At 28.8% G+C, this 115,343-nt stretch carries 119 protein-coding genes and 2 pseudogenes (2 of these 121 cut by a window edge); 17 read left to right on the top strand and 104 right to left on the bottom strand.

Annotation, left to right across the window (positions count from 1 at the left end):
• Window positions 1–750, bottom strand: the 5' portion of a protein-coding gene (locus BQ5344_RS12030) for an IS91 family transposase (RefSeq protein WP_456319370.1). It extends 315 nt beyond the left edge of the window; 750 of the gene's 1,065 nt are visible here — the first part of the coding sequence; it begins with the start codon at window positions 748–750; its stop codon lies beyond the left edge, outside the window.
• A gap of 257 nt (window positions 751–1,007) precedes the next feature.
• On the opposite strand from BQ5344_RS12030, the gene BQ5344_RS12395 reads away from it, so the two are divergent.
• The 4 genes from BQ5344_RS12395 to BQ5344_RS05090 all read left to right on the top strand — a co-directional run bounded on the left by BQ5344_RS12395 (window position 1,008) and on the right by BQ5344_RS05090 (window position 3,347).
• Window positions 1,008–1,313 (top strand): hypothetical protein, encoded by a 306-nt coding sequence (locus tag BQ5344_RS12395; protein WP_235846114.1) that lies wholly within the window; start codon window positions 1,008–1,010, stop codon window positions 1,311–1,313.
• 113 nt (window positions 1,314–1,426) lie between these two features.
• Window positions 1,427–1,930 (top strand): IS30 family transposase, encoded by a 504-nt coding sequence (locus tag BQ5344_RS12390; RefSeq protein ID WP_328586187.1) that lies wholly within the window; start codon window positions 1,427–1,429, stop codon window positions 1,928–1,930.
• Between the two features lie 138 nt (window positions 1,931–2,068).
• Window positions 2,069–2,539, top strand: a complete 471-nt coding sequence (locus BQ5344_RS05095) for a Panacea domain-containing protein (RefSeq protein WP_071124426.1) — start codon at window positions 2,069–2,071, stop codon at window positions 2,537–2,539.
• A 13-nt stretch (window positions 2,540–2,552) separates the two neighbouring features.
• Window positions 2,553–3,347 carry a hypothetical protein gene (locus BQ5344_RS05090; protein WP_071124425.1) on the top strand — a complete coding sequence of 265 codons (795 nt, stop codon included), beginning with the start codon at window positions 2,553–2,555 and terminating at the stop codon, window positions 3,345–3,347.
• A gap of 254 nt (window positions 3,348–3,601) precedes the next feature.
• Here the strand turns inward: BQ5344_RS05090 and BQ5344_RS05085 are convergent.
• The 43 genes and pseudogenes from BQ5344_RS05085 to BQ5344_RS04885 form a co-directional block, all read right to left on the bottom strand.
• Window positions 3,602–8,389 (bottom strand): annotated as a pseudogene (locus tag BQ5344_RS05085) (Eco57I restriction-modification methylase domain-containing protein); the annotation flags it as partial.
• Between the two features lie 401 nt (window positions 8,390–8,790).
• Window positions 8,791–9,129, bottom strand: a complete 339-nt coding sequence (locus tag BQ5344_RS12610; RefSeq protein ID WP_407936215.1) for a TnpV protein — start codon at window positions 9,127–9,129, stop codon at window positions 8,791–8,793.
• Between the two features lie 912 nt (window positions 9,130–10,041).
• Window positions 10,042–12,114: a type IA DNA topoisomerase gene (locus tag BQ5344_RS05080; protein ID WP_071124423.1), complete on the bottom strand. Its 2,073-nt coding sequence runs from the start codon at window positions 12,112–12,114 to the stop codon at window positions 10,042–10,044.
• 18 nt (window positions 12,115–12,132) lie between these two features.
• Window positions 12,133–12,543, bottom strand: coding sequence for a hypothetical protein (locus BQ5344_RS05075; RefSeq protein WP_071124422.1), 411 nt, complete (start codon window positions 12,541–12,543; stop codon window positions 12,133–12,135).
• Window positions 12,544–12,560: 17 nt separating this feature from the next.
• Entirely contained in the window at window positions 12,561–13,094 is a 534-nt protein-coding gene (locus BQ5344_RS05070) for a C40 family peptidase (protein WP_158662998.1), read from the bottom strand.
• A gap of 129 nt (window positions 13,095–13,223) precedes the next feature.
• Window positions 13,224–13,931 (bottom strand): transglycosylase SLT domain-containing protein, encoded by a 708-nt coding sequence (locus tag BQ5344_RS05065; RefSeq protein ID WP_071124421.1) that lies wholly within the window; start codon window positions 13,929–13,931, stop codon window positions 13,224–13,226.
• Window positions 13,928–14,923, bottom strand: coding sequence for a DUF4116 domain-containing protein (locus BQ5344_RS05060; RefSeq protein WP_158662997.1), 996 nt, complete (start codon window positions 14,921–14,923; stop codon window positions 13,928–13,930). The genes BQ5344_RS05065 and BQ5344_RS05060 overlap by 4 nt, the downstream gene beginning before the upstream one ends.
• Window positions 14,924–15,049: 126 nt before the next feature.
• The gene (locus tag BQ5344_RS05055; protein ID WP_071124419.1) at window positions 15,050–15,721 is read right to left on the bottom strand and encodes a hypothetical protein; all 672 of its coding nucleotides are present in this window, start codon (window positions 15,719–15,721) and stop codon (window positions 15,050–15,052) included.
• Window positions 15,708–16,100, bottom strand: coding sequence for a conjugal transfer protein TraD (gene traD / locus BQ5344_RS05050; protein ID WP_071124418.1), 393 nt, complete (start codon window positions 16,098–16,100; stop codon window positions 15,708–15,710). Before traD ends, BQ5344_RS05055 begins: the two co-directional genes overlap by 14 nt.
• Window positions 16,084–16,575, bottom strand: coding sequence for a S26 family signal peptidase (locus tag BQ5344_RS05045; RefSeq protein WP_071124417.1), 492 nt, complete (start codon window positions 16,573–16,575; stop codon window positions 16,084–16,086). Before BQ5344_RS05045 ends, traD begins: the two co-directional genes overlap by 17 nt.
• A gap of 16 nt (window positions 16,576–16,591) precedes the next feature.
• Complete coding sequence (locus BQ5344_RS05040) at window positions 16,592–18,043, bottom strand: peptidoglycan amidohydrolase family protein (protein ID WP_071124416.1); 1,452 nt, start codon at window positions 18,041–18,043, stop codon at window positions 16,592–16,594.
• A gap of 77 nt (window positions 18,044–18,120) precedes the next feature.
• Window positions 18,121–18,492: a hypothetical protein gene (locus tag BQ5344_RS05035; RefSeq protein ID WP_021769914.1), complete on the bottom strand. Its 372-nt coding sequence runs from the start codon at window positions 18,490–18,492 to the stop codon at window positions 18,121–18,123.
• Window positions 18,493–18,619: 127 nt separating this feature from the next.
• Entirely contained in the window at window positions 18,620–18,928 is a 309-nt protein-coding gene (locus BQ5344_RS05030) for a hypothetical protein (protein WP_071124415.1), read from the bottom strand.
• Window positions 18,921–19,355 carry a Panacea domain-containing protein gene (locus BQ5344_RS05025; RefSeq protein ID WP_036071611.1) on the bottom strand — a complete coding sequence of 145 codons (435 nt, stop codon included), beginning with the start codon at window positions 19,353–19,355 and terminating at the stop codon, window positions 18,921–18,923. The genes BQ5344_RS05030 and BQ5344_RS05025 overlap by 8 nt, the downstream gene beginning before the upstream one ends.
• A 42-nt stretch (window positions 19,356–19,397) precedes the next feature.
• Window positions 19,398–19,844, bottom strand: a complete 447-nt coding sequence (locus BQ5344_RS12335) for a hypothetical protein (RefSeq protein WP_071124414.1) — start codon at window positions 19,842–19,844, stop codon at window positions 19,398–19,400.
• A 44-nt stretch (window positions 19,845–19,888) separates the two neighbouring features.
• Window positions 19,889–20,458, bottom strand: coding sequence for a hypothetical protein (locus BQ5344_RS05015; protein WP_021769918.1), 570 nt, complete (start codon window positions 20,456–20,458; stop codon window positions 19,889–19,891).
• A complete protein-coding gene (locus BQ5344_RS05010; RefSeq protein WP_021769919.1) occupies window positions 20,458–20,643 on the bottom strand; it encodes a hypothetical protein in 186 nt (61 codons plus the stop codon). The genes BQ5344_RS05015 and BQ5344_RS05010 overlap by 1 nt, the downstream gene beginning before the upstream one ends.
• A gap of 119 nt (window positions 20,644–20,762) precedes the next feature.
• A complete protein-coding gene (locus BQ5344_RS05005) occupies window positions 20,763–22,232 on the bottom strand; it encodes a type IV secretion system protein (RefSeq protein WP_071124413.1) in 1,470 nt (489 codons plus the stop codon).
• 13 nt (window positions 22,233–22,245) lie between these two features.
• Complete coding sequence (locus BQ5344_RS05000) at window positions 22,246–22,977, bottom strand: hypothetical protein (protein ID WP_071124412.1); 732 nt, start codon at window positions 22,975–22,977, stop codon at window positions 22,246–22,248.
• 1 nt (window position 22,978) lies between these two features.
• Complete coding sequence (locus tag BQ5344_RS04995; protein ID WP_071124411.1) at window positions 22,979–25,462, bottom strand: VirB4 family type IV secretion/conjugal transfer ATPase; 2,484 nt, start codon at window positions 25,460–25,462, stop codon at window positions 22,979–22,981.
• Window position 25,463: 1 nt separating this feature from the next.
• Window positions 25,464–26,087 (bottom strand): hypothetical protein, encoded by a 624-nt coding sequence (locus BQ5344_RS04990; protein WP_071124410.1) that lies wholly within the window; start codon window positions 26,085–26,087, stop codon window positions 25,464–25,466.
• 55 nt (window positions 26,088–26,142) lie between these two features.
• Window positions 26,143–26,382: a VirB3 family type IV secretion system protein gene (locus BQ5344_RS04985; RefSeq protein ID WP_071124409.1), complete on the bottom strand. Its 240-nt coding sequence runs from the start codon at window positions 26,380–26,382 to the stop codon at window positions 26,143–26,145.
• Window positions 26,382–27,371, bottom strand: a complete 990-nt coding sequence (locus tag BQ5344_RS04980; protein ID WP_071124408.1) for an ATPase, T2SS/T4P/T4SS family — start codon at window positions 27,369–27,371, stop codon at window positions 26,382–26,384. The genes BQ5344_RS04985 and BQ5344_RS04980 overlap by 1 nt, the downstream gene beginning before the upstream one ends.
• Window positions 27,368–27,667 (bottom strand): hypothetical protein, encoded by a 300-nt coding sequence (locus tag BQ5344_RS04975; RefSeq protein ID WP_071124407.1) that lies wholly within the window; start codon window positions 27,665–27,667, stop codon window positions 27,368–27,370. The genes BQ5344_RS04980 and BQ5344_RS04975 overlap by 4 nt, the downstream gene beginning before the upstream one ends.
• 8 nt (window positions 27,668–27,675) lie before the next feature.
• Complete coding sequence (locus BQ5344_RS04970; protein ID WP_071124406.1) at window positions 27,676–29,712, bottom strand: type IV secretory system conjugative DNA transfer family protein; 2,037 nt, start codon at window positions 29,710–29,712, stop codon at window positions 27,676–27,678.
• A gap of 2 nt (window positions 29,713–29,714) precedes the next feature.
• Complete coding sequence (locus tag BQ5344_RS04965) at window positions 29,715–31,052, bottom strand: TraB/TrbI/VirB10 family type IV secretion system protein (RefSeq protein WP_071124405.1); 1,338 nt, start codon at window positions 31,050–31,052, stop codon at window positions 29,715–29,717.
• A 16-nt stretch (window positions 31,053–31,068) separates the two neighbouring features.
• Window positions 31,069–31,893 (bottom strand): TrbG/VirB9 family P-type conjugative transfer protein, encoded by an 825-nt coding sequence (locus tag BQ5344_RS04960; RefSeq protein WP_071124404.1) that lies wholly within the window; start codon window positions 31,891–31,893, stop codon window positions 31,069–31,071.
• Window positions 31,894–31,911: 18 nt separating this feature from the next.
• On the bottom strand, window positions 31,912–32,619 hold the full coding sequence (locus tag BQ5344_RS04955; RefSeq protein WP_071124403.1) for a VirB8 family type IV secretion system protein: 708 nt from the start codon (window positions 32,617–32,619) through the stop codon (window positions 31,912–31,914).
• A gap of 2 nt (window positions 32,620–32,621) precedes the next feature.
• The gene (locus BQ5344_RS04950) at window positions 32,622–32,987 is read right to left on the bottom strand and encodes a hypothetical protein (protein ID WP_021744877.1); all 366 of its coding nucleotides are present in this window, start codon (window positions 32,985–32,987) and stop codon (window positions 32,622–32,624) included.
• 660 nt (window positions 32,988–33,647) lie between these two features.
• Window positions 33,648–33,890, bottom strand: a complete 243-nt coding sequence (locus BQ5344_RS04945) for a hypothetical protein (RefSeq protein ID WP_071124402.1) — start codon at window positions 33,888–33,890, stop codon at window positions 33,648–33,650.
• Between the two features lie 63 nt (window positions 33,891–33,953).
• Entirely contained in the window at window positions 33,954–35,819 is a 1,866-nt protein-coding gene (locus BQ5344_RS04940) for a MobA/MobL family protein (protein WP_071124401.1), read from the bottom strand.
• Window positions 35,820–35,821: 2 nt separating this feature from the next.
• Window positions 35,822–36,226, bottom strand: coding sequence for a hypothetical protein (locus BQ5344_RS04935; protein ID WP_036071620.1), 405 nt, complete (start codon window positions 36,224–36,226; stop codon window positions 35,822–35,824).
• A gap of 125 nt (window positions 36,227–36,351) precedes the next feature.
• Complete coding sequence (locus BQ5344_RS04930; protein WP_021769935.1) at window positions 36,352–36,870, bottom strand: hypothetical protein; 519 nt, start codon at window positions 36,868–36,870, stop codon at window positions 36,352–36,354.
• A gap of 83 nt (window positions 36,871–36,953) precedes the next feature.
• Window positions 36,954–37,115, bottom strand: a complete 162-nt coding sequence (locus BQ5344_RS12145; protein WP_021769936.1) for a hypothetical protein — start codon at window positions 37,113–37,115, stop codon at window positions 36,954–36,956.
• 149 nt (window positions 37,116–37,264) lie between these two features.
• Window positions 37,265–37,522, bottom strand: coding sequence for a hypothetical protein (locus BQ5344_RS04925; protein WP_021769937.1), 258 nt, complete (start codon window positions 37,520–37,522; stop codon window positions 37,265–37,267).
• Window positions 37,523–37,601: 79 nt separating this feature from the next.
• Entirely contained in the window at window positions 37,602–37,886 is a 285-nt protein-coding gene (locus BQ5344_RS04920) for a hypothetical protein (protein WP_021768783.1), read from the bottom strand.
• A 59-nt stretch (window positions 37,887–37,945) separates the two neighbouring features.
• Complete coding sequence (locus tag BQ5344_RS04915; RefSeq protein WP_021768784.1) at window positions 37,946–38,170, bottom strand: hypothetical protein; 225 nt, start codon at window positions 38,168–38,170, stop codon at window positions 37,946–37,948.
• Window positions 38,148–38,759, bottom strand: a complete 612-nt coding sequence (locus tag BQ5344_RS04910) for a hypothetical protein (protein ID WP_021768785.1) — start codon at window positions 38,757–38,759, stop codon at window positions 38,148–38,150. The genes BQ5344_RS04915 and BQ5344_RS04910 overlap by 23 nt, the downstream gene beginning before the upstream one ends.
• 113 nt (window positions 38,760–38,872) lie before the next feature.
• On the bottom strand, window positions 38,873–39,661 hold the full coding sequence (locus tag BQ5344_RS04905) for a ParA family protein (RefSeq protein ID WP_071124400.1): 789 nt from the start codon (window positions 39,659–39,661) through the stop codon (window positions 38,873–38,875).
• A 32-nt stretch (window positions 39,662–39,693) separates the two neighbouring features.
• On the bottom strand, window positions 39,694–39,933 hold the full coding sequence (locus BQ5344_RS04900; protein WP_021768787.1) for a hypothetical protein: 240 nt from the start codon (window positions 39,931–39,933) through the stop codon (window positions 39,694–39,696).
• Window positions 39,930–40,724 carry an ATP-binding protein gene (locus tag BQ5344_RS04895; RefSeq protein WP_083378202.1) on the bottom strand — a complete coding sequence of 265 codons (795 nt, stop codon included), beginning with the start codon at window positions 40,722–40,724 and terminating at the stop codon, window positions 39,930–39,932. Before BQ5344_RS04895 ends, BQ5344_RS04900 begins: the two co-directional genes overlap by 4 nt.
• Window positions 40,630–41,436: a hypothetical protein gene (locus tag BQ5344_RS04890; RefSeq protein WP_021768789.1), complete on the bottom strand. Its 807-nt coding sequence runs from the start codon at window positions 41,434–41,436 to the stop codon at window positions 40,630–40,632. The genes BQ5344_RS04895 and BQ5344_RS04890 overlap by 95 nt, the downstream gene beginning before the upstream one ends.
• A 16-nt stretch (window positions 41,437–41,452) precedes the next feature.
• Window positions 41,453–41,677 carry a hypothetical protein gene (locus tag BQ5344_RS04885; RefSeq protein WP_071124399.1) on the bottom strand — a complete coding sequence of 75 codons (225 nt, stop codon included), beginning with the start codon at window positions 41,675–41,677 and terminating at the stop codon, window positions 41,453–41,455.
• A gap of 181 nt (window positions 41,678–41,858) precedes the next feature.
• Between BQ5344_RS04885 and BQ5344_RS04880 the strand changes: the two genes are divergently transcribed.
• From BQ5344_RS04880 to BQ5344_RS04870, 3 genes are all read left to right on the top strand, one after another.
• A complete protein-coding gene (locus BQ5344_RS04880) occupies window positions 41,859–42,257 on the top strand; it encodes a helix-turn-helix domain-containing protein (RefSeq protein ID WP_051285795.1) in 399 nt (132 codons plus the stop codon).
• A 110-nt stretch (window positions 42,258–42,367) separates the two neighbouring features.
• Window positions 42,368–42,634, top strand: coding sequence for an ImmA/IrrE family metallo-endopeptidase (locus tag BQ5344_RS12605; protein ID WP_036070348.1), 267 nt, complete (start codon window positions 42,368–42,370; stop codon window positions 42,632–42,634).
• Window positions 42,635–42,747: 113 nt separating this feature from the next.
• Window positions 42,748–43,830, top strand: a complete 1,083-nt coding sequence (locus BQ5344_RS04870; protein WP_021768796.1) for a tyrosine-type recombinase/integrase — start codon at window positions 42,748–42,750, stop codon at window positions 43,828–43,830.
• 87 nt (window positions 43,831–43,917) lie between these two features.
• Here BQ5344_RS04870 and rlmD read toward each other — a convergent pair whose 3' ends face one another.
• The 8 genes and pseudogenes from rlmD to BQ5344_RS04830 form a co-directional block, all read right to left on the bottom strand.
• Window positions 43,918–45,336 carry a 23S rRNA (uracil(1939)-C(5))-methyltransferase RlmD gene (gene rlmD, locus BQ5344_RS04865; RefSeq protein ID WP_071124397.1) on the bottom strand — a complete coding sequence of 473 codons (1,419 nt, stop codon included), beginning with the start codon at window positions 45,334–45,336 and terminating at the stop codon, window positions 43,918–43,920.
• 708 nt (window positions 45,337–46,044) lie between these two features.
• The gene (locus BQ5344_RS04860; RefSeq protein ID WP_071124396.1) at window positions 46,045–47,259 is read right to left on the bottom strand and encodes a M20 metallopeptidase family protein; all 1,215 of its coding nucleotides are present in this window, start codon (window positions 47,257–47,259) and stop codon (window positions 46,045–46,047) included.
• 215 nt (window positions 47,260–47,474) lie between these two features.
• Window positions 47,475–48,224: a hypothetical protein gene (locus BQ5344_RS04855; protein ID WP_071124395.1), complete on the bottom strand. Its 750-nt coding sequence runs from the start codon at window positions 48,222–48,224 to the stop codon at window positions 47,475–47,477.
• 88 nt (window positions 48,225–48,312) lie between these two features.
• A complete protein-coding gene (locus BQ5344_RS04850; RefSeq protein WP_021768831.1) occupies window positions 48,313–48,687 on the bottom strand; it encodes a hypothetical protein in 375 nt (124 codons plus the stop codon).
• A gap of 40 nt (window positions 48,688–48,727) precedes the next feature.
• Window positions 48,728–49,822, bottom strand: a complete 1,095-nt coding sequence (locus tag BQ5344_RS04845; RefSeq protein WP_071124394.1) for an ABC transporter permease — start codon at window positions 49,820–49,822, stop codon at window positions 48,728–48,730.
• A 467-nt stretch (window positions 49,823–50,289) separates the two neighbouring features.
• Window positions 50,290–50,623 (bottom strand): annotated as a pseudogene (locus BQ5344_RS12600) (hypothetical protein); the annotation flags it as partial.
• A 139-nt stretch (window positions 50,624–50,762) separates the two neighbouring features.
• A complete protein-coding gene (locus tag BQ5344_RS04835; RefSeq protein ID WP_235846113.1) occupies window positions 50,763–51,455 on the bottom strand; it encodes a hypothetical protein in 693 nt (230 codons plus the stop codon).
• Window positions 51,456–51,629: 174 nt separating this feature from the next.
• Window positions 51,630–52,403 (bottom strand): RNA polymerase subunit sigma, encoded by a 774-nt coding sequence (locus tag BQ5344_RS04830; RefSeq protein ID WP_071124393.1) that lies wholly within the window; start codon window positions 52,401–52,403, stop codon window positions 51,630–51,632.
• A 356-nt stretch (window positions 52,404–52,759) separates the two neighbouring features.
• Here BQ5344_RS04830 and BQ5344_RS04825 point away from each other — a divergent pair, with 356 nt between their 5' ends.
• The 10 genes from BQ5344_RS04825 to BQ5344_RS04780 all read left to right on the top strand — a co-directional run bounded on the left by BQ5344_RS04825 (window position 52,760) and on the right by BQ5344_RS04780 (window position 63,705).
• Window positions 52,760–53,458, top strand: a complete 699-nt coding sequence (locus tag BQ5344_RS04825; RefSeq protein WP_071124392.1) for an alpha/beta hydrolase — start codon at window positions 52,760–52,762, stop codon at window positions 53,456–53,458.
• Window positions 53,459–53,878: 420 nt separating this feature from the next.
• Complete coding sequence (locus BQ5344_RS04820; RefSeq protein WP_071124391.1) at window positions 53,879–54,070, top strand: tannase/feruloyl esterase family alpha/beta hydrolase; 192 nt, start codon at window positions 53,879–53,881, stop codon at window positions 54,068–54,070.
• Between the two features lie 411 nt (window positions 54,071–54,481).
• Complete coding sequence (locus tag BQ5344_RS04815; protein WP_006804688.1) at window positions 54,482–55,135, top strand: L-fuculose-phosphate aldolase; 654 nt, start codon at window positions 54,482–54,484, stop codon at window positions 55,133–55,135.
• Between the two features lie 9 nt (window positions 55,136–55,144).
• On the top strand, window positions 55,145–56,602 hold the full coding sequence (locus BQ5344_RS04810; protein WP_071124390.1) for a rhamnulokinase: 1,458 nt from the start codon (window positions 55,145–55,147) through the stop codon (window positions 56,600–56,602).
• Entirely contained in the window at window positions 56,603–58,111 is a 1,509-nt protein-coding gene (locus BQ5344_RS04805) for a sugar ABC transporter ATP-binding protein (RefSeq protein WP_021770265.1), read from the top strand.
• Window positions 58,098–59,027: an ABC transporter permease gene (locus BQ5344_RS04800; protein WP_021770264.1), complete on the top strand. Its 930-nt coding sequence runs from the start codon at window positions 58,098–58,100 to the stop codon at window positions 59,025–59,027. Before BQ5344_RS04805 ends, BQ5344_RS04800 begins: the two co-directional genes overlap by 14 nt.
• A gap of 33 nt (window positions 59,028–59,060) precedes the next feature.
• Window positions 59,061–60,047, top strand: coding sequence for an ABC transporter substrate-binding protein (locus tag BQ5344_RS04795; RefSeq protein WP_021770263.1), 987 nt, complete (start codon window positions 59,061–59,063; stop codon window positions 60,045–60,047).
• A gap of 24 nt (window positions 60,048–60,071) precedes the next feature.
• Window positions 60,072–61,856: an L-fucose isomerase gene (locus BQ5344_RS04790; protein WP_021770262.1), complete on the top strand. Its 1,785-nt coding sequence runs from the start codon at window positions 60,072–60,074 to the stop codon at window positions 61,854–61,856.
• A 27-nt stretch (window positions 61,857–61,883) separates the two neighbouring features.
• Window positions 61,884–62,309, top strand: coding sequence for an RbsD/FucU family protein (locus BQ5344_RS04785; RefSeq protein WP_071124389.1), 426 nt, complete (start codon window positions 61,884–61,886; stop codon window positions 62,307–62,309).
• A gap of 382 nt (window positions 62,310–62,691) precedes the next feature.
• The gene (locus tag BQ5344_RS04780; protein WP_021768760.1) at window positions 62,692–63,705 is read left to right on the top strand and encodes a LacI family DNA-binding transcriptional regulator; all 1,014 of its coding nucleotides are present in this window, start codon (window positions 62,692–62,694) and stop codon (window positions 63,703–63,705) included.
• A 337-nt stretch (window positions 63,706–64,042) separates the two neighbouring features.
• Here BQ5344_RS04780 and BQ5344_RS04775 read toward each other — a convergent pair whose 3' ends face one another.
• The 52 genes from BQ5344_RS04775 to BQ5344_RS04535 form a co-directional block, all read right to left on the bottom strand.
• Entirely contained in the window at window positions 64,043–65,875 is a 1,833-nt protein-coding gene (locus BQ5344_RS04775) for a DKNYY domain-containing protein (RefSeq protein WP_071124388.1), read from the bottom strand.
• Window positions 65,876–66,008: 133 nt separating this feature from the next.
• The gene (locus tag BQ5344_RS04770; protein WP_071124387.1) at window positions 66,009–67,817 is read right to left on the bottom strand and encodes a DKNYY domain-containing protein; all 1,809 of its coding nucleotides are present in this window, start codon (window positions 67,815–67,817) and stop codon (window positions 66,009–66,011) included.
• Between the two features lie 61 nt (window positions 67,818–67,878).
• Window positions 67,879–71,130 carry a DKNYY domain-containing protein gene (locus tag BQ5344_RS04765; RefSeq protein ID WP_071124386.1) on the bottom strand — a complete coding sequence of 1,084 codons (3,252 nt, stop codon included), beginning with the start codon at window positions 71,128–71,130 and terminating at the stop codon, window positions 67,879–67,881.
• Window positions 71,131–71,198: 68 nt separating this feature from the next.
• Window positions 71,199–72,272, bottom strand: a complete 1,074-nt coding sequence (locus tag BQ5344_RS04760) for a DKNYY domain-containing protein (RefSeq protein ID WP_071124385.1) — start codon at window positions 72,270–72,272, stop codon at window positions 71,199–71,201.
• Window positions 72,273–72,359: 87 nt separating this feature from the next.
• Window positions 72,360–74,174, bottom strand: coding sequence for an Hsp70 family protein (locus tag BQ5344_RS04755; RefSeq protein ID WP_071124384.1), 1,815 nt, complete (start codon window positions 74,172–74,174; stop codon window positions 72,360–72,362).
• A gap of 67 nt (window positions 74,175–74,241) precedes the next feature.
• Window positions 74,242–75,492 (bottom strand): J domain-containing protein, encoded by a 1,251-nt coding sequence (locus tag BQ5344_RS12380; RefSeq protein WP_071124383.1) that lies wholly within the window; start codon window positions 75,490–75,492, stop codon window positions 74,242–74,244.
• A 12-nt stretch (window positions 75,493–75,504) separates the two neighbouring features.
• Window positions 75,505–77,205: a DnaJ domain-containing protein gene (locus BQ5344_RS04745; RefSeq protein ID WP_158662995.1), complete on the bottom strand. Its 1,701-nt coding sequence runs from the start codon at window positions 77,203–77,205 to the stop codon at window positions 75,505–75,507.
• A gap of 6 nt (window positions 77,206–77,211) precedes the next feature.
• Window positions 77,212–77,880, bottom strand: a complete 669-nt coding sequence (locus BQ5344_RS04740) for a sakacin A production response regulator (protein WP_071124382.1) — start codon at window positions 77,878–77,880, stop codon at window positions 77,212–77,214.
• Between the two features lie 576 nt (window positions 77,881–78,456).
• Entirely contained in the window at window positions 78,457–81,825 is a 3,369-nt protein-coding gene (locus tag BQ5344_RS04735; protein WP_071124381.1) for a DEAD/DEAH box helicase family protein, read from the bottom strand.
• On the bottom strand, window positions 81,818–82,426 hold the full coding sequence (locus tag BQ5344_RS04730) for a restriction endonuclease subunit S (protein WP_071124380.1): 609 nt from the start codon (window positions 82,424–82,426) through the stop codon (window positions 81,818–81,820). The genes BQ5344_RS04735 and BQ5344_RS04730 overlap by 8 nt, the downstream gene beginning before the upstream one ends.
• A 30-nt stretch (window positions 82,427–82,456) precedes the next feature.
• Window positions 82,457–83,428, bottom strand: a complete 972-nt coding sequence (gene xerA, locus BQ5344_RS04725) for a site-specific tyrosine recombinase/integron integrase (RefSeq protein ID WP_235846112.1) — start codon at window positions 83,426–83,428, stop codon at window positions 82,457–82,459.
• Window positions 83,429–83,520: 92 nt separating this feature from the next.
• Complete coding sequence (locus tag BQ5344_RS04720) at window positions 83,521–84,648, bottom strand: restriction endonuclease subunit S (protein WP_071124378.1); 1,128 nt, start codon at window positions 84,646–84,648, stop codon at window positions 83,521–83,523.
• The gene (locus tag BQ5344_RS04715; protein WP_071124377.1) at window positions 84,636–85,259 is read right to left on the bottom strand and encodes a restriction endonuclease subunit S; all 624 of its coding nucleotides are present in this window, start codon (window positions 85,257–85,259) and stop codon (window positions 84,636–84,638) included. Before BQ5344_RS04715 ends, BQ5344_RS04720 begins: the two co-directional genes overlap by 13 nt.
• Complete coding sequence (locus BQ5344_RS04710) at window positions 85,260–86,714, bottom strand: type I restriction-modification system subunit M (protein ID WP_235846111.1); 1,455 nt, start codon at window positions 86,712–86,714, stop codon at window positions 85,260–85,262.
• A gap of 156 nt (window positions 86,715–86,870) precedes the next feature.
• Window positions 86,871–87,866, bottom strand: a complete 996-nt coding sequence (locus BQ5344_RS04705) for a YiiG family protein (RefSeq protein WP_071124376.1) — start codon at window positions 87,864–87,866, stop codon at window positions 86,871–86,873.
• A 216-nt stretch (window positions 87,867–88,082) separates the two neighbouring features.
• Entirely contained in the window at window positions 88,083–89,525 is a 1,443-nt protein-coding gene (gene purB / locus BQ5344_RS04700; protein WP_071124375.1) for an adenylosuccinate lyase, read from the bottom strand.
• 45 nt (window positions 89,526–89,570) lie between these two features.
• Entirely contained in the window at window positions 89,571–90,047 is a 477-nt protein-coding gene (locus BQ5344_RS04695) for a hypothetical protein (RefSeq protein WP_071124374.1), read from the bottom strand.
• 64 nt (window positions 90,048–90,111) lie between these two features.
• Window positions 90,112–90,549 (bottom strand): rhodanese-like domain-containing protein, encoded by a 438-nt coding sequence (locus BQ5344_RS04690; RefSeq protein ID WP_083378199.1) that lies wholly within the window; start codon window positions 90,547–90,549, stop codon window positions 90,112–90,114.
• Window positions 90,550–90,584: 35 nt separating this feature from the next.
• Window positions 90,585–90,722 carry a hypothetical protein gene (locus BQ5344_RS12140; RefSeq protein ID WP_158662994.1) on the bottom strand — a complete coding sequence of 46 codons (138 nt, stop codon included), beginning with the start codon at window positions 90,720–90,722 and terminating at the stop codon, window positions 90,585–90,587.
• Between the two features lie 3 nt (window positions 90,723–90,725).
• Complete coding sequence (locus BQ5344_RS04685; RefSeq protein WP_071124373.1) at window positions 90,726–92,024, bottom strand: adenylosuccinate synthase; 1,299 nt, start codon at window positions 92,022–92,024, stop codon at window positions 90,726–90,728.
• A 235-nt stretch (window positions 92,025–92,259) separates the two neighbouring features.
• Entirely contained in the window at window positions 92,260–92,931 is a 672-nt protein-coding gene (locus BQ5344_RS04680) for an HAD family hydrolase (protein ID WP_071124372.1), read from the bottom strand.
• Window positions 92,932–93,053: 122 nt separating this feature from the next.
• On the bottom strand, window positions 93,054–94,064 hold the full coding sequence (gene ilvC / locus BQ5344_RS04675) for a ketol-acid reductoisomerase (RefSeq protein ID WP_071124371.1): 1,011 nt from the start codon (window positions 94,062–94,064) through the stop codon (window positions 93,054–93,056).
• Between the two features lie 339 nt (window positions 94,065–94,403).
• The gene (locus BQ5344_RS04670; RefSeq protein ID WP_071124370.1) at window positions 94,404–94,859 is read right to left on the bottom strand and encodes an FxLYD domain-containing protein; all 456 of its coding nucleotides are present in this window, start codon (window positions 94,857–94,859) and stop codon (window positions 94,404–94,406) included.
• Window positions 94,860–95,265: 406 nt separating this feature from the next.
• Window positions 95,266–95,922: a DNA alkylation repair protein gene (locus BQ5344_RS04665; RefSeq protein WP_071124369.1), complete on the bottom strand. Its 657-nt coding sequence runs from the start codon at window positions 95,920–95,922 to the stop codon at window positions 95,266–95,268.
• A gap of 124 nt (window positions 95,923–96,046) precedes the next feature.
• Window positions 96,047–96,811, bottom strand: coding sequence for a class I SAM-dependent methyltransferase (locus tag BQ5344_RS04660; protein WP_071124368.1), 765 nt, complete (start codon window positions 96,809–96,811; stop codon window positions 96,047–96,049).
• A gap of 181 nt (window positions 96,812–96,992) precedes the next feature.
• Window positions 96,993–98,048: a DMT family transporter gene (locus BQ5344_RS04655; protein ID WP_071124367.1), complete on the bottom strand. Its 1,056-nt coding sequence runs from the start codon at window positions 98,046–98,048 to the stop codon at window positions 96,993–96,995.
• A gap of 37 nt (window positions 98,049–98,085) precedes the next feature.
• Window positions 98,086–98,871 (bottom strand): ABC transporter ATP-binding protein, encoded by a 786-nt coding sequence (locus BQ5344_RS04650; protein WP_071124366.1) that lies wholly within the window; start codon window positions 98,869–98,871, stop codon window positions 98,086–98,088.
• Window positions 98,872–98,905: 34 nt separating this feature from the next.
• Window positions 98,906–99,964, bottom strand: a complete 1,059-nt coding sequence (gene leuB / locus BQ5344_RS04645; protein ID WP_071124365.1) for a 3-isopropylmalate dehydrogenase — start codon at window positions 99,962–99,964, stop codon at window positions 98,906–98,908.
• A gap of 45 nt (window positions 99,965–100,009) precedes the next feature.
• A complete protein-coding gene (locus tag BQ5344_RS04640; RefSeq protein WP_021768694.1) occupies window positions 100,010–100,798 on the bottom strand; it encodes a toxin-antitoxin system YwqK family antitoxin in 789 nt (262 codons plus the stop codon).
• A 95-nt stretch (window positions 100,799–100,893) separates the two neighbouring features.
• On the bottom strand, window positions 100,894–101,106 hold the full coding sequence (locus tag BQ5344_RS04635; protein ID WP_071124364.1) for a type II toxin-antitoxin system RelB/DinJ family antitoxin: 213 nt from the start codon (window positions 101,104–101,106) through the stop codon (window positions 100,894–100,896).
• A gap of 104 nt (window positions 101,107–101,210) precedes the next feature.
• Entirely contained in the window at window positions 101,211–101,669 is a 459-nt protein-coding gene (locus BQ5344_RS04630; RefSeq protein WP_071124363.1) for a hypothetical protein, read from the bottom strand.
• A gap of 13 nt (window positions 101,670–101,682) precedes the next feature.
• On the bottom strand, window positions 101,683–101,841 hold the full coding sequence (locus BQ5344_RS12135; RefSeq protein WP_158662993.1) for a hypothetical protein: 159 nt from the start codon (window positions 101,839–101,841) through the stop codon (window positions 101,683–101,685).
• A gap of 240 nt (window positions 101,842–102,081) precedes the next feature.
• A complete protein-coding gene (locus tag BQ5344_RS04625; protein WP_071124362.1) occupies window positions 102,082–103,137 on the bottom strand; it encodes an alpha/beta hydrolase family protein in 1,056 nt (351 codons plus the stop codon).
• 22 nt (window positions 103,138–103,159) lie between these two features.
• Window positions 103,160–103,630: a hypothetical protein gene (locus BQ5344_RS04620; protein ID WP_071124361.1), complete on the bottom strand. Its 471-nt coding sequence runs from the start codon at window positions 103,628–103,630 to the stop codon at window positions 103,160–103,162.
• Window positions 103,631–104,096: 466 nt separating this feature from the next.
• Window positions 104,097–104,471, bottom strand: coding sequence for a hypothetical protein (locus BQ5344_RS04615; RefSeq protein WP_071124360.1), 375 nt, complete (start codon window positions 104,469–104,471; stop codon window positions 104,097–104,099).
• Between the two features lie 182 nt (window positions 104,472–104,653).
• On the bottom strand, window positions 104,654–104,896 hold the full coding sequence (locus BQ5344_RS04610; RefSeq protein WP_071124359.1) for a DUF2262 domain-containing protein: 243 nt from the start codon (window positions 104,894–104,896) through the stop codon (window positions 104,654–104,656).
• Window positions 104,897–104,930: 34 nt separating this feature from the next.
• A complete protein-coding gene (locus tag BQ5344_RS04605; protein ID WP_071124358.1) occupies window positions 104,931–105,467 on the bottom strand; it encodes a hypothetical protein in 537 nt (178 codons plus the stop codon).
• A gap of 17 nt (window positions 105,468–105,484) precedes the next feature.
• The gene (leuD, locus tag BQ5344_RS04600) at window positions 105,485–106,060 is read right to left on the bottom strand and encodes a 3-isopropylmalate dehydratase small subunit (protein WP_071124357.1); all 576 of its coding nucleotides are present in this window, start codon (window positions 106,058–106,060) and stop codon (window positions 105,485–105,487) included.
• Between the two features lie 27 nt (window positions 106,061–106,087).
• Window positions 106,088–106,717, bottom strand: a complete 630-nt coding sequence (locus tag BQ5344_RS04595; RefSeq protein WP_071125482.1) for a glutathione S-transferase family protein — start codon at window positions 106,715–106,717, stop codon at window positions 106,088–106,090.
• 63 nt (window positions 106,718–106,780) lie between these two features.
• Window positions 106,781–108,199 carry a 3-isopropylmalate dehydratase large subunit gene (gene leuC, locus BQ5344_RS04590; RefSeq protein ID WP_071124356.1) on the bottom strand — a complete coding sequence of 473 codons (1,419 nt, stop codon included), beginning with the start codon at window positions 108,197–108,199 and terminating at the stop codon, window positions 106,781–106,783.
• A 145-nt stretch (window positions 108,200–108,344) separates the two neighbouring features.
• Window positions 108,345–109,184 carry a YwqG family protein gene (locus BQ5344_RS04585; protein ID WP_071124355.1) on the bottom strand — a complete coding sequence of 280 codons (840 nt, stop codon included), beginning with the start codon at window positions 109,182–109,184 and terminating at the stop codon, window positions 108,345–108,347.
• Window positions 109,185–109,204: 20 nt separating this feature from the next.
• Window positions 109,205–110,050, bottom strand: coding sequence for a metallophosphoesterase (locus BQ5344_RS04580; protein ID WP_071124354.1), 846 nt, complete (start codon window positions 110,048–110,050; stop codon window positions 109,205–109,207).
• 67 nt (window positions 110,051–110,117) lie between these two features.
• Window positions 110,118–110,498 (bottom strand): RidA family protein, encoded by a 381-nt coding sequence (locus tag BQ5344_RS04575; RefSeq protein WP_021768093.1) that lies wholly within the window; start codon window positions 110,496–110,498, stop codon window positions 110,118–110,120.
• Window positions 110,499–110,579: 81 nt separating this feature from the next.
• Complete coding sequence (locus BQ5344_RS04570) at window positions 110,580–111,422, bottom strand: metallophosphoesterase (RefSeq protein WP_071124353.1); 843 nt, start codon at window positions 111,420–111,422, stop codon at window positions 110,580–110,582.
• Window positions 111,423–111,460: 38 nt separating this feature from the next.
• Entirely contained in the window at window positions 111,461–112,102 is a 642-nt protein-coding gene (locus BQ5344_RS04565; protein ID WP_071124352.1) for a lysozyme inhibitor LprI family protein, read from the bottom strand.
• Between the two features lie 115 nt (window positions 112,103–112,217).
• Window positions 112,218–112,355: a hypothetical protein gene (locus BQ5344_RS12130; protein ID WP_158662992.1), complete on the bottom strand. Its 138-nt coding sequence runs from the start codon at window positions 112,353–112,355 to the stop codon at window positions 112,218–112,220.
• A 19-nt stretch (window positions 112,356–112,374) separates the two neighbouring features.
• Window positions 112,375–113,217 carry a metallophosphoesterase gene (locus BQ5344_RS04560; protein ID WP_071124351.1) on the bottom strand — a complete coding sequence of 281 codons (843 nt, stop codon included), beginning with the start codon at window positions 113,215–113,217 and terminating at the stop codon, window positions 112,375–112,377.
• Window positions 113,192–113,632 carry a flagellar biosynthesis protein FliQ gene (locus BQ5344_RS04555; protein WP_071124350.1) on the bottom strand — a complete coding sequence of 147 codons (441 nt, stop codon included), beginning with the start codon at window positions 113,630–113,632 and terminating at the stop codon, window positions 113,192–113,194. Before BQ5344_RS04555 ends, BQ5344_RS04560 begins: the two co-directional genes overlap by 26 nt.
• Complete coding sequence (locus BQ5344_RS04550) at window positions 113,613–114,062, bottom strand: hypothetical protein (protein ID WP_071124349.1); 450 nt, start codon at window positions 114,060–114,062, stop codon at window positions 113,613–113,615. The genes BQ5344_RS04555 and BQ5344_RS04550 overlap by 20 nt, the downstream gene beginning before the upstream one ends.
• A 53-nt stretch (window positions 114,063–114,115) precedes the next feature.
• On the bottom strand, window positions 114,116–114,307 hold the full coding sequence (locus BQ5344_RS04545) for a PspC domain-containing protein (RefSeq protein ID WP_071124348.1): 192 nt from the start codon (window positions 114,305–114,307) through the stop codon (window positions 114,116–114,118).
• Window positions 114,308–114,364: 57 nt separating this feature from the next.
• Window positions 114,365–114,931 (bottom strand): NAD(P)H-dependent oxidoreductase, encoded by a 567-nt coding sequence (locus tag BQ5344_RS04540; protein ID WP_071124347.1) that lies wholly within the window; start codon window positions 114,929–114,931, stop codon window positions 114,365–114,367.
• Window positions 114,932–115,196: 265 nt separating this feature from the next.
• On the bottom strand, window positions 115,197–115,343 hold the final stretch of the coding sequence (locus BQ5344_RS04535) for a hypothetical protein (RefSeq protein WP_071124346.1). The gene runs 264 nt beyond the window's last position; 147 of the gene's 411 nt are visible here — the last part of the coding sequence; its start codon lies beyond the right edge, outside the window; its stop codon occupies window positions 115,197–115,199.

Raw genomic sequence — 115,343 nt, 5'->3', positions numbered from 1 at the left:
GTCATTGAAAAAGAAAGTAACTTTATCATCATCAATTTCAGTAATCTTGTATTCAGCAATAGGAGAACGGGCGAGATATCTTCCAAGATATCTGATAATACCCTTTGTGCTGTTGATGTCACCGTCACCGACATTAAAGAAGAATCTTTTGTCTTCTTTGTAAAGTTTTGCAGCAGTGTCCAAGGCCTTTTTTTTAATTTTACTGTCATTATATTCTCCATTCTGAATAATTTTGAGGACATGGTATTTCCATTGACCGGCAATAGTATCCACATTAAAATGTCTCATTTTCTTGAAGTCAAAATTTTTAGTAAATCCACCCAAAGAAACAATGGCATGGATATGCGGATTCCATTTAAGATCCCTTCCAAAAGTATGTATAATTGAAATGAGGCCATAGTGTACGATGTCAGAGTCAGTGAAATATTTTTCAGAATATTTTGATATTTTATTTTTTCTCAGTTTCTTTCTGGAGATATTATGGAAGCAGAACTTAAAGATTTCGTTAACGGCGGCAGAAAGCTTTGAGAGGAGGTTTCTGTCATAGAAGAAAAATTGTCTGCATTCTTTAGGTATAGTAAAGAGCACATGCCGATGTTCAATATTCAGAATATGTTTCATAATGTTCTGAGACCAGATACTGGAATATTTGAAACCACATGAAGGACAAAGTTTAGACTTACAGGTAAGAGGGAACTTGTGGATAACAGGACAGAGAGGACATTTAAATTTAATGAAACCCTTAGACATATCCCTGCAGGCGAGGAACTTATCGACAGAGTGTATAATGTATTTAAGATGTTTTTTCACGATTAAAAGTTGTAAAATAAAGTGTCACTATATGGAAAAAAATAAGAACCATAAAAGTTTTCTATGGTATGATTAATTCACCACAAACAATCAAAGGAGAAAACAGATATGGTTCAGGAACAGTATACAACAAAAAGAAGAAAAGGGCAACACTTAAAATTAATAGAGAGAGGAAAAATAGAAGCACTTCTTAAAAAGTGAAAATAGCACAGGAACTGGGAATAAGTGTGAGAACCCTCCACAGAGAAATCAAAAGGGGCATGGTGGAGCTTCTGAATACAGATTTATCGACAAGGGAAGTATATTCTGCGGAATTTGCCCAGTCAAAGTATGACAAGGCACAGAAGGGGAAAGAAGGAGAACTTAAGATAGGGAAGAACCTCAAACTGGTAAAATATCTTGAAGATTCGATGAAACGGGGGGAAGAATTCCCCGTATGCCGCACTGGAGCAAGCAAAAAGGGAAGGACAGGAAGTAAACATAGGACTGAAGACACTGTATAACTATATACATAGCGGACTGTTCTGGAATATAGTGAGGATGACATGCCCTACAGGAAGAGGAGAAAGAAGAAGGTTGAGTTAAGGAAACGTATAAGGAAGCAGGGGGGAGGAGCATAGAGGAAAGAGATGAAAGGATAGGGGAACGTTTAGAGCATGGGCACTGGGAAGTGGATACAGTATTAGGTAAGAAGGGGACATTGGCATGTCTTCTTGTACTGACAGAACGAAAGACAAGGCTTCAGCTGATAAGGAAGCTGGAAAACAGGACAGCATTACATACAGAAGGAAGAATAAAGGAATTAATAGAGGAATATCCAGGTTCAATAAAGACACTTACGAGTGACAATGGGAGTGAATTTATGAAGGTTGATGAGATAGAAGGACTGGGAGTAGGATATTTTTATGCACACAGCTTCAGTTCGTGGGAACGAGGGAGCAACGAAAATAATAATAAGCTGATAAGAAGGTTTATACCAAAAGGGACAGATATAACAGATATAACGGAAGAAGAACTAAAGAGTATAGAGGAATGGATGAATAATTATCCGAGAAAACTTTTTAATGGAAAAAGCTCAAAAGAAATGTATGATATTGAACTGAAACAGTACATTTCATAATATTTCATAAAAAAGTGACATTTACTATTGCAATTTACCGTCCTAATTTGTTATGATATTTAATATAGTAAACATTAGTAAAATATGATATAATAATATAATAAGTAAAAATTTTATATCTTAGTAGGAGGAATAATTATGGAAAATTTACTAGACGTAGCATCATATATTTATAATAGATATAAAAAAGAAAATAATAAATGTATTGATGAAATGAAACTTCACAAATTACTTTATTTTTCTCAAAGAGAATCATTTATTCAAAAAAATGAGGCTCTTTTTGAGGATATATTTTATGGTTGGAAATTTGGACCTGTTCTTAAAAAAATTAGAGAAATTTACAAAAATGGAAAGTTTTTAAAAAAAATACCAAAAGATGTCGAAGATAGGATTTTACCAATAATGAATGAAATTTTTCAAAACTATTCTTGTAAAAATTCATGGAGTCTTAGTAGACTATCTCATGGTGAAATTTCTTGGAAAAATTCTAGAAAAGGTATTGATGATGAAGAAAATGGAAATTGTCCAATTGATATTAATGATATAAAAAAAGATGCTAACAGAATAATTTCTAGAAAAAAATTATTACAAGATTTTAAATTTTTATAAGAGGTATTAAATAATGAAAATTACAGAAGATCAAAAAAAATTATTTGGTAATCTTATTTGTGAACGGCTTACTGATAATCCTAAAAATATTAATTTGATAGAAAATTTTAGTAGTGAAAAAGGAACCCTCATTGTTAAATATTTCAAAGAAAATGGATTAAATGAAGATAAAAATAATACAACTGCTTTTTATGTTATTAAAACAAAAGAAGATGAAATATTAATGTTTTTTTCTTTAAAATGTGGTGAATTATTTGATTTTGATGTTGAAGAACTTCTTATTATACAGCAAAATATTATAAATGAGAAGAAGACGTTTCCCTTTGAAAAAACTGAACAAATAATAAAATCTTACAACCATGTTTTAATTTCAACAAAAACCGATATAAAAAAAGAAAAAAATAATCGTATCTCTAGAGTCCATAAAACTTTTTCAGGAGTGCAGTTAGTACATTTTTGCTCTAATGATAATATGAAATATATTTGGAAAAAATTTGGTATACATGATAGAAGAACCATGGGAGAAGTATTTTTTTGGTATTTTATTGCTCCTAAGTTTTTTGAAGTACAAAAAATTGTAGGATGTGAATATGCCTTTTTATTTGCAGCAGATTATTCTCAGGATGGAGTATTACAAAATTATTATAATACTTCTCTAAAATTCGAATTTGATGATAACCTAGGAGTTAACAAACCTCTATATGATTTTTCATGTATTTTTATGTCTCAAAAATTAAATGATATGAAGAAAAAGCGAGAAAATTATTTCAATAATTTCAACTTAGGCAACAACGATATTATTGTATAAAAGAATATAACTGTAATAAAAGTATCTCGTATTTATTAACTAAATATTGTATATTTTTCAAAATTAAATGTATTATGAGAGTGTCCAGAATTTTGTGTAAACTCAAAATATAATATATGGTACAGGATGGTATTTTTATCATCCTGTTTTTAAATTCATCCAATAAAGTATTACTTCACAAGGGGGTAAATTTACAAGCCCCCTTTGTTATAGATGAAAAACATAACTTGTTGAACATATCTATTGTAAAATTTTTATTTTTCAAACGCAATATATTCATTTACATTCTGAATATACTTTTTTCCTTTATTTTCCTTCTCTTTCATCCCATCCTCTATCAGTTTATTAACCTCGCTTAATCTTTCAATCTTTTCTAATAGTAAATCTGCTTTTTCAAAAGGCTTATTAACTTCTTCTTTTGCATTAGAAAATTCTTCCCTGTAATTTTCAAGCCTTACCTTTTCTTTCCCTAAATTTTCAGGAATTTTATCCAATAAATTATCCATTCTCGTTATATTTCCAATTAAATCTTTTCCAAAATCAGTATGATATTTCTCCTTATTTTCTAATATACATTTATATTTTTTCTCATAGAAGTCAAAATTTGAAGACAGTTTAAATCCTCTATAATTTCCAATAATTTGAGGCTCACCAGATATTCCAGTACCTTTAATAGCCTTTAAAAGTTCTTCTCCAGCTTCTTTTTTATCATAAATTTTTGTCCCATTAATTTCAATAAAAGTAAATTTATCCTCGTTATCTGATTTTGGTTCTATTTTAGAAATATCTTCCTTCACATTTTCAATATATTTTTCCATTTTACTAATTTTTACAGGATATTCCTTTGTTATTTTATCCTCAAGACGATATAAGTTTGACTTGTAATTGGCTTCGAGCATTCTTAACTTATTTACTTCCATATCTAAATCCATTTTTTCCTTAATTAAAGGATTTCCAGTTGCAAGTGCCTTTATTTCAGCATAGTTTAAAGAGCTTTCATCAACATCTTCTGCTACTCTGACTGGAGTTTTTGAAGTCATAATTTGGCTTATAAACTTTTGTTTATTCTCAATAGTTTGCCACAAATAAGCGTCAAATGTATTCTCAGTAACATATCTGTAAATTTCCACTTTCTTATTTTCATTTCCTTGCCTGACTATCCTTCCTGCCCGTTGCTCCAAATCAGCAGGACGCCACGGCACATCTAAGTCGTGAAGTGCAATTAATTTTGTCTGCACATTTGTTCCTGCTCCCATTTTTTGTGTTGAACCTAGCAATATTCTTACATCTCCTGTTCTTACTTTTGCAAAAAGTTCGTCCTTTTGCTTTTCAGAATTTGCATTATGAATAAATGCTATTTCTTCTTCAGGAATACCTTTATTAATCAACTTTTCCTTTAAATCTTCATAAATATTGAAACTTCCATCATTTTTGGGAGTAGACATATCAGAAAATACAAGCTGTGCAGATTTTTTTTCAACGCTTTCTTTCCATATATTGTAGATATTTTCTACGCAGGCATTTACTTTGCTATTTTCATCATCAGGAAGCATTTCATTCACAAGTCTTTGATCTAGTGCAAGTTTTTTACCATCATTTGTAATTTTTAACATATTGTCTTCTGTTGGCTCTACATTTCTATTTCTTACTTCTTCTGCTCTTTCTGAAAGACTTTCTAATATTAATTTCTGTTCCTCTGTCGGTTTAGTCAATACTTTTTTGTATTCTACTTCAGGTGTTGGTAAATTTAACATATCAGCAGTCTGTATATCTGCAAACTGTTTAACATTGTTCATAAGTTCAGGAAGATTGTAGAATTTTGCAAATCTTGTTTTAGTTCTATAGCCATTTCCTTCAGGAGATAATTCAATAGCTGTAACTGTTTCCCCAAATGTGCTTGCCCAAGAATCAAAATTTTGATGTCCTTGTTTTTTTAGTTCATCATACTGTAAATATCTTTGCATTGTATAAAGTTCTGACATAGTATTGGAAACTGGTGTACCTGTTGCAAATACGACTCCTTTTCCATTTGTTATCTCATCCATATATCTACATTTCATAAACATATCCGATGATTTTAATGCTTCAGTTTGTCCTATTCCTGCCACATTTCGCATTTTAGTGTATAAAAACAAGTTTTTAAATGAATGTGCCTCATCTACATACAGCTTATCAACTCCTAATTCTTCAAATGTAACGACATTATCCTTTTTAAAATCATCATTTAATTTTTTTATCCTTACTTCCAGTTTCTTTTTTGTACCTTCAAGCTGTTTTACAGTAAAATTCTGATTATTTTCCTGCTTTAATGTTTGGATATTTTGTATAATCTCATCTATTTCATTTTGTATATGTTTTTGCTGATAATCCTTACTCATCGGTATTTTTTCAAACTGAGAATGTCCTATTATTACAGCGTCATATTCTCCAGTCGCAATTCTTCCAATGAATCTCTTTCTATTTTTAGGTTCAAAATCCTTTTTAGTTGCAACAAGAATGTTTGCTCCTTGATAAAGTTCCAGAAATTCCCTTCCCAGCTGTTCCGTCAAATGATTAGGGACAACAAACATTGATTTTGTTGCAAGCCCAAGTCTTTTAGATTCCATAGCGGAGGCAACCATTTCAAAAGTTTTTCCTGCTCCCACAACGTGTGCAAGCAGTGTATTTCCACCATACAGTGTTCTTGCAACTGCGTTTAATTGATGTGGTCTTAATTTTATTTCAGGATTTATGCCATTAAAAGTAAGATGGCTTCCATCATATTCTCTTAGTCGAATTGAATTAAATTTTTCGTTATATATCTTAGTTAATTCATTTCTTCTTTCCAAATCCTTAAAAATCCAGTCTTTAAAAGCCTGTTTAATAATATCCTGTTTTTGTCCTGCCAGCATTGTTTCCTTTTTATTTAAAATTGCTATTCTTTTACCTTCTGAGTCTGTTTCATAATCAAAAATTTTTGTATCTCTCAAGTTCAGTGCATCTTCTATAAGTTTATATGCGTTTGCTCTTTCAGTTCCAAAAGTCATAACAGCGAGCGGATTATCATTGTCCATATTCTTGTTTTCTATTCTCCATTCAGAAGTGTATTCAGAATAATGTACTTTAATGTATGAACTCTTATATGCTGGTGTCTTTAAAGTTTCCAGAATAAAATCCTTTACATATTTTTTAGGAACCCAAGTCGCTCCAATTCTGACATTTATTTCACTTGCTTCAAGTGGCTTAGGCATTACTTCCTGAAGTTTTTCTTTTTGAAAATTCAATATTTCAGTACTTATTCCGTTCTTTTCTTCATTAGGAAGAGAATTAAATTCATCAATATATTTTATTTTTTCCCTTATATTCCCACTTAAATATTCATCCTGCGTTACATACTGAAATTCTTGTTGAAAATCTTGATTTATATTAAGAAATATTTCCCCCTTTAAGCTGTTAATCAGCTCATCTTGTTTCATTCCAGTAAGATTTTCCATATATTCAAAATCTATTTTTGCCTTTTGGGATACCGAAAGAATTAACGCTTCCTGTGGAGTATCTACTCTATCTATAATTTTTGACTGCTTTATGGTTCTCTTTGAAAAAATATCACCTTTTTTCTTAAAGTTTCCACGTTCATCAAATATTTCTATTGAGGATAATAAAGAATAATTGGAATCTTCAGTAAATAATCTCGAATTTGCTCTTGAATTTAAATATCCATACTTATTAATAAATCCATCATATATTCTATTTAGTTTTTCCTGCTCAATTTTTAATCTATCATCTGTTTCACTGTCTTTTTGAATCTGAATAACTTTTCTTAGTGAAGATGTAAGTTCTATATATTTTGATATTTTATCCTTATCTCTATCTGATAAATCTTGTAATATCATTTCACTATTTTCTTTAAAATAAATCTTGTTATCTTTTTTGAAGAATGAAAAATTTCTTATTTCATAGTCTTCATTTTCAACTGCAATTACAGTTTCTTTTTCTTCAGATAGAGTTTTTTCATAACTTCCTTCTATATTCCCAACTGCTCGTTCTAATTCATCCTTTAAATTACTATTTTCTTTTGGTATACAAGTTAATGTTTTCCCAAAACGTCCACTAACTTCCTCCATTTTTCCTAAAATCATATTAGAATTATCCACAAAATACTTATTGTAGATAAATCCTTCAGAATCAGATTTAACCGCATACCAATCCTGCTCCTCTTTATTTATATTTTCTCTTTTCTTTAAAAATATAATATCCGATGTTACTTCTGTTCCAGCAACTCCTTTAAATGTATCATTTGGAAGCCTTATTGCTCCCAATAGTTCCGCTCTTTCTCCAATGTATCTTCTCACACTGTCATCCTTTTTATCAAAGGTTCCAGAAGAAGTTATAAAAGCCATAATTCCGCCTTTTTTCACTTTATCCAATGATTTTGCAATAAAGTAGTCGTGTATCATAAAGTTCTGCTTTTCATATTCTCTGTCCATTACCTTAAAATCTCCAAAAGGAACATTTCCTATCACAACATCAAATGAATTGTTGGAAAATTCTGTTTTTTCAAATCCTTTTACTTGAATATTACTTTCAGGATAAAGTTTTTTAGCAATATTTCCGCTGATACTGTCTAGTTCCACACCATATATCTTCGAGTTTTCTAATTCATCAGGCAAATTACCTATAAAATTTCCCACACCACAACTTGGCTCTAAAATATTTCCGCCTTCAAATCCAAGTTGCTGTATTCCTTTATAAATGGAATCAATTACTATTTTAGGTGTATAAAAGGCTGTCAATGTACTTGCCTTAGCATTATCATATTCTTCCTGCGTCAAATTTTCTTTTAAAAAATTTCTTGCTTCTTCCCATTGTCCACCTTTGTTTTCATCAAATACATCAGCCAGTCCTCCCCATCCAACATATTTAGAAAGTGTTATCTTTTCATCATCTGCAGCTTCTCTTTCCTTCAAATTTTTTAAAACTTTTATAGCTTCAATATTATTGTTTAGACGCTCTGATGGCAACAGTTTTTCAGATTGGATTTCTTCAGTAATTTTAAAATTTTTAGAAATATTATCTTTACTATTTTCTTCATCTATATAAGGATATATTATTTCATTATTTTCAATAATATTTTCTGTTTCCTTTTCGGGAATAAAATATTGATTTTCATCTATAAGTTCCTGTATTCTTTTTTCTATTTTGTTCCAAGATAGAACTACCTTAACTTCATTAGCACTAAAATGATTTTTATATAACTTCATGTTTTTAGAAGTATAAAAGGCATCATCTATAAAATCTCCACGGTCAGGTATTGAAAATCCGCCTATTCCGTATTCCCGTTTCAAATATTTTATTCTATCTTCTTTTGAACTGTTATCTTGAAAAAAATTATAAATATTTTCCGCTCCACTGTATGATTTTAATACATCGTCAATATTCTTTTGAGTAATTATATTATCATTTTCTATTTGTAAATTATCTGATTGTAAGTTATTTCCCTGAGAGAAGAGAGTAGGCTGTTCATAAGCCTTACCCATTCCATTTGATCCTTTTCTTTTAATTCTTCGGTTAATCCCATAGTTTTCATCATTTTGGGTTTTTCTATCTCCCAAAATTTCTCCACTTCTGTCTGAATTGAAAATAGATGTTCCATAACTTCTCTCTTCATTAGAAGATTTTTCAAAAATTCCGCTTTCTCTTGTTCCAGATATTTCATTCTCGCTCGTCCCCAAGAGTTGAGTTTGCTCAAGTCTATTTCTTCTTCCTCTAAATTCGGAACTAGCACTTGAAACTTCTTGTCCATTAGTATCATTTTGTAAGTTCCTCCCGCCTGCTCGTAGGATGTTTGCTTCACTACTGGAGTATATATCCCGTTCTCTATCAGATATTCTTTCCCGTCTATCATCTTTTTCAGCATATTCCAATTCCTCCTCATTTTTTTCATTTTCTATCTCATATCCAATTTTACTATTTTGTTCTAAAGTTGTTTCATCATTTATTTTTTGAATTTCTTTGCTTACTTTAACTAAAACTTTTTTAGCCACATTAGATATCTCCGATGATATTAATTCCATAGTTCTAAAATCTGAAAATAAGGAATAAATCTCTTTTTCTTTTTCATTAAATATATCTTTTTTATTAATTCCCATTCTCTGATCAAGTGCTATTAAAACAGATTTTTTGATAAAACTTTCAAGAACTTCTGTATCTTTGTAGTTAAAAGTATCTAATTTGCTGTTTTCAAGCATTGTCTGGTTTATAAGCACCATCTGTGCTTCTTCAAAATCTGATTTTCCTGTCATTCTTTCAAAAACATCTTTATGAGTTCTATTATTAAATTCCCATAATTTAGGTTTTTCATCGTTTCTCTTATCCAAAGATACTGTCTGGGTAACGTCAAAAATATATCTGACATTCTTTTTTCCATTCCTTACATTATATACGGGTATTCCCTTCTGATTTCTTTCCACAACTCTGTTAAAATTTTCTTTCCAAAAGTCATATTCTGCACAAGCCACAGCTTCAGGACGAATAAAAAATATATTTAGCTGTTCCATTGCAGAATATTTATAATTGTTTCCCATAACGTGAAGATAGTTAATATACTCACTAAAATCTTCATTTACTTTTTTATATGCATTTTCCAATACATTTTGAATTTTATATCCCATTTCTTCCCCCTAATATAAAATTTTGCGATTTCAAATTTTAATTATCATTTTTCTATTTTTATAAAATCCTTTCTTTGCAAGTTCAAATAATCTCCATTTATCTCTATTCCAAAATGTGCATTATACTCCTTTCCGCTTTTACTTTTTATCTTAAATACAACCTGTTCCGCTCTTAATAATTTTTTTGCATTATTCTTATTTATCTTTATTTTCTGTCCAAAATAATTCACTTCTTTCCAAAGAGATGTTTTACATCCATTCTTATAATTACTGCAATAGTAACTTTTACTGTTCTCATAAATATTGCTGTTACATTTAGGACATTTTCCAATAACTTCCATTTCTTTTTCAAATTTTTCAACTTCTGTATCTCGATTTATTATATTTTGTAACTCACTTTTAGTTTTTTCAATAATATCATCTACTGTTTTTCTGTTATTATAAATATCTTTCTGAAGCATAGAAAACTCAACAGTCTTTTCTGCATAAAGATTAATATGGAGCAAATCCAGCAGTTCAATTAACTTTATTCCTTTTTCAGTTATACTAAAATTCTGTTTTTCAGAAGTAATATATCCATATTTCTTAGCATTCTCAATTATCCCTGTTCTAGTCGCCTCCGTCCCAATCTCTACACCTTTCATTATTTCTCTATATTCTTGTGTATCGTCCTCATTTTCTTGATTTTTTTCTTTTCTAAAAGGGTTTTTTAAATAATTACTCAAATTTTCCTCAGTAACTTTTTTAGGAGGAACAGTTAATTTATCAACAACTTTAAAATCAATATCAATTTCCTGATTAATTTCAAAATACGGCAACTTGTTATCTATCTTCTGATTTTCATATTTTAAAAATCCTTCCTGCTTTACTGATTTTCCTTTCAAATTAAATATTTCATTTCCCACAGCAATCTTTATTTCAGTTTGATTAATTATCACTTGCTCCTTCAAAAAGTTAGAAATAAACCTGTTTCTTACTGTTTCAAAAATTATCTTTTCTTCCAAATTCAAACTATTCATATCAGGAATTTTCAAAGTTGGCATTACTGCACTATGGCTTTCAATCTTACTACTGTCAAATATTTTTTTACTATCTTTAAACTCCAGTTCATAATTACTATATAATTTTATAAGTTCTCTTACCTTGTCTTTTTCCTCTTCAGCAAGATATTCTGTATTTGTTCTAGGATATGTAATAAATCCCTTTTCATAGAGATTTTGTATAATTTCAAGAGATTTTGCAAAACTTATTTTATTTTCCTTCGATAATTTACTTTGTAATTTTGAAAGTGAAAAAAGTTTTGGAGGATTAAGAACAATTTCCTTTTCAGTTATATCCTTTACAATCCCTTTATTTCTATTTAACTCATACGAATAACTTTTAGCTTTTTCAAGTTCTAAAAGATTGTATTTTTTATCACAAATAAGTTTTAACAAAGTTCCATTACACATAGTTTCACTCTCAATAGTAAAATATTTTTCAGGAATGAAATTTTTAATTGCCAAATCTTTATCATAAATATGTTTTATAACTGGAATAAGAACACGTCCGACTGGAAAAAGCGTGTTTGCCTTTAACGAAATATATCTTGTAAGATTGATTCCCATAAGCCAGTCCATATATGTCCTTGCAAGCCCCTCATTATGTAAATTTTTATATTTAAAATTATCTTCAAGATTATTTATAGCTTTTCTTATGGTTTCTTCAGTTTGTTCAGGAAGCCACAATCTTTTTATCTTTTTATTAGTCTTTATAGTATTAATAATAATATCGACTATAATTTGCCCTTCCCTGTCTGCATCTCCTGTATTTAATATCTCATCAACTTCCTTGCTATTAATAAGATTTTTTAATATCTTATACTGTTTCTTTATTCCCAAATCATTTTTTAATTCAAATTCAAACTCTTCAGGGAAAAATGGCAGTTTAACCTCACTCCATTTTCTTTTTTCTCCAAGATATCCATCAACATCCCTTAATTTAAACAAATGTCCAAAAGCCCAAGAAACAATATACTTTTCATTTTCCATATACCCCTCTTTATTAACCTTGACATTCAATGCACTTGCAATATTACGTGCAAGACTTGGCTTTTCTGCTATTATTAATTTTTTCATATATCTTCCCCCTTACTTCTATCTCTCTAAATCTTTGTCATCAGCATTCCAAAAACTTTGCTTTTGGTTTTCACTTACATTTTTCTCTTTTTCAGTTTTTAAATATTCATTATTCTTTATCCCTTCATTTAATATTTCAATTTTCCAATCATCTCCATAATATGTAAATTCTACATCTTTAAATTTATCAGCTTCCTCTATACAATTACTAAAATCATGTTCCAAAGTGTCAAAACTAAATTCGTCATATTTTAAATTTAAAGTATTAATTGTATCCCTTAATTCTTTTACAAATTCTTTGTTATATACATTCCCAAATTTTTCTTCTATTTTTGATAAAATATGTTCTGATGAATAATATACATTTTCCTTGTCAAATTTTACACCATCAATCTCTCCTAAAAATTGTTGAATTACCTTACTTTCCATACTATTTCCTCCTACATTTATATAACCGACACTGCCCATCTAAACTTATCCTGATAAAATCCAGTAAAGTCTGAAACAATTACTCTTTTACTTTTTGAACTAGCGTGTATAAACTGTCTATTCCCAATATACATTCCCACATGTGAAATTCTGCCTTTTTCTAAAGTTTCAAAAAATAGCAAGTCCCCCTTCTTAATATTATTATGCAATTTTGGCTTAAATACTGACTGTTCTGCCGAAACACGAGGAATTATAATTCCCAATGTTTTTTTGAACACATACTGTACAAAGCTGGAACAGTCAAAACTGCTACTTCCAGTTGCACCATACACATAAGGCTTTCCAATCTGAGTTTTTGAAAATTCTACAATTTTATATCTTATTTTTTCTTCTCTGTCTTTATTGCTCTTAGTTGTGTTATTTTCAATTATTTCCATCTTTTTACTATCTTCATTTATTAATTGTTTCTGAAAATTAATTTCCCCCTTAGAAAAAGATAACGAAGAAATAACTGATATTCCCATTAAAATTTTTACAATATTATTAAACATTTTCCACTCCTTCAAATCTTGTTCCATAATTCTTATTATTTTCACTGTTCAGCGTTTTTTCTCAAAACTTTTGTAATGAAAAAAATCCACTGACCTAATTTTGATTTTCTCACGTGTGAGAAAATATAGTTACAAGTTTATTATTTTATTATATTTCTGAATTACTTTTGGTATATATTCCCTTGTTTCCTTTATCCCTTTCCAAGCGTTATTTGCTAATCTTCCACAGCCAGCATTATAGCAGACCAGCATTTTTGAAACACTCCCAGTTTTTTCATAATCTCTTTTTAAATGCAGCACACCTCCCTTTATATTTCCTGATATGCTGTTATCCACTCCAAATTCCCTAAAGTTAAAAGGCATTAACTGCATAAGCCCTCTTGCTCCAGCACTTGATACTGTTGAATGATTAAAATGACTTTCAGTATTCATAACCGCTAAAACCAAATATGGATTAAAGTTATATTCCTTGCTATATTTGAAAACATAGCCAAGTATATTTCGTATTTCATTTTCATTCAGTCTGCTGTTCTGTGTTTTAATATATTCAATAAGTTTTTTACTCCCAATATTTTTTTGAATATGGGAAGTATTATTAACATTTTTTACAGCCTTATCATCATAAAATAATCTGTTGCTTTGCGATTGAATATTGCTTGTATCTTCTTTAGGCGAATCGTTTAATTCTTTATTTTTGTCAGCCTCATTATCCTTTTGTGTTTTTAATTTCTCAATTCTTTCCTGCTCAACTTTTTCCTTCTGTTTCTGAAAACTTATCTCTCCGCCAGAAAAGGAAATGTTTGAAACTATCATAAGAAACAATATGCACTTTTTCATTTACTAATCATCTCCTTTGCTATTCTTTCAATTTCAATGCCCTTGCTTTTTATTTTCGGATTTGTATAATTTATCTTTATTTCCTCATAGTCAGTCTTTCCATCCAAATCAGTATCTTTTAAATAAGGATTTGTTCCATACACAAATTTTTCTTCTCTATCTGTCAGCCCATCAAAATCACTGTCCTTGTATTTTTCCTTAATTTCCTCTATTTCCTGCTTAATATTTTCATCTCCATAACTTAGAGCGTCTTCATTTCTCTTTAAAACTTCCGTTACGACATCTTCATCCTTTTGCATTTCAGAACTTGCATATTGATAGGAATTAGGGTAGTTTTTTACAGATTCCATCACTATTTCCTTATCATTTTTTAATTCCTCGCTTGCAAATTGTAAAGCACGTCCATCCTGTTTTACTGCTTCCAAAACTAAATCCCTGTTATTTTTAAGCCTTTCACTTGCATATTCAAGATTTTTCCCATTTTCTTTGACTTTTTTCATAACATATTTTTCATCATCTCTTATTTTTTCTGAAGAATAATATTTAAATGTATTTTTACCTGCATATATTGAGGCTTCATACCATTTTTCCATTTTATCAGCCTTATTTCTAAGTTCATTCATTTTGTTTTCCTCAATGTATTTTTCCAATTTTTCATTAGTAATTGATTTTATTTCCTTTTTATCCTTTAACATCAGATATTCTCGAAGATACTCGTTATTTTTATCTTTTTCAAGCATATTCCTGATTTTTTCCATTGTTTTGCTGCCATATCCACTTTTTACATACAGCTCAACATCCTCTTCTGATAACCCTTTTTCAAATCCTTTCCTTATTTCCTTCATCTGATTTACATCCAGTTTTTTCATTACAAGTTTTTCCCATTTGCTATCATCCAAGTTATTTTCAGCTCTTTTTCGCAATATTTCCTCATCAAGTACAGGTGTTACACATAATTTAAACTGTTCAAGAGTCAAATTTGATTTTATCATTTTCTTTATCTCCTGTTTTTCGTCTTTAGAAAATTTTACTCCTATCCTTTTCAAATAGTCTTTTTTCTCATTTTTTTGAAACACGCTCAGCAACATTATTCCAGCCCTTTCTTATTAATTAAAATTTTATCTCTTTCTTGTTTCCTGCCCTTTTACAAATTTTTTGTAATCTATTATCAAATTATTCATTTTTATCAGTTCATTCACTCCTCCAATAACATTTTTAAAAACAGTATCATATTCTCTTCTGCTCATTATTTTTATTCTTTTATTTTTCAATTTTCTCAGTATCAATACAGCTTCCAACTTATTTCTGTATATAAAATTATTCTCATTTAGATATTCTTTAAATCCCAGCTTTCTATCTATTTCTTCATTCAACTTTTTTAATTCATTTTCCCTTTCAGTTACTTTTTCATCCAATTTCTGCATTTCCATATCAATTTCATTTTCTCTAATTTTTAAAGCGTCTTCTGTTTCATATAGTTTTTCTCTCCTATCTCGATAAATTTTTTTCTGCTGCTGTTCCAACTGATAAATTTTTTCATCGTATTCACTCTCAATTCTCCTCTTTTCCTGATTATATTTTCTTTCCTCATCGTGTATGAACTGTTCAAGTTCTTCAGCAAGTTCAGCTTTTATTTCTAATTTTTCTAATTTCACCCTTTCTTTTAATTCATCGCCTTGAAGTTCGGTTACTTTGTTAGTTTTTTTTCGCTCTATTTCTTCAAAATCTTCACTTTCTAAGGGAGAAAATCCTTCATTTTTCATCATTTCTTTCAAATTATCTAAACGCATCTTTTTTCTCCAATCTTCGTTTTAACATCCGCTTCTTTTCTTCTCTCATCTGAAACTCTTCACCACCCATAATTTTACAGTCTTTAATTTCATCATTGCTTAAAAACTGAAATTTCATAAAATATCCCAGCAACGTTGCCTTATCTTCATTTAAAATATCCGCAATTTCAAGCAAAACTCCCATTTCAATCAGTTTTCTTGTTCTTTGCTTCCATTTCTCATTTTTTTCTGATGTATTTAATCTTCTTGTATCATTTGCTATTTCTCTTCTGATTTCTCTTATTTTTTCATCTGTCTTGACTATTTTCTTATGTATTTCAATTTTCTTTTTTTCATTAGATTTTAGTTTTATCGTCTTGTCTTCATATTCTAAACTCATATATCAACCTTACTTTTTTCTCTATTTTTGACTTTTTTATTGCACCATAATATCTTCCATCAAATGTTCCCTTAACTTTAGATAATGTCAAAACTTCATCTTCCTTTATTTTCCCATTGAAATTAGACGATATTTTAGGAAATATTTCTCCATAATCTTCGTCATTTACATATATCCGATTATCTTTTATCTCAACTTTATCCTCATAAAATGCAGCAGCAGGCTTTACCGATTTAAACATTGTCCCTTTTATGCTTGTCAAATTTTTATACTTATTATCTATCTCATAAACAACTAAATCCCCCTTTTTCAATACTCCATCAAATTTTTCCAGTTTATATATTCCTAATGGAATTGACGGTGTTACATTTATTACATAAATTTTTGACAATAGATGTAGCCCTGTGAATGTTATGGCAAAAAATATTGATACAGAAAGCATTATCAAGTTAAACTTTTTAGTTCGTATATCCACAATTTCCTCCCTCTTTTTAATTTCCTTTGGCAAGTGTTGTTGTTATCTTATCTGCTTCATTCATTACAAAAGCCATTACCATTCCTACTGTGATAAACAAAAATATTGTTTCGTATTTCAATTCCTTAAAAGTAACTTCCCCAAATCCTGCCGCATCCAAGTTTTTAAATACTATTCCTCCCAGTGCCATTATGACAACTATTTTACTTCCTGTGAGAAATAGCGTTGTCAATGCTTTATTTCCTAAGTCCCTTTTTGTAATCGAATTTACATCAAAAGGTAAAAATATCCAAGATAATCCCAAAGCCATTCTAAACTGTAATACCGCCATCATCATTTCAAATATTATTCTTACCACAAAATAATAAACAAGAATAATAACCCCTATTAACAATAACATTTTCCCAAGTTCTTCAAAAAATAGCCTTGAATCAGTAATAATATTAAAAAAATTAAAGTTTGATTCATTAATAATCTTTAAGATTTTCCCTGTTTCCCTTCCAGCTATTGCCCATATACTGTTTAAAGTTACAGTCCCTCCACTGTTTCCCATAAAATATGAGCCAATTCCAGAAAATATTCCATACCCCATATCAATTAAAGAAATTGCATTAGGTATAACATATGCCAGTATTGAAAATCTTATCATTATTCTGAGTAAGGACATCCATAAATTTTCCAATACATTTTTTACTATATAGCCATATAGAATCCACATTATTTCAAGAACTGTGAGTACACTTAAAAGAACTAATAAGCCAGGTGTCATTTTTTCTATCCCGCTATTTATCATTTGTACAAATTCATTTTGAATATTATCCCAATCTACTGATAACGATGATTTTGTGGAAGCAGTTGAAGCATTATTTCCAGAATGCCCTCTGTTTGCAGACACTGTTGAACCTGCTGGAGGTACTGCAACTGTTCCATCTGAATTTACTGGAGTATATCCGTTATTTATCAATACCTGCTCTGCTGTAATAACTCCTGAATATCCTCCATGTGCCTTACATATATTGTAGCCTTTTGATATTTTTACTCCACCTTTAGGATATGGTTTTGAATTTGAAGCGTGAACAACATCAATACTACATCCATTTGCTGTGCCAATTGCATAAACTACATGTCCATTAAATAAAATGGCATCTCCTGGTTTTATTTGATTGGTTGCTATTTTAGTCGCCTTTGCTCCTGCTCTCATACTCGCTGTTGTATTTGCCCAATTTTTAGTATTCGCTCCTGTAACAGAACTCATACCTGCCGCTTGTGAAGTTCTATCTACAAAACTGGAACAGTCATAAGTATTTGCTCCCATTCTATTAGCCTGACTATATGCCTTTCCTACTTGTGCCATTGCATAATTAACAACATCCTGTCTATATTTTGCTACATCATAATTTCCTTTATTTCCAGCAGAAACTGCTATCAAATTAAGAATGAAAAACAAGCTAATTACAATTTTTTTCATATTTCCTTTAATCCTCCTTTCTAAAAAAGTACAAAAAAAAAGACTAGAATTTTAATCTAGCCTTTCATACTTTAAAATTAAGGTAACTTATTTAATTTTCTATCTAAATAATCAATAATATTTCCATTTCCATCTTTAATTACAAATCCATTTTTTATTATATGTATATATCTGTCCATCCCTTGAATTTTATAAGTTCCATTCTTTAATAACTGTATATCATCCCATTCAAATCCATTTTTATCCGCATTTTCTTCTCCAGTATTAAAACCAATTTGATATGTTCCATTAGATAATTTCCTTATCCCTACTGAATCTTGATATCCAACTTTGCTGTAATACCAGTATCCTATCAATTTATCTATATTTACACTATTATTATTAGACATTTTTGCAGAAAATCCTAACATTCCCAATGCAAACATCAAAATAACCACTATCTTTTTCATATTATCACTCCCTTTTTTACTTATTTCCCGTGATTATATGCAGTAAAATCAAAATCAAATCCTATTATATGAAGAACATCCGTGTTGATTTCTGACTTTATGCCTATCATTCTCCAGTTTTGTGAATTTAATCTAAAAACATAAACTTTCTGATCCTTTGAAGTTTCATATTTATATTCTCAATTGACAATGTTTCAATACCTGTCCTTTTGTTTTGCTGATGTAAATCCAGCCAACTTTTTAACTGAATATCCATTAACTTATCCAAAACTATTCCTTTGGCTTCGTTTGATTCTTTAGAATTTTTAAACCTGCTAAAATTATAATTTTTATTTTTAGTCAAATATCTGAAACAAAAAACAGGATAAGATAATAACTTTACCTCTGAAATATTTTTAAAATTATTATTCTTTAACTTTTTAATTTTTTTAGACATAATTTTCTTTAAAGCTCTCTTTCATCAAATCCTGCGGGATAACATTATTTATTTTAGTTTCTATATACGGTTTTTCTGTGTGAGTTAAATTTCTCAATCCCCAAGCAGAATATTCTCCAAATACATTATATACTTCTGTCAATATCTTTTCTGTTTCCTTATCAATATCTACTTTATCAAATTCCTTTATATCGTCTGAACCATACTTTTTATACTTTTGATATACTTCCTCAACTACTGGTCCGTGATTCCACGCTACAATATTATTTGAAAATAACGGAGTATTTTTTAATGCAAGATACGCTGATTGTGCATAGTAAAGTAATTTTTGCAATTTTAAATTACTAATTCCATCCGCACCTTGATTAGTTTCCATATACGAATTATAAATTAAAAACCAGTTGGCAATATCTTTTACATCATACATTTTTTTCACCTCTTTATAAATTTCTATTTTTATAATATTCAGTTATAATTTTTTATCATTAAAATATCTTACAGTAAATTCATATTTAAGAAACTCATCCTCTCTTGAATTATCCTTTATACTTCTCAGATATTGATAAAGCTGTTCCGTTTCATCTTCATTTAAAAAATCACTGCAGCAGTTATGAAGCGAAGGTAACTGGTAATCTTTCATTGTCAAAACTAAGTCTGCAATCGCTCTTGGAAAATTAGCAATGTATACTTCCCTTTTACTTGGATAATCTATTATTCGTTTCTTTATTCCAGAATTTCCTAAAACATTTGTCGTATTATACAGATTTATTGCCTTGTCTTTATCATAAGAAAATAAATAAGTTCTTGGATGCCAGTCAGCAGTATTTCTATTTTCATCAGGAATATTCAATGCTTCCCATCCAGATATATAACTTTTTGAAGAAGTTTTTGGTATTATTCTTTCGTATAATTTCATTATTCTCCTATTCTTTATGATAACTATTTTATTTTCTCAGAACCTTATTTTAATTCCATTATCATTACATTATAACCACTTTCAGAAATAAAATTATCTATTTTAGAAAATCCAAAATTTTGGTAAAAATTCAAAATTTTTTCATTATTTTGACATTCAAGCCAAATAAATTTTACTCTAATTTTCTGTCTAATTTCTAACAATAACTCATATGCAATTTTTAAAATTTCATTTCCTGTTAAATTATTTTTCTCTAAATTAAAGTTTTTACCAACTTGACCTAAAAGAAAACTATTAATTACATAATCACCTGATTTATTTTCAGAAGCACTTTTAGTTAATCTCTTTTTTAAAGTTTTTGAAATTATATCTAAATCTTCCTTTTGGAGTATTAAACTTCTATTTGCTATGGAAAAATATCCTGCTAATTCTTTTTCAGAATTAAAAATTAAATATGTTGAAGAAATCGAAATTTTTTCAAAGAAAATAGCCTTATTTATTAAAAAATTTTCAATGTCCTTATCTTTGCTTCTAAATCCTTTTAATTTATTACGAACTTTATCTTCTCCAATTTGTGATAATAACTCTGTTAAAGAAAATGTAGTAAATTTCATTATTCTCCTTTCTTTTCAGAAGATTCTTCAAAAAATTTTTTTACATCATTACCCTTAATAAATTCATATTCTACATCTACATCTAGTGGTTTATTATTTTTTGCATTTTCAATAGCTTCTAAAAATGATGAAATTTTTTCCTCTGTATCAAACTTTAATTCTGTTGTAAAACTTGAAGTTGCCATTTTTATCACCTCTTTTAAATTTCTATTTTTACAATAATATTATATCACATCTAATAGTTTTTTCAATCTGAATTTTTTAAGACTAGATTAATATTCTATTGTCATTGTCCTTACACATTTTATTCCTTGCTGTTCTTTTCTCTCCTCATTTCAGATTCTGCAAAAGTTTCACTGTTACTATTCTCAGTTTCTTTTGTTTTTGTATTTTCTGAATGTTTTTGCGTGACTTTCTTCCCTTCATTTGACTGTTTTTGAGAATCCTTATTCGAGGCTGTCTTGCTGCTATCACTTCTCATCTTTTCTTCAGCCTCTTTTGTATCGGCTGTTCTATCCACATTTCCTGATTTATTTTCTTCATTTACTTTATTTGCATTTTGAGAATTTTGATTTTTACTGTTTGTATTTTCTGTTTCTTGTGATTTATTTTCTCCGGTATCCTTCTTGTCATCTTTTTTATTGCCCATAAATTTTTTAATTCCATCGCTGGCCATATTTCTTACTTTTCTGCCTGAAGCAATCGGATCAAAGTCCATCGTCATTACTTTTATTGCTTTTCCTGCATTTTCAGCAGCCGAAGCAGTCAGATTTCCAGGATATTTTCCTATTTTAGAGCCTATTTTCGCACCTGTCTTCATACCTGCTATTGCTCCTGCTCCTCCAGTAGACACCCCACCAACAACTGCACCAACTGCGGCACCTAGTCCACCAACTGCCGCACTTCCTAATAAAGATGTAACTCCTCCTACAGCTGAGCCTCCTGCACTAACAACATTTCCAGTAAAATTACCAAGCTGTGAGCCATTTAATCCACCTTGTCCGTATAAAATTAGAGAAGCTATGCTCTGATAGTTCTTTATTAAAAATGAAATTGCTATGAATACCGCAAGCCACACAATTATCGTATGAGGCTCGTTATTTTCTGCCCCAATATTTTCAGGAATAGGATAAGATTTTAAAATTTTTACTCCCATAGATGAAAGTGCAACTGCAACCATTAATTGAGTACCTGAGCCTACAATTGCTCCCAAAGTTTTTCTTCCTATATCGCTCAAAGCGTCAAGTGGTAGACAAGCAAGATATATTATTGCCAATTTTCCAACTACATGGAACTGTATTATCGCTATTGTTATTGTGGATATTATAAACACTAAAAATATGAATCCAATAATAAATAGAATAAAGTACAGAATAGCCCAAAAATCTTGAAACTTTAAAACTATACTTAAAAACTTGCTTAATTCCTCCCATAACTTATCCCAAATGCTCTGCACTTTTAACGGACTTCCAAGACCTTCTCCAAATAAGTTTCCTATATCGGAAAATAGTTTATATGCCATATCCAGCAGTTCTTTATACATTTTTATAAGACCAAAAGTAAGTGCATATCTTACAAGTTTTTTTATAGTTTCAACAAGTGTATTGCCTATATTTTCCGACCAGTTAAAGAAGGCTGTAAATGATAAGTCTAGCACAGCAAATGATGAGGCAAGTGTCAATATTACAACCATTAAGGTTGTCATTCCTGTATCAAGCATACTGATTATCGGTTCAATCAGTGCCGTATCAAATTGAAAATTTGCCGCTGCCAATTATTTCTCCTCCTTATCTCTTATGTTTTTTCACTTCATTTTCCATTGCCTTTATATGATTGTTTAAACTGTTTTTTGTATATTCGCTTCTTTTTTGAGCTTTCCTTCTTGCCTGCACTTCTTCAGCCGCCTTTAATGCGTCAAGTCTGTTTGTAGTTGAAATCATATCTGCTATTGCATTCATCTGCACTGACAGATTGGCACTCCATTGTGATAGCACTTCCAATACTTGCTGTGGATTTTTTGCTTCGTGAGTTTTTCTTATAAGTATCCTTGCATTATCCGATGTTTTTTTCATTGCCACTTCATTCATAGAGCCTGACTTCATTGCGTCCCTTGAGAGATTATCAAGTGTATTTGTAAATCTGTCAAGAAGAGCCATATACTGTCTATTATTAGCATCAGCGTAGACATCTTTAAACCATAATTCCGCTTTCTTGGCATCCCTTAATGTTGATTTTGTAGTGTTTGTTATTCTAACTAACGTCTTTATTGTGTCATCATACTGGCTTATATATTTTTTTAGATAGGCTTCAGGTAATTTTTTGGAAAGCTCAATCTGTCTTTCTATTTCTTTTAACTGTGCATTCAGGCTTTTTAGCGTCTGTGCATTGATTGCCACACTTTCAAAATATGTTTTCATTTGCCAATAATCAGAAGCTCCACTGCCTCCTCCAAGTATTCCTGAAAACAAATTTACTGATATGATTGTCATTGTCATTAAAAAGAATATTATTTTTTTCATTTTAGTTGCCTCCCTGTATAATTTCCTTACATCTTCTAAATTCCTGACTATTTTTACCCAATTTATATTCTAGCCATTTTAAGTTAATTTCCTTTAAATCATTTGTTTCTGAACATATTTCCTGTATTTTCATCTGATCTGTCGAACTTGCAGAACCTACATAAGCCAGTTCAATTTTACCTAAATCCATTTCAAATTCTCTTGCCCCAAGTTCACTTTTGTAAAAATATTGCTTCTGCATTTGTCCACGTGCAACTCTTTCAATTTCTATTGCATTTAATCCAAACTTTGAATAAAGTTCCTTCCAGTAATTCTGTGCCTGTGGAGAGGGAAGAAGTATCTTTGTTTTACATCCGTCAACTATTGCAGATGTTATTTCAGATTTTGAAATTTCATCAAGCGACTGTGTTGCAAAGATTATAAAGGCATTCAGTTTTGCAAGTGTTCTAAGCCAGTCATTGAATTTAAGCCTGAAACTTTCATTTTCCATTGCAAACCAAGCCTCATCGACTACGATTGCAGTCAGATAGTCCTTTGTTAATTTTTCCACTTCTATTCTATGAAATAGATAACTTAATATGGGAGCCGTCGCTTTTGGATCTTCTATTATTCTTCCCATTTCAAATACTTGCCAGTTTGAGTCTGAAAAATTATCTTCATTGTTATCAAAATATTTTCCATACGAACCTGTATTTGTGTATGGCTCAAGTGCCTTCTGAATTTCCTTATTCATAACTGTAAATGCAAAATTTGCCATTGTTCTCCTGTTAGGCGGATCATTTGAAAGAGTAGTAAGTGTTTCCCAGATTGTGCTTTTCATATCAGGCGTTACAATTACATTTTCCTGCTGAAGAAGGGAAATTATCCAGTTGCTTGCAAATGCTCTTTCTGTTTCGATATGAATATTTGCAAGTGGCTGAAATGCCAAATCATTATCTCCACCTTTTCCCAAGTCATAAAATTTTCCACCCATACAGGCAGTTAAAACACGTATTGAGCCACCTTTATCAAAAAAGAATACCTGTGCATTAGGATATTTTTTAAGTTCAGCTACCAGCATTCCCAATAATACTGATTTTCCTGACCTTGTTGGACCTGCTATAAGTGTATGTGCCGCATCCTTTATATGAAGGTTAAAGTAAAATATATCGTTCAAATCTGTTTTAGTCATCATAAGCGGAACACCTGTAATATTTTTCTTATCCCTAAAAAATTCATTCACTTCCTCTCCACGATACAGCGATGAAGTAGGGAAAAGACAGCTTAAAAGCATTGAGTTTATTGGATATTTTCTTATATTCGCCTTCACATTTCCTGGAATAGCCCCTAAATATGAAGGGAAAATATTGTACTTGTCAATCGAGCAAGTAAAGTCCTGCTCATCAAATATTGTTACTATTTTAAGTGCATTATCTTCAAGCCTTTTTATATCTTCATCAGCAAGTATTATAGTAAATGTGTAATAGCCATAACTCATTCCGCCTTCCTTAAATTCATTTAAAGCCATTTTGGCTTCTTCTGTTTTTGCTAGTTCCAGCTCATCAATGTTAAATGAAGGCTTTTTAGTTATAGCTTCCGTTATATACTGTCCAAAATTCTTCTGCTTTCCCTGATGAAAAATAAAGAAGTTTTTTAACATCTTTTTTGATTCATTTTGTGAAAGTATGATGTATCTTGCCGACATTCTAAATTCAAAGTCCAGACTTTCAAGTTTTTTTAAAACTCTTGACTCTATCTCATCAGGAAACAGGTTAACCGAGATTGTCCTTAAATGCTTTGCCTTTGTCAGTCTTTGTATTTTCGTGTCTTTTCCATTTTCAAAACTTGAGTTTGACAAATATTGATCAATTGGATATAGAGGAGATGTAGGCATTTTCTTCTTTTCAGGAAATTCAGCATTTACTGTGGAATACATATATGCCATAAGTTCATCTCCCTGCAAGACTTCAATGCTTGTTGTAGCATATTTTAATAACGCAATAAATGAAGCTACTTTTTGTCTAAATATTTTTAATTCCCTTTCTGCTTCCTCAGCCATTTTTTCTTCTGAATCATCTTCCTTTTTACTAGCCAGCAATGAGTTTATCTTATTTTCAGCATCTTCTGCTATTAAATATGTCAATGTTATATAGTAGTCACATTTAAAATATTCCCCTTTTGAAAATAAATCCTTTCTTTCATTTTCTATAAGAACTGTAGGTATAAAGTTGTCATTAATTTCTGTTTCAATATATCCTCTTGACTTCTTTCTTTGAACTTCATAATGAACAATAAAATTGTCAGGCAATTTTTTTATCGCATTGTTATACTGCAATATTTTCAAGTTCACTTCTTCCTCAGTAAAAAAATCCAAGTCGTGATTTCTCACTTTGAGAGTTACCTGAAACCCCATATTTTTATTAACAAGAATAAAGTCATTGAGAAGGAAGTCCCAAGGAATATGATAGATAAATGAATTTTTGTAGTTATCAAGTGTTTTTCCCATTCTATCTTTCCTTTTCTTTATTTTTAATATTTTCCTTAATTTCTTCTCTTTTTAGAACTTTACTTAAAATGTCTCCTCTATCTATTAATACGAATTTTTCTTCGTTGCTTTTAGATATTTTTGTCATAAATAACACTTTATTTGATGATAATTCTTTTTGTGCGGCTACAAAGTCTTTAAATTCTAGTCCTGTTTTTTCTCTAACTGATTTTGAGTCAAGATATACTAAGTTTCCTACATTTTCTTTGTATGTATTGTAAATTAATTTTGCATTATCTGATAATGTTGAAAGCTTTTCTCCCTTCACTTTTTCTGTTTCTTTTATTTTATCCGCTATTTCTTCCAATTTTTTTTCATAGTTATTTTTAAATTCAAGTGATTTATCTTTATTGGTAAAATATTTTATTTTATTTACTTCAAATATAGAACCATCATAATTTATTTTTTCTTCTGATGAATTATGAAAGAATACTTTATTATCTTGTACTAACTCCTTAAATGCTTCATTAAACTTTTCTTCCTCTTTTATTCCCAGTTTTTCCATTATCTGATTTCTGCTTAATGTAGTATATCCGACTTCATTTTTTGTTCTTTCTTCTAAAAAATTCATAATTTTTTCTTTCATTTCAATTATTCCCCTTTCAATATTTTTTCTTTTCGCTTCTATTTTTAATATTCGCTTAAGGATTTAAATATCTTTCAGTCTTGTAATGCTCTATTATCAGTTCCAACGTCATCGGATCCTTTACTGACATAACTGCACATAGAATATATATTGCCCCTGCCGGTATAAAAATTACCCAATGCCTGAATATTAAAAATATGATTCCTGTTAATAATACTAGCGATATAAAAACCTTATATGGCAACCCCATTATCATCTTCACATCCAGCAAAGATTTATACACTTTTAATTTCATTATCCTACCTCCTCAATTTCATATTCCTTTGTCTTTTTGTTAAAGCCATTCACTTTGATTATCTTATTCACTTTTCTTACAGTTTTACCATTTTCAGTCGTTCTTATAATATTCACGATTACATCCACAGAACGCCCTATAAGTGGCTGTCTTGGATTCCTATCAACTTCCATTAACAGCTCTTCCAATCTTTCCAAAGTTTCTTCTGCACCATCCGAATGGACTGTTGTAAATCCTCCACTATGCCCAGTATTCCAGTTTTTAAGTATTTCCACTGCTTCCGCACCATATCTGAGTTCTCCTTGAAGAATTCTGTCTGGCCTGTGTCTAAGTGCATCCTTTGATAATTCCAGTGCAGAAACATCCTCAGTTACAAAAACTCTTAACACGTTTTCCTTATTGCAAATAATTTCCTCAACTTCCTCAATAATGTATATTCTTTCAACAGTATTTCTGATTCTGTCCACTTCCTTTAAATAATCCACAAGAGCATTAGTAAATGTTGTCTTTCCTGTACCAGTTCCGCCCGATACAACTATATTCTTTTTATTTAAAATGGCTTCTGTAAGAAAATTTTTCTGAAATTCTGTAATTGAACCCATTGCTAAATAATCATCGAGTGTAAATATTTTTTTAGGCCTTTTCCTTATTGTAAATACTGGAATCCCTTTAGTAATTCCTTTTGCGGCTCCTTGAAATCTGTCAGAATTTGGCAAGTTTCCAGAAAGTCTTGGATTTTTTTCAGAAATTATCTTTGAGTTATATGAAGCAAGCACCTGAATAATTTTGTATCCTTCCATCTCATTCAGGTATGTATTTGTCTTATACATTCCCCTTTCATATGATTCCACCCATACATATCCATCAGGATTTAGCATTATTTCAGTAATGTCGTCATCTTCCATATATTCCTTCAATGCTGACAGCCTTTCATTTACAAAGTCTATTTGTGCCTGCTTCTGAAGTTCATATTTTTCACTTTCCGTCATAATATTTCTGCCAGTTCCTTCATTTTTTTAGCAATTTCATCATTGCTTGGACTTTCAATTATGATTTTTAAAAGTTTGTTTCCGACACCAGATTTTTCTAAAATCTCTTTTAAAATGTCTGCATTTTCCTGTTCAACCTTTTCAATTTCCTTTTCGGAATCAGCCATTATTTTCTCCAGTTTGGCAATCTTTTCTTTATTTCTTTTTATTCTTTCAGTATAATTTTTTTCTCTAGCTTTTCTCTTTTTATTTACTATTTCATCTGAACCATTAATTGTCTCTTCAATATTTTCCATATATCTCCCTATCCTATTTTTTCTGATTTATACTTTTTTCTTACCTTTTCAATAATTTTTTCATATTTTATATCATCATAAAAATCTTCCTCTTTCATCTTAAATGTATGCTTGTATTCATACATCCCCTTCATTGCTTCAAATATTACATATCCGTCCTTAAAGAATACTGGCTGGTGCTGTGTCCTTTTTAGCAGTTCAGGATATTCGTAGTAATAGAGCTTATCTAATAATAAAGGTTTTTTATATCCTGTAATTACAACTGCCTTTCTGTCAGGCAGCAGTCTTGTTTCTGAAGGACTTAATAAATCCTTTCCCTGCTCTGAAACGTTTCCTCCCCCTTTTAGCCCAATATTTCTACTTTTTACCCTGATTGTTTCTTTGCCGAGTGTCTTTGAAATATAGTCAGGTGCAGCTTCATCGTTTGGTCTACCAAATATTTGAATCTGGCATCCATTTAACACCTCTTTCCCCTGTTTATCATATGTCGAATTTAACTGATCAAGCCCTTGAAATATTCCAACCATCTTTATTCCAAATCCTGCATAGTATCCAAGCCCTTTTACAAGAGCCTTCATCTTGCCATAAGCATTTAGTTCATCCATTAAAAATGTTATGTTAAAATTTTTCTTGCTTAAACTTTCCATTAATAAATTTGTCAGCTGAATATACATTATCCGTACTAACGGAGCTAACAAATCTATATCTTTTGGTTTTATTACAAAGTATAAATCTACAGGATTATCACCATTAACTAAGTCCATTGCCCTAAAATCAGACTTTTCTATATTTTTTACAACTGAAGGAATTTCAAATACCTGTAATTTAGTCTTTGCCGTTGAAGTAATAGACTTGAACGTATTTTCTCCTGTATTTTGCAATAAATATCCGAACTGTTTTGCAACAAAGGGGTGCAATCCTTTGTTTAATGCTTTAATTGATTCTTCATCAGTATATATTTTTCTAAGCCTTTCAATTGTTTTTTCCTTCAGAATAAAATCTTTTGACATTTCATCTTCGTATTCATCTTCTTCCATAGGCTTTCCAAGATATTTTGCAAACATTCTATACAAAGAATTTTCAGTATTAGTAATTATTGATATTACATCGTTTAGTGAAACTCTAACATCCGTTATATCAGGATCTTCTTCAGGACGGCTGCTTACTTCCCTGTAATGAACATAACCAGTTAAAGTGGAAATTGTATCTTTTGCACTGTCTCCCCAGAACGGATCCTTGCTTTCATCTTCCCCAACAATCATTGTTCCAATTATTCTGCAATCTTCAATCTCGTAATTTGTTCCATACCGTACTTCCGATAAAAAGTTATAACTGTTTGAAAGTTCACTCATTGGCTCAAATTTTAATATTTTATGTTTCAATATTTTTGCTCTGTACCAGCTTGTAAGTTCGTAATTTTCCTTCTTTATGTCAGAAATAAAGGTTGATATTTTTTTCAGTCCTGCTATAAGGCTTGGAATAATATATCCCACACCTTTTCCTCCTCTTGTTGGCAAGAACAGGGCAATATGTATCATTGACGTATCATAGAGTAATTTTAATTTCCCTGATAAAGTTTTTACATATCCAATAACAAAACCATTTTCATTGCCACTTAAAAAATCTACATCTGACGGCTTTTTCTTATCTTTCTTCAAATCATCATACGTTCCAAATTCAGCATCTCCGTGCGATTTCAGTTTCCTTTTTTTCCAGTACGGCATTGTTAAAATAATTAACGAGCTAACAGATATAAAGCACATACCTAATTGAAACTGCGAAGTTAATTTAGGCGTCTTTTCCATTACCATTTCCCAATTTTCAGATGGAAAGTACATATACTGATTCTTTTTCCCAATAATTACAGGTTTTATTAATCTACGTATTTTTGCAAAAGTCGCATAGTTATTAACTTTTTCCAGTTCTTCCATATAGTTTGTTGATACTATAATTAAACCCGTTATATTTAATGAAATGAACATCATAATTGCAAAAATCCATTTTACAGGCTTCGTATTTCTGAGCGGCTTATATTTTTTATCCATAATTATTTCCTATATGGAGATAAAATTATATCCTTACTTACAAAGATATTAAATTTTTTACCTCTTTTTATCTCAATTGTAGGCTGCCTATTTAAATCCTTTTCAACCATTCTTTCCCCAATGCTTCTAATATTCTGTGCCGCATCTGAAGCTCCTGTACCAATATTCACTCTTGACCTGCTTCCAGCTTCAATATTTACATCAAGACTTTCAAGCGAACCTGAAGCCATATTTATGGCGGAAGATAACAGCACACTTCTCATAAGTTTCCAGAAATGGTTGTTGGTTTTTCCTTTTAAGCCAGCATTCCCCAATAAATCCACTCCCTGCATATTGTCAAGCACAAGAGTTGATCCGTTTGGAAATACCAGTCTTTGCCATATCAACAAAACCCTGTTCTGTCCATACGTTATACTGCTGTCATATTTTCCAACTATTTTTGTACCCATAGGAATTAAAATATACTTTCCAGTACGGTAGTCATAAACATTTTCTCTAACCTGAGCAATCACATCTCCCGGCAAATCAGAGTTGATTGCCGTTACAAGAACAGCTGGAATAAAGCTCCCTGTCTTTAACTCATATTTTCCTATTGCAGGATTTTTTAAATTAGTCGAATAGAAGCTGTCCTGCTTTTGCTTCTGGAATAAGGCCTTTGACTTCTGTTTATTCTGATCTGTGTCATTTTCATTTTGCTGTTGCACATTCTGAGGAACTTGTTGCTGTTGTTGTTCCTGATACTGTTCTGTTGTTTGCGGAGTTTGTGTTGAAACTCCCTTATTAAATCCTATTGCAGATTTTCTCCACTCCTTGCTTTTTTCTTCCGTGACTGTTGAACTATTGGAATTTTTATCTTCTGAAATATCTGAAAACGACGATGAGCTTGAACCATAATTTGAATCAAGATTGTCGTTATTGTATTCTGAACCTAGCTGAGAATCATACTGTGATAAGTTAGGCGTTCCAGTTCCATCAGTCGTCGTATTTATATTTGCCACTCCATCCTGCGTTACACCTTCAGGAGTTTGAGTATTTTGATTTTGAGTATCTACTGCATCCTTTATATTCAGTCCCGTTCCAGTTGACATTGATTCCGTTTTTCCCTGTTCCTTCGGCTTCTCATTCTTTTTAGCCTGATTTGCAAAATATATGCTTACAAAAATTAAAGCCGAAATTATGCAGACTAGGATAGCAACTTTTTTCTTATCAAAAAATTCTTCTATTTTTATCTTTGAATTTTTTATCGTTCCTGTCCTCTCATCCTCAAGCGATATTTCCTCTTCCTTCTGTTCCGTAAAATCATCTTCAGAAGTTTCAAAATAGTCATTTTTATCTATCAATTAAGACACCTCCTTTCTATTTTTTCTGGTTATATATTTTTAAGGTATTTTTTCCAAGCGTCATATATATTTCTTTCACAACACTGTTAATCATTACATTACGTCCTTCAATTTTTGTATTAACTAAGGATAATTGGTTATCCAAACCTTTTACATAAAAAGCTGGCATTTCCTGCAAATTTGACTTTAATACTATGAATGTCTTTTCTCCGTTGTCAAACACTTGAACTGGAGAAAGTTTTGAGTTCTTGTTCCACGAATATCTGTAATTCAGTTTCATTAAGTCCGTTGTACCAATACTTTCCGTATTAGCCTCATATTCATCCATTAATATTTTTCTCTCATTTGGATATTGCCATTCAACTAAAGGATTGTATTCTCCATTTGTGGATTCAATGTTAATAAAGTAACTATGCTTGTCTGTAACTATATTTATGTTAGTCTTTATATCTTCTTCAAGTGGCTTTATGTATATGTATGTTCTGTTTTCTTTTCCACCTGTCGCCTCTTCAATCATCCAACGTTCTGTATCTCCACCAGCCTTAAATACCACTTTTTCGTTTGGAGCAAGCCTTAAAGTCGTTAAATAGTCTGGCTTGGAATAAACTTCATATATGCTGTTTTCCGCATAATTAAATATAACGGCTGTCTTTTTTATTGCATCCTTTTTTCCGCTTAATATTCCGTCATCATCAAATATTTTTTGACTATTTTTTACCACATCTACCGTAACATTATCTTTTGCATTTCCATCATTTGCAAAAATATTAACCGACATCAATATCAAAAACAGCACTGATAATATTTTTCTATTAAATTTTTTTAACTTATTCTTTGTCATACATCTCCCTCATTTTTTCTAATTATTTTCCCTCGAAATTGTAAAATCCTTTATTATTATTCCCAATGGATTTTTAGCAACCAGTTCCTCATTTTTTTCATTCACATATTCCACAGTAAATACTCCAAGATAACTTGTATCCTGCATTTCCATTCCTGTTTCAGAAAACTGTTTTTCCTTCCATCTGACTTGATAAGTGTTTGAAGTATTTGTAAGTTTGTTAGCTGAAACTATATTTACATTCGTTGTAATTTTATCTGCAAGCATTTGTATTGTTCCTGTTTCCTGAATCATCGCATCCAATTTTTTTTGCGAATTTTGTGTTAAGAAAAAAGCATTTTCCTTTAACTTGTTATCGTAATATGTCATGTCTTTTGGAAGAGTTCTTACATCCAAAATGAATTTTGATATGAAATATTTTGTTTCCTTCTCCCCAACTTTTACATTGGATTTTGTCAACACATTCACTTCCATTGGAGCTCCTGTCGTTTTATCAACCTGAACAAGAAATACTTTTATATTCGTTCTCAAAACAAAGAATATTAATGCTAAGATTAATATATGATTGATAACTATGCTTATTCCTAATCCCTTTTTTAACTTTGCATTCGTTTCTGCAAGTTCAAACAAAGTTTCAGCCCTTTTTTCAAAACTTGTCTTTTCTCTTTTGACATCAGTCCTTAATTTAAAAATATTCCTTTTTCTATTTATTCTTTTTAAATCCAAGCCTATACTCCTTCCAAAAGAGCTGTATCAATCATAGTTCCACCAAGTCCTTTTACTATATCCTCTGAACCAAAAATAAGTGCAAGTGCCAAAGCCACTCCTATTAACAGAGTTATTATTGCTGTCATATTCGGATCAGTCAACATCTTAAATACTCCAAATCCTATGCACCCAATAGCACCAAGTGAAAAAACTATTTTCAGTCCATTATTCATATTTGTAAGAAAAGTTACAAGCGTTGCAAATATTCCTGCATTTCCGCTTGTAGTTGCCTGACTTATCACAGTTGTTACCAAAAACAAAATCATTAGACACAGCAATTGAAATTTTTTATCTAACAATATATTTTTAAGTTTTATTTTTTTCATTATTTATCGTCCTCTCTTATACAAAAAAAGAGCCCGTACAAAATTTCAGAAATGTTTTTTCCAATAATTCTGCACTCAGGCTCCTATATTTAGTTTTATGTATTTGTTTTTTATCACAATATTCTAGTTAAGGACTTCTAATGTTTAAGTCTAATTTCATATTTTCACCTCGCTTTTGAATAAAAAAAAGAGCCTATACAAAATCTTAGAAATGTTTTTTCCAATAATCCCGCATTTAGGCTCTCTATATTTAATTTTATACTACTTTATTTTATTCTTCTTTTAAAATGAGTTTAAGGAAAAGTCCTGTATCCTGCCTATACACCTCCTAAAACTAGGCTCTCATTTTTTACGCTGTTTTATTCTTGTGCTAATATTACCTCAATTTTTTCAAAAAGTCAAGCCCTTTTTTGAAAATTTTTCCCCATAAACTTTCCCAAATTTTTCTAAATTTTGGAAAGCACGTTTACCAGTTTCTCAAATTTAAAAATTTTTAGAAACTTACCGTGATTTTTTTGCCACAAAAAATTGTGAAAAAATGGCTTTTGTTTACACTCAAAAACTCACTTCGTTCGTGTTCAATTTCTAAGAAATTAATAATATTTATATCTTCAAAAACTTATTTTCACAAAAAAGGACAGCTTTTTACTGCCCTTAAATTCATTTATATTTACTCTCATTAACAGTTTTTACAAAAGTTTTTATCAGGTATAATACAAGCCAACCTTTTACTAAAAATCCCATAGTAACCTTTCTAGAAGGATTAAATAACCTATATATTAAAAAAATTAATGTTAAATCTATTGCAATTTTAAAAATTGAATACATCAGTATAACAACTCCTATCATAGATTTTATTATATCTTGAGGTTCTGACATTGGATTTCTTGGATCCTTTATCATATCAATCACTTCCATTCATTCTTTACTTTAAGTATACCACAAAAATTTTTAAATATATAAATTTTATCTTTCCAACTCGTCTAAAACTTCTATATCTTCCATTCTAAAATTACCACTTATACCTCCTAAATTTTTATCATAATTTGCACCATTTAAACTGTTACTTTTCTTTTTCCTGTTCCATTTTTTTATACTTACTTGTCGTTTTTCAGACAATCTTTTTTTCTTATCCAACACTTTTATGGCTTCTATATTCTTGATAATTTTTTTAACTTTTTCCCTTTCCTGAACTTTAGAATTGCCATTTTTTAAAAGTTCATCTTGTAATTTTTTTTGAATTTTTATTTCAATATTTTCTTTTCTTGCCTCATAATCTTCCTTTATTTTTACTTCTCTTTTTAACCAGTCCAAGTAATATTTTTGTTCACTTATATCCAAATTTTTGTTAAGTTCTTTTTGCAGTCCTTCTATTTTAATCTTACTCTCCGCAATATTTTTCTCCAATTTTGAAAATTCATAATTTGAATATTTATCTTTTATCAAAGTTTCCTGACTGACTACTTCCTCATTTTTATCTAACTCTTTTACTAATTTTTTTAGTTCTTTTTCAATTCTATTTATCTCTTTCAGTCCATTTTTTTCATAAATAAATTGCAAATGATTTATATTATACAGTCCATTTTTTTCATCATTATATTTAATATTTTTCTCTTTTAAATTTTCATATATCGTGTCTTTTTCATCTTCAAAATTTGAAATTTTCCTTAAATATTTTTCCCTAATATTTTCAACTCTTTTATCAAAAATATACTTCTTTTTCCAGTTATTCTGAATTTCATTTCTTAAACTTTCTAAATTTTTTAAATTCTTTTCTTTTGTAATTTTTAAATATTTTATTCTATTTTTATCTTTTGTATTTTTTAGTTCCTTGTCAATTTTTTTGTTCTCATTCAGAAATTTATAGTACTTTTTATCCGTCATCAAGTTGTACACAGTATTCTCAATTTTATCTTTTGACATCTTCTTCTTTATATCTCTTACACTCTCTTCTAACCCCCTCAGTCTTTCCAAATTTTCTAAATCTCCTATTTTATCTCTTTTTAAATCTTCATACTCCCTTTCTAGTTTTTTCAATTTTTCAAGCAGTTTTTTCATTAAATCTGTTCCAGCTTTTAAAATTCTGCTTTTAATAAATATTCTCTTCTTAACTTTTTCCTTATCACTTAATTCACTTTCTTTTCTGTATAAAATCTTTCCATCAATATTTATTGCTTTACGATTTAACTCATAAACTTTCTTATAGTCATTATTATTTTCTGCATCCCTTTTCTGATCCTTTAATGATTTTGCACTTACTTTCTCAAGTCCTTTCTTTTCAAGTTCAAAATTTAAAAATGTTTCCCATTCTTTCCTTATACTTTTTAATGTACTTCTTTCTCTCCATTTTTTATCCTTTTCCCATCCGCCTTTTTCTATATTTTTAGAATTATATCTCTTAAAATATTTATCCTTATCTCTTTTAATATCATCTATTTTTCTTTCAAAAAACACTATATGCACGTGTGGTTGCATATCCCCATCAAAACTTTTTGGATTGTGCATTGCATAGTTATACACATATTCTTTTCCAAAAAGATTTTTACAAAAATTATCCACCATCTTTTTATTTTCTTCAGGAGTAAACTCTCTCGGTAATGAAATTTCAAGTTCCCTGTACAGATTAGAATTTTTTCTTTCATAAGTTTCTGCACATTTCCAAAAGTCTTTAATATCGCCAAACTCTTCTGGAAGATTCCTTACTTCCTTAAAAAGTAAATCCTCTTTTTTACCATATTTTTCATCTCTGTTTATATAATCCAAATGTGCAGTAGGCGGAATATATTTACTACCTCTTTTACTTTTTTTCATTCTAAGATAAAATATTGCCACAATTATGCCTCCGTATTATTTTTTATAATCACGTATTTTATATATTTATCATTTATGAAAAAATTTCTATCTAATAAAATATCACAATCTTTAAAGTTTATATCAGTATCCGAAATATTTTCAATTTTATACATCCATATTTCATCATTTCTATACAGCTTCATATTATATTTTCCTATTTTATTATCACTTACCTTTATCATTTTCATAATTTTTACAAACTTTTCTTCACTTATATATTCCTTTATTTTTACATCATTTATTTGATTGTTTACTATTAATCCCACATTTCTCTTAAAAATATCTATTGTTTCATTTATCCTTTTTTTAGGTAAAGTCTTGTAAAAAAAACATATATGCTCTTTTCCTGTCGTTGTCCTTAATAATCTTATATCATATATTTTCATATATCCCTCCCAAATTATTTTTAAATATCTAAACATTCCTTTTTCTCTTTCACTTTTTTAATCTTCTCATAATTACAAAAACTAACCATAACATACATTACGATTAGTTTAGATTTTATTTTATTTTATTCTGATATACATTTTTTTGATTCAAAAATTCTTTTTAATTGCTCAAAATCATATTCACCATACTTTTCATTTTCCACTTCTAAAGTAATAACATTCCCTCCCCTCAAAAATAATTCTATTTTAGTATCATACATTCCTCTTGCTCCTCGATACATCATCAATTTTAATCCTTTCCTTAACTCTCCAATTCGCCTTATCCCTATTAACTCACTAGAAGCGATTATAAAATCTTTTAAATATATATTTCCATTTGTATATTTCACTCTTTCTTTTCTTAATTTTCCAGAAAAGTCAAATCCAGCTTCTGTTACAAATTTCTCATAATTTTTATGCATTTCACTAAGCGATTTATATTTTTCCTGAATTACTTCTCCTGTAATTAATTTTATATTTAACTTAAATATTTTAAACGAAAACGGATTTCTTTCAATTTTTTCAATATCATTTACATCTATTATTCTATCATTAATTTTAATTTGTGTTTTATTATTTAATGTATTATTTATTATATTCATATATCATCATCCTTGTATATAATTTTGAATTTTCTCACGTGTGAGAAAACCGCTGTCTACTCTTTTTTTCTATTATTCCCTTCCTACTTTAATTTTTCCATTTTATCATCTCCCATTTTCATTTTTTCTTCAATATCATTAATATTCAATGTTCCTAATCCCAACGTTCTTAACCCTGTTCCGATTACTACGTATCGCTTTTTATTATTGATTGTAACTTCTGTTATATTTTTTGATTTTTTCATTTTATTTTACCTCAAATCTTTTATTTTCTTTTTTTCTTTTTGTTCACCCCAAGTTATCAGTGACATAATAAATATAAAAAGACCTAAAAGACTAATAATTACTATAAAAGACATATTTTTACCTATCCTTTCCTATATTTTTTTAACTTTCACAATTTATCCCAAAATCTTTTATTCATTTCTTCATCAGATACTCCATAAACTTTTTGAATAATTTTTATAAAAATGAAAATCATTATAGCAACTGTCAAATATATGGTAACTATGATAATTGTTGGTAAAAAAGTTTCAATCCAAGTAATTTTTAAATAATTATTTTTCGATATAATTAAAATTACCTGAATTAGTAAATAGACACTGTTTGAAGTATTAAATATTTTTTTATTTTTCTCTTCATTTGTTATCACTTCCTTTCATTTTTTATTATTGTCTTTCAACTTTTAATTTTCTCACACGTGGGAAAAACTATACTTTTGATAACTATATTTATTTACAATATTCTCCAATTGCATAATTCCCCAATTTATCTTCATCAACTTTATAAATATTTTTATTCTCAAGAACAACATAAAAATTTTCGCCGTCATTTTGACTATATATTTTCATAACTTTATTTGTTCTGCATATATCTAAGATTTCCTGCTGTCGTTTTTCCTGAACATCTTGGCTATTTTCCTTCCTTCTTCTTAATCCAGCCATTTGAAATGATATTACAACAAAAACAACTATAGATAGCCCTGATATTATTGAAATTCTAATATTTTTTTTCATTATTCCTCCCAAATTTTATTCTTCTTTTTTCACATTTCTTCTAAAATTTTTTTTAATTCTTAAATTCCAGCTAATTTTATATCAATACTTTCTATGTACATTGATACAGCTGTAAATCCAATCAATATCACTCCCATTACTCCACTTAATATAATTTTGATTACCAGATCTTCAGTTATAAAAAATGAAAACGCAAACATAATAGCCAACATATATCCTAAAACTCTGTCTATCAACTTATTTATAATTCTTTTTATCTTTTTACAATTCTTTTTCAAAATCATTATTTTCACCTTTCAGTTTCTTAATTTCAAATTCCCATTTTTCTATATTTTTGCGTGCTTTCTCAATTTTTTCACTTAATTTCTGTATTTTTTCATCAAAGTTAATTTCTGTTTCTTCCTTACCTTTTTTCTCTATTTCCTTAATTTTTTTAGCAGATTCAGCAGGATTTTCAAGAATTTCTACAATCTCCGCCTCTTCGAGCTTATCATTGTTTTTCTTTATATATTCCAATGTCCTAACACTCGCTTCTGCAATCGCAGGATTCCTATATTTTTCAAACTGTTCCCACCTATTAATTTCACGATAAACCATATTCTTATCAAGCCCTAATGAAGTAAACCAGGCTACAAATGTTCCTGTCCCGTGATTTGACAAAATCTCCTGAACTCTTTTCAACTTTCTCCCCATTTCAAGAGCCTTTTTTGCCATAAATTTCCCAATTTGCCGTATATCCTCCTCAGTCTGAGTTACTTCCCTTATAACCCTTTCATCAGTTATCTCATATTTATCAAAATCAAAATCGCTATGATAACTTTCAACTTCCATTTTCCGATTTTTATTAATATTTAACAGTTCCTGTCTATCCATAATACCTCCTATCAAAAAATTACTGACAATTCAAATAACTGTGATTTAATTTTTTACACAGTTATTAAATTGTCATTGTCCTATTGATTTTCCGACACGTGAGAAAATTCTTTCTATTCTTTATTTTTATAAACTTCATTATACAAAAATTCATTCACTAAATTTTTATAATCTATTGCCGCATTACTGCTCTTCTTAAAGCTAAATATATCTTTATGCTTTTCCATCGAATTTAATATATTTGCATCTTCTCTCACATAAATATCCGAATACATTTCTTTTAAAATCTCTTTCATTTCCAAATGTACTTTTTTAAACACTTTTGTATTTTCCTTCACTTGCACAAAAAATATTTTATAAAGTTTAATTTTCGGATTATCCATTTTTGAAATTTCCATCATTTCAAGTAAATCTCTAAGTCCATTCGTATCTATAAACGAAACTTTTGAAGGTGCAAAAACATAGTCTGTTACATTTAAAATCCCTTTGACTGTATTATTCACAGTACCTTCTGTATCAATTACTATAAAGTCATATTCACTAAAGTTTTCAAAAAAATCCTTAAATATTTTCAGTTGCTCCTGTCCATTTTCATCCCCTTCCCTTTTGAAAAATTCATCAATTTGATTAAAGTAAATATTGCTGATTATTATATCCACTCCATTTTTTTCATTTATATACTTCTCCTTGTCTACCATTCCCAAACTGTCATAGCACTCCTTTAATGCTTCAAAAATCGTATTATCATTTTTTATGTTAAGATACGAAGCTATCGCTCCTCTTGGATCTGTATCAATTAATAAAACTTTTTTCCCTTTATTTTTTAGTGCATATGCAATATTTATTGCACTTACCGTCTTTCCTGCTCCACCTTTTGGATTTACTATACTTATTATTTTCATATTATTTCCTCCTGAATTTTTTTATTATAAATTCATTTTATTTCCATTTCTTCTAACTCTACAAGTGATTTTCTTAATTCTTTTATATATTTAACAAATCTAATTGGATCAACTACATAAAAGAAATTTTTCTGAGTTTCCTTCTTTTTAACTGCATAACCTATTGGCTCACCATCAATTAAAAGTGTTCCTTCTTGTAAATTTACCCTTACAAAATCTATTGATTCCCCTATTAAAGCCGCAACTTTTTCTAAGTCAACATTTGCACTCATTTTATTTTCCTCTCTTTCCAAAATTCTTCAAATAATTTTTTTCCTATTACCTTTCTTCTACTTTCCCACACAAATTCCAATGTATCCAATTTCTCACGAAATCTGTCTAACAATGCATCATTTCCCTGTGTATCCATAAAATCAGCAATTTCTTCCTTGCCTAAATTTGTTGATATAATAATACATTTTTCCTTTTCATAGAAAAAATTAAATATCGTATATAACTTTGACTTTCCCCAAGTTTCTGATATATTTTCTTTTCCCAAGTCATCTAGTATTATCAAATCCGCTTCAAGTAAGTCCTTAAAAACCTTTTCTTCAGTTAAATTATTAAAATTGCTGAAAGTTGACTGGATTCTTTGATAAATCCCATTCAAAGTCGTTCGGTAAACTTTATAATTATTTTTTAGCAACTCATTGAAAACACATAGACTGTAAAAACTTTTTCCAGTCCCTATCTCTCCACACAAATACAAACCTAGTCCTTTATCCTTAGCTTCTTTAAAATGTTCACAATAATACTCAAGTTTCTGTTTGATTACATTTTCTTCTTTCGATAATATTTCAGAATTTTCAAAAACATATTCTTTCCATCGGACTGGCAAACTTGAAATATTAAGAAAATATTCAATTTTTTTCCATAATTCCTGTTGCCTAAGTTGTCTACTTGCTTGTATTGTTTCTTTTAACTTTCCATCAGAATCCGTACTCTTTTTTTTCTCCTGCTGATTTTGGTTTTGATTTTGAAATTTTTTTATCCTGTTTTCTGCCAGTTGGCTTAACTTCATCATAATAAGCTCCTTCCATTATCTTTATAAACTTTTCCTCATTCAGAAAATCATCAAATGATATTTTCCAATTTGATTTATCAGTTCTTCCAAGTAAAAAATTTATATTCTTTATTTTAAACATTGTTTCTAAAATTTCCTCTTGAGTATATTTCTCAAGTAATTCAGACAATTTTTTCTTTCTGTTCTCCGTAAAAGATTTAATTAAACTTAATTCACATTCTTTTGCTAATTCATTCCACTTATCCATAAAGAGAGAATAAGTATTTAATAACTTAGTATTTAATTCTTTAGTACTTAATGTATTAGTCTTTAATTGTCCTTGTTTATCAATCTGCTGTTTTTTAGTTGATTGATAATCAGTAGGTTGATTTTTAACCTGCTGTTTATTAACTTTCTGTCTTTTATCTTCTGGTAGCGGATATTCATAAATATTATAGACATATTCAATTCGTTTAGTTTCAGATTCATTTGGTTTTATCATATCAATTCTTAAATATCCAAATATTTTCAGTTCTTTTAATGTTGTTTTTACAGCAAATTCATTTTCTTTACAGATAGACACTAATCCTGATAAAGAATAATCCCAATCTGGTGGAAGACTTAACATTACTGTTAACAATCCTTTTGCTTTCAAAGACATTTTCTTTTCTTTTAAATGAATATTTGAAATAATTGTAAAATTTTTATTTTTATTTATTCTAAATGTAGACATTTTTTATCCTTTCTAATTAATTTCGTTTTACGTTTTGCGTAACAAAATTAGTAAAAAAAATTTCAATAGGATTTTTTATCTCTAAAAATTTTACTAATTCATCCACTTCTCTTATTTCAAGTGCATTATTTTTTATTTTTCTTCTTAGTGTATTCTCTGTTATTTTAAGTCTTTTAGCTATATCTGATTGTTTTAATCCTTTAGATATATATGCAGCTTTAAAAAGATTTTTATTTATCATTTTACTTCTTCCCTCCCTTTTTTATATTTTATTACTTTTTACGTAATAAATATATCATATTTAAAAATATAAGTCAATACTTAAAACGTAATTTTTTGATTTTTTTTGTTAAAATTTATTGCATTATAAGAAAATTATAGTATAATATAGTATAATAATAATAAATACTATGAGGTGTGATATGAAAAAAAATACTGAACTTTCAGATATTGAAATCGAACGAGCAAAAAAGTTAAAAGAAGCACGAGAAAAACAGGGTCTAAGTTTACAACAGGTTTCAGATAAATTAAAAAAGTATTCTACTTCTGTATCAGCTGCAACACTACAAAGATATGAAAGTGGTGAGATTTCAAGAATACCGATTAAAAGAATTACTGCCTTATCAAAAATATATAACACTACTCCTGAATATTTATTAGGATTTAAAGACGAGGATAACTCTATATCAAGAGATAACTTGACTAAACACAATATAGCATTTTTTAAAGATAAAGATATTAGCGATGAGGATAAAAAGAAAATGATTGACTTGATGCAAGAATTTTATTATAAGCAAAAATATGAAAATGAAGATAAATAATTTTGTAGGTGTATTGTATAATTAAGTGCAATGTCTAAATATATATAAAAAAATGTCCGATATAAGTAAAAACTATATATAATAAAAATATCTTATTATATTATTCACTTATGAAAAACTATATAAAAGAACAAATAAGAATTTTGATGCTTCTTCATAATACAAAAGATATACATTTCTTATGTAAGCACTATAAAATTCATATACTATACGGTAATTTTCTCTTTAAAGGAGCTTTTTTTATTGATAAAAATAATAAAGACTTTATTTTTTTGAAAAAAGGATTATCTTCTCAAGAAGAAATCGATATTTTAATACATGAATTTGGACATTTTATATTACATAAGCAATATCTATTAAGTCGGAGAAGCAGATAAATACAATGATTTAATGGAAAAAGAAGCCAAGTCATTCACAAAATATTTTAAAGAATATAAACTGAAATAACATTTAAATTTATTTTGGTTAATTATAATTAAGAGGAATTAATATGGGTAGAAAAAAAAGAAGAACTCGAAAATTAAATGGTGCAGGTTCAATTACTAAATTATCTGGAAAAAGAAATAAGCCTTGGATGGTTAGAACCCCAGGAGAAATCCAAATTGATGGTACAATAAAAAGAACAGTTCTTGGTTATTATACCACATCAGAAGAAGCTGAAATTGCTCTTGCCAAGTATAAAATAATGCCATTTAATATCGATGAGAAAAATACTACATTAAATGATTTATGGAAAATATGGTATGAAAAAAAACAAGCCGAAGTTACAAAAAGATCTCATGAGAGATACTATAAATCCTATAACTTATATTTGTCACATTTAAAAAATAAACCTATAAGAGAGTTGACATATCATGAATTACAACAAGCTATCTCAGTTCCTGTTAAAGGAACATCAAAATATTTAAAAACTTTATTGAACAAAATATACAAAATGGCTATGAAAAATAATATAGTTGATAAAGATATTTCTGAATTATTGGAAATTAGCCAGAAAAAATCTGTAACTAGACCTGTTAAAGTTATTGATATTAAAACCATTAAAAAAATTAGAAAATATTCTAATGAAAATAATTGTACAAATAAGTTAAAAAAAATAGCAGATATGACTTTAATAATGTTGTATACTGGTATGCGATCTGGAGAAATCAGAAGCATTAAAAAAGAAAATATTTTTTTTAATGAAAATTATATGATTGGAGGGATAAAAACAGAAGCAGGAAAAGATAGAATTATTCCAATACATCCTAAAATAAAAGATTTAATTATTTTCTATTATAATGAATTTCCTAATAAGGATTTTTTATTTTCACAAACCAAGTCTAAAAAAGCCTTTTCAGAAGTTACTTTTGTAAATAATTTTATTGAATTTCGAAATTTATTAAACTTTACTAATAATAGACATGCTTGTCGTCATACATTTATTACAGAATTAAAAAAATTAAATGTTACGGAAAGTAAAATTAAACGAATAGTAGGACATAAATCATTAGACGTTACTGATGGAGTTTACACTCATTATAGTCCTCAAGATTTATTAATTGAAGTAAAAAAACTGGACTATGGTGACTAATTTATTTGTTACCAATTTGTTACCAGTAGTCCTATTTTATCTCCATTTTTCTCAATTTATTTCAATTCAAAAGCCCCAATAAACCCTTTAAATATCGGATTTTTCTAACAACCCTACTACCTCAATGTGAGGAGTTTGCGGAAACATATCCACAGGAGTAACTTTCCTTAGTACATATCCATTTTCAGCCAAAATCTTCACATCTCGTGCAAAAGTGGCAGGATTGCAAGAAATATAAACAATTTTTTCAATTTTATTTTTTATAACACTTTTTAGGGCAGTTTCCTCGATTCCTCGTCTTGGCGGATCGAAAACTATTGCTCCGACATCTTCTCTCTTCAAAATTTTTGGGAGTTCTTTCTCAACTTTTCCATTTACAAATTCTACATTTTGAATGGAGTTTTCATAAGAAGTCAGTTTTGCGGCAAGTGTTGAACTTTCCACACTTTCAATTCCAATAACCTTTTTTATGTTTTTTGAAAGCATCATCGCAATTGTTCCAGTTCCTGAAAATGCATCAATTAATGTTTTTTCATAGATTTTATCAGTATTTTTATTTTCTTCATTCAAAAAGTTTATTGCAACATCGTAAAGTTTTAGTGCCTGTTTTTTATTAATCTGGAAAAATGAATTTGGATAAATCTTGAATTTTAATCCTTCCATTTCCTCTTCCAAATACTGGCTTCCAAATAAATGGACATTTTTACCTAAAATTACGTTATTCTGTTCAGTTTTTACAGAAATATAGATTGATTTTATGTAGTCATTTTCATCATACATTTCTTCCAGTACTTTTGAAAGTTGATTATACTGCGAATTTTTATTTACGACAACAACTATCATAACTTCATCTTTTTCATTATTTCTAACCATTATTTGCTTCAAAAATCCAGTATTATTTACTTCATTAAAAACTTTAAATTCCTTTTTTGTGCCTGCAAAACTATTTACTTTCTGTAAAAATTTATCAATAATTATCTTGGCAATTTCTGACTTTAGAAGACTTTCTTTAGCCGAAAATACATTGTGGGACTTTCTTGAATAAAATCCTGTCTGAATAATTTCATTCTTTTTGAAAAATGGCTCAGCCGTCTTGTTTCTATAATTAATTTTTTTATCACTTCCAATAATTTTGCTAATTTTTACCTTTTTCAAATTAATTTCAGCAATCTTTGTCAACACTTCTTCAAGCATTTTATCCTTATATTCAAGCTGTTTCTCATATTTAAGCATTCCAAAATCACAGCCATCAAAATCCTCAAAACTAATTTTGGACAAATCCTCAATCCTGTCCTTTGATGGTTCAATTATCCTAGTTATAAGCCCTCTTGCATACGACTTTTTTACCGAGATAATCTCCACTTCCAATTTATCTCCTGGCACACTCATCGGTACAAATACTGTAAATCCATCAACTCTTCCAAGTCCTTCCCCACCAAATACTATTTTTTCTATCTCAATTTCCAGTTTTTGTCCAATTTTATAATTATTTTTTATTTTATTCATCTCATTCCTTTTTTATTTCAAATATTCTTTTCAAATATCCAAATAAATTATTTTTTATTAATTTTTATATATTTTGATTAATAAATATTTTTTCACATTACTATGTTTTTTCATTTTTATTTTCGTAGGATTGCTCATTGCCGCAAATCCTACAACCTATGGCTAGTCTACGACATTTTTCTGCACTGACAAAAAACTCGCTATGCTCAAACAGTTTTGCCAGCACAGAAAAACGCTCCGACGGATTAATTTATACTAAACTCTGTCTAAAAAAATAAGAATTATATCTTAAATTACTTGAAAACATAAGGCTTGTATAATTTATTAGAAAAGTTTCTAATAAATTCGTTATTTAAATGGAGATTAGTATAATTATAATTTCTTTATCAAAGTAATTTCTATAATTAAACTAAAAATGTCGTGATTTTTTGGATTGAAAACGACTAAACATATTTATGTGTTTCATTTTTATAGCAATCTAGATTTATCTAAATAATAAATGTCTAGACAACTTTCTTGGGAATATTTCAAAAAATACATAGACAAGCTGGGATTAGTGCGTAGCACTTTCGCTAATATCTAAAGTATTATATAAAATAACTAGTATTGCGAAAAAGGGTATGGCGATTGATGCCCTTACGTTAAAAAATTTAAAAATATAAATAGGAAAAATAAACATTAATCAATAAATTTATAATAAAAAAACTTTTATTTCAAATATTCTAAAATATTTTTCAATTGCAACCCCATTCCGATTTTCAAGCTTTCCTCATCAATATTAAATTTTGGATGGTGCAAATCATAAATTAAGCCTTTTTCTTCCACTCTTGTTCCTAGTCTGAAAAAACACCCGGGGATTTCATTTAGGAAATAACTAACATCTTCAACATCCATTCTAGGCTGTTTTATTAATTCCAGAGCATTTTCTCCGTATAAGTCAACAATATTATTTTCTACTTTTTTTGTTATTTCTTCGTTGTTAATTACAGGAGCATAGCCACGCTTAATATCCACATTTACTGTTCCGCCTAGTGATTCTACAAATTTAGGCAGGTCTTTTTCAAGTGTTTCGATTATAAATGTTCTTGTTTCTTCGGACATTGTTCTTGCAGTTCCTCTCATTTCCACTTTATCACACACTACATTATCAGCAAAGCCTCCGTTAAATGTTCCTATTGTAATTACGGCTTCTTCTCTTGAATCAATTCTTCTGCTTACTATTGATTGTAAGTATTCCATAACTTTTGACCCAATTAAAATTGCATCAACTCCTTTGTGAGGCAATGCCGCGTGGGCAGAAAATCCGTTTATTGTAAGGTGGATTCTTGCTGATGAAGCATGTGCTTTTCCATATTTTATCCCAATTTTCCCAAGTTCTATTTCTGGAGCCATGTGTAATGCAAAAAAGGCATCTATTTTTCGATTTTTATCATTTTCAAATTTTAATGCTCCATTTTTTATCATTCTATCAGCACCGCCAGTTGTTTCTTCCGCAGGCTGAAAGAAAAATCTCACAGTTCCGTGCCATTTATCTTTGTTGTCTGCCAAAATTTTTGCTACTCCAAGTTGAATAGTTGTATGTGCATCGTGTCCACAAGCGTGCATTTTTCCAATATTTTTTGACTTATATTCAACTTCATTTTCTTCGAAAATTGGTAATGCATCAATATCCGCACGAGTCGCAACTGTCTTATTTTTAATATTTTCCTTATCATTATAAATTGTCGCAACAACTCCTGTATTTATAATCTCAGAAAATTCAATTCCATTTTCCATTAAAAAATTTTTTATAAATTTACTTGTTTCAAATTCTTCATCTCCAAGTTCAGGATTTTCATGAATAACTCTTCTGACTTTTACCATTTCATCATAAATTTTATCAACATTTTCTTTTATAAACTCATTTATTCCTCGTGAATCCATTTATTCTCACTTCTCTTTCTAAAAAATTACATAATTTTATTATATCAAAAAATACTATCTTTGTAAATTTTTGAAAAATAAATAGACTTGTTCGAAAACTATATGTATTTAAGATTTGATAAAATAAATGTTCTGAAACAAAGAGGCTTAACCTCTTGTAAAAATAAAAAAACTTAAATTGTCGAATACATCTATAAATAACTTTAATATAATTTTTATTTTTTTAAAATAAAATCTCTAGCCTTTTCAGCAATATTTTTTTTAGCAAAAAATATTTGTATAGAATCAAAAGATTTATTAAGAGTAAAATTTAAAGAATAATAATTTCCTCCTCGACTAAGAAATTTATCAACTTTCACATCATAAATCCAAGAATAAGGGATTATATATGCGGGATAAACACAAAACAAATATCTATTTCCAAGTTTTAAATCACTTTGCAACATTATTCCAGTTCTAACTATTCTATCAGAATTAATAAAATCTTCTTTTGCATAAGTTAAAAGGTTTTGCTTATCTAAATCATCTAACATTTTAAAAATTCTTTTATTTTCTTTCTTTCTCATAAACAATGCAAGTAATAATAGAAAAAGTATAACAAACCATAAAAAAATTGGAATACCAAATTTAGTAAGCACAGAAGTTATAGGGCTTATGGAAAAATCAGGATACTCCTTTACAAATTCCAGTTCTTCAAGATACTCTAAATATCCACCAAATAAAATATATACAGTGTCTACTATTAACAAAAAAATTTCTATACAATAAATCGGTTTTGCCGCCCTTTCTATTTTTAATATGTTATAAAAAAATTCATGTGGCTCCAAATCTTTTAAATTATCATCAATTTCTACGAATACAGTTTTTTTTATTATTCTTTTTCTTGCTGCTAAAGCAAGAAATATTGATAAAATAAAAATTAAGGGTATAAACATTATCTCGCCAATCATTCCAAACATTGTCATTTAAAACACTTCCTTTTCAATATAAAATATTGTCATTTTTACATAAGTGAAGCAACAGTAATTTTTTTCTAAATTCTACATTTTTAATTTAGTCATATTTAACGGTATACGGTATAGAATATTCTTTTAAAATAGGTGTTAATTTCTGTATTTCATCTAAAACCATTTTTTCAGTGACAATAAGTGAAATTTTACTTGTCTGAAAAAAACGTTTAACCACTTTTGCATTTTTCTTATGAATCCTTATTTGCCCTCTGTAAGAATTACGAATACGAGTACAGTAAAATTCTACATAATCGATGTCGAAAAGCGGGATTTTTTTTGTAGGTACAGAATTAAGATGTAAGTTTTCATTTTCTACATAAAAACATTCCATTGTATTTTTTCTGACTATTAAATATATAAGAGTTGCACTAGAGATAATAAGTATTACCAGTTGTAGTATTATCATACTAATAATCATTTTATATTCCTCCTTAAATATTTACATATAATCTTATTTTTTAAATCTTATTAAACTCATCGTCTATTAATACTTCATATTTTTTGAAATACTTTTTCAATAAAATATAATCGCTTGTTTTTATATCCATCTCAGCAAATATATTCTTTTTTCTATCTAAAATTTGAATAATAGGAATATTATACTTTCTTCCCTTCTTAAATTCTTTAGTATAGAAATTAATAAAATTTATGTTCTCAATTTTTATAGATTTTATTTCATTTTTATTATATAACAGAGTAATCTCTTTATTACTTATATTTAACGAATATTTTTTATACTTAAGCATTTTTAAAAGCTCATAAACTCCATAAATTGTGAAAATAATTAACGGAATAAGATAAAGAATATCTTTATATTCCCCTTTCTTATATGCCTTAATAAGAACAATAGGTATCACAATGATAAGTATAAGAAGTAATAGAAGATTTGCAAATAAATCAAAATTACTAATGAAAGCTTTAACTTCTAATTGATCTGAAAGTTCTAAATTTCTAAGAGTTTTTAATTTATTTTCTGTATTATAGATATCTAAGCTAACCAAAGGTAAAACTATCGTCAAAAGTAAAATACCCAAGATAGAAAATGCTAAAATTATCATTTGTAAATCTGAACTTCTATCTAAAAATATAAATTGAATTAAAGAAATAAGTACAAGTATCAAGAAAATATTTATTATTATTTTTTGTGCTTTCTTTTGTTTAGATAAATTTGGAACAAAAAGATTCAATTTTTCATCAAAAACATATCCCCTTTTATGAGTATTTTCTTTATTAGTTTTAATGTTTTTCTTAAAAATTAAATTATCTGTATAATTTTTTGCTTCCAATAAATATATATCCTTATTTTTATGAAGAAAAGCAACGGCTTCCAATTTTTTATTTTCATTAATCAGAGAAGATATATGTTTCTCATCTTCTTCAGAAATAGATAAATTTTTATCATAGTACTCATTATTGATTTTTTTATCAATATAATCTTTAGCCTCTTTTAAATTCATTCCTGTTTTATCTTTAACAAAGGCAATAGCCTCTACTTTTTTCCCTTGCATAAGTAAGGAAATAACATATTCCTCATCTTTTTCTAATAACTCCACAGTTCTTCACCTTTTCCTGTTAAAAATCTTCATACTGGTCGTTTATTGCCACGTTATTTTCTGCAAAATATTTTTTTAATAAATAGTAATCGTTTAAATTTATAGTCATTTCAGCAACTTTTTTTCTTCAATGTCAAAAATCTTCAAAGTAGGATATTTTTCCCTTCTTCCTTTCCTTCCGTGTCTGATTGAATAAAATCTGACATAGTCTATATTATCTGTTTTTATATATTCTATTTCATCATTTTCATAGTATATTTTGATAAATTTTTTGTCTATAAGTAGGGAATATTTTCTATTTTTAAGTTCTCTCAGAAAATTAATATAGCTGAATATTATCATTCCAATAAGAAAAACGAGATAGCTGATATATTCAAACGAAAAATCTTCTAATAATTTATTTATCTGGAAAGATAACGCAAAAATCAACATAACAAAGAAAATTATACAGAAAAAAAGATACCTATTTTTGCTTAAAGGCCGAATTTCAAATTTTTCAGATGAATTTATTTTTTCGATTCCTCCAATTAATTTTAATCTTTTTTTGATAAAGTGTATATTTATTTTTATAATAGTGTATAAAGCTAAAAGAATGAAAGCCATTACACTGGTGTAAGCTAAAAATGATATTTTTTCATAAGAAGTTTTATCTAAAAAATATCCTTGCACTAATGCAGCAATAAAAGAGGTTACTGATAAAACTAGCAGCACTTTTGCAATTTTTCTTTGTTTTGGTAAGTTAGGAATATACATATTTAATTTTTCATCAAAAACATATCCCCATTTACGATTTTTTTCCATTATAATATCCTCCGGATTTTATTTTTTTCTAATAAATTTAATGAGAAGAAAAATAGATATTATGACAAGAGCAGTACCTGAAATAATTCCACCAGCTCCAATAATTTTATATAATTCAATATATGTCAATAATCTCACATCACAATTTTGAGGTTCTATATGAATTTGTTTCTGTAGGAGCATATTCACCTGCATCTTCAATTAATTTTATACTTGTTATATAACTTGTTCCAAAAATTCCTTTTCCAAAAGTACAGGAAAATCTAGAGCCAACCTTATCTATAAAATTTCTGTATCTCCACATTCCTGTAGAATATAAATCTGGAGAATTTTTTAATTTAAAAATATAAATGTGTGTAAGAGATCTTCTACTTTTATAAATAGTAAAATAATCTCCTAAAACTACTTCTTGAGTTTCTCTATTATGTATAAAAATTCTATCTGCTATCTTAAAAAGTATAGCCCAAGATATAAAAAGACTTACAATAAAAATATATATAGGTGAAATTTCTAATGTTATTTTTGACTTAATAATGATATAGCAAATGGGTATGGAAAAAATAACAGATGCTATAGAAATTGAAAGAAAATTATAACTTGTATTATAATCAATATATGAATTACCACTGGTACACATTTTTTTACTATGATAACATAATCTTGAAATTAAGTATAATAATCCAAAAACACAAATTGCCATTCCTTGTAAAAAAAAGCTGCTATTAAAAAACAATATTCCACCTAATACAAAAGAAAGTATTGAAAAAAATATTGATAAATCCATTAAAACTGATAATAAAGAAAAAATAAACAAATATGCTAAAAATAACATTACTCACTCTCCATAGTTTTTATTTCACTAATCCTAAAAGTTCTTCCCTATTTAACGGTTCAACCATAATATACGAAGCATCTATAAATCTATATTTATTTTAATCTAATGATTCACATGCTTGTTCAACATCACATTTACACTATAACTCCTACAGTATAATTTTACTATATTTTACCATTCATTTACAGAATATAAAAGAGCAAGCCTGATTTGTGTCAAAAGTTCTTCCGTAAGACTGTCATATTCTATTTCAAGACCTTTTTCGTGTACATAATAATGAGGGCTGTCATTCCAGGAACCCATTCCGCCAAAAACATTAGAAATTTTGGCTGAATAAAAAAGTCTTGCATTTATTTCAGGTATTTTCAAAAGAGTTTGTCCATAAAAAGTATTTCTTATATTTTCAAAACTTTCCCCATTTAAAATGCTAAAAGCTTTTCTAAAGATATTTCCAAAATTTGAAAAATTAATTTTATCAGCCAAAATTGCTATTTTATTTAATACATTTTTAAAATCTTCTGTATTATCATAAAATTTAAGTTTTTCATTGATAGAATTTTCGTATTTGTGAGCAGTATAAGTAACATTCCATCCACCACTTGTTTTCTTCCATTTTGGTGTAAAATAAAGAATCAAATTATTTTTAAAATAGCAAATAAGTTTAATCTTATTTGAATTTAAATCGTTGGGAATATTTAAATTTTTAGATGAAACAGGTAATAAAATTTTTATATCTTCTAATCCTAAATTTAAACAATAATCAAACCATTCTTCAATATTTCCGGCTTTGTAGTTTTTTTCTAAAAAATCTATTTTATTTTTAGAGAATAGAAATTCTATATTTCTTTCATATTCAAAAGGAAAATATTCGATTTTAGTATTTGTTTTTAAGGCAAATTTTAATTCTATTGTAATATTACATATTTGTATAATTTCCTTATTCATAAAAATAACTCTCCATCTTAATATTTTGTATCTGATACTCATAATTTTTTATCGTTCTATTATCGTATCGCGTATTTATTTAAGTGATTGCCCTTTTTTAATTTCTTTGCGTTTTGTAATTTATCATTTTTTTCTTGGATAATAGATTTAAAGTAATAAAATAAAATTTTTACTGTACAATTTATTTTACTACAATTTCAAGAAAAATTAAATATATATAATTAAAGAAAAAAACTATAATAATATCATAGATAAAATTGAATAAAATTTCTTAAATGTATGCTATAATTAAGTATATTAATCAAAATTTATTTTAAATAGATTTAATATTCCAAAAATATTAAAAAGGAGCTGCTATGAAAAAATTAAATTTAAGAACAGAAGAAAAAGATTGTATTTTATATATAAAAGAAAATAAAAATCCGGACTACGTTTTGATACAGCCTGTAGACGAAAATGATATCAAAGTTCTAGATAATGAAGTTAAATATATTTCTGAAAATACAAATAAAAATTTTAGTCTTATTGCATTTAAAATAAACGACTGGAACAGCGAACTGACTCCGTGGGAAATGCCACTTCTTCGTGGAAAAGGCAACTTTGGAAATGGAGCCGATAAAACGTTGAAGTTTATAAAGAAAAAATTGATTCCAAGTTTAGCAGAATTTATGAATATTCAAGATAAGAATGTGAAATATATTTTAGGTGGATATTCTCTTGCTGGGTTATTTTCACTGTGGAGTGGTTATAAGGTAGATATTTTTGCTGGAATAGCTGGAGTTTCACCGTCAGTTTGGTATAAAAACTGGATTGATTTTGTAAAGGACAGTAAACCTTTAGTAAATAATATTTATTTAAGTCTTGGAGATTTAGAAGAGAAGACTAAACATCAGATTTTATCAAAAATCGGAGATAATATAAAAGAATATATTGAAATTTTAAAAAATTCTGAAGATGTTGAAAACTGTATTTTAGATTGGAATGAGGGAAATCATTTCGGAAATTCTGATATACGGATGGGAAAAGGATTTATTTGGACTTTAGAAAATTGTTAAATTTATTAATCGAAATCCCTAAGGGTAGAGGCAGAGGTGAAATTCGAGATTTTTCGAATATCTAGTTAATCTGTAAACAATATACAAAAGAACTAGAAGTCTAATAAGTTCATCACTATTCACTGCTCTAAACCTCCTTATAATAAGAATATGAGTTTACTGAACTCTTTGTTATTATAACAAAAAAGCTAGAAAATTCTAGCTTAATTTGTCAGTAATTTTATTCTATTATAAGTTCCCCTTAGGGTTTTTAACAATTTAATTATATCATATTTAAAAAAAAGTCAATTATTCAAAAAAATATTTTCTTAAAAAATTTAAAACTTCAAAATATATATTTTTTGTTGTATTAGTAACAGTAAATTCATCAAAAATATGTGAAATTTAGATATTTTAACACGTTTATTCATAGTTCCTGCAATGAAAAATTTTGATGCTATAACAGCTCTTGAAAAATGGACTAAAGAAAATATGGCACCAGATTGTCTAGTTGGAAAAGATGGAAAAAGATATCTAGATCAAAATAAGGAACAGCCATTTTGTCCATATCTGAAGGTAGCAACTTATATTGGTAAAGACAAGAATAAGGCAGAAAATTTCAAGTATAAATAATAGATATAAAAATGATGTTGAAAAAATTAAATCAAAACATCATTTTTTATTAAAAAAAATTAAGAAAGGGTATTGACTTTTTTAAAAAATAGGTTATATTAGTAGTAAGATATATGTAGGAACGTTCTCACATACTTAAATTGATTAGATTATACCGATAATATTCTATAAAAGGCGCTATTTAAAGAGAACGATCTCATAAACAGAAGGAGGGAAGTATGATTCTTAAAAAAGAAAGAGAACAGGTAATCGGGAGCGTTTCTATAAGTAGATGACAAGATTATGATTCTTGAAAAATAAGTAAAACAGGGAACTGGGAACGCTCCTATGAATAGAAGAAGGAGATTATAATTCGTGGAAAAGAGCAAAATAATTAACTGGGAACGCTCCCACAATTAAAAGGAGGAAATTATGATTCTTGAAAAAGAAAGAGAACAAGTAATTGAATATTCTCTTAAATTATTATCAGAAGGACTTACAAACGGAACAGCTGGTAATGTAAGTATTTTTAACAGAGAAGAAGGGTTGGTTGCAATAAGCCCAACTGGAGTAAACTATTCAGAATTAACTCCAGAAATGATTTCAATAGTTGATTTGGAGGGAAAACTTATCGAAGGATTGAAACCCTCAAGTGAATTGGAAATGCACATGATTTTATACAGAAATCGTGAAGATGTAAATGCTGTTATACATACCCACCCAGTCTACACTACAGTATTAGCATGCTTGAGACAAGATTTACCAGCAATTGATTATATGATTGCTGTTACAGGAGCAACAAAAGTAAGATGCGCTGAATATGCTTCGTATGGAACAAAGGAACTGGCTGAAAATGCCTATAAGGCAATGGGAAGCAGTCTTGCAGTAATACTCGCAAACCATGGATTGACAACAGCTGGAAAGGATATAGCAAATGCTTTCAATATAACAGTTCAGGTAGAGTATATCTCTAATTTATATATAAAAGCAAGAAATATAGGGGAACCTATTATATTACCTGACAATGAAATGAACAGCATGCTTGAGAGATTTAAAACATACGGACAAATAAAATCTATAAAGTAGGTGATTGCATTGGGAAAAAAAGCAGTTCTGGCATTTGATTACGGAGCTTCGTCAGGAAGATTGGTTTTGGGTATTTTAAATGAGGATACTAAGAAAATAGAATTGAAGGAAATGCACAGATTTAAAAATTGCTCTGTTAAATTAAATCAATATGAATATTGGGATTTCCCTTATTTATACAATGAATTAAAAGAAGGACTAAAAAAAATATTTTCGAAGGAAAGTATTGTTACTAGTGAAAATATTGAGGTTCTGGGATTAGGTATAGATACTTGGGGAGTAGATTACGGATGGATTGATGAAAGAGGAGAATTATTGTCGCTTCCTATATGCTATAGAGATACGAGAACGGAAGAAGTTTTTGAAGAAGTTCACGATAAAGTTTCTCTTGAAGAAATATTTAATGAAACAGGAGTTCAGTTTTATTCTTTTAATTCCGTTTATCAAATATTTTATGATATACATAAAAGAAAAGTTCTTGAAAAAGGAGCAAAACAGCTTCAATTTATGCCAAATTTATTTGCATATTTTCTTACAGGAAAAAAATCATGGGAATATACAATCAGTTCCACTAGCGGAATGGTAAATATTGATAATAAGAAATGGAGCAAAAAAATATTTGAAAAGTTAGATATTCCTGAAAGCATTGTTGGAGATATAGAACATGGAGGTCAAGTCCTTGCACCATTGAAGGAAACTATTCAGAAGGAACTGGGAATAAAACCTTTGAATGTAATCTTGACTGCATCTCATGACTCAGCAGCCGCAATAGCAGGGGCACCGTTAGTAGAAAATTCTTTATATGTAATAAACGGAACATGGTCAATAATTGGCTTTGAATCAGATGTTCCCGTTGTAAATGAAGAAGCTTTTAAAAATAATATTGTAAATGAAGGCGGAATAGAAAAAAAAGCAAGAGTGCTGAAAATGATACCAGGTTTGTGGATACTGCAGCAGCTGAAAAAAATATTTAATGAAAAAAATCTTGATATAGATTATTCAGATTTTGGAAATATGGCTAAGAAATCAAACTTGATTTCATTTGTCGATTTAGAAAATGAAAGATTTTTACACGCTGAAAAGATGGACATGGAAATAAAAGAATATTGCAAGGAAACTGGGCAAGAAGTTCCAGAAACAGATGAGGATTTACTAAGAGTAGCATACAACAGCTTAAAGAAACAGTACAATAAGAGTATAAAGGAACTAGAAAAACTGGTTGGAAATGAATTTACTTCAATTATAGCAATTGGAGGAGGAATACAGGATAAATTCCTATGTCAAGAAATTTCAGATGAAACAAATAGAGTAATTAAGGCAGGGCCAATAGAAGCGTCAGCGTTTGGAAATATAATAACACAGTTTATTGCTCTTGGACTTGTTAAAAATTTAGAAGAAGGAAGAGAAATTGTAAAAAATTCTGTAGAAATAATAGAATATAAATCTAAAAGAAAGGAGGAAAAATAAATGGCTGAAAAAATACTAGAAATGAAAAATATAGTTAAAACTTTTCCAGGAGTAAAAGCTCTGGATCATGCTTACATTGATTTGTATGCTGGAGAAGTAAATGCTTTTCTAGGAGAAAACGGTGCTGGAAAGTCAACATTAATGAAGGTTCTTACTGGAGTATATCAAAAGGATGAAGGTGAGATAATTTACAATGGAAAAAGTGTAAATTTTAAAAATCCTAAAGAAGCACAGGAAAATGGAATAAGTATAATTTATCAGGAATTTAACCTGCTACCTCATCTTTCAGTTGCAGACAATATATTTATTACAAGAGAATTCCAAGGGATGAAGGGGATTGTAAATGAAAGCAAACAAAATGAAGAAGCTCAAAAAATTCTGAATCAACTAGGATTAAAAATATCACCTGAGGAAAAGGTAATGAATTTAAGTGTAGCTGAACAACAAATGGTGGAAATAGCAAAAGCACTTTCAACAAATGCAAAAATATTGATTATGGATGAACCAACTGCAGCTCTTACAGACAGGGAAATTGAAAAACTTTTTGAAGTCATTGAAAACCTTAAAAAGAATGGTGTAGGTATAATTTATATTTCACATAGAATGGAAGAACTTAAAATAATTGCAGATAGAGCAACAGTAATGAGAGATGGTAAATATATAGACACTTTAAATTATAAAGATACAACAAATGATGATTTAATAAAGCTGATGGTAGGTAGAGATATAACTGAACAATATCCACCAAGAAATGTTGAAATTGGTGAAGCTTTACTAGAAGTTGAAGATTTGTCTTATAAAAAACATGTAAAAGCAATAAACTTTTCTGTAAAAAAAGGAGAGATCTTAGGTGTTGCAGGATTAATGGGATCTGGAAGAACAGAAATGGCAAAAGTTATTTTTGGAGCTTATGAAAAATCAGGTGGAAAAGTCTTCATGGAGGGGAAAGAAGTACATGTAAAAAATCCTAAAGAAGCGATAAAATTAGGTATCGCATACTTGACAGAAGACAGAAAAAAAGATGGACTTTTTCTTAATTTATCAATAGAAGACAATATTATGATTGCTAATTTAAATTTAATATCAGATAAATCAGTATTAAATAAAGGTAAATCTGAAAATATAACGAAGAAATACATAGAAAAAATGAAAATAAAAACTCCATCAAAAGAACAGCTTACAAAAAATCTGAGTGGAGGAAATCAACAGAAGGTTATATTGGCAAGATGGCTTTGTCAAAATAAGAAAATAGTAATATTTGATGAGCCTACTAGAGGAATAGATGTGGGAGCAAAAAGAGAAGTTTACAATCTTATGAATGAACTAGTCGAAACAGGAGCAGGGATTATAATGATTTCATCTGAATTACCTGAAATACTTGGAATGAGTGACAGAGTAATGATAATGCATGAAGGAAAAATAGGTAATATAATAGATATAAAAGATGCCACAGAAGAAAGAATACTATATTTCGCGACAGGAGGAATAAATAAATATGAAAAAGAATAAAATAATGCAACAATTAGTTACATTTGCCAGTTTAATAATAATGATAATATTTTTCTCAATAACATCCAGTCAGTTTTTTTCAATAACAAATTTTATGACAATCGCTTTACAGACTGCTATCATTGGGATCATAGCTATAGGAATGACATTTGTAATAATAACAGGAGGTATTGATTTATCAGTTGGTTCCATTGTAGCCTTTTCAGGAGTTATAATGGGAATGGCAATGAAAGCTGGAATTCCTACAATTCTAGCAATAATTTTAGGACTAGTAAGTGGTATAGCATGTGGAATAATAAATGGACTATTAGTATCTAAAGCTAATTTACCTCCATTTATAACTACTTTGGGATTAATGATGATTACTAGAGGACTTGTATTAGCAATAACAAATGGAATCCCAGTTTCAGGATTAAACGATGGTTTTGATAAATTATCAGGTGGAACAGTATTAGGTATTCCAAATCCAGTAATTTATCTAATTATAATAACAGCAATATTCTCATTTGTACTGAAAAAAACAGTCATTGGAAAATATACTTATGCAGTTGGAAGTAATGAAGCAGCTTCAAAACTTTCAGGAGTAAATGTTGATAAAGTAAAATTATTTGTATACGGATTAAGTGGTTTTCTATGTGCTATTTCGGGAATCCTTCTTGCATCAAGACTAATTTCAGCACAACCTACTGAAGGAACAGGATATGAAATGGATGCCGTTGCTGCAGTAGTAATCGGTGGTGCAAGCCTTATGGGAGGTTCAGGATCAATTTTAGGAACAATATTAGGAGCTTTTATAATGAGTACATTGAAAAATGGACTTAATATGCTTAATGTATCAGGATTCTGGCAACAATTTGCCATAGGAGTAGTAGTGCTTGTGGCAGTATATATAGATAGTTTAAAAAATAAAAAATAAAAAAATAAATTTAATTTAAAGGAGAGATTTCTTATGAAAAAGTTATTATTATTTTTGGTAGTGTTTGCAGCAATTCTTAGCTGTGGAAAAAGTGAAGAGAAAAAAGATGCTGGAACAGGACAAGCAGCAAGTTCTGGAGACAAAATTAAAATTGAATTGGTAAGTAAAGGTTACCAACATGAATTTTGGAGATCAGTAGAAGCAGGAGCGAAAAAAGCTGGAGAAGAATTAGGAGTAGAAGTAAACTTTATTGGGCCTGAAAAAGAAACTGAAATTGGTAAACAAGTAGGTATGGTTGAAAACGCAATTAACAAAAAAGTATCTGCATTAGGAATTGCAGCTCTTGACCCAGACGCATTGGCAGTAGTAGCGAAAAAAGCTATGGATGCAAAAATACCAGTTGTAACATTTGATTCAAATGTAAAAGATGATATTACATCAAGTTTCATTGCAACAGATAATAAAGCTGCAGGAGCAATGGCTGGAGAACAACTAGCAAAACTTATAAACGGAAAAGGTAAAGTGGCAGTAGTTTCTCATAATCCTGGAACAACAACAGCTATAGAAAGAGAAGCTGGATTTAGGGAAGCATTGGCAAAATATCCAGATATTAAGATATTAAATACACAATTTAGTGATGGAGATAAATCAAAAGCATTGGCAATAACTCTTGACATTATCAATGCAAATCCAGATATTGCAGGAATTTATGGAACAAACGAACCTTCTATTTTTGGTGTTGCTAAAGGAGTAGAAGAAAAAGGGTTAACTGGTAAAGTAGCTCTAGTAGGAATAGATTCATCTGAAGATTTAGCTAAATTCCTTGAAAAAGGTGTTATTTCAGGATTAGTTATACAAGATCCTTATAATATGGGATATCAAACAGTACAACAATTATATAAACTTTCAAAAGGTGAAAAAGTTGAAAAAAGAATAGATACAGGAGCAATTCTTGTAACTAAAGAAAATATAAACAATCCAGATATTACTAAAAAGATGTTTCCTTTCGGAAGAAAATAAATAAAGATTTAAGGAGTGAGACTAATGAACAGATTAAGAGGAGAGCTTCCTAAAGTAGGAATTCGACCTGTTATTGATGGAAGAAGAAATGGAGTTAGAGAGTCTTTAGAAGAAAAAACAATGGGAATGGCAAAAAAACTTGCAGAGTTAATTTCTTCCACATTAAAACATCCTAGTGGAGAACCAGTAGAGTGCGTGATTTCTGATACAACAATTGGAGGATTTTCTGAAGCAGCAAAATGTAATCAAAAATTTAAAGATCAAAATGTAGGTTTGTCAATAACTGTAACACCTTGCTGGTGCTATGGAAGTGAAACAATTGATATGACACCTGACATTCCAAAAGCAATCTGGGGATTTAATGGAACAGAAAGACCAGGAGCAGTTTATCTTGCAGCGGCATTGGCAGGACATGCACAACTAGGATTTCCTGCATTCGGAATTTATGGACATGATGTACAGGATTTATCTGATGATTCCATTCCTGACGATGTAAAAGAAAAATTACTGAAATTCACAAAAGCTGGATTGGCTGTTGCAACAATGAAGGATAAATCTTACTTATCTGTAGGTGGAGTTTCCATGGGTATAGCAGGATCTATGGTTAATAATGAATTTCTTTTAGACTACTTAGGAATTCGTCCTGAATTTAAAGATATGAGTGAAATTACTAGAAGAATACAAAATGAGATTTACGATAAGGAAGAATATGAAAAAGCTTTAACATGGGTTAAAGAACATTGTAAAGAAGGATTAGATATAAATAAAGTTTCTAGAACAGAGGAAGTTAAAAATAAAGAATGGGAAACAGTTGTGAAAATGACTCTTATAATAAGAGACATGATGATTGGAAATCCTAAATTGGCTGAAATGGGATTTGTTGAAGAATCTGAAGGAAATAATGCAATAGTATCAGGTTTCCAAGGACAAAGACAATGGACAGATTTTATGCCTAACGGCGACTTTTCTGAGGCTATATTAAATTCATCTTTTGACTGGAATGGAATAAGACAAGCTTTTACAGTTGCAACTGAAAATGATGCTTTAAATGGAATATCAATGCTATTTGGACATCTTTTGACTGGAACTGCACAAATATTTGCAGATGTTAGAACTTACTGGAGTCCAGAAGCTGTAGAAAGAGTTACAGGTAAAAAATTGACAGGAAAAGCTGAAAACGGAATAATCCACTTAATTAACTCAGGATCAGCTACGTTAGACGCAACTGGAGATCAAATAAGAGATGGTAAACGAGTTATGAAACCATACTGGGAAGTTACAGAAGAAGAAGTTAACAATGCTTTAAAATCTACAAGCTGGCCTGCAGCAGATTATGACTATTTCAGAGGTGGAGGATTCTCTTCATGCTTCCTTACAAAAGGAGAAATGCCTGTTACAATGTGCAGAATAAATCTTGTTAAAGGGCAAGGGCCTGTACTTCAAATTGCTGAAGGATATGCAATTGACATAGACAAAGATATTCATGAATCACTTGACAGCAGAACAAATCCGACTTGGCCAACAACTTGGTTTGCACCTATACTTACTGGTAAAGGAGCATTTAAAGATGTTTATTCTGTAATGAATAACTGGGGAGCAAATCATGGAGCAATATCTTATGGACATATAGGTGATGAACTTATAACATTAGCATCTATGCTTAGAATTCCAGTATGTATGCACAATGTAAATCCTGACAGAATATTCCGTCCTAAAGTTTGGGCAAGTTTTGGAGACATGAATGAAGAAGGTGCTGATTACAGAGCATGTGAAAATTTTGGACCAATTTATAAAAAAATAGGTAAATAAAAAATATCTAAATGAAGGAGTAAAAAAATGCTTAAAAATATACCTAAAAATTTAAGTCCAGAATTACTGAAAATATTATGTGAAATGGGACACGGAGATGAAATTGTGATAGGAGATGGAAACTTTCCCGCTGCAAGTCATGCACAAAGACTTATCAGATCAGATGCAAGCTGTGTAGCAGAACTTCTAGAATCAATACTAGAAATATTGCCCCTTGATACGTATGTAGAAAGTGCAGTTTCATTAATGAAAACAGGAAGCGAGTATGTAGGAGAACCTGAAGTATGGAGTGTTTATAGAAAAACTTTAGAAAAACATGAAGAATTTAAAGACTTTGAATTTGTAGAAAGATTTGAATTTTATGAAAGAGCAAAAAAGGCATACGCCATAATTGCTACATCTGAAGAAGCTATTTATGCAAATGTTATTTTAAAGAAAGGAATTATAAAATAACGTATAAATAACAAATATCAAAATAAGGGAACACGATTTTATAGATTTTTAAGCTTTAAATTTTAATCTTTAAATCGTGTTCTTTTTATAGATTACAATTATTAAATATTTTTTAATAAAAAATACTATGTAGTTCTATAAATAAAGAAAAAGATAGCGTAAATAATGAATTCATGGTATTATATTTTTGAATAGGAACACTGAGAAAAGATTTATATATCATAAATTAATCTATTACACCAAATTTAAAAAATAATTTTATCATATTCAAAAAGTAAAAAATTCTAAACTGATATTTAATATTTAAATGGTAAAATATGATATAACATTTATTAATGATTGAAATAAAAAAATAATATTTATGATTTAAGGAAGTAATATAATGAAAATAGAAGAAATAGCTAAATTATCAGGATTTTCAAAATCAACAGTATCTCGTGTGATTTCAAATAATGGTTATGTTAGTAAAGAAACAAAAGAAAAAATATTAAAAATTATTGAAGAGGTAAATTATATACCAAATGGAATCGCCCGTTCCTTATCTAGCAATAAGTCAAATACAGTAGCTGTAATTATACCAGATATTCAAAATTCATATTTTGGAGATATAATAAAGGGAATTTCTAACATAATGGATAAAAATAATTTACATATGCTTGTTTACAGTACTGATGAGAATATAAAAAAAGAAAAAAAAGTATTTCAAAATGTAATTGAACAAAGACCAAGTGGTATTATCCTTTCGATATCTCTTCAGCATCATAAAAAAAAGGATATAAAAGTATTGCTTGATTCAGGTATTCCTTTTGTTTTATTTGACAGACAAATTTTTGATGAAACTTTTACGGGAGTATTTTTTGATGATATAAAAGGTGGTTATTTAGCAACAGAAGCATTAATTAATTCAGGACATGAAAATATTGCGATAATTACAGGACCTTTTTCTACAACAAATGGATTAAATAGGTTAGAAGGATACAAAAAAGCAATGTTGGAAAAAAACAAAAAAATATCTGAAGAAAATATATATGAAGGGAATTTTCACTTTGATAGCGGATATGAAAACACAAAAAAAATTCTTGAAAAAAATAAGGAAATAACTGCAATCTTTATATGTAATAATGAAATGACTTTAGGAGCATTGCAGGCAATAAGAGAAAAAAATCTAAAAATACCCGATGACATAGCGATAGTATCCTATGATAATCATAAATATTTTGAAATATTAGGAATAAATATAAGTGCAGTAAATAGAGACATAGAAGAAACAGGAATGGAAATAGCGAAACTTTTACTTGAAGAGATGAAAAATAGTAGCAGAAGTAAGAAAATAGTTATCGTTTCTCCTACTTTAATTCTCAGAAATTCCGAAAAATTAGTAAAAATTAAAGATTAATAATAATAGCGATAATATGAATTTTTTACTACAAAACTAGTATAATGGCTATACTATATTTCAGAATAAAAATAGGAGAAGTTAAGAGGAAATTATTTTCAATAAAAATAATAATAAATATAAAGAACATAAGGAGAATAAATGAAAAAGTTAAAATTTACTTCATAATATCATCATTTATCCGAACATTAGTAACAAAAGTGTCAACTACAATGAAAAAGCTGGATGCATCAATAACACAATCTATAAACTGTAAATACATCCAGAATCTTTTTAGTAAATTTTTTTAATATTTTATATTTGAATTATTATCATTTTTATAAAATAACTATTTTATTTAGTCTAATTCTTTTATTTTATACACTTTCTTCTTATCTCTTATTTTATAGCCATTATCATTTTCATTATAATATTTATCAAGAGTTTTTGAATCTGCTTCCTTAAAAATTTTACCTTTGTAATAGGTATTATTCTTATCTTTTGCATAATCATCATCAAGAATTTGAAAAGTATCAATATCGACATTTTTACTTTCTAATGGAACAAATTTTGTGTTATTATTTTCATCTTCAGTAAAATAGTACAAATCTTCATTTTGTTTTACTAAAGAATAATCTATTACTTCAAAGTTTTTAGGTTTGAATATTTCCAACTTTTTATTTTTATAATAAACATTATTTTTATCCTTAAAGAAATCATTTTTTAAATATTCAAAGCTATTTACATCCACTCCATTTACTTTATGAGTTTCATAATATACTCCCACTTTATCTTTTCCAATAGAATACTCTTCAGGTTCAAAAGTTTTTATATCAGCACCTTCTATTTTTTGAAAATGATAATAAACGTTATTTTTATCTTTTGAATATTCAGAATAATTTTCGATAGGCTGTAAAGTTTTTAAATCAATTTCTGGAGAAATTTCAACTTTTTCAACAATAACTTCATTTTCTTTTTGATAAAAGGAATATATTCCATTTTTATCTTTTACATGTGTATAATTTACAAATGGCTCAAAAGATTTTGAATCAATTCCTTTCATTAACATTCCTTCGTAGAAAACTCCATTCTTATCTTTGTAAAAATCTCCGTTTAAATCTTCAAATGTCACAGGGTCTAAGCCTTTTATCATCTTCCCTTTGTCATAAACAGCATTTTTATCTTTTCCCAATGCATAGCCTTCTATTGCTTCAAAAGTTTTTGCATCTGCCCCTTTAACTCTTTTTACATTGCCATCATAATTATCGTAATAATAAACATTATTCTTATCTCGATAATATTCTTTCGATACTTCTTCAAAAGTATTTATATCAGCATTTTGAATTTTTTTCACTTCTTCTCTTCCAAGATAATAAACCCCTTTGTCATCTTTGATAATAAGTTTATTTGAGCCAACAACTTTAAAAGTTTTAGGATTTACACCTGTTATTTTTTTATTTAAAAAGTATAAGTTATTTTTATCTTTCCCGTATATAGAATCTATTTTAAAACTGTCGCTATCTGCACTCTCTAATTTTTTTATTTCAATATCGATATTATAGTTATCATTTCCCGCATCCTCTGCATTTTCGACATCAATATCTGAAATTTTCTGTTCACTTTCTTTATAATTAATAAAATAAACATTATTTTTATCTTTTAAGTACAAAAGCATCGTCATGTTTTCTCCGTCCACGACTTCTAGAGTATTCATATCTATTCTAGCAGGTTTTATTGACTTTATCGTAATTTCTCCATTTTCATATTTATCAAAAGTATAAATACCATTTTTATTAATTAGTATAGTTGGTACGTAAAACTGGACAATAACTTCACTTTTTTCTGGACTAAATCCTTTAATTTTTATAATCTCATTATTTGCAATATAAAAAACATTATCTTTATCTTTTACGATAAAAGGATTTTCAATCTGAAAAGAATTCGCATCTACATTTTTCAGCTTTTTATTCTTATAGTAAACATTATCCTTGTCTTTCGCAAAATTATCATTCTCTTCAAAAATTTTAAAAGTCCTAAAATCAATATTTTTCACAACTTCTTTTTTCTCAGAATCTTCCATTGTGTCAATGAAATAAATTTTATTTTTTTCTTTAATATAGCCCGCATTTATAATGTTTCCTGATAAAATAAGCAATGTTAAAATTTTTAACAAATTTTTCCTAATTTTCATATCGACTCCTTTTTAAATATCTAATTCTTATACTAAAACCTCGTTTAAAATACAGTAATTTTTTGTTATACATATTATCTTTTTTTCTTTTCAATTTTTGGTTTTATTATATCATTTTTTTTTGAAATTTATACTATTTAATTTCTCTATTTTCTCTAATCTTTTCTCCACGATAATATTCACCATTCTTATCTTTTGCATAGTCATCATTCATTATTTCAAAACTTTCACTGTCTACATTTTTAATTTTCTTTATCATTTTTTCTTTATCTGAAAAATAGTAAACATTTTTATTATCTTTAAAATAATTAAGTTCAATCATATCAAATATATTAGGATTTGCATCACTTAATTCATTTATTTTATAATCAATTCCTCTAAAATTGAAAACAGTAGCAATTTTATCATCATCTGTATTTAAAGTATAAACAGCATTTTTATCTTTAAAAACATAAGGATAATTTGTAATTTCTTCAAAACTATTAAAATCAATATTCTTAATATTTTTATCAATTTTAATTGTTTTTATGCTACTCTCTTTAGTTAATATATAAATTCCATTTTTATCTTTTATTATAGAATTATCGTAAGATTCATTTAATACTTTAAAACTATTTCTATCTATTTTTTCTAATTTATCACCTTTATAATAAATATTATTTTTATCTTTTCCAAAATAAGAATTTTCTTCTAGTATTCCAAAACTTTTGAAATTTACATCTTCTATTTTTTTTAATTTTCCATTTTTATTATAATAAATGTTAGTTTTGTCCTTATAATATCTGTTATCAATATGTTCAAAAGTGTTTATATCAACTGTTAAAGGTGCTATTTCAACTTCTTTTTCCTCAAAATTAAAAATTTCGTACAATGTATCTTTTATTTTGATGAAGTCATTTTCAATTATTTCAACATCATCGGGATTAATATTTTTTACTTTTTTCCATTTAAAGTACAAATTATTTTTATCCTTTTTATATCTTGTCATAGAAATATTTTGATAAGTCTCAATATCCAAATCCTCTAACTTATGAAGTTTATAATTCTCCAAATAATAAACATTATTTTTATCCTTGAAATAATCATTCAACATTTCGTTGGCTATTCCAAAACTTTCTATATCTATCTCATCATTTCTAAATTTTATTAAAGTTTTTTTATTCTCATCAATATAATAGATACCATTTTTATCTTTTATCAAATTTTCAGGTTCTGATATTCCATTTTCATAAATAACTTTAATGCTATTAATGTCTAAGCCTTTTATTTGTTTATTTTCAAAATAGACATTGTTTTTATCTCTTAAAATATTTTTACTTAGTTCATTAATACTGTTTCTATCTGCATTTTCCATTTTCAACATTTTATCTTCAGAAAAATAGTAAACATTGTTTTTATCTCGATAATATTTATTATCAAGATAGCTACGTCCATTTATTTTTTCAAAAGTTTTTGCATCTACATTTTTTATTTGTAAAATTTTCCCACCTTTTTGGAAATAAATATCATTCTTATTTCTATAAATAGTTGGATCTTCACTTGAAATTACTTTAAAATCATTAAAATCTATATCAATCCCGTTTTCTTTAAAATTTATAATTTTTAATTTATCATAATTTTTTCCAAAAGTATAAATACCATTTTTATCCTTAAAAATTGTAATATAATATCCTTCAACTAATTCAAAAGTTTTTGGATCTATTTTACTTAATTTTTCATCCCAATAATAAACATAATTTTTATCTTTTGCAATATGATAACCCAAAATCTCAAATGTTTTCGCATCTGCATTTTGCAACTTTTCTAATCCATTTTCTGTTCTATAGTACACACTATTTCCATTAATTTTATAAATAGGAATCACACGAATATCTGCATTCACAATACTGCCCACCAAAACAAACAAAAGTAGAATTTTTAACAAATGTCCTTTAATGTTCACAACAACTCTCCTTTTTTATTCTCAAGTTTTTGATTTATTAACAATTCAAATAAAATAATTTTTATTGCTTAATCTCCATTTCCTCCTCAAAGTCAACTGGATTTTTCCCTTCCATTTTTTTCCCTTCGAAATAAACGTTATTTTTATCTTTCCCATATTTCCCGCTCATCGTTACTCTAAAACTATCTTTATCAGCTCCATTTATTTTTACAAATTTATTTCCATCCATAAAATAAACGCCATTCTTATCTTTGAAATAATTGGAACTATCCATTGGAGAAGTAATTCTTTCAAGAGTTTCTAAATCAATATTCTTACTATCGAGTGGAATTATTTTATCTTTCTGATTTTCACTTTCTAGCAATTTATAAGCTCCATTTTTGTCAACTAAAATTGTGTCATACGAAATTCTGCCATCAAAATAGTTAAAGTTATTTGAACTGATTTTCTCCAATTTCTTCCCTCGATAAAACACACTATTTTTATCTTTTATCCAAAGCCCGTCTATTCCTTCTGCACTCTTAACATCTATTCCTTTCACTTTTTCTCCTTCAAAATAAACATTGTTTTTGTCTTTTGCAATAAAAGTATGATTTTCGTTGTCATATTTAAATGAATTTGGATCTGCTCCTTCTATTTTCTTAAACTCATTTTCTCCAAAATAATAGAGATTTTTATCGTCTTTATAATAATTTCCGCCTATTTCTTCAAAATTTTCAAGATTGACTTTTTCATTGATTGGAATTAATTTTATCTCATTTTTTTCTTCATCTTCGTCGATTTTATAAAGTCTGTTTTTATCTTTTATAAAATTACTTTGTATTTGTTCAAAACCGTCAACGACAATCCCATTTATTTTTTTATTTTGATAATAAACATTATTTTTATCCTTTGCAAAATAAATAGAACTGCTGTAAGGTGAATTTAAAACTTCAAATGTCGCCAAATCAGCATTTTTTATTTTATAAAGATTATTATCCAAATCATAATAAATATTATTTTTATCTTTATAATAATAATCATCAATATGTTCAAAAGTTTTTAAATCTAATCCTTTTATATTTATTTTTCGAGTCTTTATTTCTATATTTTCATTTTCTTTTTCAATATCTTCTAAGAAATACAGTCCATTTTTATCTTTTACAATATTGGAACTAATTTTTTCGAAAGTTTTTGCATCAATTCCATCCAATTTATATTCAAATAAATAAAGGTTTTTGTCATCTCTCGCAAAAGTATTATCCACTATTTCAAATGTTTTCGGATTTACATAGGATAATTTTTTGAATTTTATTTTACCATCTCTGTTATCCATAAAATAAACATTGTTTTTGTCTTTATAATATTTGCTATAATATCCTCCAGCAAATTCTAAAGTTGCAACATCCACTCCTTCTATATTTTGCACTCTTGGTATGAAAGTTATACCATCATCTGCTCTATCCAAATAAAAAATATTCTTATAATCTTTTATAAAATTTAGATTACTGTCTAATATTTCAAACCCTTTTGGATTAACACCTTCCAATCTCTGTTTTTCAACATATACACTATTTTTATCCTTTGAAAAAATTCCTGGCTCAAATGTATCAGCATCTGCTCCTTCTAATTTTTTTAATTCTTGTTTATCTTCAGCCGTATCAATATAATAAACCGAATTTTTATCTTTATAAAATGTTCCTTTTAAAATATTCTCAAAACTTACCACATCAATGTTTAAATTTTTTATTGCTCTTATTTTTATTTTTTCATCATCTGTCGTATAAATCTCATAGACATTTTTATTATCCTTTAAGTAATTATCATCAAAAATTTTAAGCCCTTCAACTCCAACAGAATCTAGCTTTTCTCCATTATAATAAACATTTTTCCTGTCTACCCCATAATTTCCGTTTACAATTTGAAATGTATTTTTATCAGCATTTTTTACTATTTTTACTTTCCCATTTTCATTATCTACAAAATATACGTTATTTCTGTCTTTTATATAACCGCTGTAAGAAGAACTGTTATTGTTCAAAAATACTAAACTGTTTACATCAATATTCAAATTTATTTTTTCAATCTTTCCATTAGAAAAATAATACAAATTATTTTTATCTTTTACAAAATCATTTAATTCAAGTACTTTTTCAGCACTTTTAACATCAATTTCACTTTTGATTTTTTTTAAATCATTATCTGAATAATAATAAAAACTATTTTTATCTTTATAGTAGTTCAAAATTCCAAAATACTTAAATGTACTAAAATCAATGTTCAAATTATTTATTTTTTTTGCTTCAATTTTATCGTTTTTCCTGTCATACAAATCTTTATTGCTATTAAATGTCAAATAGTAATTATTTCCACTTTGAAGAATATAATTGTCCAGTCTTATTTCCTCAATAACTCTAACATTATTCGGATTAATCCCATTTATTTTTTCACCAATATAATAAACTCCATTTTTATCTTTTCCAATTTCCTCACTCAAAGTAATAAAACTGTTTCTATCAATATTTGGTAATTTTATAAAACCTTCTCTATCAGGAAAATCATTACTGTATTTAATAACAAAAATATTATTTTTATCTCTAAAATAACGAGTATCTCCCATTATCTCAAAACTTGACGCATCAGCATCTTTAATATTCTCATTTCCTTGGATATAAAAAACTCTATTTTTATCTTTCCCTATAAAATTTCCGAATATTTTAACACTCGCAGAATCTACATTTTCCATTTTTGTTCCTTTGTAATAAACATTATTTTTATCTTTTGCGATATAATAACCCAAAATCTCAAAAGAATTTTTATCTGCTCCTTGTATTTTTTGCAAATCTTCATAATCAGAGTAATAAAGGTTGTTTTTATCTACAAAATAATCCATGCTCGTAACATCTTTGCTATTTTCTAAAGCTCTAAAAGTTTTAACATCAAGTCCGTCTACAGATATTTTTTTCGTATTTATTTTATTATCTGAAAATATTGGTATAATATCTGTAATCTCAGATTCAATTTTATATACATTTTTACTATCTTTTACATAATTTTCTTTTACTATTTCAAATTCTTCAGGCAAAACATCTTTAAGTTTCTTACCAAAACGATAAACACTTTTATTATCTTTTGCATAATAATCACCAATAAGACCTCTATCTTCCCTTAAAGGTTCAAAACTTTCAATATCCACATCTTTTACTTTCGACTTAATCTCATAATACGGTATTTGATAATAAATTTCACCATTCTCCTTTAAATATTCAGCATTTGCAATGCTTCCTGCTAGGATAAATAAAGTTAATATTTTTAATAAATTTTTTCTTTTCATGCACTTACTCCTTTTTTTATAATCTTTAATTTTTAGTAAATAAAATACCTTTTTAACTTTTCAACTTTTTATTCTCTTTCTATTTTTATAAGATTCATATTGTCATCAATTTTATAAAATTCATTATTATATTTTATCTCATTGTTTACAATTTTAAAATGGTTTGGATTAATATTATTTAACTTTTTCCCTTTATAATAAACATTGTTTTTATCCTTTGCATATAAGTATTCAATAACTTGAAAGGTTTTGTAATCAGCATTTTCTATCTTTTTTATCTCTACATTTTCTTCATCCACATAATATACATTCTTTTCATCTTTTATATATTCATTACTTTTTTCGCCATTTTTTTCCTTCAAAAATTTAAGTGTTTTTATATCAACTTCATTTTTAAATTTAATAAGCGTTTTTCCTTTTTTTATGTCATCAGTTTCATCGTAATAATAAAAATTATTTTTATCTTTATAAACTCTCATGGAAAAACTTTCAAAAGTATCCCTGTCAATTGGAAAATCCATCTTTTTCGCATATATTTTTTCATTCGAATTATTTTCATAAACAAGATAAAAATCATTCCCGCTTTTAATGATATTATCGGGAACACTGCTTAACGAAGTCAAAAACTTAAAATTATTCGGACTTACACCTTTCACTTTTTGCTCACGAAAATATAGATTATTCTTGTCTTTCGCATAAAAATCGTCCAAATAAACAAACGTCTCCAAATCAACTTTTTCATCAATTTTTTTCATATCAAAATAAGCATTGTTCTTATCTTTAAAATAATAATCTCCAACTGATTTAAGTGTCTTTGTATCCACATCCTTCAATTCCTTTTTTTCATAAGCATCAAAAACAATTTTCTCATCCTTCACAAAATGGCTTCCAAATATTTTAGCGCTTTTAGGATCTATTTTTTCAATCTTTTCCCCTTGATAATAAATATTATTCTTATCTTTTGCAAAATCATTTTCCAATATTTCAAATGATTTTTTATCTATATTTTTTAATAATTTCGGCTTTTGTTCCATCCATTCCCGATAATAAATTTCTCCATTTCTTTTTATATATTCTGCATACACAATATTTCCTGCCAAAATTAACAACCCAAATATTTTCAACAATTTTTTTATTTTCATAATCATTTTCTCCTTATAAAAAGTTACGCTAATTATTTATAAAAGTCCACAAATCCCAATAAACACAATATTTTAAAATTTATTTTTCTAATTCCAAAACTCCAGTTCATCTTCCTCTTCCACAGCCTCATGTTCTTCTTTTTCGTCAATATCTCTCAAAATATCATCAACACTTAAGTCGTTCAGTTCTGGATCTATTTTATCAAGAAAAGCTGAAAATTCTTTTTTTACTTTTTGAATACGGATTCTATCGCCTGTTCTTACAATCATCTGATAATTTTCCAAATATTCTGAAATGTAGTTTCTAATTTCTGTATTCACTATTTCGGCATAAATTCGGTTTGCCCTTTCAATCAGCAATTTATCTTTGTTTTGATTTTCTGACTGAATTTTTATTTCTTCCAATGTTTTTATTCTTTCATTTTTTTCTTCTTCGGATAAATCGCCATTTATAATTAATTTATTTCTCTTTTCTCCCGTACTTATTGCAGTTGCTTCTGCCTCTAAGATCCCATTTATATCGTAAGTGAATCTTACGTTCACTTTTTCATTTCCTGCATTATTTCTTGGAACATTTATTTCAAATTCTCCCAAAAATAGATTATCATTTATATTCAAGCTTTCCCCTTGATAAATTGCGATTCTTATTATTGTCTGATTGTCTTCTACTGTTGAAAAATATTCAGACTTGCTTGTAGGAACCGTTGTATTCCTTGGAATAATCGGTGCAAATCTCTGTCCAATTACTTCAATTCCGAGTGTAAATGGACACACATCTGTCAAAATTCTTTCCTTAAATGCCTTGTTTCTCTCCTTCATTCCCACAGTTACACCAACGCCGTAAGCTACGACAGTATCAGGATTTTGAGCTATTGACACGAGTTTGTTACCTTCAATAAAATCAGTATTGTCAAAATAAGTTTTTTCTCCACGCATTTTATTAAAATACTTTTCCACAAATTCTTCCACAATTCCCAATTTTACAGCCCCGCCGACTAGCACAACTTTCTCAATTTCTCTTGCATCCGTATTTCCATCCTGCAAAGCCTTGTCAATTGCAACTTTTATTTTTACAAGCAATGGTTTTACAGCCACCCTGAAATCTGCCTGTGTAATTTCTGCTTTATAGTCTTTTCCTTTAATTTCCATTTCAATTTCCACATCTTTTAAACTTATCAGTTTTTTTGCCCTGTCTGCCTTTGTGTACAATTTTGTTCTTTCATCACGGCTCAAGTCAGATATTGATAATCCTATATTTTTCAAGAAAATTTCACATATTTTGGTAGTAAAATCCTCTCCACCAAGCATCGTATCCCCACTTATCGAAATTACTTCCATAATATCCTCAAATGTTTCAAGCAAAGTAACATCAAATGTCCCTCCACCCAAGTCAAGCACGATAAACTTCAAATTCTGATCTAAAATATGGCTTCCAAGTGACAATGCCGCAGCTGTTGGCTCATTTATAAGCCTTTCTACTGTAAGCCCTGCCAGTTCTGCCGCTATTTTAGTATCTTTTCTCTGTTTATCATTAAAATATGCAGGTACGCTTATTATTGCCCTGTCTATCTTTTCATTCAGCTGCTTTTCAGCACTTTTCTTTAAATGTTTCAGTACAAATGAAGAAAGCATCTGTGCATCAAAAGTTCTATTCTTCACTTTAATTTTTGCTTCCGTTCCCATCCTTCTTTTAAAATTACTCGCAGTTTCCCCAGCGTTCATCATTCTTCTTTCCTTCGCGAGTTCTCCCACTATTATTCCATCATTTTCATCAATTCCCACAACAGACGGAATCAAAATATTCCCATATTCATTTTTTACAAACTGTATTTCCCCATTATCATCAATATACGTAGCCAAACTATTCGTTGTCCCCAAATCAATTCCAATCATTCTTCCCATTTTATCTTCCTCCTTTAACAGTATTCTTTTTTATAAATCTCAAAACTTAAAATTGTTAAATATTTAGTCAATATATCTTATCCAGTATCTTTTTTGCATAATTTGCCAATCTATAATATTTTATGCTATTTACTATCATCAACTTTATAACCAGCCACACCAATATCGCTAGAAGCAGTATATCTTTAATTTCATATTTAAAGTAAATAGAAATCAAATAACTTCCCAGCAATATAATCTGTACATACAGCATACTTGTCATATTCAGATTATTCCCTCGTTTTGCTATCATAATGTCATAATAAACCCTCGTAATTGTCAATACAATCCAAAAAGTTTTCACTGACTCAAAACTAACTATAATATCTTCATAACCAATTTCCTCTAAACCCATATTTGTAATTACTGGTAAGCTGAATATCCAAATAAAAACCAATGCAAGACTGCTAAGGACAAATACTAAGCTGTACAATATCTCATCTTCTTCCTTAATATCGTCCTCACATTTAATTCCCATACGGTAAAATATCTTCTGAATTTCCTTGTAACTGTAAACGATTCTTTTTAAAAATAAATTATTTGTCAAAACAAAAAAGAAATTATATATTTTTTTATTTATTTTTATATCAAAATATTCATAATCTCCATGGTAAATATTCCAAAATACGAAAAATACAAAAAAATTCAATTTTTTTACATGAAAATATTTTTCCACAAAATTTTCCACAGCCTTGTCCTTATCTTTCTCCTCATTACTACTATAAAGCCTCCTTATTTTCTCAAGCTCAGTTTTACCATCTGTTAAACGCGAAATAATATATTCTTTTTCAAATTCGAGAATATTGTCCGAATTTAAAATCAAATTACCCTCATAATCAACATTTTCTAAATTTAAAATATCTCTAATTCTGTTCTTTTCACTTTCTGAAAATCTATCAAACTTTTTCAAAAAAATTTTTAAATTAATGAATGAAATCTTTTCACCATTCAAAATTCTATAAAATTTCCTTAGCCAATCATCAAAGTTTTTTTCTTTCCATTCGTATTCGCCACTAAAAACATCAGAAAATTCACCATCTTCCTCATCCAGTATTTCAAAATCTGTTTCATAAAAAACTTCATCATAATCATACTCTTCATACTCCTCTTCTTCCGAATATTCCAAAGCAATTTCATAAGCCTCATTAATTTTCATAAACATCTCAGGAAAATCCTCGGGATGATATTTTTTCAGTATCTTGGAATACGCAACTTTTATTTTCTTCTTATCATCTGTCGGCTCTATTTCTAATATTTTAAATGCTTCCCTAAAATCCAAAATCACCACTCCTTACTTTTCTAAAATAAACATATCTAGAATTTGTTTTGAAAATTTTCTTAGGCGTTTATATCTTATATTTGTAGTTACTACCATTTTTACAAACAAAATGATATTAAAAAATACAAATTGAAATATTAACTGTGAATATAGTAAAAATGGTACAATTGAGGATTCATATTCCGCATTGCCAATAACAATAAGATTTACAACAAACATTATACTCATTAAAATTGACAAATAACTTGAATACCCATATCGCATACTCCACTCAAATTCTTTTTCCCTAGCTATATTAACCCAGTCTAAAATTATGAAAAAAATAGTTCCAAAAATCCCTATATACCAGTCAACAATAGGATTTAAAAAGAATAAAAATAAAACTATAGCACCAAAAATACCCCATAAATAAGACGTTATGCGTAAACTTATTCCTACTCTCTTATTTTTTTGTTCTCTATCAAAAATTTCTATATACTTATTAACATCAACATATTCATTTCGTATTTTATAAGTTATAAATTTAAAAGTTGTACCTACTTGCTCTATATCTCTGTAAGGGTATAACGCAATATTTTTTCCAAATAATTTAAAAATTTTTAGATTAAAATAATCCTGAATAAATTTTTCATATCCTTTTTCATTTTCCGAAAAATTTTCACTTACAATATTTTTTACAATTTCATCTAAACTTACATTTTCACTTTTACCAGTATCTACCCAAGTTTCCCCTAAAATATCTGCATTCGTATTAGAATTATTTAGATTATAAATTAAAAGTTCCATTTCAATTCTCGTTATATTTCTCCAAGCATAATCACGTAATCCATTTTTTTGTAAAATTTCTCTAATTTGATTTTTTTCCGAAACATCAAAATTAAAATGAAAATCACGTAAAATTTCTCGATATTCTGTTAATGGACGTTTTTCAGATAAAAGAAGATTTTTAAGCCTTCCTAACCACTCAGATATTGATTTGTTTGTTATTTCATTTTCATCAAAACCATTTGAAAAATCTTGTGTTTTTTCAAAAAAACTTTTATCGCTTGAATTATTGCTAGAATTAAAAAAATTATCAAATATATCCTCAATAGAATCCCCTTCATATTCGTTAAAATTCGATTGCTCAAATCCCAAAGCAATTCCGTAAGCTTCGTTAATTCTACTAAATATTTTATCATAATTTTCAGGATTGTTGCGATGATACCTCTTTAATAGCTCTTTATACTTCTTTTTTATTTTTTCTTTATCAGTTGTAGGTTCCATTTCTAGTGTTTTAAACGCTTCTGTAAATCTATCTTCTGTTCGCATAGAATTTTTTAAGTATTCAAAAATATTAAGTTTTTCATATTTATTTTTATTATCTTTTTTTTCAAAAAACTTTTCCTTTGACTGTCTTTCTTCAAATTTTTCAGTAAATTTATATTCTTTTTTCTCAAATTTTTTTGAATCAAAAATATCCGAAAAATCACTCTCTTTCATTTTTTCCGTTTTTCTAAAATTTTGAGTATTTTCATACAAATTTTCAGAAAAATTATTTTCTGCATATCCCAAAGCTTTTTCATAAGCCTCATTAATTTTCATAAACATCTCAGGAAAATCTTCAGGATGATATTCTTTCAACATCTTGGAATAAGCAACTTTTATTTTCTTTTTATCAATCGTCGGCTCTATTTCCAGTATTTTAAATGCTTCTGCAAAATCCAAAATCATTACCTCCTAAATTTCCTTAGTTTTCAAATAAAATGGCATCAGCAATTTAAAACCTTTTAAAAATTCCTTTGTCAAATCTTCAAGATTTTCAAATTTTTCAATTTCTTCAACATCAAATTTGACAAGCACTTTTCTGATGTTCCCTTCTTTCATATCTTCAATTAACTTTTTCCTATTTTTCTCACTTCCTTCAATTCTATCCAGCATACAGTTTTCCTTACTTTTTGAAAATTGCACAAAATAATAAAGTGGATTTTTAATAGGTAATTCTAAAACCTTATTCTGTCTTTCAAGAGTATTTTCCCCAATTTTACGTTCAACAAAACTCACTTCTAATGAGATTCCCACTTTTTTAGTTTTCTCATTTTTAAATACTCGAAGTGCAATCCCCGACTCATTTTCAGTATCTCCATCCTGTTTCAAAAACACCCAAAGATAAGGTCTGGCAATTTGTGCCTGATTCATCCAGCTGCTAACTTTCTGCAAATGAAATCCCTCCATATTTTCCTCAACAGATTTAACTATTTCAGTAAAAATCTTTCGTGCAGCCTGTCCATTTTTCCTAAAAAGCTCCATATCTTCCTTCAAATCCGCAGCTTTTTCAGGTTTAATATATTTTCTCCCAGCATAATCTGTATATTCAATTAATGGCTTGTAATTAAATTTTTTATTCATATTTATCATCCTTTTCGTTTAATTTTTATACTAAACCCCATTTAAATGAGGAAATTATTACAAACTTTTCTAATAAAGTGTATAAATCTAATATTTTTAAATAATTAAAATATAATTTTCATTTTTCAACCAGATTCTAGTATAAATAACCCGTCGAAGCATTTTTCTGTGCTGGCAAAACTGTCTGAGCATAGCGAGCTTTTTGTCAGTGCAGAAAAATGTCGTAGACTAGCCATAGGTTATTGCGTAGCAATCTTGCCACAATTTTAATTATCAGGATAAACCTTTACTGCAAGATAAGGTTTTGCGGCAATGAGCAATCCTACGAAAATAAAAAAGAAAAAAATATTTATTAATCAAAATATCTAAAAAATAATAAAAAACAATTTAGTTGAATGATTATGAATTAACTATCAAACAACCCTACTATAAAAATTTATTCCTATTTTTAAACTGGATTTAGTATTAGTTTTAAAATTATAACATATTTTATTAAAATAAAAAACTATACACTTTCTCTAATAAAAATAGAAAAAATATATAGCTTTTATTTTGTTTTTTTATTCTGTTTTCGTTTTAATTACTATTAAATCCACTTTCCTGTGATATATACTCAAATCTGCCATTTACTTTTTCAACTGCACCTATAATTTCTATCAAAACGTCAGTTTTGTTTTTAAACAGTTCCCCTACTCCACCAAATTTATTTACAATCGAAAATTCTTGTAATTTTTCTTTATCAATACTTCCATTTTGAGCAATATAATCCACAATATGTCTAACAAAATTTATTTGATTTGAATTTAGGTTTTCATCACTTAAAAATTCAGAAAATTCTTTTTCAACAGCATCTCTATCCATTCCTATAATTTTAGAAATCATTTTCAGTAACGGAATTTTACCATAAGTTTTTGTATACTCTTCTTTTGTTCCCAATTCATCCCATAAAACTTTTTCCAAATATTTTATATCATTTAATGATAATGGATGATTATTTTTTAGTCTTTTAATAACATCATTATTTTTAAAATCTTCTAAATATCGTTCGACACGTTTATTATAATTTACAAGTTGATTTATAATTTTAAATTCACCCGCTGACTCGTGCTCACTATAATCTACTATTTCGTCTTTAAAATCTGTATAATAAATTTTTGTTGCTGGTTTATCTAGTAATCTTATTAATTCTCTAAGTTCATTTCGTATTTCTTCAAGCTGAAATATATTTATATTATTCCAAAATTCATCTTTTTGAATATCCATTATAAGTTGCCTTTTTTCCAATACTTTTGGTAATGTCCCTAGTTCACTAAGACTTTCTGCTGTTTCTTTAACTTTATTTTTTGCCTTTAAAAAAGATTTATTTTGTAAATATGCATTTTCAATTGTGTATATTAAATAATCAAATCTTTTAGCTAACTCATCACTTTCCTCATAAATTACCAAAGGAGCAACTACATCTTTAATTTCCTTCACATCTTTTTCATCAAGTGCCTCATATTTATCCAATTTTTTATATTTATCTACAATCGCACCTTTCATTCGCACATCAAAACGATTTTCATTTATTCCTAAAATATCCAATATCACTTCACTTATTAATTTATCTCTATATTCAATAAAAGGTTTTTCTTGGTATTTTAAATGTTGCAATGATTTTATTATCTCTATTTTAGCTCCAAATATATTTTCTGAAACTGATTTAGAATTTTTTACCTCTTTTCCATCCCCATTTACTTCAAAAAACTCAAAATTCTTATAACAATCAAAAATTAAAAATCTTTCCTTATCTATTCCAGGCCCAAACAAATCTTTACAAAGTCTTGTTCCTCTACCTATCATTTGCCAAAATTTAGCCTTCGATCGTATTTTCTTGAAAAATACCAAATTAAGTATTTCAGGAACATCAATCCCTGTATCAAGCATATCAACAGATACTGCTATTTGAGGATGAGAATTTTTATCTTTAAATTGAGCAATTATATTATCTACAAATTTTATATTATGATAAATTGCTTCTGCAAACTTTCCTCTATATTCAGGATACAATTTATTAAATCTTTCCACAATAAAATTTGCATGTTTTTGATTTACTGCAAAGATTATCGTTTTCCCAAGTTTATCACCACCTTCGACTTTTAGTCCATTATTCATCAAGGTTTTGATAACAAGATCCACAGTATCTTGGTTAAATAATGTTGTATTTACTTCCTCACTTGAAATCTCTTCTTTTTCTTCTCCATCAAATGTTTCTTCAAATTCTTCCTTTTCCTCTTCACTCAGTTCACTATATTTCAATCCATCTCTTACAATTTTCAATCCAACATCCAGTGGTTTTCCATAATGAACCAAATACCCCTGTTTTATTGCCTCTTCTAATTCATACGCAAATGTCGGATTATCATCTTCCAATTCAAATATTTTATATGTATTTTTATCTATTTCACTTTTTGGCGTCGCTGTCAACCCCAATAAATTTGCATCAAAATAATCAAATATCGCCTGATACTTTTTATAAATACTTCTATGGCTTTCATCAACTATTATCAAGTCAAAATGTCCACTTGTAAAAATTCTATTTCCTTTTTTATCTTTTGCTTCGTCAATGGCATTCATCATTGTCGGATAAGTGGAAAAAATCATTCTGCTATTTACATCATCTTTATTATCTAATAAATTGCACAAAGACAAATTTGGAAGATATTCCTTAAAACTGTCCCTTGCCTGTTTTACTAATGCCGTTCTATCTGCAAGAAATAAGATATTTTTTACCCAGTTGTGTCTTGTTAGCACATCTACAATAGAAGCCGCTGTTCTAGTTTTCCCACTTCCAGTCGCCATTACAAGCAGCATTTTTCTACGCCCGCTTTCCAAAGCCTCCGTTACTCTTATAATTGCTTCCTTTTGATAAGCTCTATTTGTAATAACATCTTTTATAGCTAGATTTTTTAGTCTAGTTTTATTTTTTCTTTTAAATATCAATTTTTCTAAATCTTTTTTACTATATATGCTCGAAACTTTCCTTTCAGCATAATCGGTATCATCCCAAATATAATAATCCAAACCATTTGTAAAAAATATTACAGGTCTTGTGCCATATTGTTTTTCAAGTGCATCTGCATATTCTTTTGCTTGATTTTTTGCTATCCTAGGATCAATATCTATTTTCTTTGCTTCTATTACAGCCAAAGGCTTTCCATTGTCCCCATACAAAACATAATCAGCTTTCCCTTTTCCACTTGGAGTAGAGATATTTGAAATTTCAACTTCTGTCAAACAGTTATCTCCTATAACCCAACCTTCACTTTCCAATATCAAATCAATATATCTCTTTCTTGTTTCAGCTTCAGATATTTTATCTACTTGAAATTCTTTTTCTCTTTGATAAATCTTACGTTTTTCTTCGTTCTCTTTTTTCAACGTCTCATTTTCATTTGTTAATTTTTCAAGTTTTTTATCCATTTCATCAAGCATTTTAGTTAATTTATTTTTTTCATCTTGAACTTTGACAATATTATTTATTTCACCAAGTATCGACTCGTCAAATTTTACATCTGAATAGTGTCTTGAATACGAATAATCAATCCACGAAGTAAACGAAAATAAATTTCTCAAACTCAAAATTGCTTCTTCTCTTTCTACAACTATTTGGGAATGAACAGCTTTATTTCCTAATTTTTGTATATATGAAAGTAAACCTGGCATATTATAAGGAATTATCTCTTTAAATTTTCTGCTATTTAACATAATTGCTAGTGTATCCTGATAATTGTATCTTAAATATTGATCATTCTTATACACCCATTTTACAGCTAACTCCAATGCTTTTCTAGCAAATGTAACTGACGCTGTATAAGAAACATTCATCAACTTTTCTGCTTCAATACAAACATCCGCAAATACTCTATAACTTCTATCTTTTCTCAAATATTCAAAGTTAGACATCCTTTTTCACTCCCATATTTAATTTTTTATTTTTATTTCTCTTATCTAATTCTAAAACTAATCTTATATTATCCAAAAATATCAATAATGTCAAGTTTTTAAACAAATTTTTGCCTAAAATAATCGATGAAAATAAACGAAACTTTAATTTATTTATTGACTTATGAATCAAAACAAACTTTTCTTGAAGTACAAGTGGCGGTATCGGTATATCAATTTTTAATAAATCTTTTTTTGTTAAGCTAGGAATTGTAACAGCTTTATTTAGTCGTTCAAAATCATAAAAATAGCAAAAATAATATAAATAATCACAGTTTATAATTTCTATATTTGGCTCTAATCCAAAAACTGTATCCACATTCCAGATTTTTTCTTTTACAATTATCGGTTTATTAATACTTCCTTTTCTTCCTATTAATACAGAATTTTCTTTAACTAACCAATCATCTGCTTTTCCCATTTTTCCACCACTACCAAAAATATCATATTTTCCACTTTCATTTTCAACTTTTTTCTGATTTTTTCCATTAATTATTTTTAATACTTCTTCCCATTTTTTTACTTCCCAACCTTTATCATTCTTAATAGGATCTCCAAACATCTCTATAAATCGGGATTTGAAATTTTTAATCTACCCAATATATTTTCGATGTGAATTTTTTACATTACTTTGATTTACCATTGCATATTGCAATGTTGTGTCTATTTTTGTATGTCCTAACAATTTTTGAACTTGTTCTATCGGCATTCCTTTATCAATAGCTCTTGTAGCTAATGTTCGTCTAAATTTATGAGGATGGACTTTAGGAATATTTAATTTTCTTCCTAATTCTCTAAGTCTGATTTCTACTCCACTGATTTTTAAACGTGAATATGGTTTTAATAAACTGACAAATAAAGCTTCATTATTATCTTTTCTACTTTCAAGATATCTTGTTAAATGAATTTTTGTTCTTGCATCAAAATACACTTTTCTTTCTTTATCACCTTTTCCTAAAACTATACATTCCCTATTTTCAAAATCGACATCTGATATATTAAGTTTTACAAGTTCTCCAACTCTCATTCCTGTTGAAGAAAGTAAATCTATCATTGCTAAATCACGTATATTCCCCGAAAAATCTCTTAACATTTCAAGTGATTCGTCTGAATATGTTTCTTTTATCACTTGTCCTGTCTTTACTTTTTTTATCCTTCTAACAGGACTTTTTAATATGTAATTTTCTTCTTCAAGCCAAGAAAAGAAACTCGAAAGTATTCTCCTTATGTTATCTATAGTTACTTTTCCAGCATTTCCTTTTTCTTGATAATTTGACAAGTATTCTCTCAAATCATTTGTATCAATATGTTTAATAGTTTTTTCAATATGTTTAAACATATTTTGGATAGTTGACTGATAATACAAAATGGATTTTTCTGAACATCCTTCAATTTTTTTCGCTGATAAAAACATTTCTAAAATTTTTTCATTAGAAACTTCTTCTTGTACTAAAATATCTTCACTTTCCAAATAATAAACTAAAACCTTGTGTAAATGTTCCATTTGAGCATTATCCAAAATTCCAAGCATTTTTTGTTCAATTTCAGTAATTATTTTTTTCATAATAAATCATCCTCTCAATTGTCTATATACATAAATTATACAATAATTATTTGAAATAAAACATCGAAATTCTGATTCATCAAACTAGTTTATCATTGTTTAAAAAATTTTTGCATCAAAGAATCATACAAATTTTCCATTTCTTTTAACGATTTTTCGGCTTCAAACTTTAATTTATCCGTTTTCTCTACAAATTGTGAAAATTCATTTTGGAGCGAAAGCGGAGGCAATAAAACTCTAAAATTATTAAATTTTTCTTTTGATAATTCAATCTGATTTGTTGAACCATTAACACATTTATTTATAAGATATTTTTGAATTATCGGTATTCTAAAATAATTCTTTAAATAAATAGAATTTGACTTCCACTGTTTCAACCTAAGCAAGGTAATGTGCGTATCTATAGTATAAATAATATCTTTTTCCTCATTTTTCATAAAAATATTAACTCTACCTAAAGTTCCTGTTCCTGTTGAATTAATTAAAATATCTTGATCTTGTAAAATTAATATATCTTTTTTATCTTCATGATATTTTATATTTTCAAATTTAGTTTTTTCCCAATATACGCATGCTTGATTTATTACTCCTATTTTTGATTTTTCAACATATTTGGGAGTTTTTCCTCTTGAAACCAAACTTGCTATTTCCTCTATAAAAATCTTATCCCAACCTTTATCATTCTTAATAGGATCTCCAAACATCTCTATAAATCGGGACTTCACTAATTCTTCTAAATAAATAATTCTTTTCTTATTCTTTTCTATTAGATTATTTATTTTATCTAAAATTATAACTATTTCTCTTTGTATTTCTAATTCTGGAAGATTAATTTGTATTTTATCTAGTGCTGTCCTAGTTAATTTTCCTCTTGTTGTTCCTGTTATATAAGAAGTTAAATCAGTGTAATTTAAATAATACATTAAATACTTTATTTCTACATTTTTCTTAGGCTTTAAAACATGTACATGATTATTCACCCAATATTTTCCATTAACAATATAACTACAGTTTTGTTTATATCCCCAATTACCACCATCTTCTGCTATACATAAAAGTTCTTCATCAAAAATATATTCATCTATAAAATCCACTATTCCATTTGCACCATAATACGGATATTGTGGATTTGTTTTTTTATTTCCTCTTTCTACTGCATTTAAAGCTTTTCTTTTATTATCATAATTACTAACAATTTCTTTCAATTCTATTCTAACCATAAAATTTCCCTCCCTAAAAATCGGGATTTAATCAATTCATCAAATAAAATTATTTGTTTCTCTCTTCTTTTTATTATATTTTTGATTTTATCTAATATTTCCACTATTGCACTTTGTATATTTATTTCTGGTAAAGGTACATATATGTTTTTTATCAAATTTGATACTTGTAAATTTTGTATCCCTGTTGTTTTATTATAAAATTTATGTACTCCTTTGTATTTATAATTATATAATAAAAATAACAATAAAAATCTACTATTTATTTTATTATCTTTAACTCTTAATGTCGTAGTAAAATTATTTGTTAAATATACATCATTAGGATCAGTTTTATCAAAAAAAACAACTCTTCCAACAGGATTTACATCAGTTCCACCAGATTTTTCTAAAATTATATCTCCATATTTTAATTTCTTCTTCTCACACTTTGTATATTCAATGTCTCTCAATGTAATATCTGAATAATCTATTTCTCCACTGTTAGTAAAATTTGTTGTTCTTATAACTTTTACTATATTTTGATTATCAGCATCTTTAATTTCATTGCCCCATTCACCTGTGATTGGAGTTTCAATTAATTCAGCTAATTGGACTTTTCTATTTTCCATCTACTTCACCAACTTTTCAAGTTCTTCCAAACCTAATGTTATCTCTTTTTCTAGTTCTTTTATTTTTCCAATAATAACTTCAGGCTTTTCATAAACAATTTCTTCATATTCTATTTCCTTGTATTTATTTATTGATAAATCATAATCATTTTCAATGATTTCTTCTTTTGGAACTAAAAAAGATTTTTCAGTTCTTTTTCTGTCAGTTTCATTTTCTAAATTTGAAAATCTATTAATGATGTCCTCTATATCGTTATCTTCTATTTTAGTTCTCTTATCATCTAGTGAATAACCATCTGCCTGCATATCATAGAACCATACCTTGTCTGTTCCTCCAACACCTGTTTTCGTAAATAACAATACAGCTGTACTTACTCCTGCGTATGGTTTAAATACTCCACTTGGCATCGAGATTATTCCTTGTAAAATGTGATTTTCAATAATTTCTTTTCTCAGTTGCTTATGAGCATTACTGGCACCAAATAAAACTCCGTCAGGTACAATAACAGCACATCTTCCACCATTTTTTAAAATTCTTATCATTAATGCCAAAAATAATAGTTCTGTTTTTTTAGTTTTTGTTATTTTTAATATATCATCAGCAACTGATTCTGCATCTAGCGAACCTTTAAAAGGGGGATTAGCAAGCACTAAGGTATATTTTTCCTTGTCTGTATTTGATTTTGCAAGGGAATCTTTATAATCTATATCTGGATTTTCTATGTCGTGTAACATCATATTCATTGTACCTATTCTAAGCATAGTTGTATCCATATCGTTTCCATAAAACATATTATTTTGATAATGATTTTTCAGCTCTTCTGAATTAAAAATTTCATTATGATTTTGCTTCAAATATTCACCTGCTCCAACTAGAAACCCTGAAGTTCCACAAGCGGGATCAATTATCATATCAGTAGGTACTGGTTTTACAAGTTTTACCATCATATCAATAATATGTCTAGGTGTTCTAAACTGTCCATTTGTTCCAGAAGTAGCCAATTTAGACAACAAATATTCATATAAATTACCTTTTATATCTCCTTCTAAAGCCAAATCTTCAATTCCTGTAACAATTTTTTCCAGCATTTGTGGAGTTGGTATTTGAAATATAGCATCTTTCATGTATCTTGAAAATGATGAACTGTTATCCCCATTCAAGTTTTTAATAAATGGAAACACTTCATTTACCATTGTATCGTACATTTTTTGTGCTTCCAATTCTTTAAAATTACTCCATCTAAGATTTTGTTGTTCCTCATTAAAAAATTTTTTAGGCTCTATTCCCAATAAAATTGCATCTCTTTCGGATCTTAATTGCTTATCATCCAATAATTTTATAAATATCAAATATGTAAATTGTTCTATTACAGACAAAGGATTCGTTATTCCTCCTGTCCAAAATATTTCCCATATTTTATCAATTTTATTTTTCAGCTCTCCTGTTATTATCATATTTTCCCTCTCTATCTTTTTTATTATAAAAATTAAAACTCAAAAATTGTAACCAACCTTTATTTTCCCCTAATTTTCAAATGGTTCAAATACATTTATAAAATATAAAAACTATACTAAATATTAATAGTATAGCTTTTATTTTACACACCATTATTATCTATTCATAGCATTGTATGCTTTTACAAGCTCATTAAATGATTTAACAACATTTTCAGGCGAACCTGTTTCATTTTCCAAGAAGAATTGATCTCTTAGTGAAAATTCTGATATTGGTTTTTTGGCTTCAATTCTTTCCACAAGACTAGCTAAACTTGCTTTAAATCCATCAGCTTCATGTATAAAACTGCTTAATCGATAATCTTTATAACCTTCTTTTTCCATTTGTTTTTGATCTTTTGCATGTTTATTAAATTCTCCCACTGCATTAATCAATTTTTCCTGTAAAGCCTTAAATTTAGCAGCATCACCAGAAATTACATTTGCTCCAGTTAATTTTTGCTTACTAATCTCATTTAAAACTTCTTCTCCCACACTCAAAATCAACATTCTATTATACGCAATAACTCTTCCTTCTTTTTGCAATTTTTTAGCTTCTTTTTCCCTTTGCTCAACAATTTTTTTATCCATTTCTGTTCTAAACGCCAAAACTGCTACATCATATTTTTTTATAATTTCTAAAAATTTTGTATGAAATTCTTGAGCTTTTTTATAATTATCACTCGTATAATCTTTCCCAGAATAGTAAGAATCCATATCCTCACCTAATGGTTTTAACTCTTTGAATACCCCAAGTAAATTTTCTGAAACTTTATCGAGTTCTCCCATTTTGGGTTTTGCTGATATTGCCTTTTCCAATTCTGTTATGATACTCTTAACATCATAAAAATTTGCATTTATACTTCCTTCTGGTTTTTTAAATTGTGCTTCTATACCCGCTCCTTTAAAATAAGAATTAGCCGTTTTCTCAAAACTAACTAATTTATTATAAACTCCAATATACGAATTATACTTTTCAACCTCATCAACTTTCTGATTCGTTCCACCAGAATTTTTCAAATCAAATCCTTTATCCTTGTTATTACTTTTCTTCCCACATGAAATTAACAATATCAACATTAATAATATTACTAAAATTTTTGTTTTTTTCATTTTTATTATCTCTCCTTCGTAAATTTATTTTTTGCATTTCTTAAAATCATTTATACAATTTAATTTTTCTACTAATTTTTGAAAAATATTCTTGATGTAATTATATATTTCACTTAAATGTATTCCTATTCTAACTGATATTTCGATATTAGTTTTTGCATTTTGAGATTTTGTTTTCATATTCTAGTTTCTTGTAAGAGTTTTTTTATTTTCCCATTAAACTCTTAATTCCTCCATATCCTCAATAATCTCATCCTTATACTTATCCAGAATCGGATCAATCTCATTTTTCACAAAATCCTCAGTCTGCTGCCCAGCAAATCCAGTATAATTAGCTGAAACCAAGATTCCTTCCATATCTTCTGCTTTAAGTCCTAATCTACCGTCTTTTATAATTCTGTCAATCAATCTGTTGGGATTTCCATTTAATTTAATTTCCTTTGTTTCTTCCATCGAAAGTTCTCTAATAATTTCGTGAACTTCTTGTCTGTCCATTCCTTTTTTTACTGATTCCATAATGATGTTTTCAGTTGCCATAAATGGTAATTCCTTTTGAATATTTGCTTCAATCACTTTTGGATAAACAACAACTCCGTCCATAATATTAAGCCAAATAATCAAAATTGCGTCCACTGCCAAGAATGCTTGCGGAATTGAAAGTCTTTTACTTGCCGAATCATCCAATGTTCTTTCAAACCATTGTGTTGCAAATACCAATGCACCTGTTTGTGAGCTTGAAATTACATATTTTGCAAGTGATGAAATTCTTTCACTTCTCATCGGATTTCTCTTGTATGCCATCGCACTTGAACCAATTTGATTTTTTTCAAATGGCTCTTCTAGTTCCTTCAAATGCTGAAGTAATCTAAAATCATTCGTAAATTTGTGAGAAGATTGAGCAATATTCGACAATAAATTTAAAATTTGTGCATCTACTTTTCTATCGTAAGTTTGCCCCGAAACACCTTGTTTTTTACTAAATCCAGCTTTCTCAGTAACCAGTTCATCCAACTGTTTTACTTTTTCAAAATCTCCTTCAAACAGCTCTTTAAAACTAGCCTGTGTACCAGTAGTCCCTTTGACTCCTCTAAATCTCAAGTTTTCAAATCTGAATTCCAGCTCTTCAAAATCAAGAAGCAAGGAATGAAGCCACAATGTCGCTCTTTTTCCAACCGTTGTAAGCTGTGCCGCTTGAAAATGAGTAAATCCTAAAGTAGGCAAATCTTTGTACTGCAATGCAAAATCTCTCATTTTTTCAATCAAAGCAAGCATTCTTCTCTTAACAACTAAAAGCCCTTCCTTAATTTGAATCAAATCAGTATTATCCCCAACATACGCACTTGTCGCTCCCAAGTGAATGATTTTTCTTGCATTTTTCGCCTGTTCTCCATAAGTATGAACGTGAGCCATCACATCGTGTCTCAATTTTTTCTCAAATTCTGCCGCAACTTTAAAATCCACATCATCCTTAAATTTTTTAAGTTCTACAATCTGCTCATCTGTAATAAAATCAAGCCCAAGTTCCTTCTCAGCCTCAGCCAAATTTATCCACAACTTTCTCCAGGTTCTAAATTTAAACTCAGGTGAAAAAATATGCAACATTTCCTTACTCGAATATCTCTCCGCCAACGGATTTGAATATATACTCATATTTTCCATTTTCCCATTTCCTCCTACTTAATTTTATTTACAAAATTTTCTAACTTAATTATCCCAAATATAAATTGCCCCATCCTTAAAATAAATCTTTTTTACTTCATCTTTATTTACATTAAAACTAAAATCAAAGGGCTTAAATTTGATTCCTTCATTATTTTCTAAAAATCCTATTATAGAAATTTCTTCATCACTATTAATAAAATTTTCCATCATTGCAGTTGAAATTGTTTTATTTATAATAATTTTGGGATTTTTTCCATTTACTTGAAAGTCTTTTTCTGTATAAACTTTTTTATTATTTCCAGTTGCCTTAAAATTTTCATATTCTAATTCTATTTTATTTTTATCACTTTTTGAAACTCTAGTTCCAACTAATTTCAATGTAATCGTATTAAAAGACAAATTTTGAGCAGTACTTTCATTCATAGTTTTATCAATTTCAGACTTTTTACCATTTTGTGCTGGAGTTGAAAAGGAAATAATTCCGATCCCCAGCATCAACATTATTAGTATTTTTTTCATTGCCTATTCCCTTCTTATTCAAAATACAGTATTTTTTATTTTACATCTTTAAATACTATATTTTTTATTTTACAACTTCCCCATTCCAATCTTTTATTCCACCAAAATCAATCACATTTGTATAACCTTTTTCAATCAATTTTAATGCTGCTTCCCTGCTTCTTCTTCCGCTTCTGCAATAAACTAGAATTAAAGCATCTTTATTTTTCAATTTTGCTTCTGCTTCATTTTCAATAGTTTCCAATGGAACAGAAATCGCATTTGGAATATGCCCTTCGTTATATTCTTCCAAAGTTCTAACATCTACAACTATAACTTTTTGAGTTTCCATCATCTTTTTAGCTTCATCTGAAGTTATCTTTTTATATTCTGCTTTTTTCCCAGCTTTTGCTTCTTTTGACATCGCTAAAGTTTCTTTTTCATTTCCTGATTTACTACACGAAAATCCCAACACAGAAATTACTCCAACCATTGTTAATAACGCTATTTTTCTTATTTTCATTTTATCTCTCCATTTCATTATTCAAATTTTTTATTTCATAATTTTTTCTCAAATTCAATATCTTGCTTTTCTTTTATAAAATTTTTATTTCTATCCAAAAGTCTTTTTCTAAATTCTAAAATCTTATCTTTTGAATTCACTTCATTTCTTAAATAATTTTCTCTAACTTTCAAAAATTACTTCACAAACTCTCCCAAATCATATCTATAAATATTCTGACTTCTTTCAGGCCCTACTGAAATCATCGAGATTTTACATTTCAATTTTTTCTCAATGTATTCAATATATTTTTTACAATTTTCCGGCAAGTCTTCGTAATTTTTTATTTGCGTAATATCTTCTTTCCAGCCTTCTAATTCATCGTAAATTATTTTCAAGTCTTTGGATTTTCTCAAGTTTCCAGGATAAGAATGATATACTTTTCCGTCAATTTCATAACCTACAGCCACTTTTATTTTTTCAAATCCTGTCAATACATCCAGTTTTGTCAACACAATATCTGTCAATCCGTCAATCAGAACTGCATATTTTCCTATTACCAAGTCGAGCCATCCACATCTTCTTGGACGTCCTGTTGTTGCTCCAAATTCGTGTCCTACTTTTCGTAAAGTTTCTCCATCTTCGTTTTCTAATTCTGTTGGGAAAGGTCCTTCTCCCACTCTTGTTGTGTAGGCTTTCATAACTCCCAGCACTCTTGAGATTTTTGTTGGAGCAACTCCTGTTCCGACTGTTACTCCGCCAGATGTTGGCGATGATGAAGTTACGTAAGGATATGTTCCGTAGTCAATGTCAAGCATTAACGCTTGAGCTCCTTCAAAAAGTACTGTTTTTCGATCTTCAATGCCTTCATTGATTTCCACAACTGCATCAATTATTCTAAATTTTATTTTTTCAGCAAGTTTCATAAATTTTTCATAAAGTTCTTCCAAATCGAAAGTTCCTTTACCGTATCTTGTCAGCATATCATTTTTTTCTTTTACGTTCCAAGTAAGTTTATCCCTAAATCTTTCAGGATCCAGTAAATCACCAATTCTAATTCCATTTCTTGCAATTTTATCAATGTAGCAAGGTCCAATTCCTCTTTGAGTAGTCCCAATTTTGTTTTCACCCATAGCTTCTTCCTTAGCCTTGTCAATCTCGATATGGTAAGGCATTATTATGTGCGCTCTTTCGTCGATAAATAAATTATCCAGCTTTTTCTCTCTTTTTTCGAGTTCGTCAATTTCCGTCAATAATACTTCGATATCAACAACAACTCCAGCCCCAATTATACATTTTCCAGCCGAGTTAATAATTCCAGACGGCAATAAATGCAAAATAAATTTTTCATCATTTACAACGACAGTATGCCCGGCATTGTTACCACCTTGAAATCTAACTACATAATCCGCTTTTGGAGAGAGTACATCGATAATTTTACCTTTTCCTTCATCTCCCCACTGCGTTCCCACAATTACAAAAGTATTATTTTCCATATTTCATTCCTCCTAAATTTTTAGAATTTTCTTACTTTTTTAAAAACTGAACCGTAAAAACTAAAAAATCTAACTTACTAAAATTTTATCTTTTTACTATTTATTTTACTATATTTGCTATTTTTTTTCAATTGATTTAAATCTTTTAATAAAATAATTTTCACAAAAAAATAGAAGTTATATTATTTCCCACAAATAACTCCTATTAATCAATTTCTATTTTATTTTTAGTAATTTACTTTCCCTCAAAGTAATCAAGCACTTCCAACAAATTATCAAATTTTTTATAAACTAATTTTTTAATTTCTTCTGTCGGTTTTAATTTATCTGGGACCATAATTGGAAATGTCCCAGCTGCATGAGCCGCTCTTATTCCATTGAACGAATCTTCAAATACAACTGTTTTTTCAGGAGATGTTCCAGCCTTTTCTGATCCTATAAGAAAAACTTCAGGATCTGGCTTTCCATGAGTTACATCTTCTGCCGTCACAAAATGGGAAAAATATTTTTTTATATCCTTTCCTTTAGTCAAAGTTTCAGCCATATCCAAGTCCGATGAAGTTGCCAAAATCATCTGCTTATTATTTTTTTTCAAAAATTCAAGCAATTCCAATGCGCCAAGTTTTAATGGAACTTCGCCTTTTTCAGCTTTTTCCATTATATGATCCTTAACTGTTCCCATCATTTCATCATACGGAAAATCTTGTCCCAAGGCTTCTTTAAACAATATTCTTGCCTTATCATTTGTAACACCCGTTGTTCTTTCCACAACATCTTTTGTAATTGTATATCCCATTTTCTCTGCAATTTCACGTCCATATTCCACATAAATAGTTTCAGTATCAAACAACAAACCATCCATATCAAACAAAAACAGTTCAATTTCATCAAAGAATTTTTTTCCCATTTTTTACTCCTTATCTAATCCTATTTTTTCTTATCTATTTATAAAAAACATTTACTAAAAATTTAGCAGCCTTATTTGAAAGACTGCTAAAATTCTAAAGTTGTTCTTTTATTTTCTAATTTTTATTTTTTAATCCAAGGCATAAGTTTTCTTAATTCAGCCCCAACTTTTTCTACACCATGATTTGCAAATTCTGCTCTTTTTTCTTTTAAGAACGGTTGCCCCGCTTTTGAATCAGCTAAGAAGTCGTTTGCAAATTTACCATCTTGAATATCTTTTAAAACACCTCTCATAGCTTCTTTTGTTTCAGCAGTTATAATTTTTGGTCCTGTAATATAATCTCCGTATTCAGCAGTATTTGAAATTGAACTTCTCATTGTTGCCAATCCGCCTTCATAAATCAAGTCTACGATAAGTTTCATTTCGTGTAAGCATTCAAAGTAAGCATTTACAGGATCATATCCAGCTTCTGTTAATACTTCAAATCCTACTTTCATAAGTTCTACTACTCCACCACATAATACAGCTTGTTCACCAAATAGATCTGTTTCTGTTTCTTGTTTGAATGTAGTTTCAAGGATTCCTGATCTTCCTCCACCAATAGCTGATGCCCATGCTTTAGCAACTTCCATTGTGTCTCCTTTAGCATCTTGGTAAACAGCTACTAGACAAGGTACTCCACTTCCTTCTTGGAAAGTTCTTCTTACCAAGTGTCCAGGTCCTTTTGGCGCAACCATGAATACGCTTATATCTTCTCTTGGAACAATTTTTCCAAAATGAATATTAAATCCGTGTCCAAATGCGATATATGCTCCTTCTTTCAAGTTTGGTGCAATATCAGATGAATATACATCAGCCTGAATTTCATCTGGAATCAAAATCATAACTATATCTGCACCTTTTACAGCATCTGCAGTTTCTTTTACTGTAAACCCTGCTTCAGTAGCTTCATCCCAAGATTTTGAACCTTTTCTAAGTCCAACAGTTACATCAAATCCACCTTCTCTTAAATTTAGAGAGTGTGCATGCCCTTGCGAACCATACCCTAATACAGTAATTTTTTTACCTTCCAATTTACTCAAATCACAATCAGCATCATAATAAACTGTTGTTCCTAAAATATTTCCTGCCATTTTTTATCCTCCTAAATTTTATATGTATATATTATACACTTTTTAAAAATATTTGCAAATATTTCTTTTTAATGTAATGATATATTTTATATATTTTTGAATTTTATTTTTTAGACATTTTTATTAATAAATATTTTTTCATATCGCTATGTTTTTTTATTTTTATAGGATAACTTATTGTCAAAAATCTCACAGATTAGTTTATACTAAGCTCTATTTAAAAAACAAAAATTATATTTTAAATTATTTTAAAATATTAGTTTTATATACTTTAATTAGAAAAGTTTGTAATAAATTTGTTATTTAAATCAAGTTTAGTATAAGATATTATTATCAAATTTATTGTGCATTTACATAAGCATCCTTCACTTTACATGCCTTTACATCTCCCGAATTTAGAACAGCCCTAAACTCCCATTTTTTATTTTTATCAATGGAATCAGTGCTATCCACAGCATCTCCGACTTTTGTTCCTTTTTTATCAAAGCAAGGGATTTCAATAGTAACATTTTCCTTTTTAGTTCCACTATTTGTTAAAACTCCTGTTACAATTGTCGTATTCCCATCATTTTCAACTTTTGCCTTAGAAAATTTATACTTAACGCCTTTCGCATTAATTTCTCCATCATTTCCGCCAATTATCCCACCGATAATATTTCCAGTTGTCTTAATTACTGCTCCTGTAACGGTTCCAGCTGCTTTAATTGTCCCTCCAGCAATACTTCCTGCCGCTCCAACAACTCCACAAGATGAAAGAACAAGAGCCGTTCCCATTATCATTATTATTTTTTTCATAATTTATAAATCCTTTCAATATTCTTTATGCTTATAATACAATAAAATTACTTTAAAACTTATACTATTCCACATTTAAATAACAAATGTTTAATAAAATTTAACATAGTTTTTATTTTCTAATGGAATTTAGTATTAAATTATTTGTTTAATGACAATTTTACTATTTTTATTATAATTTTTTTTGCAGGATTGCTCATTGCCGCAAATCCTGCAACCTATGGCTAGACTACGACTTTTATTTGCCCAACTCCGAAACTCCTCCTTCCAGTCGTCAGACAGTCGTAGTTGAACAAATAAAAGCTCCGTCGCTTTATTAGAACTAAAAAACTATATTTTAATTATTTGGAAATGTCCTTTGTTGAAAAAGTTTATAATAAATTTATTACTTAAAGAGAATTTAATATTACAAATATTTACTAGCTTCCCTAATACTTAATTTTGCCATATTTTCTCTATTTTTCTCAATAAAATTTTTTACCCACTCAGGATTAGTCTTGCTATAATCTCTCAATGCCCAGCCTATCGACTTATTGATAAAAAATTCAGCCTGCCCCAGATTATTCTTTAAAATTTTTTCCAGTAATTCAGTGTTTGTTTTTTCTTTCCTCAAAAGCTGATGATCAATAGCAATTCTTCTAAGCCAAATATTTTCATCAAGACTCCATTCTAGCAATATTTTATTCACATTTGAATCCTTTAATGCCAAAGTTCCTATTGTCATATCTAAATTGTCTATCGTATCCCACCACGATTTTTTCAAGATTAACCGTTTAAACTTGGGAATATCATCTATTGTCAACTTATCTTTCATATTCTTTAGATAATCTGCTGCAATATACTGAAATTCCCTGTGCTTATTTTCCCAGCATTTATTTACAAATTCCCAGTCGATTTTTTCTTCATTCTTGTATTCCTTGAAAAAATTTTTAAATATTTTACGTCTTTCAGGTGTCTTGATCCCAATATATTCAAATTTATTAAGCATATATTTTGACATTTTTTGAGCCTGTTCTTCATTTTTATGCTGGGTCATTTCTTCATAAAGTTTATTAAAATCCATAAGTTTCCTCTTTTTTTATTTTATTAAAAATATTAATTTCTATTAATTACAAAATTCTAATTTTTAGATTTTAATCCTTAAAGAAAATAAAATGGGCTATTCTCCCAAAGTATGTTCTATAACATTATAGTTTAATACAAAGTGTAGCTATATAATCATTTCCATAACGTGATAATCTATGTCTTTTGTCACACGATTCATAAAAATCTATCATAGCGAAACCATTTTTAAGTTGTCCTCTAATCTGAGTTTCTAAGGTATGGCTAAATTCATATCCATATTCTGGATTTATGGTTATCTTGCCTTCCTCTTCAAGCTCTTTTGAATTAAAAGGTATCGAAAACTTTAAAAGTAATTCCTCATCAGGTTTGTCCCATACAATGTCAGCATCATACATGTATATCCAAGGATTCATAAATCCGACCATTAACAGTCCACCCTTTTTCAATACTCTAGAGGCTTCTTTATACATGTTTTCTAAATCTTCTATATATACATTTGAAACTGGATTAAAAATAATATCAAAAGTTTCATTTTCAAATGGAAATGGTTTTGTCATATCGCCTTGAACTGTATTGATTTTTAAGCCTTCTCTTTCAGCAACCATATCATCTCTTTGTAATTGTGATTTAGAAAAATCCATTATGGTTACATCATAACCTTTTATAGCAAAAACTGGTCCCTGCTGTCCACCACCACAAGCTAAACCTAATATCTTTTTCCCGTTTGCTTTTTCAAACCATTCTTTTGGAACTTTTTTCCCAACAGTTAATGCAACAGAAATTGGATTATTTCTAACTTTTTCTAATTCTTCATGTGTCAATGGCTCAGTATAGTCATTTTTTACATTATTCCATCTATCTTCATTTAATTTTATATAATTGTTCATCTTATAATCTCCTCGTAATTTTATATTATTTCGATTTAAGTTGAATATGTTGCCATTACATTTTTCTCACCTCTACAAATTTCTAATTTCTTGAACAATTTTAATCTTGCTTAATTTTTTTAATTTTTATTTTATTTGAAACTTTAATTTGTTATGTTTCAAATACAGCACTTTTATAAATTTACAATCCCTTTTCATGTATCAATTTATGTTCTATGCTATTTATATAATCTTTATGCATATGATTATGCTTTTTCTCTGATATAAAATGACTATGCTCATGTTTATGCATGATAATATGAGTATGTGTTTTTCCATCATGAGTATGAACAATTATGTGAGAATGACTATGACTGTGACGTTTAACCATTGTATCATATACAACAATTACGCTGCCGATTATCATAAAAACAAGACCAATGAAATATACCAAAGTAAGTTTTTCTCCATTTACTATAAATGCTAAAAAAGTTCCTACAAACGGAGCTACAGCATAATATGCACTAGTTTTTGAAGCACCTAAATCTCTTTGTGCTCTGATATACATAAAAATACTGAGTCCATATGCCACAAATCCAAGTAGCAAAGCAGCTATTATATATTTGATTTCCGGAATTCTTTCTCCCAAAATAAGGGCGACTATAAATGCACCGCTACCAGAGAAAAAACCTTTTAGTAAAACAATCTCATAAGTACTTTTATCTGAAATTTTTCTAGTGCAGTTATTTTCAAGTCCCCAACAGCAAGTTGCCAGTATAACAAACAATGATCCTAATGAAAACTGGAAACTTTCAACTCCTTCAACTGAAAGAACTATGCTCGATACTGTAATAAAACCGATAGCAATCCATAACTTTGATGTTACTTTTTCCCTAAATATTAAAAGAGCAATAATTGTTGTTGCTACAATTTCAAAGTTACCAAGCAGTGAAGCATTTGAGGCTGAACCAATATTTATACCAATCATAAGGAATATAGGTGCCGCAATATCAAGGACAATCATTCCAACAGTATAAGGTAAATCTGCCTTATTTAACTTTTCATACTTTTCTTCGACTTTCCTATGAAACAAGTACATAATACCTACACCTGTTCCAGCTCCCAGATATAGAAAAGATGCCATCAATGTTGGAGGAATCTTATTTAAAAGCTCTTTAGAAAATGGTGTATTAATTGCATAAAAAATAGCTGCAAGCAATGCTAAAATTACTGCCATAAATTTTCTGCTTTTATCCATGTTTAATAAATCATCTCCTTTTAGACAAATCCTAAATTTATCTCACAATCAGCCAAGGTCTTTCCTTTTCCCAAACAATCTTCACATCTAAACCAAACATCTGAGAAAGCAATTTATCTGTTAAAATATCCTTTTTAAGCCCTTTTGCCAAAATCTTTCCATCGTGAAGAAGTGCCACGTGAGTTACCGATGGCATAATTTCTTCAATCTGATGAGTTACGTAAATAAATGGTATTGCGTTACCATTTTTGGAATTTTCCTCAAGCACTTTCAAAAAATACTCCCTCGAAGTTACATCAAGCCCCGAACAAGGCTCATCCAGTATAAGCAAATTAGGCTCATTCATAAACGCTCTTGCAAGCAATGTCCGTCGCTGCTCCCCTTGTGACAAAGTGCCAAAGTGATTATTTTTTATATATGAAATCTTAAAATCCTCAATAATCTTATCAGCCTTTTCCCTGTCCTCATCCGTAACTTCATCATAAATCCCAATCGAATTAAACTTTCCAGAAATTACAATATCTTCCAGTTTTTCGCCATTTAATGTGCTTGAAAAATTATTTAATGTGGAACTTACAAAACCAACTCGATTTTTTATTTTTTTCCAAGAATAATTACCAAATTTATGACCAAAAACTCTCACTTCTCCAGAAGTTGGAAAAATGTAGGCTGGTATCATTCCAAGAAGAGTTGACTTTCCAGAACCATTAAGCCCCAGAAGTACCCAATTCTCACCTTTATTTATATGCCAGTCAATTCCTTTCAATATTTCTCTTCCATTACGCTTAAAAGTTACATTTTCATAGTGTAATATTTCTTCCATAAAAATATCCTTCTTTTTCCAAAATTTTTAGATCCTAAATCCTATTAGCAATCTCAGTTCCCATTTCATCAGTTCCAACCTTCTTCATACCATTTGTATAAATATCAGCTGTTCTAAATCCTGCTTCTAGCACTTCCTCCACAGCTTTTTCTATTGTATCAGCCTCTTTTTGAAGATTAAATGAATATCTTAACATCATTACTGCCGAAAGTATTGTCGCTATTGGGTTTGCAATATTTTTTCCAGCTATATCAGGTGCTGAACCGTGACTTGGCTCATAAAGTCCAACTTTTCCATCCCCAAGACTCGCTGATGGCAGCATTCCAAGCGATCCTGTAAGCATTGAAGCCTCATCTGATAAAATATCTCCAAACATATTTTCAGTCAAAATTACGTCAAATTGTCTAGGATTCGCAATCAGCTGCATTGCGGCATTATCCACATACATATGCGAAACTTCCACTTCTGGATAATCTTTTGAAATTTCTTCCACAACTTTTCTCCACAATTTTGAAGTATCCAAAACATTATGTTTATCTACGCTCGTAAGTTTTTTATTTCTAAGTTTTGCAATTTCAAATGCTTTTTTCGCAATTCTTTCAATTTCAGGTCTTGTGTAAGGAAGTGTATCAAACGCCTTTTCATCAGAATATTCCCTATGCCCAAAATAAAGCCCTCCAGTAAGTTCTCTTACTATCATCACATCAAGTCCATCTCCAATTATTTCTTCCTTCAAAGGACTCGCACTTTTTAACGATTTAAACAAAATAGCAGGTCGCAAATTCGTATAAACTCCAAGTTCCTTCCTAATCGCAAGAAGCCCTCTCTCAGGACGTTTCTTAGGCTCAATATTATCCCATTTAGGCCCACCAATAGCTCCAAGCAAAATAGCATCACTATTTTTACAAACTTCCACAGTTTCACTTGACAAAGGAAATCCATACTTATCCACAGACTCCCCTCCAAGATACCCCCGAACATACTCAAATTGATGTCCAAACTTCTCTCCAACCTTATCCAAAACCTTTATCGCCTCAGCCACTATTTCTGGTCCAATTCCATCTCCATTTAATACTGCAATTTTGTAGTTCATTTTTATACTTCCTTTCTTAATTCATTTAAACTTTTTACATCTTTTTTAATTTTTCTTCAATATTTTCTGTCTATTTCTTTCAAATTCTGGCATAAATTTATTTTTTATGCTATTGTATTCACCTTTATATTTTAGATTTCCTTTTTCATCATAAAATTCCCAAATTCCAGTAGCTTCGGAATTTTTGAGAATTCCTTTTAAAAGAGGTTTTTGATTTTCATAAAAATAATTAATTTCACCATTATGTTTATCATTCAAAAAATTACTTGTCATATAAATTTTTCCACTAGGATAATAAATCACAACCTTTCCTTCTTCTTTATCATTTATATAAGTTCCAGTTGATTGTAATTTTCCAGACATATAATACTGTTTCTCTTCACCCTCTTTTTTCCCTTGAACATAATTTGAAACTGTATTTATTTGCCCATTTTCAAAATATTCCGTAACAATCCCATCAAAAAGACCATTTTTGTAATTTACTTCTACAATTTTTCCACCATCACTAGCAAAAAATTCCCAAAGTCCATCTTTTTTATCATTCTTATAATTACCTTTTCCTATCAAATTTCCATTTTGATAATAAAATTTTGCTTCTCCTTCTCTTTTTCCATTAAGATATTTTACTTCTAATTGCTTTTCTCCACTTTTATATGGTCTATTAAAAGTATAACTTGCTACTCCTAATTTATATGCTGTTTTAGAACCACTTACTGCTTCTTTCTCAAATGACAAATCATCCATTGCCTTTCCTAATTTTTTAATCTCATTTATATCTGCAAAAATTAGTTGCATACTTAACAACATTATTAAAAATATAAGTTTTTTTAACATTTACTTCCTCCATCTAATTATTAAATCTCTCAATTACTTCCAATGTTAAATTCCAAATCCTAAAATAATTCCTCTGTAATATGATGCCCTTTTCTTTAAATTTTCTTAATCGAAGCATCTTCAGTTTCCTGTATTGCCTTTAAAGTTTCCTTATTCGGCACTTTCAATTCAAACGGAATCCCCTGCTCCAAAATACATTTCTTCAAAAATAAATTCATAGCAGTACTCATATTAATCCCCATTTTTTTAAATAATGTTTCCGCTTCTTTTTTCACATTTTCATCAACTCTAGCTGTTACTGTAGCCATTTTTACCACTCCTTTGTAATACTTTTGTTATACAATGTAATTTAGACTACTAAATAATATAAAAATCAATATTTTAATTAACTTTTTCCAAAAATTTACTTTTTTCATTTTTTAAAATCTATTAATCTATTTTCTATCAAATAATTTATATTTTCAACTACCCAGTTTTTATTAAATCTATAAAAAATATCAATTCTAAAAGCTTTACTTTCATTATCTAATTTAAAATATAATTTATATCTCATTATTTTTTTTACTAATTTTAAAACCTTTACTTTTTCCCGTGGGACTATTTTCCTTATTTTACCTATATTTGAAAGTTGTATTCCTGAAGATATTTTTAATGTTACATCACACGAAAATATTTCTATATTGTCTTTCTTAAATAAAACTATAATACTTTCTCTTAAATCCTCGTTAACATCGTAAATAAGTTTTTTATCAAAAAGCACTTTTATAAAATTGTTTTCAGGAAGAAAACACAAATAATTTCTGTCATACTCAATATTATTTTCATTAAAATAATTTTCTATTATTTTATTCCATTCTTTGATAGTTCGCATAATTTTTTATCTCCTAGTCATCTGAAAATTTTTTGTTAAATCCAAGCATACTGCAACTCATAGCACTTTCTGTAATAATTCCCTTTAATTGAAGTTTCAAGATTTTTATTTCTTCTAAAATTCCGATTACAGCTTTTTTTGTAAAACTGATAAGCTCTCTTACACCAGCCACTTCTTCTCCAACTGACTAATTCTCTATTTTTTATAAACACATCAAACGGTAAATCTTTTAAACTTATTTTAGAGAGTTTTTCTTTTTCTCGCTTTCTATATGCAATTCCTTTTGACCACATAGACATCTCCTTTTTTCAAATTATCCCAAAAACTTGAAATTTATTTTCTAACTCGTATCTTCTACTTTTACATCGACAATTTTTCATTTTCAACCAAATTTCTAAAATTAAATTATCTGCTATTTAACAATCCCTTTTGAAATCACATCCAAATCCCCATCACTAAACTGAATATTCGTTTTCACCCCTGTATCAGCTAGTATTTTTTGTGCAATCATTGTCGTTAATGGATAAAGTATATTAAAATGATCTCCACCTGCAATTCGGTATTTCTTGAATGGTATTTTGTATTTGTCTGCGGCTTTTTGCATAGGCTCAAATAGAATATCTCTCCTTTCTTCCTGCCCTTCAAAGTGAAAAGTTGGTGCTGTTATTGAACGGACGTATCGAAGTGATGATCTTACTGCTATTTCTCTAGGATTTGTCAAATCAAATGGAACTCCGCCATATTCATCTGGTTTTTCTGTTGCCCAAAAGAAATCTGGCAAGGCACCTATTGCAAAAACTGCTCGAAAACCTTTTGAATATTCGCTCAAAAGCAAAGCCTTTGTCCCACCTGTACTGTGTCCAACGAGATAAATTCTATTTGGATCAACATAAGGAAGTGATGCCACATATTTTCTGGCTTCTTCCAAGTCTTCAATTTCCCCATAAAACATTTCATATTTTCCAGCATTTGCATTTTCTCCTCTAGCACTTGGTATTGCAAGTACAAAATCATCTCTTTTAAATACACCTGCCCCTTGATAATTATTTTTAGGCGATTCTTCATCCCATCCAAACTCACTATCTCCAATTCCACCAAATCCACCATTTAAATATATGATTGCTGGATATTTTTTCCCGTTATTTTCTTTTGCTGTAATATACATTGGCATTTCTCCTAATTTTGTTGGATAATTTACCAATGAAAACTTGCTATTTTTAGGCGGAATCCCTGGTTTTCCATCTGGTACAAACTCCGTTTTTTGCCCATCGACAATCTTTGTCTTAAAATTTTTATGAGCTTCTTCCAATGTTTCTCCATATATCTCAAAATCAAAACTATTATCAATTTCTTTGCTATTTTTCTCACTCTTTTGAACTTCTGTATTTGCGTTTGAATTTTTACCTCCGTTCCCGCAAGATACTACAAAAGTTGCTAAAATTAGCAATAAAAGTAGTATTTTTTTCATAAAGTCACCTTTCTTTTTTTATTTATTGTTTCAACATTCTTCTTTTGCCCACTCTTTCAGCCAATTTTTCAAAGTATCCACTTTCAATCAAGTTATTTCTATTCTGCATCCACCATGCCTTTCCATTAATTTGGGCAAAATTTATTACTTCTTTTTTTATTTTATCCCCAACTCTTATTGATATTGTCAATTTATAGTTTAAGATTCCTTTTTTTAAATCAATTTTTTCTATATCATCAACATCTATTCTTGTTAAAAGCCCTTTAATTCCACCAAGCATCCCAACTTCGAAAAACAATATTTCATTCTCCTTAAAAAGTATATAACACGGCTTCATCCCTGCTTTCATAATCAATCCAATAAGTCCCATCATCAAAAATGAATTCAAATTTCTTTCTCTTTTAATACCATAAATAAAATTTTTATCATATTCTATCCCATTTTGCTTGAAATATTCTTCTACTTTCAACTGTTCTTTTGATTTTTCTGCCATCTTTTAAATTTTCCTTTCTAATTTTTATTCTATTATTTCAATAAATAACTTCCTTTTCAGCAATATCGTTAACCTTTTTTATTAATTTTTAACAAATAATCGAAGAAATTAGCCCATATAATACTAAATTATTCTTTAAAACTCTATATATTTAATTATTAATATTTTCTGTAATTTCCAAAACATCTTTTGAAATTTTAAACTTTGTAATTTCTTCCAGTTCTAATCTTCCTGTATGTCCATCACCAAAAATTTTTATTCCATTTCCAATATATTTTTCATCTATATTTTTTTAATTTTGTAAATTAAATAACACCAATCAAAAAATGTAATATTTTATTTGTATATATATAATTAAAAATACATGAGCTTATAAATAATCAATACTAAAAACAAATTTTTTTGTACATATTTTTTACTTTAAATTTCGAATTTGATGCACTATAAATTATCCTTATCTTACATACTACATCTGAAATGCCGTTATCCAAAAACATATTCCGGCTATAAGTGAAAGCGGAGTCATCACATATTTTTCTTTCCTGCTTTTTGAAATCATGTTCATAATAGTATTCAGAGATAGGTAGACAGCAAAGAAAAAACAAATATATTTAGTAACCTTAAAAGACAGCCACAAGGAAATAAAACCTCCGGCTTGCAAAATAATTATCATTGCAAAAATTTGGATAGCCACTGAAATGACTGCCATAACTCTAAATTTCTTAGGTAAGATTTTATGTTGTCCACCCATTGTAAATTCGCCCAGAGGAAAACCGCAGGCAACAAGAACTGTCATAATTGCTATAACTCCAAATAATACTGCACCTAATATTGAAAACATAAATCAATATTCTCCCTTCGCAAGATACAAAAAATTTCAGTTACAAATTTAAATTTCTTTCTTTTTTAATACCGTAAATAAAATTTTATGGTACTCTATCCCATTTTGCTTGAAATACTCTTCTACTTTCAACTGTTCTTTTGATTTTTCTGGCATTTAAAAAGTTCTCTTTCCTATTTTTTTCAGAAAATAAATTCTTCCTCAGTAACATCATTAACATAATTAATCTTTTTAGTCAATTCATCCTGATTAAGATACAATTCTTCGAAAATTTTAAACATTTTTTCTTTTTCAATTTCAATATTATCACATTCTTTAGAAATTGTTAGTCTTACCCGTATTTCTTTACCTTTCCAAATGATTTTCCCATACCATTCTTTAAAATAACTACTAGATGTATTTTCACCAAAATCCTGAATTTCCATATCTGATTTTCCTTTCTAAAAAAATTTAAGAAAATTAATCCATATAAAACTCGTCTATTTCACCATTAAAATTACACTCAGCATAAAACATTTTATCAACAAAAAACAATCTTTCGTACATAGTAATAGAAAAACTATTTTCATCATCGTCAGTTAAATCAATTGTTATTTCCATATCTTCATTATCAAGTAACTTTTTAAACGCTTCTTTTGTAAGAAAATTATTTTTCATAATCTTTTCTGTATCTTCTTTTCCAATAATTTTAAGTAATTTTTTCTCCACTTCATCAATACTCTTTGTTTCATAATAAATTTCAGCATACTCAGGCTTTACCCATTTTTCTTCATTAAACCAGTCAACAAACTCTTCAGCAAACAAATTTTTACACTTTGTATCCCAATATTCTTTATTTTCTAAAATTTTTTCAACCATTTCTTCGACTTTTGCTTCATCAAGTTCATCTTCATCAATATCATCTTCACCATTACAGTATAATTTCATTTCTATTTCGTGATTTATCCACATCACTTTACGAGTATGCTCTCCGTCTATGATTTCCCAATTTTTCATTTTTACTCCTTTTTTGACTACTTATGATTCTCCTCATATTTCCTAATCTCATCCTCATGCTCCAAAGTCAGCCCAATCGAATCCAATCCTTTCAGCAATCTCTGTTTCCAGCTTTCCTCCAGCTCAAAGAAATAATCTTTTCCATTTGCAGTCAGTTTGTTATTTTCCAAATCAACTACCACTTTAGCATCTCCAGGAAGTCTAGCCAGTTCCAGTCTATCAGCTTCCGGCAAAGTTATCGGCAAATGCCCATTATTCAGCCAGTTCATATAGAATATCCCTGAATATCCTCCTGCAACAATTACATGAAATCCATAATCTTGCAATGCCCAAGCCGCATGTTCCCTGCTTGAACCACAACCAAAGTTATCTCCTGTAATCAAAATTGTCCCTGTCTTATATTCAGGCTTGTTTAAATTAAAATCCATATTATCTGTTCTGTCCTCATTGTATCTCCACTCATCAAACACATATTGCCCAAATCCTGTTTTTTCGATACTTTTTAAATATTGTTTTGGAATTAATTGATCCGTGTCAATATTGTCATTCATTATTGGAACGATTGTTCCTTCATATTTTGTAAATGGTTTCATTTTTCTCTCCTTGCTTTTATTAATTTTTTAATCCAATCCCATTGATTTTGCTAATTCTCGATCTAGCTCCTGTCCTTTTATATTAGCTTCTCTTGTTCCGTGCAGTTTCATGTAATCTGCGAGCATACCTTCTTTTGGAAGAACTCTAGCCACAAATGTCGCCCATCTCAATAATCCTGTCAAATATAAGTCTAGCACAGTAAAACTGTTTCCTATCGCATATTTTTTATCTTTTAAAAATTCAGTTAATGTATTTAAAGCTGTATCGTAATCTCCATATCCTATGCTCATTCTTTTCTTTTCGCTTGACGGAACATCAAAAAATTTATCCATAAAAGCATACTCCAGATGAAGTGCAAAAAACATCCAACGATAAAATTCTCCCCTTTCCACAGAATTAACTGGAGGAATCAAGTTTTTTTCAGGATACATATCCGCTAAAAATGTTAAAATTGCCGCTGTTTCTGTAATAACTTTTCCATCTACCTCTAGTGCTGGTGCTTTCCCCATTGGATTTACTGAAAGATATTTTTCAGATTTCATTTCTTTACCAAAATGAACAGGCACTATGTCATACTCTGCTCCACATTCTTCTAACATCCATCTTACAGACACTCCTCTTGAATATGGATTTGTATAAAAAGTTATCTTTTTCATAGTATTTTTCTCTCTTTCAATTCTTTTATTTTTATTAATTATCATTAACCACTATTAATACTTTTATCTCACTTCTTCCAATTCTCTAACATCCACAAACTTCCCAAAAATAGCAGCTGCTGCAGCCATTGCAGGACTTACCAAATGTGTTCTTGCACCTTTTCCTTGCCGTCCTTCAAAGTTTCTGTTGGAAGTTGAAGCACAGTGCTCTCCAGCTGGTATCAAGTCAGGGTTCATTCCAAGACAAGTGGAGCACCCAGCTTCTCTCCATTCAAATCCCGCATCTTTTAATATTTGTGCAATTCCATTTTCTTCAGCCGCTTTTTTAACAACTTGTGAGCCAGGAACTACAACTGCTGTGATATTTGGTGCAACTTTCTTTCCTTTTACAATTTTTGCAACAATTTCCAGATCGCTCAGCCTTCCATTTGTACACGAACCAATAAATACGTGTTTTAAAGGTATGTCAAATGGAGTTTGTCCTGGTTTTAAGCCCATGTATTCGTATGCTTTTTCATCATTATGATCTTTGATTTCTGGAAATTTTTCAGTAACATTGATTCCCATTTCAGGATTTGTTCCCCAAGTAACTTGCGGTTCAAGATTTGTAACATCTATTTTTATATGCTTGTCAAAGGCTTCTACTGAATCTGTATACAATTCCTTCCATTCAGCTACCTTTTTGTCAAATTCCTCACCTTTTGGTGCAAATCTTCTTCCTTTCACATAATTAAATGTAGTTTCATCAGGTGCGATAATTCCTGATTTCCCCCCACCTTCAATCGCCATATTGCATATTGTCATTCTTTCTTCCATCGAAAGCCCTCTTATCGTATCTCCAAAAAATTCGAAGGCATAACCATTTCCAAGTCCAATTCCATATGTCTTGATTATATGAAGTATTATATCCTTTGCATAAACACCTTTTTGTAACTTTCCAGTAATTTCAATTCCCATCGTCTTCGGTTTTTTCTGCCAGATTGTCTGTGTAGCCAGAACATGCTCAACCTCACTTGTCCCAATTCCAAATGCAATTGCTCCAAATGCTCCATGAGTAGCAGTATGGCTATCCCCACAAACTACAGTTTTCCCAGGTTGCGTAAGTCCTTGTTCAGGCCCTACCATATGCACAATTCCATTATTTTCATTAAACATATCAACAAGTTCAATCCCAAATTCCTTACAGTTGGCAGCAAGAGCATCAAGTTGTGCTTTAGAAATTTTGTCTTTAATATCTAGTCTTTGTGACATTATAGTAGGTGTGTTATGATCCATCGTTCCAAAAGTCAAGTCAGGTCGTCTAACCTTTCTTCCAGCAAGTCTCAATCCTGAAAACGCCTGTGGTGAAGTAACCTCGTGAATTAAGTGTAAATCTATATAAAGCAATTGTGCTTCTCCAGGCTCTCCTGTAATTACGTGTTTTTCCCAAACTTTATCAAACAAAGTTTTTGGTTTTTTCATTTGATTTTTCATTTCTGACATCTTTTTATCCTCCGATTTTATTTTTCTCTCCAAATTTTTCTATAATATTTTTATTAAAATTGTTTCATTCTTACTGATAAATCTAAAAAATATTCATAATTTATAGTTTTTATATCCATTTTCCCAACTTTCTATTCTTATAAAATTAATAACAATCCCAGTTGTAAAAAACATCTGAAAAATCTTTATTTTTCAATTTTTCACGATTTATAAAGAAATTCATCACTCCACAATCTCCAATCATAATTTCCCCTCCACTGTCAATTTGAAATAACAAAGTGTCATATTCTTTCAATTGTTCTTCATCTCTTGGCTCAAATTGAGTAAAAAACGGAAATCCATTGCATTTTGTTCCACCATTTTCCCCATCAGAATTACTTTCAAATATTCCCTCAACTTTTTGATACAATTTTTCTTTTTCATTTACATCGATATTTTTTTCTTTTAGCACTTCTTCAAATAACTTTTCCAAAAGCGTATAATCAAAAGTCTCTTTTTCACTACTTTTCAAAGAAAAATTCATTTTACAAGGCTTATTTGCTATTTCTAAATTTCCTGAATTTTCTCTATAAGGATTGTACATTTTCTTAAACTCAACTTCCGAATGATAGTCCTCAATTTTTTCATAATAAATCACATCAAAACCATCTCGATTTGTATAATCGTCAAAATCCAATCCCAGCAAATCCTCTCCCAAAATCCAAAACTGCAAAATCCCTTCCTGTGGGAAATCTTCAAGCCCCTTCAAATCATCACAATTTATCTGTGCAAGGAACATAAATTGTTGTCCTTTTGAATTTGTTGGAATTTTTCTCCCTATTGGAATGTACGGAATCCCTTCAATTTTGCTATCCGTTATTTTTATTTCTTTTGAAGCATTGACCGAAGCATCTGCAACCATCATTTCTTTTGCCGTTTCCTGATATTTTTTCTCTATTTCCTTAAAAATATCTTTTGCTGAAATTTTTAATTCTTTCTCTTCCATTTTACACCTCTTTCAATTCTTTACTTGACTTTCTTCAATTTCAATATCACAATTTTAGGCTGAGCAAAAAATCTTATAAACATCTCAAAAGCTCCGCCACCAACACCTGAAGTAGTATAAATTTTATGTCCATCATATTCCTTTAATCCGTAACCGTATTTCCAAGGATGTTTAATTTCTGCCCATAATATCAATCCGAACAATGTTATCTGTCCACCATGAGTATGCCCTGCCAAAGTCATATCTGCCCTTTCCTTCTGTTTATCTGTCATATATTCAAAATATTCAGGATTATGTGTAATGAAGATATTAAAATAATCTTTTTTTATACCATTAAGTGCCTTCTTTGCATCAGGTTTCCCTTTTAGTAAATCGTCAACTGCTGAAATGTAGATACTCTGGTTATTTACGGTTATTTTGTCATTTTCATTTACCAGCACTTTGTACCCAAGGCTTTTCAGTCCAGCCATATTTTTTTCCACAGAATTATAATCATGATTTCCCAAAACTGCATAAATTCCGTATTCAGGTTTTTCCAGTTTTTCCATTCCCTTGTAAAACCTTGGAATTTTACCAGTCCAGTTAGTATAGTCACCACCCAGAATTATAATATCCTTTTCCTGCTTGTTTATCAAATCAATAATCCTGTCAAGCTGCTTCTGATTAAATCTCGCATAAGTATCTAGCTGAAAATCTGCCGCAAAGACAATCTTCTTTCCATCAAATTCTTGTGGAATATCTTTTGAAGCAATTTCTATCGTTCTGACCTTGAGCTGTGTATATTCATAATGTGCATAAATTAGGCAAATTATAAAAAATATTGCTAAAATTCCTAAAACTGAAAATACTGTTTTTTTAGTTATCATAAAATTTTCCTTTTCAATTGTTTTATTTTCTCTCTAATTTTGAATTTATAACTTTTCTATTTATTTCTTAATCAGCAACTGCACTTACTTCTATTTCTATCATCAATTCCTTATCAATTAATGAAGACACCTCTACCATTGTTGCAACTGGTTTAATGTCCCTAAAAAATTCTCCATGTGCTTTTCCATATTCTTCCCATTTTGAAATATCTGTAACAAACATTCTTGTTCTAATAACATTTTTTAACCCCAATCCTTCCTTTTCAAGAAGTTTTTTTATATTTTCAAGAATATATTTTGTCTGTTCATAGGCATTTCCTGCTGCATAAGGCTTTCCATCCCTAACGGCTGTTGTTCCTGCTATTTCAAAAATATTTCCTATCCTTACTGCTCTCGAATATCCTACAATGTCCTCCCATGGAGAATTTCCACTTATATTTTTTCTCATCAATTTAACTCCTTTCAAAATTTCATACTTACCAATAATATTCTGTGTTTCAAAAAGTTTATAATAAATGTTTATTATTTTTTATCCTCTTTTAAGTTCAAAAATCACAATTTCAGGCTGTGCAAAAAATCTTATAAACATCTCAAAAGCTCCGCCACCAACACCTGAAGTAGTATACATCTTATGTCCGTCATATTCCTTCAGACCGTAACCATACTTCCATGGATGCTTAATCTCAGCATGCAGTATCAGTCCAAACAGTGTTATCTGCCCACCGTGAGTATGCCCTGCCAAAGTCATATCTGCCCTTTCCTTCTGTTCATCTGTCATATATTCAAAATATTCAGGATTATGTGTGACGAAAATATTAAAGTCATCTTTTTTTATGCCATTAATCGTCTTCTTTGCATCAGGTTTCCCTTTTAGTAAATCGTCAACTGCTGAAATGTAGATACTCTGGTTATTTACGGTTATTTTGTCATTTTCATTTACCAGCACTTTGTACCCAAGGCTTTTCAGTCCAGCCATATTTTTTTCCACAGAATTATAATCATGATTTCCCAAAACTGCATAAATTCCATATTTAGGCTTTTCTAACTTTTCCATTCCTTTGTAAAATCGTGGAATTTTACCAGTCCAGTTGGTATAATCGCCACCCAGAATTATAATATCCTTTTCCTGTTTGTTTATCAAATCAATAATCCTGTCAAGCTGCTTCTGATTAAATCTTGCATAAGTATCCAGCTGAAAATCTGCTGCAAAGACAATCTTCTTTCCATCAAATTCTTTTGGAATATCCTTTGAAACAATTTCTATTGTTCTAACCTTGAGCTGTGTGTACTCATAATGTGCGTAAATTAGACAAATTATAAAAAATATTGCTAAAATTCCTAAAACTGAAAATATTTTCTTTTTTGTTTTCATAAACTTTTCCTTCTTAATTTTTTCAAATATTAAATTTATTAGTTGTGCATTTCATCATACATTCTTGCCAATTCCAACGTTCTTGATCTTGTTCTTCTTACTCTTATCCTCATCTCTTCCAATCCTCCTAATGTTCCACATCCTACCCTTTCTCCATTTGAATCCGCAGGACAATATTCATCCATTGCTGTATTTACTTCTTTTTCTACACTTTTTATCCATGCTTTCTGGCTATTTTGAAGTTTTGCTTTCTGACTTCCTGAAAGTTCTGACATTAAAAGTGAATATATTTTATTAAGCTCCTTAGTCCATGCCTCATTAGCATCTTCATTATTTCTTAAAGCATCTATTTCAGAACTAACATTACCTTCATTTGCAGAAGTCATTCTACTTTTCAAATCCTTTTCATAAATAGTTCTATTTTTTACAACATTAGTATTATTTACTGAAGTTGTTAGTTGTTGAGTTATATTTTTAGTTTTATCTGTTGTGGATACAGGTGTACCTATTGTTGCTTGCTTTTCAGATTGAGTTTTTAAAATTTCATGCTCCTTAGCTCTATTCTCTAATTTTTTTGTCTGTACATTCAACTTTCTAGCTTCCTGATAGGAATTATAAAGTAAAAAACCACTACCAAGAAATAATACTGCAAATATCCCAATTATTATCTTTTTATCCATAATCCAGCAACTCCTTTTATTTAGTTTTTCATTTTATCAAATTTTCTAAGTGTGCATTCTTGCTTCAAGATCTTCAATACTTTTTTCAAGCTGTACAAATAATCAAGCATATCGATTATTTCATCTTTTGAAAGTACAATTTTTTGTATAAATTGATCTCTTTTCCAACAACTGAATGAAAATGAAAATCTTTAGCTATCCTTAAAGGTATTTCTTCTTCTTTGTTCTTTTTAAAAAAATCAAATATTCCCATTTCTTCTCTCTTTCTAAATCTAAATCTTCTTCAGTTCAAAAATCACAATCTCAGGCTGTGCAAAAAATCTAATAAACATTTCAAGAAAAGCCCCTCCTAATCCTGAAGTAATGTATATTTTATGGCCGTTATATTCCTTCATTCCATAACCATATTTCTTCTTATCCTTTATTGCCGACATAATAATTTTCCCAAAGAAAGTAACCTGTCCGCCGTGAGTATGTCCAGCAAGTGTCATATCTGCCTTTTCCTTCTCATCTTCTGTCATTTCCTCAAAATATTCAGGATTATGAGTCAAAAATAATACAAAGTCCTCTTTTTTCAATCCTTCAAGAGCCTTTTTTGCATCAGGCTTTCCATGCCACAAGTCTGTCACTCCTGCAATATATATATTTTCATTATTTATTGTTATTTTCTTATTTTCATTTACGAGCAGATTAAATCCAAGTTTTTTCATATTTTCAGCAGTTTCCTTTTCACCTGGATACTCATGATTCCCATAAATCGCATACACTCCAAGTTCTGGAATCTTTATATTCTTAGCATCTTCATAAAACTTAGGAATATTTTTCTCCCAAGTTGCATAATCTCCCCCCAGCAGTATCATATCCTTTTTCTGTGCATTAATCAGTTCAATCGCCTTTTTCTGTTGTTTTCTATTATATCTTGACATTGTATCATATTGAAAATCTGCTACAAACAGCACTCTCTTGCCATCAAACTCCTTTGGAACATCCTTCGACTTTATCTCAATCATTTTAATTTTTATTTGTTTATATTCATAATGTGAATCAATCAAAAACACAATAATTATTGTTAAAAAAACACACAAAACATTAAGAATCCAACTTTTCCCTTTCATTTTTTCTCCTTATTAACAAATTTACACCCGTCCCTACAAGAAATATAATATCCAAAGATCCTATATAAGCAAAATACCCATAAACAATAGCGATCATAAATATTCCCATTTTATCATCTCCAACTTCTGAAAATCCTTCTTGAGCCCACAATAAAAATAATAATATTTTTACTGCCACTCCAGCTATTGTTAAAATTATTAATATTTTTTTCCCTATTCTCGCTTTTGCATAAAAATATGATAAAAATATATTAAGCAAAGCCAATACAAAATAACTTATTCCAAAATACGCATCTCCACCAATTTTTAAATTTTCTAAAACCGATTCTCCTAACCAAAACAATAAACTTGATACAAGAATATTAAAACAAAGCAGATAAAGAAAATATGAACTTCTAAGAATTATTTTTTTCATTCTTTCTCCTTCTAAATAAGTTGAACAATAATCCTAAATAAAAGTATAAATTTAGCATTCCCATATAAGCTCCAAAGCCTGCTACCATGAAAAATGCAAAAAATATACTTTCTCCCGTATCATCAAGGGACGTTATATATTTTAATATACAAAAAAGTATTACCGCTTTTATTGTTACTATAGCTAATGGAGGAATTAACAAACTTTTTTTACCCGCTTTTATTTTTGAAATTAAATAAGCAAAAATGAAGCTAATGATAATAAAAATAATTTCTTCTAGTGAAAATAATCTTTCTAAAACCCACTTATTTTTTATATTTAAACTTTCTAAAAAACTATAAATGCTATTATTAAATCTTATAATCGTCAAAATAATGTCAAAAAATGTTAAAAACAATAAGTAGAATAACCAAAAAAATCCTTTTTTCATCTTTATTCTCCACCTAATTTTTTATTTAACTATTTAAGAATTTTAAAAATATTTCACTCATTAGGATTATCATCAAGAACTATCGCACAAATAATATAAGCCAGTAGACCTGTTCCTGCACAAAGAACTAAAATAAGCCATATTATTCTTACAATATTTGAATCAATATCGAAATATTCTGCAAGTCCTCCACATACACCTGTAATTTTTCTATCTTTTACTGATTTGTACAATTTATTTTTCATAATATAAAACTCCTTTTCTTCGTTTGTTTTAAATACAAATATTTTCTATTTTTCTTCCTAATTACTCACAAATTCCTTAACTTTCTCAAGAAATTTCTTCCTATCCTCATCTTTACCTTTTGCTCTAAAACTATAATGAATCCACTTCGTTTTCTTTATCCCAATTCCACCAAGATTGGCTTTTTTCATGGTAATTCCAAATCCTGTAATATTCAGTAAAAATTTAGGTGCTGTAGCAGTTGTAATCATTTTTGCCATTTTTATGTTTGTTAAATTACCCTTTATTCCAGTTTGTGTACTTTCATAAGCAAATCCTTTAGTCATAACTTTGTCAAAAAATCCTTTTAATGTTGCAGGCACTGACATCCACCATATTGGAAATACAAGTATCAATTCATCAGTATTTTTCAAAATTTCCTGATATTTTTCCACTAAAGGATCAATACTTTTCCCTTGTGAATACAAAGACAATTCTTCTTCTGTCATCACAGGATTAAATTTATCCTTATTCAAATCTATAATTGTATATTTTTGTTTTGTTTCATCAAGTTTTTCCACTACTTTATCTAAAATTGCCTTGTTAAAACTTCCATTCCATGGATGTGCAAAAACTATTGTTTTCATTTTTGAATTTCCTCTTTTCTACAAATAATTTTTCAAAATACTTTATTAAAACTTTTTGGATACATTTAAATTTAATACAAAAATTAGCAATTTCCATATTTAAAAAAATTTTTAACCTATAATCTTTGAAATTAATTTGGCGAACAGTGTCCGCCATTTTCCAAAACCATAAAACAATAAAAGTTTTCTAAATTATGCGAACGGTGTTCACACTTTTTGTATTTAAAAAATCAGAAAATTCCCTCCATCTCTACCTAAAATAATATTAGTATTTTATCTGTTCTTTTACTTTCAGAACCAAAGGCTTTCCTATAATAAGACACAAATTACCCAATACACCAAGTGTCAAAGCACTAAAAAGGAATTTACTTGTTGCTATTTCTCCATTTAAAGTTTTAAATAATAAAATTGT

This window comes from Leptotrichia massiliensis, assembly GCF_900104625.1.
Classification (GTDB): domain Bacteria; phylum Fusobacteriota; class Fusobacteriia; order Fusobacteriales; family Leptotrichiaceae; genus Leptotrichia; species Leptotrichia massiliensis.
Note: the sequence above shows the minus strand (reverse complement) of the source record. Positions and strands in the feature narration are given on the sequence as shown.

Coding starts and splice junctions, on each gene's coding strand:
- BQ5344_RS04610 (WP_071124359.1), bottom strand. CDS start 104,896: ATGGAAATTCAGGATTTTGGTGAAAATACATCTAGTAGTTATTTTAAA.
- BQ5344_RS04960 (WP_071124404.1), bottom strand. CDS start 31,893: ATGACAAAGAATAAGTTAAAAAAATTTAATAGAAAAATATTATCAGTG.
- BQ5344_RS04800 (WP_021770264.1), top strand. CDS start 58,098: ATGAAAAAGAATAAAATAATGCAACAATTAGTTACATTTGCCAGTTTA.
- BQ5344_RS04620 (WP_071124361.1), bottom strand. CDS start 103,630: ATGGCAGAAAAATCAAAAGAACAGTTGAAAGTAGAAGAATATTTCAAG.
- BQ5344_RS04850 (WP_021768831.1), bottom strand. CDS start 48,687: ATGATTATTAGTATGATAATACTACAACTGGTAATACTTATTATCTCT.
- BQ5344_RS05015 (WP_021769918.1), bottom strand. CDS start 20,458: ATGAAATTTACTACATTTTCTTTAACAGAGTTATTATCACAAATTGGA.
- BQ5344_RS04680 (WP_071124372.1), bottom strand. CDS start 92,931: ATGGGAAAAAAATTCTTTGATGAAATTGAACTGTTTTTGTTTGATATG.
- BQ5344_RS04880 (WP_051285795.1), top strand. CDS start 41,859: ATGAAAAAAAATACTGAACTTTCAGATATTGAAATCGAACGAGCAAAA.
- BQ5344_RS04970 (WP_071124406.1), bottom strand. CDS start 29,712: ATGGATAAAAAATATAAGCCGCTCAGAAATACGAAGCCTGTAAAATGG.
- BQ5344_RS05090 (WP_071124425.1), top strand. CDS start 2,553: ATGAAAATTACAGAAGATCAAAAAAAATTATTTGGTAATCTTATTTGT.
- BQ5344_RS05040 (WP_071124416.1), bottom strand. CDS start 18,043: ATGAAAAAAATTGTAATTAGCTTGTTTTTCATTCTTAATTTGATAGCA.
- BQ5344_RS04595 (WP_071125482.1), bottom strand. CDS start 106,717: ATGAAAAAGATAACTTTTTATACAAATCCATATTCAAGAGGAGTGTCT.
- BQ5344_RS04815 (WP_006804688.1), top strand. CDS start 54,482: ATGATTCTTGAAAAAGAAAGAGAACAAGTAATTGAATATTCTCTTAAA.
- leuB (WP_071124365.1), bottom strand. CDS start 99,964: ATGAACTACAAAATTGCAGTATTAAATGGAGATGGAATTGGACCAGAA.
- BQ5344_RS04930 (WP_021769935.1), bottom strand. CDS start 36,870: ATGAATATAATAAATAATACATTAAATAATAAAACACAAATTAAAATT.
- BQ5344_RS05060 (WP_158662997.1), bottom strand. CDS start 14,923: ATGATAAAATCAAATTTGACTCTTGAACAGTTTAAATTATGTGTAACA.
- BQ5344_RS04740 (WP_071124382.1), bottom strand. CDS start 77,880: ATGAATAAAAAATTTAATTACAAGCCATTAATTGAATATACAGATTAT.
- BQ5344_RS04660 (WP_071124368.1), bottom strand. CDS start 96,811: ATGAACAATTATATAAAATTAAATGAAGATAGATGGAATAATGTAAAA.
- BQ5344_RS04555 (WP_071124350.1), bottom strand. CDS start 113,632: ATGAAAAAAATAATTCTTAGAAGTTCATATTTTCTTTATCTGCTTTGT.
- ilvC (WP_071124371.1), bottom strand. CDS start 94,064: ATGGCAGGAAATATTTTAGGAACAACAGTTTATTATGATGCTGATTGT.
- BQ5344_RS04745 (WP_158662995.1), bottom strand. CDS start 77,205: ATGATTTTGGATTTTGCAGAAGCATTTAAAATACTGGAAATAGAGCCG.
- BQ5344_RS05070 (WP_158662998.1), bottom strand. CDS start 13,094: ATGTTTAATAATATTGTAAAAATTTTAATGGGAATATCAGTTATTTCT.
- BQ5344_RS04685 (WP_071124373.1), bottom strand. CDS start 92,024: ATGGAAAATAATACTTTTGTAATTGTGGGAACGCAGTGGGGAGATGAA.
- BQ5344_RS04995 (WP_071124411.1), bottom strand. CDS start 25,462: ATGGGAAAAACACTTGATAACTACAAAAATTCATTTATCTATCATATT.
- BQ5344_RS05065 (WP_071124421.1), bottom strand. CDS start 13,931: ATGAAAAAGTGCATATTGTTTCTTATGATAGTTTCAAACATTTCCTTT.
- BQ5344_RS04820 (WP_071124391.1), top strand. CDS start 53,879: ATGAAAAATTTTGATGCTATAACAGCTCTTGAAAAATGGACTAAAGAA.
- BQ5344_RS12145 (WP_021769936.1), bottom strand. CDS start 37,115: ATGAAAAAATCAAAAAATATAACAGAAGTTACAATCAATAATAAAAAG.
- BQ5344_RS04705 (WP_071124376.1), bottom strand. CDS start 87,866: ATGAAAAAAACAAAAATTTTAGTAATATTATTAATGTTGATATTGTTA.
- purB (WP_071124375.1), bottom strand. CDS start 89,525: ATGGAAAATATGAGTATATATTCAAATCCGTTGGCGGAGAGATATTCG.
- BQ5344_RS04730 (WP_071124380.1), bottom strand. CDS start 82,426: ATGTTTGGAGATCCTATTAAGAATGATAAAGGTTGGGAAGTAAAAAAA.
- BQ5344_RS05075 (WP_071124422.1), bottom strand. CDS start 12,543: ATGGAAAGTAAGGTAATTCAACAATTTTTAGGAGAGATTGATGGTGTA.
- BQ5344_RS04985 (WP_071124409.1), bottom strand. CDS start 26,382: ATGAAATTAAAAGTGTATAAATCTTTGCTGGATGTGAAGATGATAATG.
- leuC (WP_071124356.1), bottom strand. CDS start 108,199: ATGTCAGAAATGAAAAATCAAATGAAAAAACCAAAAACTTTGTTTGAT.
- BQ5344_RS04550 (WP_071124349.1), bottom strand. CDS start 114,062: ATGAAAAAAGGATTTTTTTGGTTATTCTACTTATTGTTTTTAACATTT.
- BQ5344_RS12335 (WP_071124414.1), bottom strand. CDS start 19,844: ATGAAATTATACGAAAGAATAATACCAAAAACTTCTTCAAAAAGTTAT.
- BQ5344_RS05000 (WP_071124412.1), bottom strand. CDS start 22,977: ATGAAAAAAATAATATTCTTTTTAATGACAATGACAATCATATCAGTA.
- BQ5344_RS04615 (WP_071124360.1), bottom strand. CDS start 104,471: ATGTTTTCAATATTAGGTGCAGTATTATTTGGAGTTATAGCAATTATG.
- BQ5344_RS04735 (WP_071124381.1), bottom strand. CDS start 81,825: ATGTCTAACTTTGAATATTTGAGAAAAGATAGAAGTTATAGAGTATTT.
- BQ5344_RS05010 (WP_021769919.1), bottom strand. CDS start 20,643: ATGGCAACTTCAAGTTTTACAACAGAATTAAAGTTTGATACAGAGGAA.
- BQ5344_RS04805 (WP_021770265.1), top strand. CDS start 56,603: ATGGCTGAAAAAATACTAGAAATGAAAAATATAGTTAAAACTTTTCCA.
- BQ5344_RS04795 (WP_021770263.1), top strand. CDS start 59,061: ATGAAAAAGTTATTATTATTTTTGGTAGTGTTTGCAGCAATTCTTAGC.
- BQ5344_RS04890 (WP_021768789.1), bottom strand. CDS start 41,436: ATGTCTACATTTAGAATAAATAAAAATAAAAATTTTACAATTATTTCA.
- BQ5344_RS04775 (WP_071124388.1), bottom strand. CDS start 65,875: ATGAAAATTAGGAAAAATTTGTTAAAAATTTTAACATTGCTTATTTTA.
- BQ5344_RS05030 (WP_071124415.1), bottom strand. CDS start 18,928: ATGTCTAAAAAAATTAAAAAGTTAAAGAATAATAATTTTAAAAATATT.
- traD (WP_071124418.1), bottom strand. CDS start 16,100: ATGAGTTTAGAATATGAAGACAAGACGATAAAACTAAAATCTAATGAA.
- BQ5344_RS04780 (WP_021768760.1), top strand. CDS start 62,692: ATGAAAATAGAAGAAATAGCTAAATTATCAGGATTTTCAAAATCAACA.
- BQ5344_RS04980 (WP_071124408.1), bottom strand. CDS start 27,371: ATGACGGAAAGTGAAAAATATGAACTTCAGAAGCAGGCACAAATAGAC.
- BQ5344_RS05080 (WP_071124423.1), bottom strand. CDS start 12,114: ATGAAAAAATTAATAATAGCAGAAAAGCCAAGTCTTGCACGTAATATT.
- BQ5344_RS04630 (WP_071124363.1), bottom strand. CDS start 101,669: ATGCGAACTATCAAAGAATGGAATAAAATAATAGAAAATTATTTTAAT.
- BQ5344_RS12605 (WP_036070348.1), top strand. CDS start 42,368: ATGAAAAACTATATAAAAGAACAAATAAGAATTTTGATGCTTCTTCAT.
- xerA (WP_235846112.1), bottom strand. CDS start 83,428: ATGAAAAAAATAATTACTGAAATTGAACAAAAAATGCTTGGAATTTTG.
- BQ5344_RS04570 (WP_071124353.1), bottom strand. CDS start 111,422: ATGAAAACAAAAAAGAAAATATTTTCAGTTTTAGGAATTTTAGCAATA.
- BQ5344_RS04920 (WP_021768783.1), bottom strand. CDS start 37,886: ATGAAAAAAAATATTAGAATTTCAATAATATCAGGGCTATCTATAGTT.
- BQ5344_RS04665 (WP_071124369.1), bottom strand. CDS start 95,922: ATGGATTTTAATAAACTTTATGAAGAAATGACCCAGCATAAAAATGAA.
- BQ5344_RS04575 (WP_021768093.1), bottom strand. CDS start 110,498: ATGAGAAAAAATATAAGTGGAAATTCTCCATGGGAGGACATTGTAGGA.
- BQ5344_RS04710 (WP_235846111.1), bottom strand. CDS start 86,714: ATGATAATAACAGGAGAGCTGAAAAATAAAATTGATAAAATATGGGAA.
- BQ5344_RS04760 (WP_071124385.1), bottom strand. CDS start 72,272: ATGAAAATAAAAAAATTGTTGAAAATATTTGGGTTGTTAATTTTGGCA.
- BQ5344_RS04755 (WP_071124384.1), bottom strand. CDS start 74,174: ATGGGAAGAATGATTGGAATTGATTTGGGGACAACGAATAGTTTGGCT.
- BQ5344_RS04935 (WP_036071620.1), bottom strand. CDS start 36,226: ATGAAAATATATGATATAAGATTATTAAGGACAACGACAGGAAAAGAG.
- BQ5344_RS05055 (WP_071124419.1), bottom strand. CDS start 15,721: ATGCGTTTAGATAATTTGAAAGAAATGATGAAAAATGAAGGATTTTCT.
- BQ5344_RS04720 (WP_071124378.1), bottom strand. CDS start 84,648: ATGGTTAGAATAGAATTGAAAGAAATTGTTAGTAATTATGATAATAAA.
- BQ5344_RS04830 (WP_071124393.1), bottom strand. CDS start 52,403: ATGAATAAGGAAATTATACAAATATGTAATATTACAATAGAATTAAAA.
- BQ5344_RS04910 (WP_021768785.1), bottom strand. CDS start 38,759: ATGGATAGACAGGAACTGTTAAATATTAATAAAAATCGGAAAATGGAA.
- BQ5344_RS04670 (WP_071124370.1), bottom strand. CDS start 94,859: ATGAAAAAAATAATAATGATAATGGGAACGGCTCTTGTTCTTTCATCT.
- BQ5344_RS04690 (WP_083378199.1), bottom strand. CDS start 90,549: ATGAAAATAAGAAAAATAGCGTTATTAACAATGGTTGGAGTAATTTCT.
- BQ5344_RS04580 (WP_071124354.1), bottom strand. CDS start 110,050: ATGATAACTAAAAAAACAGTATTTTCAGTTTTAGGAATTTTAGCAATA.
- BQ5344_RS04950 (WP_021744877.1), bottom strand. CDS start 32,987: ATGAAAAAAATAAAACTTAAAAATATATTGTTAGATAAAAAATTTCAA.
- BQ5344_RS04565 (WP_071124352.1), bottom strand. CDS start 112,102: ATGGATAAAAAGATAATAATTGGGATATTTGCAGTATTATTTCTTGGT.
- BQ5344_RS04825 (WP_071124392.1), top strand. CDS start 52,760: ATGAAAAAATTAAATTTAAGAACAGAAGAAAAAGATTGTATTTTATAT.
- BQ5344_RS04655 (WP_071124367.1), bottom strand. CDS start 98,048: ATGGATAAAAGCAGAAAATTTATGGCAGTAATTTTAGCATTGCTTGCA.
- BQ5344_RS04650 (WP_071124366.1), bottom strand. CDS start 98,871: ATGGAAGAAATATTACACTATGAAAATGTAACTTTTAAGCGTAATGGA.
- BQ5344_RS04790 (WP_021770262.1), top strand. CDS start 60,072: ATGAACAGATTAAGAGGAGAGCTTCCTAAAGTAGGAATTCGACCTGTT.
- BQ5344_RS04915 (WP_021768784.1), bottom strand. CDS start 38,170: ATGATTTTGAAAAAGAATTGTAAAAAGATAAAAAGAATTATAAATAAG.
- BQ5344_RS04765 (WP_071124386.1), bottom strand. CDS start 71,130: ATGAAAAGAAAAAATTTATTAAAAATATTAACTTTATTTATCCTAGCA.
- BQ5344_RS04635 (WP_071124364.1), bottom strand. CDS start 101,106: ATGGCTACAGTAACAGCTAGAGTTGATGAAAATGTGAAAAAAGAAGCG.
- rlmD (WP_071124397.1), bottom strand. CDS start 45,336: ATGAATAAAATAAAAAATAATTATAAAATTGGACAAAAACTGGAAATT.
- BQ5344_RS04545 (WP_071124348.1), bottom strand. CDS start 114,307: ATGAAAAATAAATTGTACAAATCAGTAAAAGATAGAAAAATTACAGGT.
- BQ5344_RS04695 (WP_071124374.1), bottom strand. CDS start 90,047: ATGAAAAAAATACTAATAATGTTGATGCTGGGGATCGGAATTATTTCC.
- BQ5344_RS04885 (WP_071124399.1), bottom strand. CDS start 41,677: ATGATAAATAAAAATCTTTTTAAAGCTGCATATATATCTAAAGGATTA.
- BQ5344_RS04895 (WP_083378202.1), bottom strand. CDS start 40,724: ATGATGAAGTTAAGCCAACTGGCAGAAAACAGGATAAAAAAATTTCAA.
- BQ5344_RS04605 (WP_071124358.1), bottom strand. CDS start 105,467: ATGAAAAATTGGGAAATCATAGACGGAGAGCATACTCGTAAAGTGATG.
- BQ5344_RS12610 (WP_407936215.1), bottom strand. CDS start 9,129: ATGGACAAGAAGTTTCAAGTGCTAGTTCCGAATTTAGAGGAAGAAGAA.
- BQ5344_RS04785 (WP_071124389.1), top strand. CDS start 61,884: ATGCTTAAAAATATACCTAAAAATTTAAGTCCAGAATTACTGAAAATA.
- BQ5344_RS04625 (WP_071124362.1), bottom strand. CDS start 103,137: ATGAAAAAAATACTACTTTTATTGCTAATTTTAGCAACTTTTGTAGTA.
- BQ5344_RS04945 (WP_071124402.1), bottom strand. CDS start 33,890: ATGATAAAGGATCCAAGAAATCCAATGTCAGAACCTCAAGATATAATA.
- BQ5344_RS04640 (WP_021768694.1), bottom strand. CDS start 100,798: ATGTTAAAAAAACTTATATTTTTAATAATGTTGTTAAGTATGCAACTA.
- BQ5344_RS04860 (WP_071124396.1), bottom strand. CDS start 47,259: ATGGATTCACGAGGAATAAATGAGTTTATAAAAGAAAATGTTGATAAA.
- BQ5344_RS12130 (WP_158662992.1), bottom strand. CDS start 112,355: ATGGGAATATTTGATTTTTTTAAAAAGAACAAAGAAGAAGAAATACCT.
- BQ5344_RS05025 (WP_036071611.1), bottom strand. CDS start 19,355: ATGTATGATGTAAAAGATATTGCCAACTGGTTTTTAATTTATAATTCG.
- BQ5344_RS04835 (WP_235846113.1), bottom strand. CDS start 51,455: ATGTTATTTTTAGCATATTTGTTTATTTTTTCTTTATTATCAGTTTTA.
- BQ5344_RS04585 (WP_071124355.1), bottom strand. CDS start 109,184: ATGGAAGAGAAAGAATTAAAAATTTCAGCAAAAGATATTTTTAAGGAA.
- BQ5344_RS04870 (WP_021768796.1), top strand. CDS start 42,748: ATGGGTAGAAAAAAAAGAAGAACTCGAAAATTAAATGGTGCAGGTTCA.
- BQ5344_RS04715 (WP_071124377.1), bottom strand. CDS start 85,259: ATGGAAAATAGAAAAGTCCAATTAGCTGAATTAATTGAAACTCCAATC.
- BQ5344_RS04990 (WP_071124410.1), bottom strand. CDS start 26,087: ATGAAAGAAAAAATTATGAATTTTTTAGAAGAAAGAACAAAAAATGAA.
- BQ5344_RS04905 (WP_071124400.1), bottom strand. CDS start 39,661: ATGAAAATAATAAGTATAGTAAATCCAAAAGGTGGAGCAGGAAAGACG.
- BQ5344_RS04540 (WP_071124347.1), bottom strand. CDS start 114,931: ATGAAAACAATAGTTTTTGCACATCCATGGAATGGAAGTTTTAACAAG.
- BQ5344_RS05095 (WP_071124426.1), top strand. CDS start 2,069: ATGGAAAATTTACTAGACGTAGCATCATATATTTATAATAGATATAAA.
- BQ5344_RS04560 (WP_071124351.1), bottom strand. CDS start 113,217: ATGAAAGGGAAAAGTTGGATTCTTAATGTTTTGTGTGTTTTTTTAACA.
- BQ5344_RS05035 (WP_021769914.1), bottom strand. CDS start 18,492: ATGAAAAAGATAGTGGTTATTTTGATGTTTGCATTGGGAATGTTAGGA.
- BQ5344_RS04900 (WP_021768787.1), bottom strand. CDS start 39,933: ATGAGTGCAAATGTTGACTTAGAAAAAGTTGCGGCTTTAATAGGGGAA.
- BQ5344_RS04855 (WP_071124395.1), bottom strand. CDS start 48,224: ATGACAATGTTTGGAATGATTGGCGAGATAATGTTTATACCCTTAATT.
- BQ5344_RS04975 (WP_071124407.1), bottom strand. CDS start 27,667: ATGGAAAATATTGAAGAGACAATTAATGGTTCAGATGAAATAGTAAAT.
- leuD (WP_071124357.1), bottom strand. CDS start 106,060: ATGAAACCATTTACAAAATATGAAGGAACAATCGTTCCAATAATGAAT.